The 102,876-nt window shown below is 39.9% G+C and carries 91 protein-coding genes and 1 pseudogene; 23 read left to right on the top strand and 69 right to left on the bottom strand.

Translation table 11 applies throughout. The features are described from left to right. Positions 1 to 66 precede the first annotated feature (66 nt). From PSF28_RS06200 to PSF28_RS06070, 27 genes are all read right to left on the bottom strand, one after another. Positions 67 to 825, bottom strand: a complete 759-nt coding sequence (locus PSF28_RS06200; RefSeq protein WP_102138091.1) for an iron ABC transporter ATP-binding protein — start codon at positions 823 to 825, stop codon at positions 67 to 69. A gap of 1 nt (position 826) precedes the next feature. Beyond that, entirely contained in the window at positions 827 to 1,810 is a 984-nt protein-coding gene (locus tag PSF28_RS06195) for an iron chelate uptake ABC transporter family permease subunit (protein ID WP_210838764.1), read from the bottom strand. Further along, positions 1,797 to 2,759, bottom strand: a complete 963-nt coding sequence (locus tag PSF28_RS06190) for an ABC transporter permease (RefSeq protein WP_004907840.1) — start codon at positions 2,757 to 2,759, stop codon at positions 1,797 to 1,799. The genes PSF28_RS06195 and PSF28_RS06190 overlap by 14 nt, the downstream gene beginning before the upstream one ends. Before the next feature lie 3 nt (positions 2,760 to 2,762). After that, on the bottom strand, positions 2,763 to 3,731 hold the full coding sequence (locus tag PSF28_RS06185; protein ID WP_210838762.1) for a siderophore ABC transporter substrate-binding protein: 969 nt from the start codon (positions 3,729 to 3,731) through the stop codon (positions 2,763 to 2,765). A gap of 379 nt (positions 3,732 to 4,110) precedes the next feature. After that, entirely contained in the window at positions 4,111 to 4,380 is a 270-nt protein-coding gene (locus PSF28_RS06180; protein ID WP_210838760.1) for a helix-turn-helix domain-containing protein, read from the bottom strand. A 14-nt stretch (positions 4,381 to 4,394) separates the two neighbouring features. Continuing rightward, entirely contained in the window at positions 4,395 to 5,237 is an 843-nt protein-coding gene (locus PSF28_RS06175; protein ID WP_210838758.1) for an MrpH family fimbial adhesin, read from the bottom strand. 15 nt (positions 5,238 to 5,252) lie between these two features. Continuing rightward, entirely contained in the window at positions 5,253 to 5,783 is a 531-nt protein-coding gene (locus tag PSF28_RS06170; RefSeq protein ID WP_042845555.1) for a fimbrial protein, read from the bottom strand. Continuing rightward, positions 5,783 to 6,268 (bottom strand): fimbrial protein, encoded by a 486-nt coding sequence (locus PSF28_RS06165; protein ID WP_042845556.1) that lies wholly within the window; start codon positions 6,266 to 6,268, stop codon positions 5,783 to 5,785. Before PSF28_RS06165 ends, PSF28_RS06170 begins: the two co-directional genes overlap by 1 nt. A gap of 10 nt (positions 6,269 to 6,278) precedes the next feature. Further along, positions 6,279 to 6,833, bottom strand: a complete 555-nt coding sequence (locus PSF28_RS06160; protein ID WP_042845557.1) for a fimbrial protein — start codon at positions 6,831 to 6,833, stop codon at positions 6,279 to 6,281. Then, positions 6,826 to 7,407: a fimbrial protein gene (locus tag PSF28_RS06155; RefSeq protein ID WP_210838756.1), complete on the bottom strand. Its 582-nt coding sequence runs from the start codon at positions 7,405 to 7,407 to the stop codon at positions 6,826 to 6,828. The genes PSF28_RS06160 and PSF28_RS06155 overlap by 8 nt, the downstream gene beginning before the upstream one ends. Positions 7,408 to 7,420: 13 nt before the next feature. Continuing rightward, the gene (locus PSF28_RS06150) at positions 7,421 to 8,173 is read right to left on the bottom strand and encodes a fimbria/pilus periplasmic chaperone (RefSeq protein WP_210838753.1); all 753 of its coding nucleotides are present in this window, start codon (positions 8,171 to 8,173) and stop codon (positions 7,421 to 7,423) included. Positions 8,174 to 8,208: 35 nt separating this feature from the next. Further along, positions 8,209 to 10,899 carry an outer membrane usher protein gene (locus PSF28_RS06145; RefSeq protein ID WP_210838751.1) on the bottom strand — a complete coding sequence of 897 codons (2,691 nt, stop codon included), beginning with the start codon at positions 10,897 to 10,899 and terminating at the stop codon, positions 8,209 to 8,211. Positions 10,900 to 10,919: 20 nt separating this feature from the next. Further along, entirely contained in the window at positions 10,920 to 11,471 is a 552-nt protein-coding gene (locus PSF28_RS06140) for a fimbrial protein (RefSeq protein WP_272683555.1), read from the bottom strand. Positions 11,472 to 11,550: 79 nt separating this feature from the next. After that, on the bottom strand, positions 11,551 to 12,081 hold the full coding sequence (locus tag PSF28_RS06135; protein ID WP_210838747.1) for a fimbrial protein: 531 nt from the start codon (positions 12,079 to 12,081) through the stop codon (positions 11,551 to 11,553). A 1,484-nt stretch (positions 12,082 to 13,565) separates the two neighbouring features. Then, positions 13,566 to 14,723: a sugar diacid recognition domain-containing protein gene (locus PSF28_RS06130; RefSeq protein WP_272684789.1), complete on the bottom strand. Its 1,158-nt coding sequence runs from the start codon at positions 14,721 to 14,723 to the stop codon at positions 13,566 to 13,568. 175 nt (positions 14,724 to 14,898) lie between these two features. Further along, positions 14,899 to 16,044, bottom strand: coding sequence for a glycerate kinase (locus tag PSF28_RS06125; protein WP_210840270.1), 1,146 nt, complete (start codon positions 16,042 to 16,044; stop codon positions 14,899 to 14,901). A gap of 80 nt (positions 16,045 to 16,124) precedes the next feature. Continuing rightward, positions 16,125 to 17,447 carry an MFS transporter gene (locus tag PSF28_RS06120; protein WP_210840269.1) on the bottom strand — a complete coding sequence of 441 codons (1,323 nt, stop codon included), beginning with the start codon at positions 17,445 to 17,447 and terminating at the stop codon, positions 16,125 to 16,127. A 135-nt stretch (positions 17,448 to 17,582) separates the two neighbouring features. Next, the gene (locus tag PSF28_RS06115; RefSeq protein WP_210840268.1) at positions 17,583 to 19,085 is read right to left on the bottom strand and encodes a xylulokinase; all 1,503 of its coding nucleotides are present in this window, start codon (positions 19,083 to 19,085) and stop codon (positions 17,583 to 17,585) included. A gap of 20 nt (positions 19,086 to 19,105) precedes the next feature. Next, positions 19,106 to 20,146, bottom strand: a complete 1,041-nt coding sequence (locus PSF28_RS06110; RefSeq protein ID WP_210840267.1) for a zinc-dependent dehydrogenase — start codon at positions 20,144 to 20,146, stop codon at positions 19,106 to 19,108. Positions 20,147 to 20,182: 36 nt separating this feature from the next. Beyond that, positions 20,183 to 20,992, bottom strand: coding sequence for a class I fructose-bisphosphate aldolase (locus tag PSF28_RS06105; protein WP_004259316.1), 810 nt, complete (start codon positions 20,990 to 20,992; stop codon positions 20,183 to 20,185). A gap of 30 nt (positions 20,993 to 21,022) precedes the next feature. Beyond that, positions 21,023 to 21,982, bottom strand: a complete 960-nt coding sequence (locus PSF28_RS06100) for a D-2-hydroxyacid dehydrogenase (protein WP_272684788.1) — start codon at positions 21,980 to 21,982, stop codon at positions 21,023 to 21,025. A 244-nt stretch (positions 21,983 to 22,226) separates the two neighbouring features. Then, a complete protein-coding gene (locus PSF28_RS06095; protein ID WP_272683557.1) occupies positions 22,227 to 23,480 on the bottom strand; it encodes an amino acid deaminase in 1,254 nt (417 codons plus the stop codon). A gap of 21 nt (positions 23,481 to 23,501) precedes the next feature. Further along, complete coding sequence (locus PSF28_RS06090) at positions 23,502 to 24,953, bottom strand: sodium:solute symporter family protein (RefSeq protein ID WP_210837584.1); 1,452 nt, start codon at positions 24,951 to 24,953, stop codon at positions 23,502 to 23,504. 24 nt (positions 24,954 to 24,977) lie between these two features. Further along, positions 24,978 to 25,370 carry a RidA family protein gene (locus PSF28_RS06085; protein ID WP_004259329.1) on the bottom strand — a complete coding sequence of 131 codons (393 nt, stop codon included), beginning with the start codon at positions 25,368 to 25,370 and terminating at the stop codon, positions 24,978 to 24,980. Between the two features lie 13 nt (positions 25,371 to 25,383). Beyond that, on the bottom strand, positions 25,384 to 26,820 hold the full coding sequence (locus PSF28_RS06080) for an N-acyl-D-amino-acid deacylase family protein (RefSeq protein ID WP_210837586.1): 1,437 nt from the start codon (positions 26,818 to 26,820) through the stop codon (positions 25,384 to 25,386). 18 nt (positions 26,821 to 26,838) lie between these two features. Next, on the bottom strand, positions 26,839 to 27,465 hold the full coding sequence (locus tag PSF28_RS06075) for a 2-dehydro-3-deoxy-6-phosphogalactonate aldolase (RefSeq protein ID WP_210837588.1): 627 nt from the start codon (positions 27,463 to 27,465) through the stop codon (positions 26,839 to 26,841). Positions 27,466 to 27,498: 33 nt separating this feature from the next. Continuing rightward, positions 27,499 to 28,494, bottom strand: coding sequence for a 2-dehydro-3-deoxygalactonokinase (locus PSF28_RS06070; RefSeq protein WP_210837590.1), 996 nt, complete (start codon positions 28,492 to 28,494; stop codon positions 27,499 to 27,501). A 245-nt stretch (positions 28,495 to 28,739) separates the two neighbouring features. Between PSF28_RS06070 and PSF28_RS06065 the strand changes: the two genes are divergently transcribed. Then, entirely contained in the window at positions 28,740 to 29,522 is a 783-nt protein-coding gene (locus PSF28_RS06065; RefSeq protein ID WP_004907793.1) for an IclR family transcriptional regulator, read from the top strand. A 115-nt stretch (positions 29,523 to 29,637) separates the two neighbouring features. Here PSF28_RS06065 and narI read toward each other — a convergent pair whose 3' ends face one another. From narI to PSF28_RS06040, 5 genes are all read right to left on the bottom strand, one after another. Beyond that, positions 29,638 to 30,315 (bottom strand): respiratory nitrate reductase subunit gamma, encoded by a 678-nt coding sequence (gene narI, locus PSF28_RS06060; RefSeq protein WP_004907792.1) that lies wholly within the window; start codon positions 30,313 to 30,315, stop codon positions 29,638 to 29,640. After that, positions 30,312 to 31,037 (bottom strand): nitrate reductase molybdenum cofactor assembly chaperone, encoded by a 726-nt coding sequence (gene narJ / locus PSF28_RS06055; RefSeq protein ID WP_210837592.1) that lies wholly within the window; start codon positions 31,035 to 31,037, stop codon positions 30,312 to 30,314. Before narJ ends, narI begins: the two co-directional genes overlap by 4 nt. Beyond that, positions 31,034 to 32,575 (bottom strand): nitrate reductase subunit beta, encoded by a 1,542-nt coding sequence (gene narH, locus PSF28_RS06050; RefSeq protein WP_210837594.1) that lies wholly within the window; start codon positions 32,573 to 32,575, stop codon positions 31,034 to 31,036. The genes narJ and narH overlap by 4 nt, the downstream gene beginning before the upstream one ends. Further along, entirely contained in the window at positions 32,575 to 36,336 is a 3,762-nt protein-coding gene (locus tag PSF28_RS06045) for a nitrate reductase subunit alpha (protein ID WP_272684787.1), read from the bottom strand. The genes narH and PSF28_RS06045 overlap by 1 nt, the downstream gene beginning before the upstream one ends. A 67-nt stretch (positions 36,337 to 36,403) precedes the next feature. Next, positions 36,404 to 37,804 (bottom strand): NarK family nitrate/nitrite MFS transporter, encoded by a 1,401-nt coding sequence (locus PSF28_RS06040; RefSeq protein ID WP_272684786.1) that lies wholly within the window; start codon positions 37,802 to 37,804, stop codon positions 36,404 to 36,406. A gap of 331 nt (positions 37,805 to 38,135) precedes the next feature. On the opposite strand from PSF28_RS06040, the gene narX reads away from it, so the two are divergent. Next, the gene (gene narX / locus PSF28_RS06035; RefSeq protein ID WP_210837600.1) at positions 38,136 to 39,878 is read left to right on the top strand and encodes a nitrate/nitrite two-component system sensor histidine kinase NarX; all 1,743 of its coding nucleotides are present in this window, start codon (positions 38,136 to 38,138) and stop codon (positions 39,876 to 39,878) included. 21 nt (positions 39,879 to 39,899) lie between these two features. Beyond that, on the top strand, positions 39,900 to 40,556 hold the full coding sequence (gene narL / locus PSF28_RS06030) for a two-component system response regulator NarL (RefSeq protein WP_210837602.1): 657 nt from the start codon (positions 39,900 to 39,902) through the stop codon (positions 40,554 to 40,556). Positions 40,557 to 40,568: 12 nt separating this feature from the next. On the opposite strand, the gene PSF28_RS06025 is transcribed toward narL, so the two are convergent. The 7 genes from PSF28_RS06025 to PSF28_RS05995 all read right to left on the bottom strand — a co-directional run bounded on the left by PSF28_RS06025 (position 40,569) and on the right by PSF28_RS05995 (position 49,510). After that, complete coding sequence (locus PSF28_RS06025) at positions 40,569 to 41,723, bottom strand: CdaR family transcriptional regulator (RefSeq protein WP_210837605.1); 1,155 nt, start codon at positions 41,721 to 41,723, stop codon at positions 40,569 to 40,571. 14 nt (positions 41,724 to 41,737) lie between these two features. Beyond that, entirely contained in the window at positions 41,738 to 42,901 is a 1,164-nt protein-coding gene (locus PSF28_RS06020) for a glycerate kinase (protein WP_210837607.1), read from the bottom strand. Positions 42,902 to 42,934: 33 nt separating this feature from the next. Then, positions 42,935 to 44,275 (bottom strand): MFS transporter, encoded by a 1,341-nt coding sequence (locus PSF28_RS06015; RefSeq protein WP_210837609.1) that lies wholly within the window; start codon positions 44,273 to 44,275, stop codon positions 42,935 to 42,937. Between the two features lie 123 nt (positions 44,276 to 44,398). Beyond that, the gene (locus PSF28_RS06010) at positions 44,399 to 45,583 is read right to left on the bottom strand and encodes a thiolase family protein (protein WP_210837611.1); all 1,185 of its coding nucleotides are present in this window, start codon (positions 45,581 to 45,583) and stop codon (positions 44,399 to 44,401) included. Positions 45,584 to 45,592: 9 nt separating this feature from the next. After that, positions 45,593 to 46,330 (bottom strand): 3-oxoacyl-ACP reductase FabG, encoded by a 738-nt coding sequence (gene fabG / locus PSF28_RS06005; RefSeq protein WP_004907760.1) that lies wholly within the window; start codon positions 46,328 to 46,330, stop codon positions 45,593 to 45,595. 26 nt (positions 46,331 to 46,356) lie between these two features. Next, complete coding sequence (locus tag PSF28_RS06000; protein ID WP_210837613.1) at positions 46,357 to 47,925, bottom strand: acyl CoA:acetate/3-ketoacid CoA transferase; 1,569 nt, start codon at positions 47,923 to 47,925, stop codon at positions 46,357 to 46,359. A gap of 67 nt (positions 47,926 to 47,992) precedes the next feature. Beyond that, the gene (locus PSF28_RS05995) at positions 47,993 to 49,510 is read right to left on the bottom strand and encodes a class I adenylate-forming enzyme family protein (protein ID WP_272684785.1); all 1,518 of its coding nucleotides are present in this window, start codon (positions 49,508 to 49,510) and stop codon (positions 47,993 to 47,995) included. 497 nt (positions 49,511 to 50,007) lie between these two features. Between PSF28_RS05995 and yghU the strand changes: the two genes are divergently transcribed. The 13 genes from yghU to PSF28_RS05930 all read left to right on the top strand — a co-directional run bounded on the left by yghU (position 50,008) and on the right by PSF28_RS05930 (position 60,381). After that, a complete protein-coding gene (yghU, locus tag PSF28_RS05990) occupies positions 50,008 to 50,847 on the top strand; it encodes a glutathione-dependent disulfide-bond oxidoreductase (RefSeq protein WP_272684784.1) in 840 nt (279 codons plus the stop codon). 586 nt (positions 50,848 to 51,433) lie between these two features. Further along, positions 51,434 to 51,700 carry a helix-turn-helix domain-containing protein gene (locus PSF28_RS05985; protein ID WP_109912759.1) on the top strand — a complete coding sequence of 89 codons (267 nt, stop codon included), beginning with the start codon at positions 51,434 to 51,436 and terminating at the stop codon, positions 51,698 to 51,700. 38 nt (positions 51,701 to 51,738) lie between these two features. Further along, entirely contained in the window at positions 51,739 to 52,002 is a 264-nt protein-coding gene (locus PSF28_RS05980) for a helix-turn-helix domain-containing protein (protein ID WP_272684783.1), read from the top strand. Between the two features lie 136 nt (positions 52,003 to 52,138). Next, the gene (locus tag PSF28_RS05975; RefSeq protein WP_109912761.1) at positions 52,139 to 52,675 is read left to right on the top strand and encodes a fimbrial protein; all 537 of its coding nucleotides are present in this window, start codon (positions 52,139 to 52,141) and stop codon (positions 52,673 to 52,675) included. Between the two features lie 167 nt (positions 52,676 to 52,842). Continuing rightward, the gene (locus PSF28_RS05970) at positions 52,843 to 53,280 is read left to right on the top strand and encodes a fimbrial protein (RefSeq protein ID WP_109912800.1); all 438 of its coding nucleotides are present in this window, start codon (positions 52,843 to 52,845) and stop codon (positions 53,278 to 53,280) included. 89 nt (positions 53,281 to 53,369) lie between these two features. Further along, entirely contained in the window at positions 53,370 to 55,892 is a 2,523-nt protein-coding gene (locus tag PSF28_RS05965; protein ID WP_272684782.1) for an outer membrane usher protein, read from the top strand. 105 nt (positions 55,893 to 55,997) lie between these two features. After that, positions 55,998 to 56,786 (top strand): fimbria/pilus periplasmic chaperone, encoded by a 789-nt coding sequence (locus tag PSF28_RS05960; protein WP_110731625.1) that lies wholly within the window; start codon positions 55,998 to 56,000, stop codon positions 56,784 to 56,786. Between the two features lie 30 nt (positions 56,787 to 56,816). After that, positions 56,817 to 57,419, top strand: a complete 603-nt coding sequence (locus PSF28_RS05955; RefSeq protein WP_109912763.1) for a fimbrial protein — start codon at positions 56,817 to 56,819, stop codon at positions 57,417 to 57,419. A 9-nt stretch (positions 57,420 to 57,428) separates the two neighbouring features. Beyond that, on the top strand, positions 57,429 to 57,944 hold the full coding sequence (locus PSF28_RS05950) for a fimbrial protein (RefSeq protein WP_228367291.1): 516 nt from the start codon (positions 57,429 to 57,431) through the stop codon (positions 57,942 to 57,944). 13 nt (positions 57,945 to 57,957) lie between these two features. Beyond that, a complete protein-coding gene (locus PSF28_RS05945) occupies positions 57,958 to 58,440 on the top strand; it encodes a fimbrial protein (protein ID WP_247605481.1) in 483 nt (160 codons plus the stop codon). Continuing rightward, the gene (locus PSF28_RS05940) at positions 58,440 to 58,955 is read left to right on the top strand and encodes a fimbrial protein (protein ID WP_110731623.1); all 516 of its coding nucleotides are present in this window, start codon (positions 58,440 to 58,442) and stop codon (positions 58,953 to 58,955) included. The genes PSF28_RS05945 and PSF28_RS05940 overlap by 1 nt, the downstream gene beginning before the upstream one ends. Positions 58,956 to 59,032: 77 nt before the next feature. Further along, a complete protein-coding gene (locus PSF28_RS05935) occupies positions 59,033 to 59,497 on the top strand; it encodes a fimbrial protein (RefSeq protein ID WP_227024194.1) in 465 nt (154 codons plus the stop codon). Between the two features lie 38 nt (positions 59,498 to 59,535). Further along, positions 59,536 to 60,381 carry a hypothetical protein gene (locus tag PSF28_RS05930; RefSeq protein ID WP_109912767.1) on the top strand — a complete coding sequence of 282 codons (846 nt, stop codon included), beginning with the start codon at positions 59,536 to 59,538 and terminating at the stop codon, positions 60,379 to 60,381. Positions 60,382 to 60,514: 133 nt separating this feature from the next. Here the strand turns inward: PSF28_RS05930 and PSF28_RS05925 are convergent, their stop codons facing one another. Then, a complete protein-coding gene (locus PSF28_RS05925; RefSeq protein WP_272684781.1) occupies positions 60,515 to 62,257 on the bottom strand; it encodes a lysophospholipid acyltransferase family protein in 1,743 nt (580 codons plus the stop codon). A 580-nt stretch (positions 62,258 to 62,837) separates the two neighbouring features. Between PSF28_RS05925 and PSF28_RS05920 the strand changes: the two genes are divergently transcribed. The 4 genes from PSF28_RS05920 (at position 62,838) to PSF28_RS05905 (ending at position 67,899) form a co-directional block, all read left to right on the top strand. Further along, a complete protein-coding gene (locus tag PSF28_RS05920; RefSeq protein WP_272684780.1) occupies positions 62,838 to 64,244 on the top strand; it encodes a cytochrome-c peroxidase in 1,407 nt (468 codons plus the stop codon). A gap of 308 nt (positions 64,245 to 64,552) precedes the next feature. Further along, positions 64,553 to 65,824: a nucleoside permease gene (locus PSF28_RS05915; protein ID WP_272684779.1), complete on the top strand. Its 1,272-nt coding sequence runs from the start codon at positions 64,553 to 64,555 to the stop codon at positions 65,822 to 65,824. An 85-nt stretch (positions 65,825 to 65,909) separates the two neighbouring features. Beyond that, positions 65,910 to 66,929, top strand: coding sequence for an ADP-ribosylglycohydrolase family protein (locus tag PSF28_RS05910; RefSeq protein WP_004907711.1), 1,020 nt, complete (start codon positions 65,910 to 65,912; stop codon positions 66,927 to 66,929). Further along, a complete protein-coding gene (locus PSF28_RS05905; RefSeq protein ID WP_109912770.1) occupies positions 66,916 to 67,899 on the top strand; it encodes a PfkB family carbohydrate kinase in 984 nt (327 codons plus the stop codon). The genes PSF28_RS05910 and PSF28_RS05905 overlap by 14 nt, the downstream gene beginning before the upstream one ends. A gap of 32 nt (positions 67,900 to 67,931) precedes the next feature. On the opposite strand, the gene PSF28_RS05900 is transcribed toward PSF28_RS05905, so the two are convergent. The 5 genes from PSF28_RS05900 to PSF28_RS05880 form a co-directional block, all read right to left on the bottom strand. After that, the gene (locus tag PSF28_RS05900) at positions 67,932 to 68,678 is read right to left on the bottom strand and encodes a GntR family transcriptional regulator (protein ID WP_047757123.1); all 747 of its coding nucleotides are present in this window, start codon (positions 68,676 to 68,678) and stop codon (positions 67,932 to 67,934) included. 109 nt (positions 68,679 to 68,787) lie between these two features. Beyond that, entirely contained in the window at positions 68,788 to 69,426 is a 639-nt protein-coding gene (dmsD, locus tag PSF28_RS05895; RefSeq protein WP_272684778.1) for a Tat proofreading chaperone DmsD, read from the bottom strand. A gap of 62 nt (positions 69,427 to 69,488) precedes the next feature. Next, positions 69,489 to 70,340, bottom strand: a complete 852-nt coding sequence (locus PSF28_RS05890; RefSeq protein WP_272684777.1) for a DmsC/YnfH family molybdoenzyme membrane anchor subunit — start codon at positions 70,338 to 70,340, stop codon at positions 69,489 to 69,491. 1 nt (position 70,341) lies between these two features. Then, complete coding sequence (locus PSF28_RS05885; protein ID WP_004907698.1) at positions 70,342 to 70,959, bottom strand: DMSO/selenate family reductase complex B subunit; 618 nt, start codon at positions 70,957 to 70,959, stop codon at positions 70,342 to 70,344. A gap of 11 nt (positions 70,960 to 70,970) precedes the next feature. After that, positions 70,971 to 73,415 carry a DMSO/selenate family reductase complex A subunit gene (locus tag PSF28_RS05880; RefSeq protein WP_210837177.1) on the bottom strand — a complete coding sequence of 815 codons (2,445 nt, stop codon included), beginning with the start codon at positions 73,413 to 73,415 and terminating at the stop codon, positions 70,971 to 70,973. 529 nt (positions 73,416 to 73,944) lie between these two features. Here PSF28_RS05880 and PSF28_RS05875 point away from each other — a divergent pair. Then, positions 73,945 to 74,823, top strand: coding sequence for an SMP-30/gluconolactonase/LRE family protein (locus PSF28_RS05875; RefSeq protein WP_210837178.1), 879 nt, complete (start codon positions 73,945 to 73,947; stop codon positions 74,821 to 74,823). A gap of 68 nt (positions 74,824 to 74,891) precedes the next feature. Further along, positions 74,892 to 76,232, top strand: coding sequence for an MFS transporter (locus PSF28_RS05870; protein ID WP_210837179.1), 1,341 nt, complete (start codon positions 74,892 to 74,894; stop codon positions 76,230 to 76,232). 134 nt (positions 76,233 to 76,366) lie between these two features. Here the strand turns inward: PSF28_RS05870 and PSF28_RS05865 are convergent, their stop codons facing one another. From PSF28_RS05865 to PSF28_RS05750, 24 genes and pseudogenes are all read right to left on the bottom strand, one after another. Beyond that, positions 76,367 to 77,107 (bottom strand): SDR family NAD(P)-dependent oxidoreductase, encoded by a 741-nt coding sequence (locus PSF28_RS05865; protein WP_210837180.1) that lies wholly within the window; start codon positions 77,105 to 77,107, stop codon positions 76,367 to 76,369. 1 nt (position 77,108) lies between these two features. Continuing rightward, positions 77,109 to 77,360, bottom strand: coding sequence for an acyl carrier protein (locus PSF28_RS05860; RefSeq protein ID WP_210837181.1), 252 nt, complete (start codon positions 77,358 to 77,360; stop codon positions 77,109 to 77,111). A 19-nt stretch (positions 77,361 to 77,379) separates the two neighbouring features. Beyond that, on the bottom strand, positions 77,380 to 78,189 hold the full coding sequence (locus tag PSF28_RS05855; RefSeq protein WP_210837182.1) for a MaoC family dehydratase: 810 nt from the start codon (positions 78,187 to 78,189) through the stop codon (positions 77,380 to 77,382). Then, positions 78,186 to 79,439 carry a beta-ketoacyl-[acyl-carrier-protein] synthase family protein gene (locus PSF28_RS05850; protein WP_109912777.1) on the bottom strand — a complete coding sequence of 418 codons (1,254 nt, stop codon included), beginning with the start codon at positions 79,437 to 79,439 and terminating at the stop codon, positions 78,186 to 78,188. Before PSF28_RS05850 ends, PSF28_RS05855 begins: the two co-directional genes overlap by 4 nt. Beyond that, entirely contained in the window at positions 79,436 to 80,848 is a 1,413-nt protein-coding gene (locus PSF28_RS05845; RefSeq protein WP_272684790.1) for an efflux transporter outer membrane subunit, read from the bottom strand. Before PSF28_RS05845 ends, PSF28_RS05850 begins: the two co-directional genes overlap by 4 nt. A 2-nt stretch (positions 80,849 to 80,850) precedes the next feature. Next, positions 80,851 to 82,824: an ABC transporter permease gene (locus tag PSF28_RS05840; protein WP_272684776.1), complete on the bottom strand. Its 1,974-nt coding sequence runs from the start codon at positions 82,822 to 82,824 to the stop codon at positions 80,851 to 80,853. Continuing rightward, positions 82,824 to 84,005 carry an efflux RND transporter periplasmic adaptor subunit gene (locus PSF28_RS05835; RefSeq protein WP_272684775.1) on the bottom strand — a complete coding sequence of 394 codons (1,182 nt, stop codon included), beginning with the start codon at positions 84,003 to 84,005 and terminating at the stop codon, positions 82,824 to 82,826. The genes PSF28_RS05840 and PSF28_RS05835 overlap by 1 nt, the downstream gene beginning before the upstream one ends. After that, positions 84,002 to 86,206: a peptidase domain-containing ABC transporter gene (locus tag PSF28_RS05830; protein ID WP_272684774.1), complete on the bottom strand. Its 2,205-nt coding sequence runs from the start codon at positions 86,204 to 86,206 to the stop codon at positions 84,002 to 84,004. The genes PSF28_RS05835 and PSF28_RS05830 overlap by 4 nt, the downstream gene beginning before the upstream one ends. 6 nt (positions 86,207 to 86,212) lie before the next feature. Further along, positions 86,213 to 87,166 (bottom strand): ABC transporter, encoded by a 954-nt coding sequence (locus tag PSF28_RS05825; protein WP_371031956.1) that lies wholly within the window; start codon positions 87,164 to 87,166, stop codon positions 86,213 to 86,215. After that, positions 87,166 to 87,852 (bottom strand): thiol:disulfide interchange protein DsbA/DsbL, encoded by a 687-nt coding sequence (locus PSF28_RS05820; protein ID WP_247605331.1) that lies wholly within the window; start codon positions 87,850 to 87,852, stop codon positions 87,166 to 87,168. The genes PSF28_RS05825 and PSF28_RS05820 overlap by 1 nt, the downstream gene beginning before the upstream one ends. Positions 87,853 to 87,931: 79 nt before the next feature. After that, the gene (locus PSF28_RS05815) at positions 87,932 to 88,129 is read right to left on the bottom strand and encodes a DUF4762 family protein (RefSeq protein ID WP_004907658.1); all 198 of its coding nucleotides are present in this window, start codon (positions 88,127 to 88,129) and stop codon (positions 87,932 to 87,934) included. Between the two features lie 110 nt (positions 88,130 to 88,239). Next, positions 88,240 to 89,910, bottom strand: a complete 1,671-nt coding sequence (locus tag PSF28_RS05810; RefSeq protein WP_210837187.1) for an O-antigen ligase family protein — start codon at positions 89,908 to 89,910, stop codon at positions 88,240 to 88,242. An 11-nt stretch (positions 89,911 to 89,921) separates the two neighbouring features. After that, entirely contained in the window at positions 89,922 to 90,485 is a 564-nt protein-coding gene (locus PSF28_RS05805) for a fimbrial protein (protein WP_247605332.1), read from the bottom strand. 8 nt (positions 90,486 to 90,493) lie between these two features. Next, positions 90,494 to 91,615, bottom strand: a complete 1,122-nt coding sequence (locus PSF28_RS05800) for a fimbrial protein (RefSeq protein WP_210837189.1) — start codon at positions 91,613 to 91,615, stop codon at positions 90,494 to 90,496. A gap of 2 nt (positions 91,616 to 91,617) precedes the next feature. Beyond that, entirely contained in the window at positions 91,618 to 92,232 is a 615-nt protein-coding gene (locus tag PSF28_RS05795) for a fimbrial protein (RefSeq protein ID WP_210837190.1), read from the bottom strand. A gap of 10 nt (positions 92,233 to 92,242) precedes the next feature. Beyond that, positions 92,243 to 92,995, bottom strand: coding sequence for a fimbrial biogenesis chaperone (locus PSF28_RS05790; RefSeq protein ID WP_109912784.1), 753 nt, complete (start codon positions 92,993 to 92,995; stop codon positions 92,243 to 92,245). A 41-nt stretch (positions 92,996 to 93,036) separates the two neighbouring features. Beyond that, positions 93,037 to 95,513, bottom strand: a pseudogene (locus PSF28_RS05785) (fimbria/pilus outer membrane usher protein). A gap of 74 nt (positions 95,514 to 95,587) precedes the next feature. Next, positions 95,588 to 96,127 (bottom strand): fimbrial protein, encoded by a 540-nt coding sequence (locus PSF28_RS05780; RefSeq protein WP_210837193.1) that lies wholly within the window; start codon positions 96,125 to 96,127, stop codon positions 95,588 to 95,590. 83 nt (positions 96,128 to 96,210) lie between these two features. Continuing rightward, positions 96,211 to 96,753 (bottom strand): fimbrial protein, encoded by a 543-nt coding sequence (locus PSF28_RS05775; protein WP_004907632.1) that lies wholly within the window; start codon positions 96,751 to 96,753, stop codon positions 96,211 to 96,213. Positions 96,754 to 96,951: 198 nt separating this feature from the next. Further along, entirely contained in the window at positions 96,952 to 97,227 is a 276-nt protein-coding gene (locus PSF28_RS05770; RefSeq protein WP_272684773.1) for a helix-turn-helix transcriptional regulator, read from the bottom strand. Between the two features lie 915 nt (positions 97,228 to 98,142). Beyond that, complete coding sequence (locus tag PSF28_RS05765; RefSeq protein WP_272684772.1) at positions 98,143 to 98,751, bottom strand: sulfite oxidase heme-binding subunit YedZ; 609 nt, start codon at positions 98,749 to 98,751, stop codon at positions 98,143 to 98,145. Continuing rightward, positions 98,751 to 99,761, bottom strand: coding sequence for a protein-methionine-sulfoxide reductase catalytic subunit MsrP (msrP, locus tag PSF28_RS05760; protein ID WP_210840358.1), 1,011 nt, complete (start codon positions 99,759 to 99,761; stop codon positions 98,751 to 98,753). Before msrP ends, PSF28_RS05765 begins: the two co-directional genes overlap by 1 nt. Positions 99,762 to 99,846: 85 nt before the next feature. Next, the gene (locus PSF28_RS05755; RefSeq protein ID WP_272664490.1) at positions 99,847 to 101,211 is read right to left on the bottom strand and encodes a heavy metal sensor histidine kinase; all 1,365 of its coding nucleotides are present in this window, start codon (positions 101,209 to 101,211) and stop codon (positions 99,847 to 99,849) included. Then, positions 101,208 to 101,879: a heavy metal response regulator transcription factor gene (locus tag PSF28_RS05750; protein ID WP_210840356.1), complete on the bottom strand. Its 672-nt coding sequence runs from the start codon at positions 101,877 to 101,879 to the stop codon at positions 101,208 to 101,210. The genes PSF28_RS05755 and PSF28_RS05750 overlap by 4 nt, the downstream gene beginning before the upstream one ends. Before the next feature lie 430 nt (positions 101,880 to 102,309). On the opposite strand from PSF28_RS05750, the gene PSF28_RS05745 reads away from it, so the two are divergent. Beyond that, the gene (locus tag PSF28_RS05745; RefSeq protein ID WP_014657972.1) at positions 102,310 to 102,858 is read left to right on the top strand and encodes a tyrosine-type DNA invertase; all 549 of its coding nucleotides are present in this window, start codon (positions 102,310 to 102,312) and stop codon (positions 102,856 to 102,858) included. Positions 102,859 to 102,876 lie beyond the last annotated feature (18 nt).

The following is a 102,876-nucleotide window of genomic DNA, read 5'->3' as shown; positions in this document are numbered from 1 at the left end:
AAAAGTATGTGACCCGGAGTAGCTAAACGAAGCCAACACCGCTACAGTGCGAAGGATGACGAAAATTTAGTAGTAAAGAGCAATATACTGATCATCCACCCGCTTAATATCCACTGGCGTATCAAAAATATCCTCAATAATTTCAGATTTCATGATCTCTTCTGGTTTACCGTGATAAGACAGACGCCCATTTCTCAGTGCAACAATGTAGTCAGAATAAACTGATGCAAAGTTAATATCATGGATGACTAAAATAATCGTTTTACCCAGCTCATCAGCTGCTTTACGCAGTAATTTCATCATAATCACTGCATGCTTCATATCGAGATTATTCAATGGTTCATCAAGTAAAACATATTCTGTATCTTGACATAAAACCATTGCAACATAAGCTCGTTGTCGTTGGCCACCCGATAATTCATCTAAATAACGGTGACGCAAATCTGATAAATTAAGAAAAGAGAGTGACTCATCAATTTTCTTTTTATCATCAATGGTTAAACGGCCTTTCGTGTATGGGTAACGCCCAAAACCAACCAGTTCCTCAACGGTTAATCGACTCGCAAATTGGTTCTCTTGACGCAAAACCGATAAACATTTTGCTAATTTATCACTGGGTGTTGTTGAGACATCGAGTTCATTCACTTTGACATAACCGCCGTCATCGGGCTGTAACAAACGCCCAATAATCGACAGCAGTGTTGATTTACCTGCACCATTAGGCCCGATGATTGAGGTAATACCGCTATTTTTAATTGTTGTTGTCACGTTATCTAAGACTTTAGTATCCTGATAACTTTTCGATATCTGACTAATTTCAATCATACTAAAACCTTCTTAACACCATATAAATAAAGAAAATTCCGCCGACAAACTCGATAACGACTGATAATGTTCCCGCCATATTTAGACCATACTCAAGAATCAACTGGCCACCAATCAGCGCAATGACACCAAGTAGAAAGGAAACGGGGAGCAAATAGCGGTGCTGGCTACTGCCAGCCACTAAATAAGCTAAGTTCGCGACCATCAAGCCTAAGAATGTTAAAGGGCCAACCAGTGCCGTAGAAACGGCAACCAAGATTGAAATAAGTAACAAAATAACAGTGACTTGTTGGCGATAATTGATCCCTAAGTTCACCGCATTGGCTTGCCCTAACGCGATAACATCAAAACAATAGCGCATGCGCCATAATAAGATACCCACCACAGCTGTAATCAGCAGCGTAAATATAATCAGTTCGGGAGTCCCCTTCGTGAAGGTTGCAAACATCCGGCTTTGTAAAATAGAAAATTCATTGGGGTCCATTAAACGCTGTAGTAATGTCGCCACACTGCGAAATAATGTGCCAAGAATGATACCTACCATCAATACTAGGTTGATATTCATTTTAACTGACACAAATAACCAGCGATAAAGCAGAACAGAGAACAGCACAAGTAATGTGGACTCTAATAAAAATTTACCAATATTCAATAACCAAGAGGATGGAAAGCTATCGGTATAGAAGACAAAAATGGTTTGTAATAATATAAATAATGCTTCTAACCCCATGATAGATGGGGTCAGTATCTTATTATTAGCAATGGTTTGAAAGAGAACTGTTGAAACCCCAGCAGCGAAAGCCACCACGATCATCGTGAGAACAATATAGCCTCGATGCGGCAAAATGTAGGCAAGGTTACTGCCCAAATTGACCGTCATATAAAGAATAATGGATAACAATGACAATGCCAGTAGTATCCATATTCTTTGCAACGGCGTTACCCTTTTCTTAGGCAACGCTATTGATGTATTAACTTTTTGCATAACGTTGTTGCTTCAACAATAAATATAAAAAAATCACCGCGCCAACAACACCTAAAATCACACTTGCAGGGATTTCAAATGGATAGCGAATTAAGCGCCCAATAATGTCACACAGTAAAACTAAGCCACCGCCAGCGATACAAATCCATGGGATGGTTTTACGTATGTTATCCCCCATCACTAAGCTCACGAGATTTGGAATAATTAAGCCTAGGAAAGGTAACGCCCCGACCACCACGACCACTACGCCGCTAATTAAAGCGATAATCGATAAACCGATGGTCATCACTTTGCGATAATTTAGGCCAACATTAATTGAAAACTCACGTCCCATACCGGCAACCGTAAAGCTATCGGCAATCCAGCAAGCAATTAACGTTAATATTCCTACTAACCACAATAGTTCATATCGGCCTTGAATGATGCTAGAAAAGTCACCGCTCATCCATGCACCAAGTGATTGTAATAAGTCGAAATAATAAGCAGTAAAAATGGTCAATGCGCTAATCACTGCACCCAACATAATCCCTACTAAGGGGACTATCAGGGCGGATTTTAAAATTACACGACGCAATAGCACCATAAACAACATGGTGCCAAGAAGTGCAAAACCGCTAGCGACCACCATCTTAGTCATAATACTTGCTGCTGGGAAAAGCACCATAACGACCAATAAACCTAAACTGGCTGACTGGGTTGTCCCTGCAAGAGAAGGTTCAACAAAGCGGTTTTGTGTTAGTAATTGCATGATTAGCCCAGCAACGCTCATGGCGCTACCTGCTAAAATCAAGGAGACGGTTCGGGGAATTCGGCTAATAAAAAAGATGTCTTGCATCTCTGGGTCGGTGAAAAGCGAAACGGGTGACACGTCACCCGCTCCAATAAACAAGCTTAATACCGCTAAAACCAATAACGCGATAATTCCACAAAAAAGATAAAGCGTTTTCATCGGTTATTTTGCTTGGCTCTTCTCTAATGCTGTATTGATATCGTCCATTAACTTAGAGTAGGTTTGAATCCCACCCGCAATATACACGGCGGTTGGATCAAGGTAAGTAATTTGGCCTTTTTCCCACGCGGCGGTTTTTCTCACTAATGCGTTATCAAGTACTTCAGCCGCTGGCTGTGCATCAGATTTACCAATTGCGTTATCGCGGTCGATAACAAATAACCAATCTGGGTTTAATTTCACCAGTAACTCTGCATTCACGATATTACCGTGGCGACCTGTGTTTTCTTCAAACACATAGGCAGGTTCAAAACCTAACACATCAAAGATAAAGCCGAAACGAGAACCAGGGCCATATGCAGAGATTTTACCGCCACTGACTAAGATCACCATCGCTTTACCCGCAGTAGGCGCTTTAGCTTTGATACCGTCAATTTTGGTATTGAAGTCAGCAATCAGTTTTTTGGCTTGTTCTTCTTTACCAAACAATGCACCAAGTTCATTAGTACGTTCAGTTAAGCTACCAATAAAGTTTTTGTTATCAATGTCTAATGAAATTGTTGGCGCAACACCACTGAGCTTGTCATAGGCATCACGGGCACGGCTTCCACCTAAAATCAGATCAGGTTTAGCATTACTTAATGTTTCATAAGCAGGTTCAAATAATGTCCCGCCATTAACGTATTCAGAACCACTATATTTCGTTAAGAATTCAGGGAAGCGAACGTTGGTTTGTGGAACGCCTGCAACTGGGGCTCCCAGTGCATCCATGATGTCCAGTGTTTCCATGTTCATCACAATGACTTTTTGAGGGTGACGAGGAATTTCGGTTTTGCCTTGGGCATGTTCTATCGTAATAGTTTGTTTTTCTGCAACTTGAGTTGTTTCTGTCGTGTCTTTCGCGTTATCACAACCGGCTAATACTAACGCAGATAACAAAGCAATACCCGAAACTAATGATTTTGCAAACATCTAATGTCCTCCGTCCATCGATAAAAGTACTGATGATTAAATTTTGTGATTCACAATTTAGCGTATATTACACGCAAATAAGCGCAAATGATATTAGTTTGCATTTGCATTCACCGAAAAGTTGTCACAACGCACAAAAACATCAATTTAATACGTTGAATCCATGAGTTTTAATGTTTTAAAAGAAAAGGAAAATATAAAAAGCGAGGAAAATTGAATAAAAACGTGATTTGGCAGCGTGTGATGACACTTCATTCAGTAGAATAAATAGGTTGAGCTTTCGACTGTACTTGTTTGCATAACTACTTTTATTACAGCAGGCGACATAAAGTCATCATCTCAACCTATTTACCATTAACGCCCATTTAAATGCTCATTATTACATATCATCCAGTCGCCCGTTTTCACTGAGCTGAGAACTAATATCTTCAAGGAACCAATCAATCGGTGTGCCCATCAAAAATGAGAGTTTAAATAAATGAAACAAATCAATTTTGATTTTGCCTCTTTCATAACGAGAGATTTGTTGCTGACTAACACCTAACAACTGAGCTAACTGAAACCCTGTATATCCCAGTTCTCTACGTTTTTCTAAGATCCTCTGACCTACCATATAATGGATTTTTTCACTGCCGTTTTCTGAATACATATTTTCACCATTTATTAAGGCACAGTTAAAATAAGAGCTGCGGCACCTTCAAATTGACCGGCTTGAACTCGGCCATTGGTACCTAATACTGCTTTCAGGGTGACCGAATTTGTTCCACCAGCAGGTACATGGATTTTGTAACCATTTTCCCCTGGGGTATCGTTCCCACCTAAATACAAATTCGCATATAAGCTATTATCTGCCCGTAAATTTACACGGCCATTTGTCACGTTAACACCTGTGGCAATCACCAAAACATCCATTGCTAAGTTACATGTCACACTGATGTTCACTTGTTTTGATTGGCCAGCAAGTTCTGCTTCGCTAATTGGGCCAAAGTTGATATCTGGGATCGTATTGTTGATCTTACAAGCTCCAATCGGTGGAGGCGCAATACCACATAATGAGCCGGGAATTAACCCACCTCTACTTGTAACCCCAGTATGATCTTGGTAAAACAGCCCCACGCACTCTTGGTTATTTTGCAGCCTAACTCCGGTATGAACTGCCCACTGTGTTGCTGGAGCTGTCGCCCTTGCCAAAACACCGGGTATATTCTGAATGTCACGCATGTATCGATACTTAGAAATTTCGGCCAACTCGACAGTTGCCGCCCCCGGTGTTCCACTAGCGGTATGCTTATGGCTTATGGTGAGATAGCACTTCGACCACCCAAAGCAAGGATTATACGTAGTTGGCAATTCAGGGTCCCAGCGAGCAATAACATACTTATAGTCTGCATCCCCATTATTTGGGTTATTACCGGGTCTTGATTCCGTGATATAAGAAAAAATAGAGGCGGATGCAGTAGATGACAACATGACTGCACCAAACAAGAGCGATAAAAAAACTTTCATATTAGTTCAGCCTTATTATTCATAATCTAATTTAAATGTTGCTACAGCACTGTAAGGCCCTACTTTTATTGTCTTATCAGCAATAGCATCCGGTTCACCTTTTAAATAGGCGTAGAACCGCAACTGGTTAGTACCATCTTGTAGCGTTAGCTTCGAGCCTTTCTGTTCAATCGCCAGTGGTGTTTTATCTGAATTTTGTAGCCCCACCGCGAAACCGGATGCAACACTACTCGTTGATAACGCTAAAAAACCAGGTAGTGCTAGATTAGGCGTTCCTGAAAAGGTGACTTCCACAAATTTGCCTATTGTCGTGTCACAGTCAGACAACTTAATCACAAACTCTTTAGGCGGGGTTTCACCATAGGCATAAAAGTTTTTCTCCGGTGTATCAAAAAAATCCATCGGAATGTTTTCATCACCCGGTAAAATAGTGCAAGGTTCCTCTACTAAATTACCGATAACTCTTAAATTATCAGGCACAGCAAAAGCAGCATTAAAGTTAATAAGTAAGGCTCCTGCTACTGCACATTGAATTAGTTTGTTCATTATTGGTACTCCGCTAGCAATGTCCCTGTTGCAGTAAAGCCTCCTTCAGGCAACGTAACTCCCAATCGCTTGACAGGAACAACCTCTAAAACAGGCGGTTGCCCATAGGTAATTTTTAATGGTTTATTGATTTCAAAACCTAAACCATTTTGGGTAATACGCATGCCAAGATCTCGGAAATTAGTTTCCAGTGCCGACTTATCAAAATCTGTTGCTGTCCCTTTGATAGTTAGCATTAAGTCCCAACCTTTTAAGTTGTCTTCACACTTCAAAGCGTAATTAATAGGTTTCGTAAATCTGACACCATCAATCTTATGTAAACCAATATCTTTGTATTCGATAACGTGGACTTTATCTTCAAAAACAGTGCAAGGCGGTGGAATTAGTAAGGTTCCCGTAAACTCCACATCATTTGCCATCACGGCACTGCTAGGTATAACTAACAAACTCATTATCAGAGGAAGTCTTTTCATTATTCTTTGCATTATTTTTCCCTCACTGATAATCAAGTTTGATAGTGACGCCTGCATGAAAAACCCCACCCTTTGTTAATGTTGTGGATAAATCACGAACAGGTATGGCTTCAAACTGAGGCGCATTTGGGTAAACAAACTTGATTTCTTGGTTTAATCGAAGCTTGCTTCCGTTATAACGAAAAGCAATTCCTAAACCCGGAAGATCTGTTTCAATTGCACCGTTATCAAAAGATGCAGGAACACCAACCAACGTCATTTTCATTTGTGATGTTGGTCTTTTCTCACAATTAATATTGTAATTTATAGGTTTTGAATAAGCGTTACCGTCAATTCGCGTACTCATGATTTCATCAAAATTGACTTTAATGATATTCCCGCCGTTGATTTTGCAAGGCGGTGGAGCCAAAACAACCCCTTTAATCGGTACAGTTATCATACCCGGCGTGATTGTCGCCCGTGTATTTCCCGATGGGCTAATACGCGAATCGGGTAATCCGGCATAAGAAACCGATGTAAAAAATAGTCCAGCGAGACAAGATGCCAGCAGGTACCGCTGCTTATTTAAATCACTCATAATCCACCTTAAAGTCCATTACGGCGCTGAAACTTCCTTCCGTCAGTTTTTCGGGAGTTCTCACTGGTGTAACAAAATATTGAAGAGTTCCCTGCGGTGCATCGAGAAATTGAGGACGACCTCGGCTTCCTAGCCTGATGTCTTCTCGTTGTGCATCTGTCACTTCTAACGCCAAGCCGGAGACGCCTTTTACACTTAACATTTCTGGAAAATGCTGATCTGATACAGCAACAAAAGAGACAGTTATCACTGGTTGCATTGCATCCCAAAGCGCTCGACCCGTTCTCGTGTCTTTCATTCGGCTTTCCGTGCGAATGCAATGTCTAAATTCTAATTCGAATGAAACTGGCTCAGCTCTATCACCCGGTTTACGGAGTGAATAAGAAGGGATCTCCCCTAGAGACACTTCTTGGCGCATTGAATTAGTCACATCCATCGTACAAGGTGCTTCGGTCATCATGCCATTTACTGTCAATGTTCCGTGTAATCCATCAATATCCCAACTGTCTGCTCCAAAGGTGAACACTGGAACTAAACCGAATAAGATAGTGCTGAACAGGAGAGTCCTTTTCATACGTTATTCCCCGTTATCTGTCCGTCGAAGATTCAACTTTGCAAGTTGTACCAGCGCAACCAAACGTCAATTTAGGCCTTCCACCATAATCGTTGATATAAGTTAGAACTGGTTTTGCCCCCATGGCGCTTGCACTACCTTTAAGCATTCCATTACTTTTTGGTGAGATCATGACAGGCTCAAACTGTTTCACCGTGTCTCCGCCCACTTTTGTACTTGCGTCTACAATAGTGACGAAATAAGCGGTTGGATTCGTGACTTCGTAGGCATCACCCTTACGTGTTAGCGTGATTTTTTCTTGCCATGGATTTTCTAAATCCGTGCGTGTGGCATATAACGCTTTTGGGCGATAAAACAATTTAATTCGCGTCTGTAATGCAATTTGTAATACGTTCGCTTCTTTACTACGTGGTGGAATTTCACGTAAATTAAAGTAATAAACACTCTCTCTGTCCTGAGGCAATGCGGCAACATCAGGGAGAGATTGAATTTTAACTTGGCTACCTTCCCCCGCTTCTACACGTTGAACCGGGGGTAAAACTGTGAGTGGGCTTTCAATTTTGTTACCATTTACATCTTCGATCCACCCCTGTGCAAGGTAAGGTAACTCTGTGTTTTCATTCTTAATATTCAAGCTAATGGTCTTTTCAGCCCCATTATAAATGACGCGTGTTCTATCAAGTGCAATCGCGGCCAAAGCCTGCCCACATAGCACCGCAGATAACGTGATTGTCGTAGTAAAAAATGCAATTTTTTTAATATTCATATGTACCAACTATTTATAAAATCAAGTAACGTGAGTTACTCGGTATAATCTGCACTGTAAGCAATATCCGGTGGTTTCAATAACCAACGCTGACTCGGTGCTACGCCCTGTTTAATCGGTGCAGGTTTGTAAACTGGAGCTGACTGCCCAACAGGAACGGCTTTTGCTGGCATATACCCAGGTTCAACACTTGGGCTGCTTGTACACGGTAATAACAGTGAGTTAAATTCAGCCGTTGTAATATTTTCTGGAACCTGGATTTTGCATTGCACACTTCCATCCCAATGCACATCTAAAACTTCATTTGGGTTAATACCAGAGATATACACGGAGCCATTGTCCGTCACGATACCGAGCTCTCTATTCTTCTCATTTCTCACGGTGGCGCCGAATGGCGGGTAACTACCGTCAGCCAATGCCAATCTCACCATGGTTTTAACACCTGATAAAACTTCAAACTCGCGGTAAGCAACCGCCCCTTCGGTCAGCGTAATTGGCTGAGATGTCCGAATAGCTTCCACGTTATCAGGCAATTGAGTCACATCAATATGTGTATTGGTACGGTAGTAATCACTGATATCAGCGACCACCGCTTTACCAAAAATATTGGTTTCAGTGCTCGGCCCAAAACCTTGGATAGGTACATTTTTTACACCTTCAGTACCCACCATCACACGGCTACCACCTGGGGTATTAATACGATGCAGTGCGGCACCATGACCTGTGACTGTTGCACCACCTTGTAAAGAAAAGGCGGCTGAAGAAGTATCGCCATTGATATAGCTGGTACTTGCAGTCACTGTTGCTAAATCTGCGTAACGCGTATAGAAACCATCAATAGTTCCACGGCCTCGGCTACTCACCCCAGTACCAACACGATAGTTGGTCTTATCATCAACGGAGTCGAAATAGCTGACAGTGTGTGAGTTACCATCTTTCGTTATCATATTGTTGTAGCTAATTGATGCTCTATCTGCCCATGGCAAAGAGAGGTTCATGTATAGCCCATCGTCATTATTTCTATTATCAAATTTGTTACGGAACGCCGTTAAACTTAAATTGATGTTTTTAAAACGACCAATATTGAAATATTTCGCAATAGAAACGTTATAGCGTTTTGCCGCTGGCTTATTCCAATAGGTTTCGTGGTTATAGTTCAGATACGCTGTTAGGTCTGCATTTGTGAAATACTTATTAAATGTAATCGTATACAGCTCTTTACTATTATCGAATTCCACACCTCTATAGCGGCGATCTAAGTATTGGTTCATACTCATAAAGTCACGTTCAGAGAATCGATATCCTGCAAAAGTGACTTGGCTATCATATTCTTCAAAACGTTTTGAATAACTTAAGCGATAAGACGCACCCGTATAGGTTTTGTTATCTGTTTTCAGTTTTGCGCGTGACTCAGTGACGTCGAATGAAATTGCACCAAAGGCGAGTAAATCTCGACCAATACCGAGTGATAATGCGTTATAGTCGCCCGCCGCTATTCCACCACCGAATAATGACCAACCGTTGGAGACCCCCCAACTAAACTCTCCTGTAACAAACCCTTGTCCCTCTGTTTCATGTTCCATATTATTAGGTCGGCCACCTGCAATCTTAAACAGCACTGAGCCTGGACGCGTTAAATAAGGAATAGAGGCGGTATTCATTTGGAATTCTTGTACGGAGCCATCTTGCTCTTCGACGCGGACATCTAATTTACCGCTTACCGCATCACTTAAGTCTTGAATACGAAAAGGCCCTGGTGCAACTTGGGTTTCATAAATAACTCGCCCTTGCTGAGTCACAATAACTTTTGCGTTGGTTCTTGCAACACCGGTGACTTCAGGCGCATAACCACGTAAATTCGGTGGTAACATTCTCTCATCAGAGATAAGGCTTACCCCCATATAGCGGAACGAGTCAAATAACCCAGAACGCAGAAATTGTTCACCCATAGTCAGCTTCGCGTTCAGTTCTTTTACTGCTCTATAAGCGTAATATTGGCTCCAATCCCATTTCCGGTCTGTCGGCTGCCCATTAGTACGATTATAACTTGCTTGCCAATCAGCCCTAAACCGCCACGCACCAAGGTTAAAACCTGTAGTACCATTACCAGTAACCGACTGTTTATTGGCTGAATCCGCAGGTCTTGTTAAGTTAGCATTCAAGTTATAGTCAAAAATTAGAGCGGGTACCCCTTCATCCCAACGTGATGGTGGATCCCAGTTATCAGAAGTAAACTCGATATAAGCCTGAGGTACCGTAATTGTGATAGTTTCTTTGGCTAAAGAACCATTGATTGTCATTCCTGGGATCGTTTCAGGAATTAAACATTGGCTCTTATTAGCAAACTCAACCTTCTGCTTCCATTCATCGCGCAAAGCGATATGGTCGACAACATCTGGCGTTAAACAAGGCTCTGTCATACTCGGATCATTAGGATCCGCGATATATTCAATATCAAAAGTGTCAGCTAAGTCGCGACTATTTAAATTAATTTTAAATGGGTATTTCCCTGGCATGACATAGCCTGCTCGAGAAAACTCATTTAAGGAAATATTGCTTTTATCCTGAAGGTCTAAAACATCCGTATTAAACTCAATACTATCATTATTCGCATTAGCTAAATTTATATGAGCAATGGCTATAAACACCATGGTAGCAACAGGCGTTAAAAAATAACTTACTGAGTTATTAAATACTTTATTTTTACTTTTTAATCGCAGAGCCATAATAGTCCCTTAGTAATAACTCAGTAATAATCCATTTTAAAACGGATAGTTGTCTGATAATTTCCTGGTTTTAAGCGTTTATTATTAGGTACTATCTGCACCTTATAGTGCAGAGTTGTCTCCCCCGCTCTAATGGGTAAATCAGGCATTGCCTTACCAGGTATTGCAACATTTCCAGCTATATCAGAAATTTTTACTGACAACCCATTTGCATGCCCGAAAACATCGAAGCTGCGGCCATCTGTTGGACCATCAAATGTAATATTGAAAGTTTGCCAATTAGGGGCTCCAGGAGTTACCGGTGTTAGAACGCAATTGATAAGGCGTATAGAGAAATCACTTGCTGGACTTTCTCTGTCGTGAATTATCTGGCTAACCGGTACAGTTATTATGTTAACTGATTGGTCTCGGCTATCTGCATCAATTGCACAAGGGCTCTCAATGATTGAACCGCCCATAGTGACAGTTCCTTTGAACTGACTTTGTGCCCGAGAATTTTGATTTTGCGCACTCGCTATCGGGGCAAATATCATTCCTGAAAGCACCATGACAATGATGCCAAAGTGATTCATAGCGACTCCATTTCAACGTAATAACCAATTTCAATGCATTAAAATTAGTGCCCATACATCCTTGTACGGGCGATACCAATTACTGGTAGCTCAGAGCGAATGTTGCGATTGCATCAAATTCACCTGGAACAGCAGGGTTATTTGTTGCATCAGCATCACCTTGCAAATACGCTTGGAAACGCAATGTATTCGCACCAGTGAGTAGAGTTTGAGATGCCGATTTCGCGCCTAAGGCAATTTTAGTACCGTTGAAATCAGTGATCACGATACCCGCATTTTTCGCAGTACCCGCGATAGCTAAACCATCTGGTACAGCATCACTTTTAATACCAGAAAATGTGGTTTGAACCGTTTTCAGCGTCGTGATGTCACACTGCTCTAATTGGATATTAAAGTCACGAGCAACACTTTTACCGCCACCGTTTAATGCAGATGTCGCGATAGCTCCCATTGGAACTTCAAATGCCTGAGAACCAGGTGGAACTGAGCAAGGAGCGTCAATGATTGAACCTTTAAAAGTGACTTGGCCGCCACCTTGGTTTGCAGAAGCAGAACCAGCAACCACAGCCAGACCTAAACCTAATACTAAAGCAAGTTTATTTAATTTCATTTTATACATTTCCATTAGATAAAAAGACAACACAAATTAAAATAACAAGTTATTATTAATCTGATTATTTTAATTTTTTTCTTAAAATATATTCGGTTAGTAAACATTAAGGATTGACACTAATAATTATTCCTATTTATCAAACTCCATTAATAAATAAAATAATTAAACAATGCATCAATGCGTTGCCATTATTATACCTCATTTTAGTTATGTCAAATCCACAAATTAATTAACCACTCACATTGTAAGTTAGTGATATATATATAATATCCATAATATACTCTATTTTGAATACACCATTACAGGATAAACAAGTGATGTAAATCTAATTAAATTGATTTTTTCTTAATAAAAAACCACAAAATAAACCCAATCATTATTAATAAAGTTTTTTATACTCATAAAACGGGTTCTTATTAGTGAAAAAAAATGGTTCGGAAAATAACTCTAACATTAAAACAAGCCTAAATTATTAAAACGAAATTTTTATCGGTGGATAATTAATCAGAAATATCCCAAAAAAAAGAACTAAATAATTTCATAATATTTCTTAATTCATTAATTGTTACATTTCAATCCAAATAATCCAAACACAATAATTACAATAATATCAAATAGATAAATCAATATAACCATACATAAAAACATAAATCACAACGAGAAAAGAATAATATAATAAAACATTTTTTTAAATTAAAATGAAAATAGAAACAATTAAGTGAAAATTCAAAAAAAGCATACACTAGAAAAACCTTCGTATTACAAAATATTTCAAAAGGTAATTAAAGGTAATTTTTAATTAATTTATAAACACATAAATCTTATCTTAAGACCTAGAAAATTCAAAATAAATATTTTCAATAACAATTTAATTATTTCATTATGAAATTAATCTATTTAATTAAGATAAGTTAGATAAAATCATTTATTAGAAAACTCACAATGAGTAAGTATGATATCTTAAATTGTTATCGATAATTACATCACTGACATAATAGTGACATTAAAATATAGAGACCTTACCGTTAAGTAAAAACACCCATCAAACAAAACATAATTCATCTTTATTATTAACATTATCGACATACTTATTGTTGCATTTGTAGGTAGCTAAAAACTTAATTTACTACCCAAGAACAATGGAACTAAAATATGATGAAAGTAGATATTATTGAGTCAAATATAAAATAGATTGATCTCAATCAGGTTAAGAACAATCTATGCTAGCTTAGTTTGATGTCAATACGTCTTTATTTTCATGATAAGGTATACATTGAGATGGTACATGTGAGTAAGCAAGAAGCCATATCATACTCTAAGCATCGGTGAGTCGGTAGATAGTCTCTAACTAGTCAAAGTATAAGATAAGAAGTAGAAATTTTACTGCCGCTTCGTGGCGTCAGAGTTTGAGGTGATTGCCAACAAGGCTAATTTTTTCTTCTCTTACCCCATGAGAGCTGATCCTCAATAGTGTTATCGGATTAATTTTTCAGCTGTAAAGCAACATACAATAGAACCTTGCTTTCAATCGTTAGTAGATCTAATTTTGTTATCTCAGATATTCTTTTTAAACGATAATCTAGTGTATTCCTATGAATAAACAACTCTTTAGCTGTTTCACGAGATAATAAATTATTTTTAAACCAGACTGTTAATGTTTTAATCAATACACCATTAGAATCTTCATGCAATAATGTATTCAATGGTTTTAATAATTCTTCTGAAGACCATTTAAAATTTAACCCGTATAATAATACGGGTAGCATGATATCTTGGTAACAATAAACTTTTAATTGGGGTTTTTTAGCTTTCCCCACTTGCATGGTAATTTTAGCTGTCTCATATGATTTTTTAATTGATTCCTCTGCAGGATCTAAAAAGAAATTACCTAATGATATTTTCACTTGTAATTTAAATAATTTAAGAATATCTGATTCTAATTTTAAAATTTTCTTTTTTTCATTGTCAATATCCCAGCGATTGAACTTATTTAATGCAGGGGTTAAGCAGACAATTTCCGTCAAAGATTGAATAGCGACTAAGTTATCAGGATTATTATATTCTATTAATTTTTTAATTTCTTGCAATTCACTAAATGCACTATTTACACCTAATTGTCCGCTATCTACTTCAATAATAATAGCGACTCGTGGAATAGAGAAATTAATATTAAGCTTTTTAGACCATTCAGTTATGTTATCAGGAATTGTTCCATTTTCGATATACGTAAGAATAATTTCTTCTTTAAAACGATCGTTTAAATTCAAATGGTTATAAATTTCTGCCTGCTCTAACATCATTACTGCCGTCATAGAAACCAGCTCCCCAAATTGTTTAATTTGAGTTGGCTCCCCCGTTAATCCTATTACACCAATAATTTTACTATTCAAATAAAGAGGTAAATTAACACCTGGTTTAACCCCATGTAAATGATTCGCAGTGGCGTCATCAATAACAACTGTTCGCTTTTGCTTTATTGCGAGTAAAGCACCTTCATGAAACTCTCCTAATCTATTACTATCTCCACTTCCTATAATACACCCAGTTTCATCCATAACATTAATATTACAATCAATAATTTTCATGGTTCTATCAACGATTTCTTGCGCTAATTTGGAGGTAAGACAATAATCATACATATTTCAACCTCTTTTACTGGTGCTGTAAAATAGAAACAAACTTTCAAATCATAAGTTTTAATAATATTTATTATTAATTTAATTAACTCCAGTATTCAATATTCCTTGAAAAAATCAAGAAAAATAAACCTCATTTAAAATAAAGCAAACAAAGTTAAATTTTAAAAATATTATTTCAATTTGTATTATCTATTTTAATATTCAGCGTATTTGCAATATTTTTAGTACAATTAAATAAATTACTTTCAGCATTATTTAGAGCTTCTTTTAGTGAGCTAATTTTATGTAAAATACTAAACGCTGAATCAATACCATATTGTTGTAAATGACTGAGATCATCACCAAGGCTTCCAACAATGGCAATAACGGGTATTTTATGTTTTCTCGCTAACTGAGCGACGCCAAAAGGCACTTTGCCATTTAAACTTTGGCTATCTAACCGCCCTTCCCCTGTAATGACTAAATTTGCCCCTACCATATGTGATTCAAGGTTCAAGGTTTGTGCAATAATATCAAAACCAGGCTTAAGTTCCGCTTTGAGAAAAGCAAGTAATGCCGCTCCCATCCCTCCTGCAGCACCTGCTCCTGCAATATAGTGAACTTCCACATGCAAATCTCGCTTAATGATATCTGCAAAATGTTCTAAATTTTTGTCTAATATTTCAACATGTTCATTCGTCGCACCCTTTTGGGGGCCAAATATCACAGATGCCCCATTTTTCCCAATTAATGGGTTCGAAACATCACAAGCAATACTAAATTGACAAGCTTTTATCCTAGAGTCCATTGTGCTGACATCAATACTCGCTAAATCGGCAAGCGCTTGTCCCCCTAATTTGATTTGTTGCCCATGCGAATCTAATAATTTGGCCCCAAGTGCTTGCAACATTCCTGCTCCGCCATCATTGGTTGCACTTCCACCTATACCAATAATAATTTGCTTTACCCCAGTATCTAGGCAGGCCTTTATCAATTCTCCTGTTCCATATGATGTCGTAAGTAATGGGTTTCTTAATTCAATAGGGACTAGCTCTAGCCCACTTGCCGCAGCCATTTCAATAAATGCTTGCTGTTTATTTTGAGATAAACCATAGAATGCCTGAACACTCGAGCCTAAAGGACCAATAACATCAAGATGATAAATTTCCCCATTGGTCGCCTCAACCATCGTGACAACTGTGCCTTCACCGCCATCCGCAATAGGGCACTTAACATAAGTTGCATGTGGAAATACCTCTTTGAACCCGTTCTCAATAACCGTTGCGACTTTCAATGCAGATAAACTCTCTTTAAATGAGTCAGGTGCAATGACTATTTTCATAAAAATAATCCTTTAGAAATTTTTATTATCAATAAGTTAAAAATTCAGGTGGGTACTCGCCCACCTGATACGACTTTTTATTATTTCGGTTCATCGAGTAAAAGGATCATAATTAAGCCAATCACCGCACAGATACCAAAGTAAGAGAAAACAGCATCAAACTTACCGGTCATATCTAACAATAACCCTGCCATCATAGGTGAAACGAAGCCCCCTAAGTTTCCTCCACTATTCACAACAGATATCGCAATTGGATAGTTATTATTATCAGCGACTCCCATTGGATAAGCAGTAAATGCAGGCCAGCCAATATTCAAGAACAAACCAACCGAGAAAAGGGCAAGTGCAACTGCGGTCGTGCTTTCGGGTACATTCAACATCACTAACATCATCGCAATCGTCGCTACTGCGGTAAAAAGCATGGTGGGTTTACGACGACGACCAAAAACTTTATCAGAGATCCAGCCACCAAAAATCGAACCGATAAACCCACCAATAAATGGCATTGATGCAACAAAGCCCATCTTCATAAATGAAAAGCCTTTTTCATTTACCAGATAAGACGGTATCCAGGTTAATATTCCATATAAAATACTTACCATCATGAAATAAGAAATAGTATTACACCAAATATTTTTAGATTTAAATATTTGGGAAGCTGAACTTAATGGTGTGACTGATTTAACACGAATAAATTTATCTAACGTATTAAATTTAGGACTCAAAACAATATTGCCTTCTATTTTCTTTTCTGCAATTTCTGAATTATCGGCACGAATATAATCTAATTCACTTTGCGAAACAAAGCGACTTTCCTCTGGTTTTGTTCTAACAAATAAATACCAAATAATTGCGAGAAAAATACCGGGAATAGCAAATAAAATAAAAACCCAACGCCATCCATAAGTTAATGCAATCCAAACGACTAATGGTGGAACAATAATCGGAGCAAACATCGTTGAAGCAATATAAACGCCAGTGGCAGTTGCTTTTTCTTTTGCTGGAAACCAGTTATTAATTGTCGACGTTAGCCCGACAGGAGTTGGTGCTTCGGCCATACCTAAGCCAAGACGCAACCACTTAATAGCAAAGGCAGATTGGGCTAAGCCAATAAACCAAGTCATGGCAGAAAAACCGAGAATGGATAATGACACCATACCTCTGATCCCACGTTTTGCCATCCAAAATCCTGCGGGTATTTGGCATAAAGCATAACCGAGGAAAAACATACTCGCGAGAGAGCCCGCTTCTAAATTAGTTAATTTAAACTCATCAGTAATAAAAGGTAAAACCGCACCAATATTACTTCTGTCTGCATAATTTACAGCATAGACGATAAAAATCAGGGCTAATACCACCCAACGATAATTCGTCTTTGGCCTAATCGGATTTGAATTTATCATTATTTTCGCTCCAGAGCAGTTTATTATTTAATACACGTTTTATTACCTGCTTTTTTAAGAATGAAACGATCCCTGCTAATTCATTAAAATTAACATTTAGGAACGTTATTTAATTTAAACTTACTTCAACTGATTTTATTTACTCGACAAGCTATGCATTGTTTCTTTTAATAAAGGATACAGCCCATTGTAAATATTAAACTGCTTGTTATAAGTATCTTGTGTTTTTTTATCTTGATTTGGTGTGAATGTGATATCTTCTGTTTTTATAATCGGCAAATCAGGGTCATTAATGCCACAGAAAAAACCGGCTCCTGTCGCACCAACCATTGCAGCGCCAAAAGCCGCTGCGTCTGCTGTTTGGGCAATATTATATTCAACCTGAAGAATATCCGCTTTAATTTGAGTCCATAACGTATTACGTGATCCTCCCCCTACGCTGAGTAATTCATCTAATATCACTCCCCATTTTTCATTAGCAATATTCAAAATCTGTTTTAAACCATATGCTGTACCTTCAAATGCCGCCCTGACCATATCATCGCGAGTATGATTTAGACGTAAGCCTATCCATGCTCCCGATGCATTAACATCCCAAATAGGGCTACGTTCTCCAGCTAAATAAGGCAGATAAATTAAACCATTAGCACCAGGTACTGATGATTTTGAAAAGATCTCCAACTGTTCATGGTCATTAACTTCCGGCCAAACCGCCTGATTTAGCCAACTGAATGTCCCCCCAGTTGTCGACATCGCTCCATGGGCCAACCATTGATTGGGAACGATGTGGTATCGGTTCATAAAACGAGGATCAAAGTTCGGCTCTTCTAAGCAAAACGTAATGACCCCTGATGTTCCTGTTGATTCAAAAGCTGTTTCTGGGTCAAGTAGCCCAACGGCAAATGCCGCAGCAGCAGTATCTGCCGACCCTAAAATAATTGGTGTATTTTCTTTTAACCCCGTTTCTTGAGCGGCTTCTTTACTCACTTTACCAACCACAGAAGTGCACTGGTAAATCGGCGGTAAAATATCGTGATTAAACTTCCAATACCTTAATAGTTCTTTTGACCACTTAGGTGCTTTAGACAAAACTACTGCGCCAGAATACGCGGCTTGAGTCGGGTCAATGGCAGCTTTTTGACTTCCTAACTTTAAAGATAAAAAGCTATTAAGTAGCACAACTTTATGAACTTTTTGCATTAATTCCGGCTGTTGTTCTTGTAGCCATCCTAACGTTCCCACCCAACATGCAGACGGACTTGGACTATTACAAGAAAGCGCCCGAACATGCGTTATATTTTCCCCGAGTGTTTGCTGTATGAAACCTTCGGAACGCCCATCAAGATAAGTAATCCCATTTGCGACAGGTTTATTATGTTTATCCAATAAAACCAGCGTTGGGCAAGCAACAGAAAAACTCACAGATACGATATTCTTTACTTGAGAAGTCACTTCTCTGACTGCATCTGCGGTCTTTTTCCAAAAGTCATTTAAGTCGATTTCATGATTTTTGGGAGATTTGGAAATAATATTGGTATCACGTGAAGCCTTTGCCAATAATTCTCCATGGAAATTAAACGCACAAACTTTCACGCTACTGCTACCTGCATCAATTCCCAAATAGACACTGTCCATCATGCTGCCTCCAACGCCTGCTTTTAATTGTTATGTATAATAATTTTAATCGCGTCACCTTTTTGAGCGGTTGCCATGGCCTCGTTGATCTCATCTAAAGCAAATCGGTGAGTTACTAATTTCTCGATATCAATTAAGCCCGAAGAAATCAGTGTCAAGGCTTGCTGGTATCCTTCTCGACTTAGCGCACTGGCTCCTGTAAGAATAAGCTCGTTGTAGTGAATAATATTGACATCAATTTGCGCCATATCATCCTTTGAAAAGCCGGCAAACAGGTTAACTCGTCCTCCTTTTCTAGCGAGTTCCAATGCGGGATTAACTAATCCAGGGATGCCAATAGCAATAATCACAACATCTACCCCCACCCCTTCCGTCAAGCCTTTTACCACATCCAGTAAGTTTTCTTGCTGGCTATTGACGACACGTGTGGCACCGCAATTTAACGCAGCCTGCTGGCGTTGTTCATTGAGTTCACTAACAATAATATTTGTCGCACCTGAGAAACGCGCAAGTTGCACATGCATTAACCCAATAGGCCCAGCACCAATAATGACCACCGTATCACCGAGCTCAATCCCCACATTTTTTTGTCCATTGATACAGCAAGCTAACGGCTCAGCTAATGCTGCGGCTTCAAAAGACATCCCTTGTGGTATCTTAAAGACATTACCCGATGACAAAGCAACCTCGGGTATTCGAACATATTCCGCAAAAGCGCCATCAAATTCATAACCGATTGCTTGGCGGTTTAAACAGACATTTTCTTTACCGATACGACAATAAACACAAGAACGGCATGGCACTACAGGGTCAACAGCGATTGCATCTCCGATGTTTAGGTCGGTCACATTTTCACCGACTTCGACAATTTCCCCTGAAAATTCATGTCCTATTACAGAAGGGTAACGTACACCTTTGGTTTTTTTACCGGAAATAATCCGTCCGTCAGTTCCACAAATCGCGGCAGCCTTGACTTTAATAACTACATCGCCTTTACCAACTTGTGGATATTTAACGTCTACCACTCTAAGTTCATTAGGCGCATACAATACCGCTGCTTTCATTTTTTCCTCCCCATGCATAACAGCTATGAACGTTGGTTATTTGCCACCCGCTTGCTTGTATTCCGCGATAGCTTGGTCAACCGAACAATCATCATTGATTAATGCATTCAGAGCCTTAATGACTGCTGTTGGGTTTTCGTGCTGCCATACGAAACGCCCGTACGTCACACCACCAACACCAATATCTAATGCTTTACGTGTATTTGTTAGGAAGCTAACAAGATCGCTCCCCATATCACCACCAGCTAAAGCAACCATAGCTGGGCAGCTATCAACGACAGATTTAAATGTCTCAGGGGAACCAGACCAGAGTGTTTTGATGATATCGACACCTAGCTCAGCGCCTGCGCGAACACAGTAAGCGAGATTTTTCGCATCAAAACTGTCTTCAATCATTGGGCCTTTTGGATAAATATGTGCGACTAAAGGCAGTCCTGCGGAAGCAGCGGCTTTCGATACTTGACCTAAAAATGTCAATTGCTGTGCCTGTTCTGGTCCACCCATAATACAGCCGACGGAAATGGCGTCGGCTCCTAAACGAATCGCTTCTTCAACGTCAGCAACGGGTGTGTCATAAGCTTCATGGTAGGGTATGGAATAACTTGTCGCTTTCATGATGATAGAAACATCGGAAGCAACATACGGAGGATAAACCTTTTCAATAATACCTTTATGCATCGTAATGGCATCAGGCGCGCCCGCAACAACCTGTTTCATGACGGATTTAATATCACCAATTCCCGGTAATACACCACGTGTAATCGGATGATCCATAGTAATTGCAAGAAGACGACCAGATTTTTTATTTAATAATCTTTTTAAACGGATTTCTTTTCCTAAAAACATATTGATGACCTCTTTAAATCAATGAGTGAATTAATTAACTAAATTTTGAGGATGGCCAGATAAAAAGGCTTCGATATTGTCCATCATCATGTCTGATAAGGTTTGTATGGCTTCAAAACTAGCCCATGAGATATGAGGGGTAAGAATAAAATTTGATAACTGAGTTAATTTCATCATATAACTTTCTTTTTCTGGTGGTTCTGAAATACAAACATCAAACCCAGCACCTAATATTTTATTATTTATTAAAGCGCCATATAATGCTTCTTCATTAACGATCCCACCTCGTGCAGTATTAATTAAAATACAAGACGGTTTCATCTGCTCGAATTCTGGAAAACTAATTAAATCCCTAGTGGATTTGAGTAATGGACAATGAATAGAAATAATATCGCTTTTCGTAATAACATCTTCAAATGGTGTATATAGTGGGCCCATATTATTTGTGCCTTTGTAGGTGGAAAATAGCACCTTCATACCAAAAGCTTTTGCGATATCAGCAACTGCCTTACCTAAGACACCATCACCGATAATACCAAGCGTCGACCCAGATAAATTATTAATTTTATAATCAAAATAACAAAACTGGCCTGACTCTTGCCAACGACCATTTCGTACTGATTGTGCATAGGCTAATAAGCTACGACGTAAGGCTAAAATCAAGGTAAACGTATGCTCAGGAACTGTATTTATTGCATAATTTCTGATATTAGAAACTAATATATTACGCTCATTACAAGCACCAATATCAATCACATCCGTTCCTGTTGCAGCGACAGAAATAAATTTGAGTTGCTTTGCAGCTTCAATAACTTTTTTAGTAATTTTTACTTTATTGGTAATAATAATGTCTGCATTTTTTACTCGCTCAATAATTTCATCTTCCGATGTTTTCCCATACAGTTCTAAACTATATTCTTTATTTATTTCCTTAATATTTATTCCTTCAGGGAAAGTTTCATGATCGAGAAACACGATTTTAACTGTCATTTTTATCACCACCCAATTAATCAACAAAATGAATATCAATTAGACTTTTTGATTTAATAAAATTATATAATTCACTTATCAGGAAGGCATTGTAAGAATGACTAGTTTTCAATGTTAAAAATTGAATATAGTTGTGCAAATGCACAATTTGTTATGAATTCGATCACAAGAATGTGATGAATAAAAAAATCGGCCACTTAAAACAAGTGACCGATTTAAAATAAAGTGAGTTAATAACTCTACATTAGAAAAAGGTTGGCATTTCCTCTATAACATCATATTTATCATCAACAAGATAAATCACTTTCCATTTATCAAATGTAATACAGGGGTGAGATGTCCCAAAGATCAGTATATCGCCAACTTGAAAATCACAATTTTCATCAAAAGATAAAATGGCATGTTGGTCCATTAATCCGACTGTTTTTGCACTATTCGTTTGAAAATAGACTGGCTTCCCCTCTCGATATTGCATTAGAGGCTGAGGTAAACCTGCATCAAAGGCGACATCCCTTTTGCCAAAATTAACAATCGCTCGTCCCTTCTCAGGTACTGACTGAATTAATGCCACAATTTCCATCGCTGGCATCAAATCGCCATCTAACTGGCAGGCCATACTATCCCTAACTTTCAATGCTTTCTGGGCTTCATCATAAATACCGTGGTCATGTGTAATATAGCATCCAGGGCGGATCACAAACCGAATAGGTTTAGAAAGATGAAACTCTGCCATTTTTTTACTGACCAGATCATACCAAACTGAACCTGCCCCAGTGATTAATAACTCCCCTGAATAACGTGCAAATACGCCTAAGTTATCCAGTTTTTGACTGGTGGTTAACACTCGCTGTAAAAATTGCTGTATCTCTTCAATATCCTTTTGGGCATCATCGCTATGAATAACGCCTTCATAGAATTCAATGCCAGCAATCATCAAAGAAGGAAGTTTGGTTAACTCGTTTGCCAATGTGATGGCTTCTTCTTCACTTCGACACCCACAGCGTCCACCATTAACCCCTAACTCAATCAGAACATTTATGGTTAAATCTAACGATGAAAAAAAGGCCGCCAGCTGTTTTGCATGAGTCACGTTATCAACACAACAATAAATATTGGCTTGATTTAATTGCACTAACTCTGCAAGTAATCGAATATTGGTTTTACCCACGACTTGATTCGCAATAATGATATTCTGAACACCTGACTCCACTGCCACCTTGGCTTGATAAGCTGTTCCTACACTTAGCCCCCATGCACCTTGAGCAATTTGTCGTTTAAAAATGGCAGGCGTCATGGTGGTTTTACCGTGTGGGGACAATGAAACATTCGCCACATTCGAATAATGCTGCATCCATGCAATATTATTTTCCAGTTCATTACGCTTCACTACCACCGCAGGCAAGCATACATCCTCATGTAGAATATTTACCGAAATACCCTCTTGATTTAATGAGGCTGATTTATGCCCTACGCCTGCTAACACATTCAGTTTCGTCATTTTTTTTCCTCAACTTGCTGGTTACTGGCTTTTGGCTGTGTTTTCTCTCTCGTGAGTAATATTTTCTAGTACTTCTTCACGACTGAGTTTATTTTTTGGTGTTATCAATGTCACAACAACCGCACAGAGCAAACTGATGGCTAATGCAGGGATTACTGGGTTACCTAATTTTGCAGACCACTCTGGCGTCAAGATAATCGTTAATGATGTTGAACTCCCCGCAACCAATGCAGCAATACAGCCTTGCCAGTTAAACCGATGCCAGAATTTACCCAACAACACGGTCACACACAGGCCTGACATAATCATTGATATCATTTTTGTAATGTAGCCGATAATGTCATTCGAAGTTAATGCAAAGATAAGTGCTAACAAGATGACGCCAAGTAAGAAGATACGAGATAAATTGATCGCTTTCTCTGGTGGAGGCATCTTACCTGTTACCATTGTATAGATATCACGTAGGATAATAGAAACACCCGCGATAGCATCTGAGCTGCCTGATGACATATTGGCAGACATACCTGCAATCAATACCACCATCGCTAACACGTGCGGTAAAGCATTAGTTGCATATAAGAAAGCAAAGCTGCTGTTTTCTAAATTCGGCTCCATCACATGCGTTGCCATCCCGATAATCGCAGGTAGGAACGAAAACCCCATATACAGTAAACCTGTGATAATAAAGGACTGACGGATAGCTTTAGTTGATGCCGCTGAATAAATACGTTGGCGATATGATGGTGTCGCTAACACACCAATGCCAATGACCACAGCCAATGATATCGCAGGTAAAACGCCTAATTTACCAATACCAAATAAAGTAAAGGCGTCAGGGTCTGTACTCTTAACAACAACATCCCAACCACCGACATAGCTTACCGAAGCAACCGCTAGAATGATAAACCCGAGGAATAAAACAATTGATTGAAGTGTATCAATCCATGAAACCGCTTTATAGCCACCAATCCCCACGTAAAAAACAAAGCCAACCGCAATAATGATCTTCGCAACAGTAATATCAATATCTGCCGCCCATGCTAGGTATAAGCCGCCGCCAAGAATATGAGCGCCAAGCCAGCCTATCGATGCTAAGAATATTAATAATGCAACCAAGTTTTTCACTAGACGGCTGCCACCTGTGTAATAGCAAATCTCTTCACTCATGGTCATAAAGCGATAATTTCTTACTGGCGCAAATAACCAAGCCGTTAGTAAGATCCCCGTCGCTCCACCAATCCCATACAACATTCCCGCCCAGCCATTGGAATAACCAAAACTGACTGCACCGATACTTGAGCCCGTTCCCACCATCGTACCGACGGTTGAACCGAGAGTGAGTAACATTGGGAGCTTTCTGCCCCCAAGAATGAAGTCTTCACCCGTTTTTTGATGCCTTGTGACGTACCAACCCACAAACATCATCACAAATGCATATAACAAAAACCACATTAAGAAATTATCATGTTCCATAGTAGCCTCTCATCGCCTTAGCAATTAAGATTTGAATTTGCTGTTGAAGCAGGTGATATCCACTTCAACCATACAATCGACGACAAGGTCAGCAACAAAACACACCCGTGCAGGTGGGTTATCTGCAAAGAATTGCTGAAATACTTTATTAAAAGATTGGAAATAGCGCGCATCACTTAATACCACTTTCATATGCACAATATCTTGCGTAGCAAATCCCGCATCTTTCATAATGTTTAAACAATTCTCGATAGCCAATTTAGATTGAGCGATAATTCCGCCATCAATCACTTCCCCGTCAATCATGGGTGTTTGCCCTGAAACATACAGCCATCCGTCCGCTAACACGGCTTTAGCAAAAGGTAAAGATTGCCCGCCAGTACCTTTTGAGCCTTCAATTCCGAATCTTTTAATCATTTTTTTCTCTCTTTTATTTATTTCTTTCTAAGAATTTACCTGCTCTATTCCCTGTCATTTCTTTTTTGGTATAGGTCAGAACACCATTAACAAACACATATTCAATGCCATCTGCTTTTTGTTTTGGGTCTTGGAATGTGGCTGTTTCATTAATTTTTTCAGGGTCAAATACAACGATATCTGCAAAATAATTTTCTTGGATAAGGCCTCTATCCTTTAAAGAAAAACGTTGTGCTGACATACCTGTCATTTTGTAAATCGCAGTGGTCATTGGGAAAAGCTGCTCATCACGGCTATAGTGGCTAATAACTCGTGGGAAGGTGCCCCAAAGGCGTGGATGTGGATTAGGGTCACGTGGTAAGCCATCAGAGCCCACCATACTGCTTGGGTGCTGTAACACACGACGCACATCGTCTTCGTGCATTTGGAAATAAATCGCTCCCGCAGGCACAATTTTTTCAGCAACTTGGAAAATATCGCTACTCCACATAGCGGCTATTTCTTTTAATGTTTTACCTGCGACTTCAGGGAATGGCGTTGACCAAGTGACTAGAATGTCATAGTCTTCAGTGACTTGTGTGATATCTAAGTTTGATGATCCCGCACGATATGGATAACAATCGCAATTGATATCTTGCATGGCTTGGTATTTTTCAATGAGGGTAAGCGTTTCTTTTGTGCGTCCCCAGTTTTTTGCCCCAGCACACTTATGGTGGGAAATTTGCACAGGAACTTTTGCATGACGACCAATATGGAAGGCTTCATACATCGCATCAATGATACCGTCATATTCAGTTCGCATATGAGTGGTATAAATTCCCTGATGCTCTGCTAATAATTCAGCCAACTCACAAATTTCTTCAGTCGAAGAATTAATCGCATTACCGTAAGATAAACCAGTGCTTAATCCTAAAGCCCCTCCATCTAACGCAGAGGCCAATACTTGCTTCATATGAGCGATATTGTCTGGCGTCGCGGGTTTTAATAAGTCTGTCACACAATTATTTCTTAAGGTTGTATGCCCTATTAATGTCGCAACATTGACGGTTGGCATCACATTATTAATTTTTTGTTTATAACTGGCTAAATCAGCAAATTGAAATTCGTTTAATTCACCTAATAAATTAATTGGGTCAGGAACTTCGCCCTTTAATGTTGCACAGGCTGCACTGATACCACAATTACCGACAATAATTGTCGTTACACCTTGTGATGTTTTTTCGATATATTCAGGCTTATCAATCACAATTAAATCGTCATGAGTATGCACATCAATAAATCCAGGTGATAAAATTAAACCTGAGCAATCAATTATTTTTTCAGCATCTTCACTTATATTTTTTGATATTTTAATAATCCGTTCATCTTTAACGGCAATATCACTGACAAACTCACTTTTACCACTACCATCTATTACAGTGGCATTTTTAAAAACATAATCGTATTTCATTTGAATATCTCTTTAAGATTAATTAGTTTGATTTTTAAATGCGACATATGCAGATATAAATGCTCTCGCTTTTTCTCTGGTTTTCTCTGGTGTTTGGCCTATTCGATAAAGATCATTTCCCAACCCTGCACCATGGCAGCCAATACTTAGGTATTCATGCAAGTTATTCGGAGTGATGCCTCCTACCGCATAAATGGCAATATTTTTTGGGATCACTGACATCAGCGATTTCACATAATTAACCCCGAAAGGCGCTGTAGGAAAAATTTTTAAATTAACAGCACCGGCGTCAATCGCGGTAAAAGCTTCTGTTGCTGTTGCACAACCTGGAAATATTTCCATCTTATTTTCAAGAGCAGTCGTGATCACAGAAACGTTAATGTTAGGTGTGACAATAATTTTAGCGTTCATTATTGCCAACTTTTCAACATTGCTTTTATTGAGCACAGTACCGGCACCGATTTTTAATTTATCGCCGTAGTTTTCAATCGCTAATGGAATACTTTTTTCCCACTCGGGAGAGTTAAGAGGAATTTCTATATAATTAAAACCTTCATCTGCAAGGATAGCGATATGTTCTAAAACTTCGTCAGGTTTTATTCCACGTAATATTGCAATAAGCGGTATTTCATTTTTAGAATTCATAACAATCACCTAATAAAAAACCATTAATAATATTTATTTGCATTGCGTTTCTTTTAATATTGAAATTGCACCCAATCCAGAAAAAGGCTGTTCCTTTTTATCGTCTAATAGGTGTATTTCCCCAGTGAAATAACTATCGTTTTTAATTAACTCTTGAAGTGCATCCGCCAAAATAGGTTTTCCACTAATAACAATTTTTATATCGCTAGTAATATTAAGAGCTTGGCTATGTTTTATTGCGAGTAAATCTGACGCCAAAATAGCTCCCAATAAAAAACTTGAGCGTTGGTCAAGTGTCGCTTCCGTGAAAAGGTCTAGTAGCCTCACCGAAAAACAACTTCTTGCAATCCCTACTTGCAGACTAAGCTCAGCACCTTTGCGTAAATATTCTTTATCTAAACATTGAACAAACTGGTGTTCTAAAGAGCTGGCTAAGATAGTCTGGTGCGTTAATGTATCGAAAATCTCCCCTGCCATCGTTGTTGCCAATGCAACCACATTATTATTTTCATCAAGACGTACAAACTTAGAATGCGAGCCGGGCAAAATGACTAAGGCAGGGCCAAGATCCGGTTGCTGTGTTAGAATGCCAAAAACTTCAACTTCTTCACCACGCATTACATCTATACTTTCAATTGAATCAAACGTCATATTTGCCACGTTATTTTTAACGCCTGGTATAAAAATAATCGGTTTTTCACTGATCTCCTTGATAACACAAGGCATTGTAGCTTTAGCAAGTTGCTGCATTGAAACCGGGGTCACTTGGTGAGGTAAGTGACACAGCCCAATTTCGGATGTAATCATGCCAGATGCAACGAGCTGATAATTTTCTCTTTCTTCAGCACTCACTCCTGATAACAGCTTATCTAGCACTGTTTTTATCGATTGAATTAACAGCGTTTTATCGCCATTTTTTGCACAATCCCTAATACCAACTTCAACACTTTGTTCACGAACAACCGCGTTATTTTTCCATGCTCTAACTCGGGTATTCGTTGTCCCTGTATCAATGGTCACTATCAACATGTTTATCCCTTTAAAATAACGGAACGTCGTTCCTTTTTTAATAACATACATTAAAATATAGGAATGTCGTTCCGTTTTTATAAGAATAACGACAGCGATCACAATCAAAAAATCAAATTCAATGAAGATCAATACATTACGTACTGCATGTTTTTTCAGAGAAAAAAATTGCATCGAGGTAAAAATGGAACGACGTTTAAATAATGAGTACAATGAAAGAGCTTAGCGTGAGTGAGGAGCCTACGATGACGAAAGAAAGTCAAGCAAACTCGTCGAGTATCGACAGAGTACTGACCATACTTGAAGAGATTAGTAACCATTCTGACGGAATTTCTTTGGCCGAATTGGTCAAGAATACGGAGATTCCAAAAACCACGGCTTTTCGCGTATTAGAAACACTAAAAGAGCGCCAATATGTCAGCTTAGACCATCTTACAGAACGCTATAACCTTGACTTAAAAAGCCTTGAACTAGGCATTAAAGGCTTAATGAATGTTAATTTAGTCGAAGTTTCAATCCCTTATTTAAAAACGTTGTCGAGTTCAACGTTTGAAACTTGCTTTTTAGGGGTTTATAACAGTGGCCATGTGGTCTACCTCTATAAAAGTGAAGGAACGCTATCCATTCAAACTTCCGCAAAACTGGGTGCTCGACTACCCGCTTATTGTACTGGTATAGGGAAAGCTTTATTAGCCTTCCAACCGTTAGAAGAAATTGATGCAGTACTGGATAAACCGTTAACCAAATACACTGAAAAAACAGTTATCGACCGCATGAAACTGTATGAAGTTTTGGCTGATATCCGTATAAAAGGTTTTTCTTTAGATGATGAAGAAAATGAAGAAGGGCTTACCTGTGTAGCTAGGCCGATATTTAATTATACCGGTAATGTGATCGGCGCGATTAGTGTCGCTGGGCCGACTCACAGAATGGTTTCCAAAATAGACCGTGTTAATGAAGAACTTGCCCACGTTTGCTTACTGATTTCCCGCCGCCTTGGCTATATCGAGCCAACCAGCACTAAATAAAACAAAAAACCCCATCTCATATGAGATGGGGTGCCAAAATAGCAATATTTGTTGTTTACACAAGAACAAGTTGTACAAAAGCAATGTACTGGCCCACCTCCTTGTGGAACCCAACCTAATGGCGATTTCTCACCAATTGATACCGACGAGTCAGGTATTCGATAGGTGCACTCCAAATGTGCACTAAACGGCAGAATGGGAAGAGTAAAAATATCGTCATCCCCAACACAATATGCAGTTTAAAAACGATACCAACACCTTCAAGGTAATTGGATGCCCCCCAATGGAATGTCACAATAGACTGCGCCCATCCCACTAATTTCAGCATTTCGCTGCCATCCATATGTTGTGCTGAGAATGGAATGGTAAGTAACCCTAAGCAAACTTGCACCACCAGCAAGGTTAAAATCATGATGTCACCGAAGGATGAAGTTGCCCTCACTCGTGGGTTCGTTAGGCGGCGCTTCAATAGCATCGCACCACCAATTAACATCATCACACCTGCTGCGCCCCCACCAATCATTGCCATTAACTGCTTAATATGCATTGGCAAGAAAGATTCATACATCCAGTGAGGCGTTAGCATGCCTAAAAAGTGGCCGACAAAAATCCCAATAATCCCCAAATGAAATAAGTTTGATGCCAAACGCATGTTCTTTTTATCCAACATTTGGCTGGAACCCGCTCGCCACGTGTATTGCCCATAATCGTAACGTAACCAACTACCGACAATAAATACCGTCCCAGCGATATAGGGGTAAATATCGAAGAAAAATTGATTGATAAAATTCATTTTTGAACTCCTACATGGCTGCTGCCCACACTGAGATCCAAATACTGTGGTACCACCGCATTGGCGAAGCGATGTTGATGTGCCGCCACTTCGCTACCACATGTTTTTTCATCGGCAAAAAATTTCACTTGCTCCTCTTCCCAAACCGCATCTAGCGCCTCTGGGGTGTCATCCCGTACTTCGGTTGCCACTTGTTTGCTTAATTGCTCCGCCGCAATATCGCTATGAGAAAGCTCAAGTAAAAAATCAAATAAAACGGAGAAACGGCTTTCTCGCTGTTTCAGCCTTTCCCCTAGCAACGCTAAAATTGGCGCAATATCCTGTAACCCCTCGAGAGTTTCATTACTCGGTAATACCGTTAGATATTCCAAATAAATGGGCAAATGGTCGGGTAATTCACGGCAATCAATTTGCAAACCGTGTTGCTGATATTGAGCCATTAAATCAACCATCGCTTGTCCTCGGTCTCGGGACTCACCATGTACATGCTCAAATAGCAATAATGATGTTGCGCGCCCTCTATCAAACAGCTCACAATATTGCGCCTGCATATCAAGTAAGTCTTCGTTGAGATACTCGCGCACAAACACCATCAATTGAACAGCCCGTGTGACTGGCAGCTCATCAGCCTGTTCTAGTGCTTCAATGAGCTCATCGCGATGTAACCAAAGCGCTTCCGAAGGGTATTCCAATAACCGAGAAATCACTTTTAGTGTCATCATAGTGCTTTCTCCTGATTATTTTTTGGTGTGATATCAATGGCATCAATGCGCCTGCTATTAAATAAATTCGCTTTGCTATCGCTGCCATGGCAACCATCACCAAAACTAAAGCCACAAGCTTTGGCTTCAGGGAATGCTTCGCGTGCCAATTCTCGATGACTGGATGGAATGACAAAACGGTCTTCATAGTTAGCAATGGCTAAATAGCGGTACATTTCTTGTGCCTGAGCTTGTGTTAAGCCAACTTGCTCTAACGCGCTGATATCACATTGATTTTCCACGGTTTCTGCCCGTTTAAAATGGCGCATTGCTAACATACGTTTTAACGCCAATAACACTGGTTCGGTATCTCCCGCCGTTAATAAATTCGCAAGGTATTGCACTGGAATGCGTAAGCTTTCTACATCTGGCAATACACCGTTATTGGCTAAGAGCCCTGAATCCGCTACTGACTGGATCGGTGACAAAGGTGGCACATACCACACCATTGGTAACGTGCGATATTCAGGGTGCAGTGGCAGAGCTAAGCGCCATTCCATCGCCATTTTGTACACTGGGGATTTCTGTGCCGCATCGATCACGCTTAATGGGATCCCTTGTTTTTGCGCTTCTTCAATCACTTTTGGATCATGAGGATCAAGGAAAACATCAAGTTGGCTCTGGTAAAGGTCAGTTTCCTTTTCTACACTGGCCGCCGACTCAATTTTGTCCGCGTCATACAGCAATACACCTAAATAACGGATACGACCAACACAGGTTTCAGAGCAGACCGTTGGCATGCCTGACTCAATACGTGGATAACAGAAAATACATTTTTCTGATTTACCACTTTTCCAATTGAAATAGATTTTTTTATACGGGCAACCGGTTAAGCACATACGCCAGCCGCGGCATTTGTCTTGGTCAATCAACACAATACCATCTTCTGAGCGCTTATAAATTGCCCCACTTGGGCAAGTCGCGACACACGCTGGGTTTAAACAATGTTCACAAAGGCGTGGTAAATACATCATGAATGTATTCTCAAACTGCCCATACATCTCTTTTTGAATATGTTCAAAGTTTTTATCTTGGGCTCGTTTGGCGAATTCACCGCCTAAATCATCTTCCCAGTTTGGTCCCATTTTGACATTACTCATTCGCTCGCCAGTAATTAATGAACGAGGACGTGCTGTCGGTACGTGCTTGCCTTCTTTGGCATTTTTTAAATGGCCGTAGTCATAATTAAACGGCTCATAATAATCATCCAAGGCAGGTACATCTGGGTTAGCGAAGATTTTCGATAAAACACCCACTTTGTTTCCCATCCGTGGAATCAATTTACCCTTAATGGTGCGGATCCAGCCGCCTTTCCATTTCTCTTGGTCTTCCCAATTTTGGGGATAACCAATACCCGGTTTGGTTTCGACGTTATTAAACCATGCGTATTCTACCCCTTCGCGGCTAGTCCACACGTTTTTACAGGTCACTGAGCAAGTATGACAACCAATACATTTATCAAGGTTTAGCACCATGCCGACTTGAGAACGAATTTTCATTATGCTTTCTCCTTTCCGCTCAAGGTCTGCTGGTAGGCATCACCTTCACCATCCAGCCAGTCAACCTGTTTCATTTTGCGAACAACCACAAATTCATCACGATTAGAACCTACTGTTCCGTAGTAATTGAAGCTATAGGCAAGGTGCGCATAGCCACCGATCATATGGGTCGGTTTCGGGCAAACACGCGTGACCGAGTTATGAATTCCGCCACGTTGAGCCGTAATTTCAGAGCCGGGTAAGTTGATCAGCCGTTCTTGGGCGTGGTACATCATGATCATGCCATCAGGAATACGTTGGCTAACGATCGCTTTGGCGGTTAATGCCCCATTACTGTTAAAAGCTTCAACCCAATCGTTATCTTCAACACCCAGTTCGCGGGCATCTTCTTCGCTAAGCCAAACAACTGGGCCACCGCGGCCTAACGTCAACATTAATAAGTTGTCGCTGTAAGTAGAGTGGATCCCCCATTTTTGGTGCGGTGTTAAAAAGTTCAGTGCTTTTTCAGGGAATCCATTAGATTTTTTCCCCATAAGAGGCTGAGCCGCTCGTGTGTCAATCGGTGGGCGATACACCACAAGGCTTTCCCCAAAGGCACGCATCCATTCGTGATCTTGATACAATTGCTGACGACCACTGAGCGTCCGCCATGGGATCATTTCATGCACGTTGGTATAGCAAGCGTTGTAGGAAACATGTTCATCTTCTAAACCTGACCACGTCGGGCTGGAAATGATCTTACGTGGTTGTGCCACAATATCGCGAAAACGGATTTTTTCGTCTTCTTTGTAGCGCGCTAAATGCGTATGGTCGCGCCCTGTAACCTTACTTAATGCATCCCATGCTTTTACTGCCACTTGCCCATTGGTTTCAGGTGCTAAGGTTAAAATCACCTCAGCAGCATCAATGGCAGTGTCAATTTTAGGGCGGCCTGCATTAACCCCTTCTTGCTGGGTTTTATTCAGTTTTTTCAGGAAATCAATTTCATCTTGCGTATTCCAACTGATGCCTTTCCCACCGTTCCCTAATTTGTCCATTAGTGGGCCAAGGGAAGTAAAACGCGCGTAAGTATTGGGGTAGTCACGTTCGACACAAATAATATGCGGTGCAGTTTTTCCTGGAATAAGCTCACATTGCCCTTTTTTCCAATCTCTAACATCAAATGGTTGTGCCATCTCGGCTGCACTATCATGTTGAATCGGCAACGTCACCACATCCGTTTCTTTGCCTAAGTGCCCAACGCTGACCTCAGAAAATGCTTTGGCAATCCCCTTATAAATTTCCCAGTCACTTTTGGATTCCCAAGCTGGGTCGACTGCTGCTGACAATGGGTGAATAAATGGATGCATATCCGAGGTATTCATATCGTCTTTTTCATACCAAGTAGCGGTCGGTAAAATAACGTCTGAGAACAGGCAGGTGCTCGACATTCTGAAATCGAGAGTCACCACTAAGTCAACCTTCCCTTCTGCTGCTTTATCTTGCCATTCCACTTCTTCCGGTTTGACGCCGCCTTGTTGGCCTAAGTCTTTGCCTTGAATACCATTTTCAGTACCCAATAAATATTTCAATAAATATTCATGGCCTTTCCCTGCGGACCCCAATAAATTTGAACGCCAAATAAACAAGTTACGAGGGAAGTTTTGTGGGTCATCAGGCTGTTCTGCTGCAAAGCGAATATTCCCTTCTTTCAATTGCTTAACGGTATAGTCTGTGGGTGACATACCTTCATTTTGTGCATTCTTCGCAATATTTAATGGATTTACATTTAATTGTGGTGCTGACGGCAGCCACCCCATGCGTTCTGCACGTACATTCATATCAACCAAACTGCCGCTAAAGGCATGTTTATCGGCTAGAGGCGACAGCAACTCTTCTGTTCCCACCGTTTCATAGCGCCATTGGCTTGAATGGTTATAAAAGAATGATGTGCTATTCATGTGCCGTGGTGGGCGCTGCCAATCAAGGCCAAAAGCAAGTGGCGTCCAGCCTGTTTGTGGGCGCAATTTTTCCTGCCCAACATAGTGAGACCAGCCACCACCGCTTTGCCCCACGCATCCACAGAAAATCAACATATTGATAATCGCACGGTAAGTCATATCCATGTGATACCAGTGGTTAATCCCTGCCCCGACAATCACCATCGCACGTCCGTGAGTTTTCTCTGCGGTATCCGCAAATTCACGAGCGATGCGAATGATATTTTGGCGGCTCACCCCAGTGACTTTTTCAGCCCATGCAGGGGAATACGCTTTCATATCATCATAATCAACCGCACAGTTTTCATCACCGAAACCACGGTCAATGCCGTAGTTAGCAAGCATCAAGTCATACACGCTAGTAACCAGTGACTCGCTGCCATCGGCAAGCTGAATACGTTTCGCGGGTAATTTATGCAGTAAGATATCTTTCAGTTCAACGCTTTGAAAATGTTCACTTTCTAAACCACCAAAGTATGGGAAGCCAACCTCAACAAATTCATCGTGCGTATCCGCAAGGCTGAGTTGCATTTTGACCTGGTGCGCATCTTGCCCTGCACGCGGTTCTAAGTTCCATTTTTGGCTATTATCCCAACGGAACCCCATTGAACCTTGTGGAGCACATAATTCGCCCGTCTCTTCATCAATCGCGATGGTTTTCCATTCGGCATTTTTCTCTTCGCCTAAAGAATCAACGAGATCCGAAGCACGCAGCATACGCCCAGCAACATAGGCACCATTTTCGTGCTTATCGAGTATCACCAACATAGGCATATCAGTGTAAGTACGCACATATTCACGGAAGTATTCTGCTTCACGTTTTACATGGAACTCATTGAGGATCACATGCCCCATCGCCATTGCCATGGCGCTATCTGTTCCTTGTTTCGGGTTCAACCAATGGTCACAGAATTTAGTGATTTCTGCGTAATCTGGCGTGACAGCAACAGTTTTCGTTCCTTTGTAGCGGACTTCTGCAAAGAAGTGAGCATCTGGCGTACGGGTTTGCGGGACGTTCGAGCCCCAAGCAATAATGTAGGATGAGTTATACCAGTCCGCTGATTCTGGTACGTCCGTTTGCTCACCCCACGTCATTGGGGATGCAGGCGGTAAGTCGCAATACCAATCGTAGAAGCTCAGACAAGCTCCACCGATAAGGGATAAATAACGGGCACCTGAGGCATAGGAAACCATTGACATAGCGGGAATTGGAGAAAAGCCAACAATGCGGTCAGGACCAAATTCTTTAATCGTCGCGACGTTTGCCGCTGCAATCAGTTCATTCACTTCTTGCCAACTTGAACGAACAAAACCCCCACGACCACGAGCTTGTTTATAGCTTTGTGCCTTTTGTGGGTCATTGATAATAGATAGCCACGCTGCAACAGGGTCTTGCTGCTCTGCTTTTGCTTCACGCCACAATTTAAGTAAGCGCTTGCGCATCATTGGGTATTTAACACGATTTGCGCTGTATAAATACCATGAATAGCTCGCCCCACGAGGGCATCCTCTTGGTTCATGATCAGGTAGGTCTGGACGAGTGCGTGGGTAATCCGTCTGTTGGGTCTCCCAAGTGACTAATCCATTTTTGACATAAATTTTCCAACTACAAGAGCCAGTACAATTAACACCATGGGTAGAACGCACGACTTTGTCATGCTGCCAGCGACTACGATAACCATCTTCCCAATCACGGTTTACATTTAATTCTTGCCCGTGATCACCTGAAAAGGTCTCGCCTAACTGCTTAAAATACCGAAATCTGTCTAAAAACTTGCTCATCGGATTGCCTCCAAAGAGACGGCGACCGGCGCCGTACATTGCTAAAATTGATTTTTATGACTTGTTATTATTTGTGTTTACGGCCATATACCAGCCATGTGATAAACACGCAGGAAAGATAAAATACAAAAAACACTTTCATCGCATCTGCCGGTGATCCCGTCAGTGTTAGTGATGTACCGAACGCTTTTGGAATAAAGAAGCCACCTATAGCCCCAATTGCAGAGATAAACCCTAGAGCCGCAGCACTTTCTGTTACCGCCTCTTTTTGTGCTTCTTGCTCTGAAGCACCTCTTAAGATGGCTTTGTCCATAGTTAATTTACGGAAAACGACAGCAATCATTTGGAAGGTTGAGCCACTGCCTAGCCCTGCCGTTAAAAACAGCACCATAAATACGCCATAAAACGCCCCGAAAGAACCTCCTTGACCGTTTTCTGGTAACGTAAAAAACAACAAGCCGGAGAAAACAGCCATGATCACAAAGTTCAGTAATGTGACTTTCACACCGCCAAAACGGTCAGACAACATGCCGCCGACTGGACGAGCTAGTGCTCCGAGGAAAGGACCAAAAAAGGCAAACTTCAAAATAATGACGTCTGGGAACTGCGTTTTCGATAACATTGCGAAACCGGCAGAAAAACCGATAAACGAGCCGAATGTCGCCAGATATAACAGGCTTAATACCCATAGATGACCCCGTTTCAAAACAGGTAATTGCGCTTTAAGAGATGCCTTATTAGCCGCTAAGTCATTCATGCCAAACCAAGCCATCACAGTAAAAAGCAGCAGAAATGGCACCCAAATCCAAGCGGCATTTTCTAACCACAATGTTGAGCCATCCGGCTGAGTCGCTCCAGTTCCACCCACGAAAGTAAATACGCCAACACCTACGATGAAAGGAGCCACCAATTGCATGACACTGACGCCTAAATTGCCTAACCCACCATTTAGGCCTAGTGCGCTACCCTGACGAGCTTTAGGAAAAAAGAAGCTGATGTTGGCCATACTCGATGCAAAATTAGCACCGGCAAAACCACAAAGTAGGGAAATAATGACAAAAACTTGATAAGGCGTGGCAGGGTTTTGAATCGCATAACCCAGCCAAATACATGGGATCACTAAAAATAGTGTACTAATCGCTGTCCAGCGACGCCCACCAAAAATAGGAATAACGAATGAATAAGGGACTCTTAATAAAGCGCCTGAAACGGAAGGTAATGCGGTTAATAAAAATAATTGGTCTGTCGAAAAATTAAAACCCACTTTATTTAAGTTAACCGCAACTGCACTAAATAACATCCATACGCAAAATGCGAGCAATAAACATGGAATAGAAATCCATAAATTACGATTTGCAATACGCTGCCCTGTTTGCTGCCAAAACTGAGTATCTTCAGGACGCCAATCCTGTATAACTCCGTTATTTGACGGTGCAACTACGTTATTAACATTATCTCGTTGAGACATAAATCACCCCGATAAATACAATTTCTGCTCGCAGTGTGTGGCGAATAGACCACCGTGAAGCTGATCTAAATCAAGAGAGACTTAAATGAAATATGCGGGATTTTTTTCGTTAACCACCAGAGGAGTATTAGGAGTACACACCAATAACAAATTGAATTAAAACAAAAAAATTCATTACTCAGTAATTTTATATATTGGGATTTAAAGCGAATATCTCAATGGGATATTAAGGAGTAATACCGAAGTGGCATATTCAATTTTATATAATAGATAAACAATATCTACGTTATCAAAAATAATAAATAAACATGTACCGTAGAAAGGATTATTTATGTCTATTGCTTATCACCGATTTTCAATCATTAACCAAGTTATTGGTTTAATGTTATTGATTGCCGTACTCGGTATTATTGGCATGACAATCTCAAATAGTATGATCATTAGTGTGCAAGGAAATGCACATGCAATTAATAAATCAGGCTCATTGCGGATGCAAAGCTATCATTTACTTTCATTAGTACCACTCAACCAATATTCTGACGTATATGTAAGTGAACTTGAAAAAAATTTATTAAGCGATGAACTGACACAAGTCGTCGAAATAGAAGATTTAAAACCGCAATTTTCTGAGATTTATCAATATTGGGTTACAGAGTTAAAACCTGCACTTAACCATGCAGTTTCGCCTAATGATGCACGGCTTGCGGTCGTTACTTTTGTTAATAAGCTTGATGCATTAGTTCGCAATATTGATGAAAAAACAGAACGAAAGATAACCTATGTAGCAATCACTCAAATGGTATTTATTAGCCTCGTTTCGTTGCTGCTTATTTTTGCTATCTGCCATTTTAGAAAGAAAATTTATACACCTTGGCTTAAGTTACTTCATATGGTGAATGCGATTAGTCACCAAGATTTTAGTCAGCGCTTTCCTGTAGGCAAAAAACAAGATGAGCTAAATTCACTGGGCCAAACGTTAAATCAAATGTCGGATGAGCTTGCACAAAGTTACCATCAATTAGAATCCCGAGTTATCGAAAAAACGGCTGACCTGCAAAATAAAAATAAAGTATTACTCTATTTATACCAATCTAATCGCACCTTACATGCCATTGGGCCACTATCAGTCAGGTTAGAAAAAGTATTATCTGAGCTTAAAAGCTTAATACCGCTACAGAATATCAGCTTGAGACTATACGAAGAAAATAATGATACCTACTTTCATGAAATTCATTGCCCAGAAAACGAAGAGCACTCTCTCAAGTCACCCAAGGTAGCTGAACAACTTAAAGTAATATCATGGGAGATTTCCGATAATTTACAGCGTTATGGCATGATTTTGGCTGAAATAGATATAAATCAGCCATTATCTGAAGAGCAAAATAATTTAGTGCTGATGTTAGTTAAACAAATTGCGGGAATGCTAGCAATGGAGCACCAATTAGAACAACAACAGCAGTTACTGATTATGGATGAACGCTCGGCGATTGCGAGAGAATTACATGATTCCATCGCGCAATCATTATCTTGTCTCAAAATGCAAATTAGTTATCTGCAAATGCAACCTAAAACATTGCCAACTAAGCACCAAGAACTATTAAACGAAATGCGTAATGAAATAAATTCCGCTTATAGCCAATTACGTGAACTTTTAACAACCTTCAGGCTAAAATTAACTGAACCCGGCTTATTTCCTGCTTTAGAAAGCACAATCCAAGAATTCAGTCAGCGCCTTGGTTTTCAAATTGGATTAAATTACCAAATTCCAGCAAAAAGCCTCTCTCCACATCAATCTATCCATATTATCCAGATAATCCGAGAAGCTTTAAGCAATATTCTCAAACATGCTAATGCAAACTGGTCACAAGTCTCATTAATTGAAAATAACGGATTAATCACTATGACGATAGAAGATAATGGGGAAGGGATTCAGCCTCAGCCAACAAAAAATAACCATTACGGATTGATTATTATGAGAGAGAGAGCTCTGAGCCTAAATGGGAAATATCAAATTTCGCCAAGAGTTCAAGGAGGCACTACTGTAAATGTCGTATTTCCACTGACTGTGGCTTAATTGAATTGGAGTAACTCATTAATGAAAAATGAAAATAAACTAACTGGGCAATCCACCATTTTACTGATTGATGACCACCCAATGCTACGTAACGGTGTTAAACAATTAATTAGTTTAGAACCCACATTAAAGGTAATTGGTGAAGCAGACGATGGAATAACGGGTATTAAAATTGCTGAAGAGCAAGACCCCGATTTAATTCTATTAGATCTCAATATGCCGGGTATGAATGGCTTTGAAGTACTCGACAATTTACGTAGCCGCGAACTTTCAGGCCGTATTATCTTATTTACAGTATCCAATTACGGTGAAGACTTAATTAATGCATTAAAACGAGGTGCTGATGGCTATTTACTGAAAGACATGGAACCCGAAAAATTAATTATTGCATTAAAAGAAGCAGCAAGTGGTAAAATGGTCGTTAGCCCAACGCTCGCCTCTATTTTAGCTGAATCCTTAAGAGATAACCGAGCCTCTACAGAGCATAATTTATCGGCATTAACCCCAAGAGAAACCCATATCTTAGATTTAATCTCTCAGGGGCTATCAAATAAGATGATTGCTAATAAATTACAAATCACAGAGAGCACCGTCAAAGTCCATGTCAAACACCTACTAAAGAAACTCAATTTAAAATCACGCGTTGAAGCGGCTATTTGGGTTTTACAACAAAAGTAATGACACCGCACCTTAACTTAATGCATCAAGCCATGGCTGTTGTTTTGGGTAACGTCGACGATAGCCATGCATAGCAACAGATAATTGAATCAGATCCGTAAACCTTGTCGGGTCCAAACTGGTTTGCTTTTTAATTTGCTGTAACCGATAACTTAATGTATTTCTGTGAATGCCTAATTGCTGTGCGGTACTGCCTATTTCCCCATTTTGCGATAGGAATAACTCAAGGGTTTCAATCAAAATATCCCCCGAATCATGCAACAATATTTTGTGGCAAATATCTAAAAAGAAATTAAATAGATAGCTATTTTCCAATTCATTAAAGAGGCACAACGATGCCATTTCTTTAAATAGAAAAACTTGTTTATCGGGCACCGTTAGCCGGCCAACTTCAATGACTGAACGTGCAAAATGAACGGCATCCCTCACATGTTCCTGCGTATCTGCTTGAACACCAACACCAATATAATATTGGCTAAGCTGGCTATCTAGAATGAAATGAAGATTAGGAATAAATGATTCATGTTGATAATGCGCTGATGGAAATAGCATCAAAATTTCGCGGCTATTAAGTAATAACACATCACTTTTTTCCATGGCTGATAATTCAGTAATGATCGTATCGAGTATTTCAGGACGATACTGAATAGCTTCAATATTAATAATCACAGGAATAGTCGGTAAAGTGAATGCAAAACCAGAGTTATGCAGTTTGAGTAACGCACTGCGCCCCTGTGCTTGCGTTGTACTTTCTATAAACTGGACAAATAACATATCACGCAAACGGTGCTGCCAATTAATACTACGCCGCTCAATTTCTTGTTGAATTAGCAGCTCAGCCGTCAGTATGGCAAGCTCGGCATAACGCTGGATCACAACAGGGTCACCACTCACCCCAATGACTAATTCCACTTTATCTGCCACAACAATCGGATGGTTTATCCCCGGAGCTACATTCGAATAAGCTCGCGCTTCATTTTCATTGTAAATAGTGATCCGTTTGCCGCAGCGAATCACTTCCACTGCGGCTTCATGAATTTCACCAATACGCTTTTTTTCCCCTGAGGCGATAATCACGCCCTGACTATTAATCACATTGACGTTGTGATGGATAATCCCCATTGCACGTGTGACAATATCATTGGCTAATTTTTCAGTCAGTAGCATCTTACCGCCTCACTTTAGGGTTTTATTTGCTTATTCGGATTTGCGAGTACGGTTCGCAGCAAATTTTCTGCTGTATCTGCCAAGTAACGCTCACCATTTGTCATGGCTTGCTCAAGGGAAATCGGCCCAGGGCACAATGACCACATTGCGCTAATGCCATGTTGATATAGGATACGGCTATCTTCACTATATCCTCCACAAAGCGCAATAACAGGCACACCATACTTGCTGGCCATACGAGCCACTCCGACAGGAGCCTTACCGTTCGCACTTTGGCTGTCAAGCCGCCCTTCTCCTACAATGACTAAATCCGCTTGTTGAATATAGGATTTTGCACCAAGGAGCCCCAAAACGAGATCGATTCCTTTTTCGAGCTTTGCCGAAACAAACCAACGAAGCCCAGCACCTAATCCACCCGCTGCACCACTGCCGGCCTCCAGCGAAACATCTTTTCCCGTTATGGCTGACATTAATTTCGCATAGTGGGTCATCCCCATTTCAAGCTGGTCGAGTGTGGCTTTGTCCGCCCCCTTTTGGGGACCATAAATATAAGTCGCACCGTTATTGCCTAATAAAGGATTTTCAACATCGCAAGAGACATTAAATTCAACCTTAGCGGCTCGCGAGTCAAATTTATCAAAATCAATCTTTGCGATATTAATAAGGTCTTTACCGCAAATTGGCGCCTCAATAAGCTGAGAATTTTTATCATAAAACAAAGCACCTAGTGCTTGAGCAAACCCTGCACCACCATCATTAGTTGCACTTCCTCCTATCCCTATAACAATACGAGAGCAACCCATATCTAATGCATGCTTGACCATTTCACCCAAGCCATAAGTTGAGGCATTTTCAACGCGACGGTGCTCGCGTTGAACTAATTCCAGCCCACAGCATTGTGCCATTTCAATAAAAGCAGTTTTTCCCTCCAGCACTAATAATCCTGCATCAACCTTACTACCATAAGGTCCAGTACAGCTAAAAATGTAAGGTGTTACACCAGAAAGCGCAGGGCTATGTTCCAGTGACTCCAACAAACCTTCTCCGCCATCAGATATGGGTAATAACGTCATATCTAATTCAGAGGATACACGCTTGAAACCCTCAGCAACGGCTTGACATGCTAACCTTGCAGAACAACTTCCCTTAAAGGAATCAAGTGCGATAACAATTTTCATGCAGACTTTCCTATTGTAAATGGCGATGTTGAATTATTTGCTTTCCACTGAAGCCGATACTTGTAATGGTTCGGGTTCACTCATACCGTTAGTATTCACTCGTGAAGCAATAATCGTTCCGATAACTAACAAACCGACACCAAACCATAATCCAGAAGTCGCTGTTCCGGTATAATCCTCAAAAAATCCAAGAATAAACGGGCCGAGGAAACCACCAAATAATCCTAAACAGTTCAATAATGCTAAACTTCCTGCCAGCATGCTGCCACTCATATAAGTGGGTGGAAGAGAGAAAATAATCGATTGAACCACAAAAAACATAAATGCAGTCAAGCAAAAGCCTATTAAGCCGACAACTGGGCCTCCCAGCGCACCTATCACTAATCCAACCGCCATCACGGCATAACCTGAAATTAAAATGCGCGATGACCGACGCGGTGTATTCGCTTTTCTCGCTACAAAAATGCCACCAATTGCAGCTGAAATCCAAGGGATCGCTGTTAATAAGCCAATTTGGATCGGTGTCAGTTTGCCATACTCACCGATAATAGTAGGCAAAAAATAACTTAAGCCATAGACGGAGAACTGGTGAGTAAAATAGATAGCAACAATCATCATAAAGGCTTTATTTTTGAATGCCGCCTTGAGTGAGAACTTACTATTACTCACACTAATGCTGTTTTTATCTTGGTCGTGTTTAAATTTAATATAATTCCGATCATCCTCATCTAACCATTTCGCATCTTCCGGTTTATTCGGCAACACAAACCACACAACAAATGCGAGGATCACCGCAGGCAAACCTTCAATAATAAACATCCATTGCCAGCCATGGAAACCTAATAAGCCATCCATACTCAGCAATAAGCCACTTAGCGGTGCTCCAATAATATTCGCAAGACAGACCCCAAGTAAAAATAACCCTGTTGCTTTAGCTCGTTCCTCTTGGCTAAACCAATATGTCATATATAAAATAACCCCGGGATACAAACCCGCTTCAGCCGCTCCCAGTAATAACCGTAAGATATAAAAAGAAGTCGGCCCTGTCACAAAAGCCATCGCCGCAGATAATAACCCCCACGTGATCATGATCCGCGTGATCCAAAAACGCGCGCCTACTTTTTCCATGATCAAATTACTTGGGATCTCAAGAATTGAGTAGGTTAGGAAAAAAAGCCCTGCTCCGATACCAAATGCGGTTGCAGATAATCCTAAATCAATCGACATCGCATTTTTTGCCATGCCAATATTCGTTCGGTCAATAAAGCTAATAATGTACGCTAAAATCAACAACGGCATCAGGTTACGGTATATCTTTGCGTTGGTTTTTTTCCCCTGAGCCGCAAAATCTAACTTTGCATTTGTAGAAAACATAGATAAGATCCTCATGTTGTAGTGAAACAGGTACGGCTCTTGGTTATAAGTGCCCCATACCTGTAGCTTTTACTTCAGCAACAGCCCGACGCCCCACGTCGGGCTTTCTGCTTGCAGTTTTTCTTATTCTCTTTCGAACAACATTGAAATCCCTTGGCCACCACCAATACACATCGTGACTAACCCGGTGGCAACCTGACGGCGTTCCATTTCATACATTAACTTCACAGGCAAAATAGCCCCACTGGCGCCCACTGGGTGACCCAGAGCAATTGCGCCACCATTCACATTCACCTTAGTGCTATCAAGAGATAAATCATTCATAACTGCGATAGCTTGAGCCGCAAATGCTTCATTTAGCTCAATTAAGTCAATGTCTTTTACATTCATCTTGAGCTTTTCCATTAGTCGGCGCGTCGCTGGCGCAGGCCCAAAGCCCATAATAGCCGCTTCACAACCCGCAACTGCCCAATCGACCACTTTCATGCGTGGGGTCAGACCACGTTTTTCCGCTTCTTCACGTCGCATCATGACTAACGCCGCTGCGCCATCATTAATCCCTGACGAGTTTGCCGCCGTGATCACGCCGTCGGCTTTAAATGCAGGGCGCAACTTAGCTAATTTTTCACGTGGTGTATCACGTGGATGTTCATCGGTATCAAAAATACGTGTGCCTTTACGGCCTTCTGGTATTTCTACTGGTAATATTTGGTCAGCAAAATAACCCGCTTGAATCGCTTTTAACGCTTTTTGCTGGCTGTCCCATGCAAAATCGTCCATCTCTTCGCGGGTAATATTGAACTGTTCTGCAACGTTTTCTGCAGTCATTCCGTTGTGATAAGGGCCTTCTGGCCAAGTTAGGATGGACGTTAATCCATCCTCGAGCACATCATTCCCCATGCGGTAGCCATAACGCGCTTTGCGTAAGTAGTACGGCAGCATCGTCATATTTTCTGTACCGCATGCCACCACAACATCGGATTGACCGGTCTGCAGTAACATCATGCCATCGGCTAAAGCTTGTAACCCGGAACCACATTGGCGGTTAACCGAATATGCTGTAGTTTCTTTTGGTAGCCCTGCTCGTAGCTGGCAAATGCGAGCGATAAAACCACTTTCTGCGATTTGCCCAACATTACCCACAATGACTTCATCGACATCTTCGGGAGCAATTCCAGCTCTTTTCACAGCCTCACGGATAACCACGGCCCCAAGGTCGTGTTGATGCGTATTTGCAAAGCTTCCCCCCATCGTGCCAATTGCTGTTCTCACACCACTGACAATGACAATATCATTCGCTTGTTTCATTATTTCCCCCTATAACACCATTCCGCCGCCAACATTGATCACTTCCCCATTGATATAACGCGCTTTATCAGAGGCTAAGAATGCAACACATTGGCCGACATCACGTGGATCGCCAGCAAAACCCGCAGGGATCTTGCTGATCATGATGTCCCAAACTTTTTCAGGTACACCACGAGTCATATCTGTATCAATAAATCCTGGGCAAATCGCATTTACTGTGACACCTTTACGGGCTAGTTCACGGCAAGCCGTTTTAGTCAGACCAATAACCCCAGCTTTGGACGCGGCATAGTTGGCTTGCCCAACATTCCCAAGCCAACTCGCCGAGGAAATATTGACAATTCGGCCACTTCCTTGCTCACGCATTAATTTTGCCGCTTCTTGCATGCAGTTAAATGTCCCTTTCAGATTGATATCAATCACTTTGTCCCAATCATCTTCCGTTAATTTATGCAGCATGCCATCTCGGTTGATCCCCGCATTATTCACCAGTACATCAATCGCCCCAAAATGTGCTAATGCGTTAGAAAATAAGGCATTCACCTCTTCACGTTTAGCAATGTCGCAAGGAATGAAAATGGCTTGATGGCCTTGTTCTTGTAGCTGTTTTGCACTTTCTTCACCTGATGACATGGCTAAATCAGAAATAACAACTTTTGCCCCTTCTTCTGCAAGTACCTGAGCAATCGCAAAACCAATACCTCTTGCAGAACCCGTCACAATGGCAACTTTATCTTTTACTAACATGGATAAATTCCTCTTTAATATTGAAACTACAAATACGAAACCAGACCAAAAGGCGCCTCTTCAAATAATGAAGAGTCCATCACTTTCAGATCAGGCGAAATTTCAGGTACGAAGTCCATATGGGCAAGAATGTCACGCTCTAGGTCGATACCAGGGGCAATTTCAACCAATACAGGGGTTTTCCCCCCTAAAGTGAACACCGCACGCTCCGTGACAAAATGCATGGTTTGGTTGATATTTCGCGCGACATCCGCATTCCATGAAATTTGCCGTACTTGGTTAACTAACTTTCTAATATCCCCTTCCTGCACAATAGTTAATTGCCCATTTTCACAACGAATATCTAACCCTTTTGCCGTAAACGTTGAGCAAAACACTACGTGCCGAGCATTTTGGGTAATATCAATAAACCCACCTGCGCCAGGGCAAATATTGCCTAACAACGTCGCATTGACATGACCACTGGCATCCATTTCCCCTGCGCCCATATAGGTGATATCAACGCCTGCACCGTTGTAGTACAACATTTGGTCTTGGTGACTAATCATCGCTGACAGGTTGCGGCCTATACCAAAATCAATGCCACCAGCTTGGACGCCCCCCCAAATCCCTGACTCCACGGTAATATCAACACGCTTGGTTGCATTTTCTTCCTGAATAATTGAACCAATAACATCGTTTGGAATTCCCGTTCCTAAATTAATCACACAGTTTTCATATAGATAACGGCATGCAATTCGCCCAATCAATTTGCGAATATCTAAAGGTAATGGCGTAGTTTGTTGGATAGGCGTGCGAATATCGCCGCATAGCGTTGGGTCAAAAAACCAGCTTGAGGATTGGCGATGGTCTTCTTCAGGGTTATCACACACGACAATGTGGTCAATAAAGCTGGCGGGAACCGTGACACGTTTAGGATGTAAAGTTCCTTCTTCGACACAATACTTCACTTGTGCAATCACTTTGGCACCAAAGCGTTTAGCAGCCAGTACCGCATGTAAAACCTCTAACGCCATGGCTTCTTCATCGGTGGTCAGGTTACCTTTACTATCCGCATGGGTTCCTCTGATCACCACCACATCTAAAGGAATTTCTGGATACCATAACCATTCTTCCCCTTTGAAATTCACTTTTTCAACTAAAGGAGGAAGCGCCAACGTTTTAACGTTCATCCTCCCCCCTTCGAGATCAGGGTCGATAAATGTCCCTAGCCCCACTTTGGATAAGCGCCCTGGTAAACCTGCGGCCATTGCGCCATATAAATGCACCATTTGCCCTTGCGGAAGACAATACGCTTCGACTTGATTGTCATTAATCATCTGCATCCATCTAGGTGCTAACCCCCAATGGGAACCAATAATCCGTTTCACCATTCCTTCATGGGCAAAGTGTTGATTCCCGCGAATACGGTTACATTGCCCAGCCGCATGAACGAGAGTTAATTGATTTGGTACGCCCTCGGATAAAAAACGTTGTTCAATTGCCGATAAAATAGATTCAGCAGCACTGGTTAATGTCATTCCCACAGTACAAATCGTATCACCATTATTAATTAATTTAGCGGCATCTTGTTTAGAAATAAATTTATTATTCATGATAAAACCTACCTGAAGGCTAATATTTCATAGCCCCTTTTTGATTAATTAAAAACTAATTTAAATTTTAGTTATTTAAAGAGTAATAGCGTAACTTCAAATCTTTCTTACTTATTTTACCATTCCAAGTTCTAGGAAAGTTACGTGTAAACATAATTCTTACTGGAACTTTATACGTTGGCACTCTATCTTTTAACCATTCAATAATTTCTTTACTGGTTAAACATACTTGGTTCTCAGGAATAATAAATGCAATGGGTTCTTCGCCATATATTGTACTTTCAATTGGAATGACCGCGACCTCATTAACGCCTGGGTAATTAGAAATCAAATCTTCGACTTCAATAGAATATATTTTTTCCCCACCACGGTTAATCATGTCTTTAATTCGATCTTGAATATAAAGGAAACCATCATCATCCCTATAACCAATATCGCCAGTAAAAAACCAACCATCATTAAACGACGTGGTGTTCGCAGGGCTATCTGGCCAATAACGTTGGATAACAACATCTCCCTTAACCCAGATATTACCGGTACTGTTAGCGGGCTTATCTTCACCTTTATCATCTCGTATGGCCACCTGTAATCCAGGAACCGGTGTACCTGAGCTCGCCTTTTTATCACTGTATCGAATATCTTCACGAAATACGGTGGCTGGGGATGATGTCTCTGTCAAACCATAAATAGAATGAATAGATGTCTTGGTGAATAGATAAGAAAGCTCTTTAATCGTGCCTTCATTCAAATGACCTGCACCACAAGCAATCATTTTTAATGAATTAAATCTTTCTAGGTTAATACTTTTATTTTCTTTTATTTTTTGAATTAATAATATAAACACGGTTGGAGAACCATGTAAGAATGTAATTTTTTCTTTTGCAATTGTTGAAATAATATCTTTTGCATTAAATTTCTTTTGAAGATAAACCGTCCCACCAATATGAATAAATAACGCTAAAATAGCAGAAAGCCCAGTAATATGATAAATCGGTACCGCTAAAATTGTTTTATCGTGTTCAGATAACTTTAATGTTTCCTGATAGGCATATACTGCAGACAATATATTCTTGTGCGTGATCACCGCACCTTTTGGTGCACCTGTTGTGCCCGAAGTAAATATCACAACCGCGGGGTCTTCCTCATTAACTTGGTTGATAAAGTTAATTTCTTCAGTAAGTATTAGATTACGCCACTGAGAAAGACTCATCCCTTTTGTACTGAACTGAGCTAACCATGGTTGATATGTGTCATCCCAAAAAATAGCATCCGCATTAATACAAGATAAATGCTCTTTGCCTTCAAACTCTTTCATTTTAGTACTTAAAGGAATTACCTGAATACCCAACCCTACAGCGGCATAAAATAATTGGCAAAATTCAATTGTATTACCCCAGCCGAGTACTATCCGATCACCTTTTTTCAACTGTGCGGCGGTAGTTAGCCATAACATTGTTTGGTTTACTTTCTCAAGTAATTGGTGATAACTCCAACTTTGCTCTTCAAATACAATCGCAACAGCGTCTGGCTGCACTTTTGCTCTTTGTGATAAGCTTTGATAGATGTTTGAATTTGGCGCAAGCATGGACACACTCCGATACACCTGAATATGACTGATATGCTATCAATGTATAAAATACACCCCAGCAAATTAGTGCCAATCTTCACAAATTATTCACACCCTTTTTTTATTTGAATTAGTGATCTGCACAACGCGTTTGTTAACAATTTTTTCACTTAAGTCTTATTTCAAGCGCTGATTTTTTATTATGCACGAGCATATTTACCTTTTGTTATTACCTAACCATTCAAAACATGTGCTAATTTCGATGAATAACTCAACTATCATTGTGCGTATAAACAATGACTCCCAGACTAAAAAGTCGCTCAGCACTAATACTTAACTCATCTGTTTATCTTCTATATATTCTTGCACTCTGTGCTATTTAGCCTTCCCACCAAACCAAATACGATAAAAACAGTGGCGAATTCATTAGGGCTTGCTACAGTGAAAGACCTTCGCAATGAAAAGATTGATGAGAAAACAATCACCACCTTTGAAAACGGTTAAGGAGATAACTCATGGCAAACCCCCCCTATATTCCGCCAAAAGTCTGGCAATGGGAGCAAGGTAACGGCGGAAAATTCGCCAATATTAATCGTCCAGTTTCCGGTGCAACTCACGAAAAATCTTTACCTATAGGTAAGCACCCACTACAGCTATATTCCTTAGGAACGCCGAACGGGCAAAAAGTCACTATCATGTTAGAGGAGTTATTAGCCCTTGGCATTAAAGAGGCAGAATATGACGCTTGGCTAATTAACATTGGTGAAGGCGACCAATTTAGTTCTGGTTTTGTTGAAATTAACCCTAACTCAAAAATTCCCGCTTTAGTCGACAGAAGCGGCAAGGAGCCTATCCGAGTATTTGAGTCAGGCTCGATTCTGACCTATTTAGCCGAAAAATTTTCTGCTTTTTTACCCACAACTCAGCCGGAACGAGCTGAAACCTTATCCTGGTTATTTTGGCAAATGGGCTCAGCACCTTTTGCTGGTGGCGGTTTTGGGCATTTTTATGCCTACGCACCTGAAAAGTTTGAATACCCAATTAACCGCTTTGCCATGGAAACTAAACGTCAATTAGATGTGTTAGACAAGCGTTTAGCAGAACATAAATATGTTGCAGGGGAAGACTACAGCATCGCTGATATCGCCATCTGGCCATGGTACGGTGCATTAGTGAAAGGTTGGCTTTATGATGCCGCAGAATTTCTATCTGTCCATGAATATAAAAATGTTATTCGTTGGGCTGATGAAATCTATGCACGCCCAGCAGTACAGCGAGGTCGCCGGGTTAATCGCCTACAAGGTGACCCTGCACAACAAGTACGCGAACGCCACGATGCGAGTGATATAAGCTAGTTATTAAGTTTATTACCATTACCAATACTGAGATTTATCGATTTTAAGTCTCAGTATTCCCCAACTAGCACAGTATTATTCCCCTAAAACCAAATACCCTTGGTTAAAGTCACAACTGTTTAAATAACATATCTCCATTAAAATATCTAAATATGAAGGTAATAAATCACATTCAGATAGTCTTATTTATACAATTAATACTAATTCTATTAGTATCCCTCCAAAAATAATGTTCCAAAATGAACAGAAATATCTTAATAAATGCAAAATTTACAACTATTTTAGTAAGAATAATCTTATATTGATATTTTGTTTCAAAAAAAATCATATTAACAATATGTTATAAAAATAACCATTCAATTGATAATGTTTTTTATTTTTATTTAAGATTCAAGCTATTAAACAAGTCATTATTAGAGCATCACTTATTTAGCTTGTAATTAGATACATGTATTGTAATTAATCGATTTTATCGATTTAGCATACTGATTATTTATATTTAGAAAATACCTTTATCAAGAGTAATCTATATTCACAAATTAAACAGCAATCCAAAAATTGAAATTTAAATTGGTATCCTAATAAAATGAAGGACTCTATTTTTACTTGCTTAACTGTTTTAGAAAACAAAAAAAACATTACGCATATAGTTGCCAAGAATATTGGTAAAAAAATTAAATTGCTAAGATCAGAATATCAGTTAAGTGGATCTGATTTAGCCAGAATTATAGGTATATCTCAACAACAATTATCACGTTACGAAAATGGCCTTAGTGATATATCAACATCTAAAATCATGTTGATATCCGTGTATTTTAAGGTAGATGTCTGTTACTTCTTTAAAAAAGATTAACTCATCATATTTTCAATCCTCACATTTAGGTAAAGCAAATGAATGATGAAGAAAATGTAAATATAAAATTAGGATATTTAATAAAAAGATTGAGAAAGAAAAAAGGAATTAGTGGAGCTGAATTAGCAAAAAAACTAAATGTAAGTCAACAACAAGTATCAAGATATGAGCGAGGAGCAACAAAACTAAGTTTTGAAAAATTAATCGAGTTAACAATCCATATTGACCTAGATTTATCTAAATTAAAGTCAGAAATTGAAAAAGAAATCTTATATGTCAATGATTCAAGAGCATTATTGTAATATTCAATGACAAACGAAATTATTATTAATTAATAGCAATTAACTCTGATTGTTATTAATTAATCTCACTATGAAATTAACATAATGAGATTAACAATAATCATATTTATATATTTAACAGTAAAGGAAAAGATTGATGAAAATCAAAAGTATTGCAATGGCCACCTTATTAGTTTTAGGCGGCGCTTCTGCAGCAAATGCGGCTGACCAAGGCCACGGTAAAGTTACTTTTAAAGGTGCGATTATTGAAGCGCCATGTTCAATTGCACCAGAAAGTATTGACCAAACAATTGAATTAGGCCAAATCTCTAATATGGCTTTAGCCGATGGCGGAAAATCATCACCTAAGGCATTTGAGATCGCACTACAAAACTGTAACGTTAGCAGCTTAACTAAAGGTGTTCAATTAACCTTTACTGGTGCATCTGCTGCATTCGATGAAGATAATAAAACGTTAGGTATTGTAGGTACAGGTAGTGGTGCAGGCGTTCAAATCACTAGCGGTAACGGTGAAGTTGTTACGATTAATACAGCAACGCCATTCCAACAAATTCAGGATGGTAGTAACACATTACAATTCTCTGCATACCTGAAAGGTAATGGTGGTGATGTTTCAACTATTACTGCTGGTGAATTCAGTTCCGTAGCAGACTTCACTTTATCTTACGAATAAAATTAGCCACCTTCTAATTTTAACCTAAAAACACATGGATAGGTTTTTAGGTTCATTGGGCATAATGATAGAGCGAAAATATGCTATATAAATTTTCATGGTTGACATTCATTCTATTATTAGGAACTAGTTTGTCATCATATTGTTCGGCTGAATCATTAATTACAATGAATGGAAGTATTATTGAGACCGCCTGTTCTATTGATATAAGTAGCAGAGATCAAACCATTGAAATGGGAAGCTTATCTATATCGCAAATGATTCGTGATGGCCAAAGTAACAAAAAAAAATTTTCAATAAAATTAATTAATTGTGTGCTCGAAAGAACTGAAACAAAAAAACCAAACTGGCAATATTTTACAGTAACATTTGATGGAGTTCATGATGGTAATTTGTTTACTGTCAATGGACAAGCAGAAGGGTTTGGCATTGAAATTAGTAGTGCTGATGGTGAAGTCGTTTATCCAGGAAAGGTAATGTCATCGCAAGAATTAACTGATGGCAATCGTGATTTAAATTACAACCTACGATTAATAAGAAATAATAAAGTTTTAGAACCAGGTAATTACTTTAGTCTAATAAAGTATAAATTAGATTATGAGTAATATCGAAAATAACGCTGTCCACATGAACATTTTTCCAAATAGGAGATACCTTCTCTTATTATAAATGAGTTTGAATAAGGTCAAGTATAATGGCGCATCATAAAATCCATATTAAATTATCATCAGCTAATCGATTATATATATTAGCTGGCATGATAACTATCATCTGTAATACTGGATTCGCCTCTACTAATATAGAATTTAATACAGATATTTTAGATATAAATGATCGTGCTAATATTGATCTAAGCCGTTTCTCTAAAACTGGTTATTTTATGCCAGGAGAATACACTTTTAGTGTTCATGTAAACAAGAATATATTATCTGAGCAAAGTATTTTTTATTATAACTCAGATGAAGATATTGATGACAGTAAAGTATGTTTAGATCCCAGCTTAGTTGATAAGTTTGGACTAAAGCCCAAAATATTATCATCGTTGACCTGGTGGCATAATGACTCCTGCCTAGATTTAAACAGCTTATCTGGTGCAACTACAAAGGCCGATTTATCGACATCAACGCTATATATTAATATTCCTCAAGCCTATTTAGAATATACAGCAGATAATTGGGATCCACCCACTCGTTGGGAAGATGGTATATCGGGAGCTTTATTTGATTACAATCTAAACGCGCAAGCGAATCAACAGATACGTAGTCACCAAAGTACAAGCTATACCACTAATGGTAACGGAGTGGCAGGAATAAATTTAGGTCCATGGAGATTCAGAGCTGATTGGCAAACGCGGTTTGAGAAGCGTCCATCTTCTGAGTCAACACATTCTTTTGATTGGAATCGTTTTTATATTTTTCGGGATATCAAATCATTAGGAGCAAAGCTAACATTTGGTGAATCTTATTTAAATTCCGATATTTTCGACAGTTTTAGATTCACAGGGCTCAGTTTAGTTACTGATATTAATATGTTGCCCCCCAATTTAAGGGGATATGCTCCTGAAGTTACAGGAGTGGCCAATAGTAATGCAACCGTTATTATTAGCCAACAAGGCCGCACTATTTACCAAACTCAAGTTGCTGCTGGCCCCTTTCGCATTCAAGATCTCAATGATGCTTTATCGGGTGAATTAGATGTAAGAGTAGAGGAACAAAATGGTAAAACGCAAACTTTTACAGTAAATACCTCGAGTATTCCCTACCTTACTCGACCAGGGCAAGTTCGTTATAAAATTGCTGCAGGGCGACCTAGTGATTCCAATCATCGAATTAATGGTGATAATTTCGCTAGCGGCGAGTATTCGTGGGGAATTAATAATGGTTGGTCTTTATATGGTGGCACGATTGCTTCACAAAAATATATCTCAGCAACGTTGGGAATTGGTCGCGATCTCATGCAATTTGGAGCTCTTTCATTTGATGCGACAAGAACACATGCAAAAATTAAAGAAATCACTTCAAATAACGAAACGAGTTATAACGGAAACTCTTATAGATTGAGTTATTCAAAGCGTTTTGAAGATTTTAACAGCCAAGTTACCTTTGCGGGTTATCGTTTTTCAGAAAAAGACTTTATGAGTATGCCTGAATACCTCAATGCAAAAATGAGTGGCGTTCGACAATATAATAGCAAAGAGATGTATACCATTTCTTATAATCAACAGTTTAGCGACAGTGGATTGAGCACATACTTAAATTTTTACCACCAGACATATTGGAATCAACCCGATAATAACCGCTATAGTTTATCATTAGCTAAATATTTTGATCTCGGAAAATTTAAAAATTTAAGCGTTAACTTGACAGCATTCCGTACTAGCTACCAAAACACAAATGATGATGGCGTTTATATTGCGTTATCTGTGCCTTGGGGTGAAACCTCTACAGTCAGTTTTAACAGTAGCTGGGATAAAAGTAATACAACGCAGAATATAAATTATTATGACCGCATTAATGAGCGTAGTAACTACCAAATTAATACTGGGGTCGCACGGTCAGGAGCAATTATTGGCGGGTACTATACATATCAAGGTGATATGGCTCAGGTTAATGCAAATGCGACATACCAACAGAATCGTTACCGTTCCGCCGGGCTATCAATACAAGGTGGATTAACGGCAACACAACATGGGGTAGCACTCCATAGAAGTAACCAATTGGGTGCTTCGCGTGTTTTTGTTGACACCAGTGGTGTCCCGTACATCCCTTTGCGTGGTAATGGAATTGTGACACGGTCAAATTATTTTGGCAAAGCTGTCATTGCTGATGTTAATAGCTATTACCGTAGCAATATTAATGTGGATTTGAATCTTTTACCTAATAAGGCAGAAATTACCCATTCTGTAAAACAAGGGACATTGACAGAAGGCGCTATTGGCTATCGCCAGTTTGATGTTATAACAGGTAACAGCGCAATGGCGACTATTCGTTTATCGGATAATAGTGCTCCTCCATTTGGCGCTATTGTATTAAATGCACGTAAACAGCAAGTTGGAATAATTAGTGATGAAGGTAGCGTTTATTTATCAGGTTTAAATCCTAAAGAAAAATTGAATATTTCTTGGGATAATGAAATACAGTGCAATATAACATTACCGGATAGTGTTTCATCAGAAATAAATTTAGCAAATACATTACTATTACCATGTATAAAATAACATTTCACACATGTCATTATAAAACCATTAATGCTAGTTATTTAAACCAATAAAGTAAGCAATAATAAATTTTATCAAATTAAACTTAAAGAGATTATATCGTTTATGAAAAAATTAAATATAAATAAAAAGGATACCCATCCTAACCAAAAATTAGTTAATAGTTATAAAGTTATATTGGCAACTATTTTTTTGATGAGTATATCGACAGCAAATGCGGCTATCTCCTTAGATCGCACTCGTGCAATTATTAATGGTAATGAGAAATCGATTAGCCTGAATATTAGTAATGAAAATAAAACATTACCTTATCTTGCTCAAGGTTGGATTGAAAATGCACAGGGTGAAAAAATTAATGATCCATTTACTGTTTTACCTCCAGTACAACGTGTTGAGCCTGGAGATAAAAGTCAAATAAGAATTCAACCCTTAGCTAGCATAGAAAAATTACCGCAAGATATTGAGTCAGTATATTATTTTAATTTACGTGAGATTCCACCGAGAAGTGATAAAGCAAATACGTTGCAACTTGCATTACAAACACGAATAAAACTTTTTTATAGGCCAACACCTATCATTCCAACTAAGAATGATATCGATAACCCATGGCAAGAAAAATTGGTTTTAAAACAGCAAGGCGGCAAATATATTGCATTTAATCCGACGCCTTATTATATAACCATTATTGATGCAGCAAAGAAAATTAAAGGTGATACCGTAAAAGGCTTCGAGCCAATTATGATCGCTCCCAAAAATAGCCAGCCGTTAGGTGTCGATGTTGCAACATTAGGTAATACCCCAGTACTAACATATATCAATGACTATGGTGGCCGTCCTAATCTTAGTTTTAACTGCCAAGCAAATGAATGCAAGGTATCTCCAAGTAATAAATAATCTATCTATCAAATAGTAATAGAGGAAGGTATGAGTAAAATAGTGAGTTATAGCGCTCCTTTAATAGGGATTATTTTCAGTACACTTGCCTTTCAGACATTAGCTACTGATATTGGTAAAGTTGATAATTGGGATGTTGATGGTGCCAATGGTGTTTTACAGGTTAGAGGTGTGCTTACCGAAAGTGCATGTAGATTAGCCACGCAATCTGCATTTCAAACAGTAGATTTGGGCACAAATAGTTCTTCAGCATTTAAATTTCTAGGGCATAAAGGCACACCTGTTCCTTTTAATATTCAATTAGAAGATTGTTTAAGGAGTGAAAGTCGTAATCATGATCAACAAGGTAATATAACTTGGAGCTCTGACATGCCAGCCGTAAGAATTCGTTTTCTTGCTGTATCAGATAATACAGATAGCAAATTAATAAAAGTAAATGGTGCTGAAGGCATTGCTCTCGAGTTAAATGATGAAAATTTTAAAAAAATTAAACCAGGTGTTTTTACTAGGCCAAAACTATTATCAATGGGCAATAATAAATTAACCTATTACATTACTCCGGTGAGAATTAATAGTCATTTTAATGCTGGTAACTATCAAGCAAATATAAGATTCCAATTAGTCTATGACTAGGATAAAAATATGAAACCATCATATCAATACCTATTATTTAAATCGCAGGTTTTTATTAGCATTATTTCTATATTAATATGTTTTAATACAGCCAGCGCTTCAATGGCTTCTATTGGTTTAACAATTACAGTCATAGAACCCCCTAATTGTAGTTTTGTAGGAGGAAATACATTAAATGTTGACTTTGGCGATGTCCAGCAAGATTTAATCGATGGGTCATCATATAAAAAAACGAATGTTAACTACAATTTACAATGCACAAATTTATCTACTAATCTATTAAAAATGAAATTGAGTTGGACTAACTTTAGAGTTAATGGTGTTGATGCAATAAAAACGAATAGAGATAACCTTGGTATCGCCATTTATCAAGATAATAATATAGTATCCAACAATTCAAATATTCATTTTATTTATGGTGCTATGCCCTCTATTTATGCCGTTCCCATAAAACCAAGTGGTTCAATGCTAAGTGACGCTGGGGATTTTAATGCAGAAATGATTATGACAATTGAATATCAATAAATTAAGAGCCAATATGAAAATTAAATTTTTATATATATTAATAGTTTTTAGTGCTTTTTCTTATTCATCTTCACTCACTGTGGAGTTTAATGGAAATCTAATTATCACGCCTCCTGAATGCATTTTAAATAACAGTCAAAAATCAATGATTCATTTTGGAGATATATTATTAAGCAGGATTGATGGAGTAAATTATAAGCATAAATTACCTTTTGAATTAACTTGCACTAATTTAGCCATGAATAACCTAACGTTAAGTATTCAAGGTGACCCTAGTAATTTTAATAATGGCATTCTCAAGACCAGTAACCCAAAGCTAGGATTAAGCTTCTATATTAATGGTATAAAACAAGATATTAATAAAAAAATAAATTTTAATTATTTCGAATTACCATCATTAGAGGTTAGTCCTGTACAAAATGTTGCAACAAGTTTTGATGATTCCGATGGCGGAGATTTCACTGCACTAGCAACTCTTAATGTGGACTATCAATAATGAAAAACAACTCAATAAATAATAAAATTCAGTATCAGATATGTTGTTTTCTTTTAATATTCTTAGCAAATATAACCTATGCTAATTGGGGATTTGATGGTTCGTTAATTATACCGCCAAAATGTCGATTAAGTCATAGCGATCCTATCAAAGTTTCATTTGGTAAAGTCGGTGTTAATAAGGTTGATGGAATACACTATAAGGAAAAAATTCCTTATGAACTTATTTGCGATGGCGATCTAACACAACCTTGGAATATCTCTTTAACATTATCTGGTATAGCAGCAGGTGCAGGTTTTGATGATGCAACACTGCAAGTTAAATCTGATCAAAATGGAAATAATGTAGGTATCCAAATTCAAAAGGATGGACAACCTATCACTTTAAATAAAGCATTTGTAATTGATCAAAAGACATTACCCGCTTTATCCGCTGTTATTGTCAAAAAAGCAGGAACTAAACTTATTGGAGACACATTCAATGCTACAGCGACATTAACCATTACATTTCAATAGGAATTATGATGTTCTCGACAATAAAATATTATAATTTATTATTTTTAACAGTATTTATATGCTACTCCTTACCATCTATGGCCGAAACAATTAATTTTGATGGTATATTTGTTGAAGATACTTGTGACCTATATCCCGGAGATGAACTAATTACATTAGATTTCGGAACAATCGCAGATAAATATCTTTATTTAAATAGCCGCACGCTAAGTGAATCATTTAGTATTCGATTAATTAACTGTGACTTATCTTTAGGTCGTGAAATTAATGCTTCATTTAATGGCAATGAAAACTCTTTTTTACCTGGATATCTTGCACTAGACCCAGCAAGCCAAGCTAATGGTATTGCTATTGGTTTAGAAACAGATACTGGAGAAAAAATCGATATAAACAAAAAAGATCACACACAGAAATTGTCAGCAGGTAATAACGAAATAAAACTTAAAGCCTTTATCCAAGGAGAGCATTCTGCATTAGCAAATAAAACAATTTCATATGGAACATTTATATCAACGTTAACATTCTTTTTAGAATACAACTAAAAGTATAAAAGCTACATTTAAATCATAGGTATTCAAAAATGAAAATCTCAGCAATAATTCGCGATTATAAAGCTACAGTAATAAAAATAATTTTTATTACTGTATCAATCTTTATTTATAATATAAATGCTTATTCTGTAAGTTGGGGCGCATTTACTCAAAGAAATGGTAATGATGTTACTATTCAATGGGGATGGCCTAATGAAGATAGCAATAGTGTAATTTGCTTTAATCCATCAGGTTGTGTTGTAACCGTTGGCCCATATGATTACCGGGGATCTAGCGCTGATCCTAAAACATTTGGAGGTATAAATTTACCCTATGGCATGCAACAAAAAGTCATCATCCGCAATAATGGGACGGCACTGGATGCTTTTAATGCTTGGAAACTACAATACGGCACCGCCAATACACAAACAGTTACTGGCATGTGGGGTAATTATCCAAATACAGACTTCTCATCGGTTTGTTACGGGTTCCAAGTTTTTCAAATCTCAACTTGGGGAACTTCTTATGGCACTTTATTGCCTAGTGCTGCCTGTGGGGTAGTACCGCCATCAAACACTTCTTGTAATTTTAGCTTCCCTACGAGTATTGATCTGGGTTCCGCAGTTAGTGGCCAAAATGGCTCTTGGTCTGGAGAAGCTACAGGGGCTTTTAGCTGCACCAATATTGTTGATATAAGGGCTAGCTTATTAGCTACTCCCTATTTAAGTAATCTTCCTGTTGATATTTCAGTCAATCAAGTTTCACTGGATATCAATAATAAGAGCGTTGCTAGAGGGCAAATAGCACCACTTAATTTTAAGGCAACCACAACAGGTAAGTTCACATCTGCAGGTAAGTTTAACGCTAATGCAGTTATTTTGTTTTCTTTCAATTAGCAAACACATTACTAATATGAATGTTAAATAAATAAAGCACAGCAAGAACTGCCAATAATAACTTTATTAACTTATAGTTACCTATAAAAGCAAAGCCGTTCCTGTACCTTAATGGCCCAATAGTGAAAGAGGGTTAGTCCCCCTCTTCCACTTGCCCTTTATACTCTTCTTGTGAAACCAAATGTACTCCAATATATCTTTGATAGCGTGCGGGTTTTAATTTGGTTAAGTCCACCAGTACCAAGCCATCGATACAATCATTGAATGCGGGGTCTGTACCGAAATCCATAAACTGTACGCCACCCGGCTCGCATAATTCAGTATATTGCTTATAAAGCGTCGGAATCGAACAGCCAATGTTATTGAGTAAGCTTTTCAATTTAACTAAATCTTCGTGGTAATTGTCCCCTGAAAATTGGGCTAATACCTGTGGCAAAGAAGCTGGATATGGCTGATGTGACTGTGCAATGCTGTGTTGCGCCGAAAAATAGAGCCGATAAAAAGTAATCAGTAAGTCACGCGCCGCAACCGGCATTGAGCCAGAAATAGATACTGGGCCAAAAAGATAACGATATTGTGGGTATTTCGCCAAATACGCGCCAATACCTAACCATAAATAATCTAAACCCCGTTTTCCCCAATATTTAGGCTGAATAAAGCTCCGACCAAGCTCAATACCTTGCGCTAATATTGGCATCATGGCTTGGTCATAATGAAATAAGCTAGAGCTGTAAATACCCTGCAAACCTTTGGTATCAATTTGCTTTTTAGTGGGTATAAACCGATAAGCTCCGACAATATCAAGTTCACTTTCATCCCATAATACCAGATGATAATAATCGTCATCATAGCTGTCTAAATCACGGCGCTTACCTGAACCTTCCCCTACAGCACGAAATGCTATTTCACGTAATCGACCTATTTCTCGTAAAATCGGCGACCTTACCTCTTGGTTTCGGTGATAAAGGTAAATCTCTTTCCCATCGGGAGATGTTCCTAGCCGCTCACAGACCACTAGCGCTTTTTTTAATTCAATTCTGTCTTCTGGCAACGCAATTGGTGATTCGCTGGTAAATAGCCCTTCCTTACCTTTTCCCAACAAATAGACATGGCGACGAAAGCGCCCTGCTAGCTCATGAGCCGCTGTATGGCCATCATGCCAATGAATAAATGGGATGCTGCCACCAATACGAATTTTTAATCTTTTTCCTCGCTGCTTAAACATTTCCCTGACTAACATTAAAGTCGATAACGGCTTGTAAACCAACGAGGTTAAATAGAATAAATGGCTATTTCGCCCTTGAATATGAATGGGGACAATAGGTGCTCTGGCCTTTGCGGCTAAACGCAAAAAACCTGTACGCCAGTGGCCATCACGAACCCCTTTACGGCCAAACCGAGAGACTTCACCCGCAGGAAACACAATTAATGCCCCTTGTTTATCCAAATGCCGTTGCATTGCTTCAACCTGCTGCCGACTGGTTCGGTTATTTATATTATCCACTGAAATAAATAAGCTTTTTAGTGGCTCTATATAATTGAGGAACTGATTTGCCACGATTTTGACATCAGGACGAACGGCAGCAACTGCACGTAATAGTGCAAGACCATCGAGTGAACCTATCGGGTGGTTAGCAACTAAGACAACAGGACCTTGAGTTGGAATATTTTCTAAGTCCCCCTCAACCATTTCGCAAGAAATATCAAAGAACTCTATGATTTGTTCAATAAGATCCAAGCCCTTTAAGTGCGGATAATCTTGGGCAAATTGGTGAAATTCTTGTTCAAACAGCAGCTTTTTTAATAAACGACGTTTCCATTTGCCTGGTGTTTGATGAGGAAAAATATCGTGCAGCAGGGTATCGACACTAAACATAATGCTATCTCCTAACTGAGTTACGACGAACTTAAGTCAGATTCATAACAACAATATGTTTATTTTATGACAAAATGGTGAAAGCACAAAAATGATGATGTAGATCATTACTTTTCATTTACTAATATTATAGTTATCTAAAATCAATAATTTTTCCGAATATTGCTTTCTTGAATAATTTATATTTTACTCATTTTATAATATGCATTTATTACACAACAATTAAAAAAGTATAAAACTAAATTTTTTGATTAGTTTTACTTAATTTATTTGAATAATTCAGAATTTATTATTTATAAATACCCACCAATTAAATTGAACTAAAAATTTATTACAATAAGATAAGAAACAAAAAATACCCTTTAAATTCAATTAAATAAAAATTAATTATAAGTTTAATTTTTAACTTTTTTCTTATTGATAGGCAAATCTTATTTCAGCAATTGCTTAAACCGATGGCCATCATTGATAAAAATCAAGAACCTCTCGACCTTATTTATACATGATAGTCCGGCTGTAGAATTATATTAATTAAAAAATATTTAAATATATTTGACCGCAATCTTTCAAGGATAGTGTAATGAAAAAACTTACTCGCATTACGGTCGCTGTCATATTTTTGCTTTTACTCGGTTATTTTGGGTTATCTGGATATGTGTGGTATCACGATAATCAACGAAGAGAAAATAATGACATTCAGACATCTAAAATTGCAGAAAATAATCAAGTTCTCAAATTCTTCGCTGAAAAGGGATGCGATTACTGTCACACGCCGTCAACTGATTTACCTGCCTACGCATCGTTCCCCATTGCTAAGCAACTGATGGAATACGATATTCAGCTAGGTTATAAATCATTCAACCTTGAGGCTGCTCGCGCTGCACTCATCGCAGGAGAACCTGTACCACAAAGTGAATTAAATAAAATTGAGTGGGTTATGCAGAACCACACCATGCCGCCAACTCGTTATGTTGCACTTCATTGGGCAAGTAGCGTCAGTGATGAAGAGCGTAATAACCTTTTGAATTGGATAGCTAAACAGCGAGAAGAGCACTATGCCAGCCAAGATACCGCTGCTGAGCACCGTAACGAACCGATTCAACCAATTCCAAAATCACTGGATGTCGATGATGCAAAAGTCGCATTAGGCTTCCGCTTGTATCATGATGCACGCCTGTCAGGGGATAGCACGATTTCTTGTGCGCACTGCCACGCACTCAATGCAGGTGGTGTTGATGGCCGTAAAACGTCAATTGGGGTTGGTGGCGCAGTAGGCCCAATCAATGCGCCAACGGTGTTTAACTCTGTATTTAATGTCGAGCAATTTTGGGATGGTAGAGCGCCTGATTTACAAGCGCAAGCCGGTGGCCCACCATTAAATCCTATCGAAATGGCATCAAAATCATGGGATGAAATCATTGAAAAATTGGATAAAGACCCTGTCTTAAAACAAGATTTTGATGCAGTTTACCCAGAAGGGTTTACGGGTGATACCATCACAGATGCGATTGCTGAGTTCGAAAAAACCTTAATCACCCCAGACTCTCCGTTTGATAATTGGTTAAGAGGCGACAAAACTGCATTAACCGCACAACAGCTCCATGGTTACCAGTTATTTAAAGAGAACAAATGTGCAACCTGCCATGGTGGCGTGATCTTAGGTGGTCGTTCCTTCGAACCTCTGGGCCTGAAAAAAGACTATGAGTTCGGTGAAATTACCGCACAAGATATTGGTCGCATGAATGTCACCTCTGATGAGCGCGATAAGTTACGCCAAAAAGTCCCAACACTACGTAATGTCGAGCTAACCGCGCCATACTTCCACCGTGGAGATGTGGCTACCTTAGATGAAGCAGTGAAACTGATGCTGCGTTATCAAGTCGGTAAAGAACTGCCACAAAAAGATGTCGATGATATTGTTGCCTTTCTTGAAAGCTTAACGGGTGTGTATACACCGTATGTACAACAAGGTGAATCACAACAGTAAATATCAATAGCTAATTGATATGAAAAACCAATAGCACCGCTCAAATAATAGCGGTGCTATTTTTTATTTAAAACTGCCGTATAGGCTACCTACAACCCCGACTTAATCTATATTCAAAGCAATTCACGTTATCGCGTATCTATTTCCCACTGTGTTATTACTTAAACGATCCCAGTTTCCCAATTTATACGAAACAATGTTAACTAGCTCAAAGTTTTCATTGAATGGTATTTAAAAGGTATTATTAAATGGTATTGTCATTGCTGTACCCTACAATACCTATAATTAGCCGTATAAAGGAATGAAAGATGAAAAAAACAACAGCAAAACTCTCATTCATGATGTTCATTGAATGGTTTATATGGGGGGCTTGGTTTGTTCCCTTATGGCTATTTTTGAATAAAAGTGGCTTCACCCCCTCTCAAATAGCATGGTCTTACGCCTGTACAGCCATTGCTGCAATTATCTCTCCCATCCTTGTAGGCTCAATTACTGACCGATTTTTTGCCGCGCAAAAAGTCCTGGCAGTACTGATGTTTGCAGGGGCAGTCTTTATGTTTTTCGCAGCTCAGCAAACTGAATTTTCTAGCTTTTTCCCTCTACTCTTGGCGTACGCATTAACTTATATGCCAACCATTGCGCTCACCAATAGTATCGCTTTTTCCAATGTGGAAGATGTGGAACGTGACTATCCTCGTATTCGTGTAATGGGGACTATCGGCTGGATTGCATCAGGCATTGCATGTGGATTCTTACCTTCCATGATGGGCTTTGGTGATATTTCTGCGACTAATATTCCGCTCTTAGTGACAGCCGCTAGCTCCGCTTTACTGGGCTTTTTTACCTATTTCTTGCCAGACACCCCACCAAAAGGAACTGGCAAAATGAGTATTAAAGTCATGCTCGGATTGGATGCCATTGTGCTGTTAAGAGACCGTAATTTCTTAGTATTTTTCGTGTGTTCATTCCTCTTCGCCATGCCTTTAGCCTTTTACTATATTTTTGCTAACGGCTACCTTACTGAAGTTGGAATGAAAAATGCCACGGGTTGGATGACCTTGGGGCAATTCTCTGAAATCTTCTTTATGCTTGCTTTGCCCTTCTTTACTAAACGTTTTGGTATCAAAAAGGTATTACTTTTTGGTTTAATCACTGCAGCTATTCGCTATGCTTTCTTTATCTATGGCGATGCAGACCACCTATTCACCTACGGATTACTCTTCCTCGGTATTTTATTACACGGAGTTAGCTACGATTTTTACTATGTCACCGCATATATTTATGTCGACAAAAAGACGCCTGTGCATATGCGAACAGCGGCTCAAGGCTTAATTACTCTCTGTTGCCAAGGCTTTGGTAGCTTACTGGGTTATAGCCTAGGTGGGCAAATGATGGAAAAACTTTTTTCTTACGGCGAACCTGTCAACGGCCAGACCTTTAACTGGGCCGGTATGTGGGGCTTCGGCGCTGCTATGATCGTCGTAATCACGGTTGTTTTCATGTTGATGTTTAAAGAGTCGAGCCGTGATATTCAAGAAATTGATATTAATAAAAGTGGCATAAAACCCACATCCAATTAGTTAAGCAATCATTAATTAAACGCCTTTATTGACCGACTGCCAACACATAAGGGCGCTGTTTTTAGCCAAAATTGAAGGAATTATAATGAACAAAGAGAACCGTATTTTAGGCACGTTTTATGGCCAAGCCTTAGGTGATGCAATGGGAATGCCTTCTGAATTATGGCCTCGTTCTCGTGTTAAAGCACATTTTGGTTGGATAGACCGCTTCTTACCTGGGCCAAAAGAGAATAATGCAGCTTGCTACTTCAATACGGCAGAATTTACAGATGATACCTCAATGGCGCTCGCACTTGCGGACGCGATTATAGAATGTGATGGCAAAGTGAGTCCTGAACTTATTGGCCGTAATATTTTAAAATGGGCAGAGCAATTTGATGCCTTTAATAAAAATGTCTTAGGGCCGACCTCTAAAATTGCATTAAAGGCAATAAAACAAGGGACTCCGATTTCTCAGTTAGAAAACAATGGCATGACAAATGGTGCCGCAATGCGAGTTTCCCCACTCGGTTGTTTGCTGCCAACGCATTCTATTGATGAATTTATTGATGAAATTACACTCGCCTCATCGCCAACGCATAAATCGGATGTGGCAATTGCGGGGGCGGTCGCTATTGCTTGGGCAATTTCTAAAGCGATAGATGGCGAAAATTGGCCGCAAATTCGCGACCAATTACCTGCTATTGCGAAGCTAGCACAAGAAAAGCATGTCACAACCTTTAGCCCATCAATAGCTGCACGTATTGAACTTGCTTTACACACGGTGAAAAACACGATTGGCGCCGAGCAAGCAATGGAACAGCTTTATCAACTCGTTGGCGCTGGTACGAGCACCATTGAGTCAGTTCCTGCCGCCATTGCTATGGTTGAATTAGCGGAAACTGATCCCAACCGCTGTGCCATTCTGTGTGCTAATTTAGGGGGAGATACCGATACCATAGGGGCAATGGCCACCGCCATTTGTGGCGCCCTCCATGGCGTTGATGCCATCGATAAACAGCTCAAAAAACAATTAGATGATGTGAATCAACTTGATTTTACACAGTATAGCCAAGCCTTTATGGCATTGAGAACTGCAAGAGAAAAAGCTTATGAAAACTGCTGAACTTATTGCCCATCTTCCATTGCAAGCGGAGCATCGTCCTGTCTGCCTGATTGGCGCTGCCGTTATTGATGTGATTGCAGATGCATATTCACTGCCTTATCGCGGAAGTGATATCGAATTGCACCAGCAAAGTGTCAATATCGGTGGATGTGCTCTGAATATTGCGGTGGCCTTGCAGCGTCTTGGTATCCAGTCTCTCAATGCATTACCTATTGGGCAAGGTGTATGGGCAGATATCATCCGCAACCAACTCAATAAAAAAGGTGTGAGTTCCGTTATAGAAACGAATAAAGGTGATAATGGCTGGTGTTTAGCCTTGGTTGAACCCGATGGAGAAAGGACATTTCTTTCAATTAGCGGTGTAGAAAACCAATGGGAACGCCAAACCCTAGATGAATTGCGAATTACATCTAACACTATCATCTATCTTTCTGGCTACCAACTAGCCGCAAAATGTGGCGAAACTCTGCTTTCATGGCTGGAGTCGCTCTCCGATAACGTCACTTTATTTATCGATTTTGGCCCTCGGATCGCCGACCTTTCGAAAACACAATTATTACGATTAATGGCTTTAAAACCAATCATTTCGTTGAACCGCCAAGAAGTCGAACATATCGTCACATTATTCCCTGATATCGCGCATCAAGGAATGGATACAGAAGCATTAGCCAATATTTGGCATTCTCAATTTTTAGTTCCCGTGATTGTTAGAGTCGACAAAGAAGGCGCGTTCTTTCAAGAAAGTGGTCGTTCATCAGGCTGGGTGGCACCATTTGAAACCACCGTTGTCGATACCATTGGAGCAGGAGATAGCCATGCAGGAGGCGTGATTGCGGCATTGGCGTCCGGCTGGGCACTAGAAGACGCCGTGTTACTCGGAAATGCTGTCGCATCCTATGTAGTTAGCCATCGCGGAGGGGATTGTGCGCCTTCGTCTGAGCAACTCACCGCATATTTACAGCAATATTAATCATCAGAGAAAAAAGAGGCCTAGCCTCTTTTTTACTCTTCAGAGACAAATACATACATATCACTGCGACACTGATTAAAACTGTATTCAATGGGCACATTTTTATGGTCGAAAGCCACCTGCTTAATCACTAAAACAGGTACGGTCTTTTCCAATTTAATGTGCGTTTGAAAGTCTTCATCTGGCATTCGAGCACTCACCTTGCTCTTTGTTCGTGTAGGATAAATATTTTGGCTGCGAAAATAATCGTACAAAGATAAGCCAATATCATCGACATCACCAATCAGCCCAATAGGAACATATGACTCCTCAATAGAGACCGGCTGTTCATCCACATAGCGAATACGTTTTAACATAAATACATCACTATTGATGGGGAGCGCTAGTGACTCTGCCACCTCCTGTGAACAAGGCACGATACTTTTATTGACCCAAAGTGTGTTTGGTTTTTTTCCAAGTAAAACAACTTGTTGTGAAAAACCTTTAGCTTCTTTGAGTGAATACTCAAACTTATCACTAATTTGGGTGCCATAACCTTGTGACCGAATGATAACGCCTTCTTGTTCAAGTAACTCTAACGCTTTTCGAACGGTAATACGTGACACCCCTGTCTGCTGACCTAATTCCCTTTCACTGGGCAGCATATCACCTTGATGCAAAACCCCTGTTCGCACAGCAAATTTAACTGTTTCAGCAAATTTTACATATAAAGGTGTATTGTCTATTTCAGCAAGACGGGTGCAAAGTTGTTGGATCAGAGATAAATGCGCATCATTCATATTGAGTTAGTCACCTAAAAATCGCAGCAATAATCAATAGTACCACTATCCATAGATTTATTGCAGGCAATTGAATTAGATAAATTTATTACCAATGAAAAACAGAATGCTACAGGGTACTATTTCTGGTGAGGTACACGTTTTTCTCTGATATAAGTAAAGTCAATTGCTGTTGATAACCATCCAGTGTTTCTTTCGATAATATCGCCAATGCGCGGTAAAAATCGCTGTTAGCCGAATCTATCAACACTTCGAGAAAATGTGCCGACCAAGGTAATAAGTGCCAAGCGAGCAACTCTTCTAAATCCGCTCTGCGATTTTGCTCAGCCAGCCAAGCCGCTAACATCAAAATCAACCCAAAGTGGTCTTCAGGCTCTTTTTGTGTCGTTACGGGTTCAACACCTTTAATACGCATCCACTGACGCAATTCAACGGTTGAGTCGCCAAAAACAATCTTTTCTTTATCTAGCCAAACCGAACCCCAAGGGGGAGCAGGTAAAGCATAAGGCCCAATAAACAAGCGCTGCCATGCTTCACTCAGTGGTTCATTCCCCTGAGCACTGGATTGCAAAAGCTGGCTAATTTTTACTAAGGAAGGTAAAGCAAATGGCCATTCGTTATGCCAAGTCGGCTCCTGTAAAATCGCGATAATTTCTGCATTGTTTTCATTCTCTGGGGAGAAATAAAATAAAGATCCCAAAACTCGTCCTGTCACTGCGACGTGTTCAAGAAAGTGCGCTTGTTGCATATTGATTGTCTCTGAAGTTATCAGCGCAGGGAAATCACATCCTGCGCTGAAAGGTTTACCAATTAAGCCACAGCCATGCCGACTGTCATATGTAAACCATAGAATAGCCCACGACCGATAAATTCACCAACCAGTACCAACACGGTACCAAGAAGTAAGCTCAACACCGAAGGCTGATTTTGCCGCACAACAGGTAAAATCCATAACAACAGCCCAAGGCTTGTCACCACAATACGTACCACTTGTAAAACACCAAAATCAGGGACTAAATCCACGGCTTTCTGTACTGAGGTGGTGATCAGCGCAATCTCACCACTTTGCAGTAGTACTGATGCAATAGTCACGATATAAGCAACGACGCTAATTGCCGCTAATTTACCACTATTAAATGGAAATTTAGCCACGCGTAATAGCAAAGTACCTAAAATTGGCCCCACAACAAACAGAGTCATAAAGAAACCGATAGTGGTATGTGGCGTGTTCCATGTCGGTACTGTGCTTATTATATAGACTCGTGTCATTGCCCAAACAAATAGCAATCCCATCAACATGGTGATGATTAACCACACCTTATCGAGTCCTGTTGGCATCTTTTTGATTGCGGATAACAACCACCATAAGCCACCTAAAGCAAAGAAAATAGAGCCGAATAACACTTCGTTACTCAGTGACGAGGCAAATACACGGTTCATCGAGTTAAATGCACGCATCGGTGAGCCCATATGCATCATAGAAGCGAGAAAACCTAAGCCCATCAATACCCATAATGCCAACATCGCATTCACAATACGCTGTTTTTGGGGTTTATCGTCTGTCGATAACCATGCAAGCCCGGTTACAATCACACCACCTGCAATACTTTGGCCTAATACCGTAAATAAAATTAGCGGCCATTCATGTAATCCATTGCCCATGTTATACCTCCCGAGGATTGGCTAAATGGCCTGTCGTATCATTGACAGGGCGACTATTGGCATTTGGTTTAATGACAAGATTGGGCTTGGTATAGTGCGCTTCAGGTAGTGGCGCAATCTCGGCCAAATTGCCATGTTTTTCACGTAATTCATCAATGGGGCCAAAGTCTAATGCACGCAATGGGCAAGACTCGGCACAAATCGGTTTTTTACCGACCGCAACACGCTCATAGCAACCATCGCACTTGGTCATATGCCCTTTTTCGCTATCAAATTGCGGTGCACCATATGGGCAGGCCATATGACAATAGCGGCAACCAATGCACACGCTTTCATCTACAACAACAAAGCCATCTTCACGTTTGTGCATCGCGCCGCTTGGGCACACTTTGACACAAGCAGGGTCTTCGCAGTGGTTGCATGAAATCGACAAATAATAACTAAATACGTTTTGATGCCACACACCGTTATCTTCTTGCCAATCTCCCCCTGCATATTCATAAATGCGCCTAAAATTCACCGCAGGAGATAAATTTTTGTAGTCCTTACACGCTAACTCACATGTTTTGCATCCCGTACACCGTGCGGAATCAATATAAAAACCATATTGTGTTGTCATGATTTATCCCCCTATACCCTTGCCACTTCAACCAAATTACTGTGTTGCGGATTACCTTTCGCTAACGGTGACGGGCGTTGAGTCGTCAGGACGTTTAGGCTACCACCATGGTCCACCTTGTTTTCATCAGGCGCGTACCAAGCCCCTTCCCCCATTGCGACAACGCCTGGGATGATGCGTGGAGTCACTTTGGCAGCAATCTGCACTTCCCCTCTATCGTTGTAAATTCGCACCATGTCGCCATCTTTAATATTGCGACGTTTTGCATCAATAGGGTTGATCCACATCTCTTGTAAACAAGCCGCCTTGATCACATCAACGTTACCGTAGGTGGAGTGAACTCGTGATTTATAGTGAAAACCACTCAATTGCAGTGGGTATTTTTCGGTGAGCTTATCATCATGGCTTTCAAAGCCTGGGGAATACATTGGGAGTGCTGATATCAAATCACCTTCCGCTAGCGTCCATGTTTTCGCAATATCCGCTAAGCGAGATGAATAGATCTCAATCTTTCCTGACGGGGTATTTAATGGATTACCAATAGGGTCTTCACGGAAGGCTTTGTGTGCCACAAAATGCCCTTGCGGGTCCATTTTTTTATAAATTCCTTGCTGCTGGAATGTCTCAAAATCAGGTAGCTCAGGTAACTTTTGTCGTGAGATTTCATACAAATGGCGTAGCCACTCTTCTTGGGTTCGCCCTTCGGTGAATTTCTCTTCAACGCCCATGCGACGCGCAATTTGTGTACACATTTCATACACTGTTTTACTCTCAAAACGCGGTTCGATAGCTTGGCTGGCGAAAATGACATACCCCATATTACTGGCGGCACCATCCAAACAAAAATCCATTTGTTCAGAGGCGGTGCAATCTGGTAGGACTAAATCCGCATATTTCGCTGAGGCGGTCATATGGTTATCAATCACTACTATCATTTCGCATTTTTTATCATCCTGAAGAATGTCATGCGTTTTATTAATATCAGAGTGTTGATTAATTAAGCTGTTGCTGGCGTAGTTCCAAATAAACTTAATCGGAACATCCAGTTTATCTTTGCCGCGTACGCCATCATGAGTTGCGGTCATTTCTGGGCCGCGCTCTATTGCATCAGTCCATAAAAATACGGAAATGCTTGCTTTGACTGGGTTTTCTAACGTTGGCATCCGCTCAAATGGAATATCATAATTCCCTTCACGAGCCCCTGTATTACCACCATTGATGCCAACATTACCGGTTAAAATCGGTAACATCGCAATCGCACGTGCGGTTTGTTCACCATTCGAATGACGTTGCGGCCCCCAACCTTGGCTAATATACGCAGGTTTTGCAGAACCGATTTCACGCGCGAGTTTAATGATTTTATCAGCCGGAATACCGGTGATCTGCGCAGCCCATTGTGGTGTTTTTTCTACGCCATCATCCCCTTGGCCTAAAATATACGCTTTATAGTGGCTGTTTTTCGGGGCATCTGCTGGCAGGGTTTTCTCATCATAACCTACACAATATTGGTCTAAGAAGGGTTGATCAACCATATCTTCAGTGATCAACACATGGGCGATCCCTGCCACTAATGCGGCGTCTGTTCCTGGGCGGATTGGGATCCACTCATCTTCACGCCCTGCTGCTGTATCAGTATAACGCGGGTCGATCACTATCATTCTTGCATTAGAACGCTCACGAGCTTGTTCTAATTGATAAGTAATCCCACCACCGCTCATACGGGTTTCTGCAGGGTTGTTACCGAAGAGAACCACCAGCTTTGAGTTTTCGATATCGGAAACGCTATTACCCGCCCCGCTACCATAGGTATACGGCATTGCACAGCTGATTTGTGCCGTACTGTAGGTTCCGTAATGGTTTAAATAGCCGCCCATACAGTTCATCAAACGGGCGATGGGTGAATTCGCTGGCGGCCATGAACGTGCGACTGTGCCACCTAATGTGCCAGTACCATAGTTCAAATACACTGCTTCATTACCATAATCGGCAATAATTCGTTTTAGGTTACCACTGATTAGATCGTAGGCTTCATCCCAACTGATTTGTTTGAATTTACCTTCACCACGCGCCCCAACGCGCAACATTGGGTATTTCAAGCGGTCAGGGTTATAGACACGACGGCGCATTGAGCGACCACGTAAACAGGCTTTAACTTGGTGATTATTGCCGTAAACATCATCTCCGGTATTATCGGTTTCGACATATTTGATTTCACCATCAACCACATGCATACGCAGTGGACAGCGGCTCCCACAGTTAACGGTACATGCACTCCAAACTATTTTTTCTTCAGGTATGGCTGTTTTGGGTGTTATTTCACTGGTTTCAGCAACACTATTAAAAGGTAAACTTAGCGCTCCACTTGCAAGTGCGAGTCCCCCGACGGTACTGGTTTGCATTAGCTTCCTGCGGCTGATCTCCGATTGGAGTACTCCCTCAGATAATGCTTTACTCATATCTGCCTCACTTTACATTGCTTCAGCGTTTTAAAATGGTTTTCTGAAATTTATTTTTATCTTTAATTTACTTATCTACTCTCAATGACCATTCTATCGCTGAGGCTTGGTAGGGCATTTGTGCACGATCAATAATCCAATACAAAGTGTATGGTTTTTATCTATTCATAATCATTAAACAGCATTGAAAATAAAATCATCCCAGTTTTTATCATTAAAAATTAATTTAATTAAAATAAATATAGCGAAGTTATTTCTTTAAATTAGTTGATTTAACTATTTCAAAGTCTTTTTATATACCTATTATTTTCTGCTTAATACATTGTGCCATTCGCTTCTATTGTGCAAATGAACAATCAAATTAACAATTAGCCGTATAATAAACACAGCTATCTTCACATTATTTTAATGGCACTTCCCTACTATTAAGATTACCTCCAACCACAGCCAATCATATATATCACATCATATCTAAATTAATTAGATACATTCCTTCTAATCAATCGGTATTATTAATAGGACTGTAAAAATGAAAATAAACATATTATTAGATTTAAAGAATAATTTAGGGGAAGGCCCTGTTTGGGATACGCAACAGCAACGCTTATATTGGATTGACAGTTTAGATGGTCGCGTATTTTCCTGCACAGAGCGTGGAACTGAAATTAAAAGTTGGGATGTTAGGCAAAAAATCGGTTCAATGGCTTTATGTAAAGATGGAAACGCCGCAGTCGTTGCACTCGAAAAAGGAATTTATCTCCTTGATTTTACTACGGGTGAAACAAACCTTTTACATTCACCGGAAAGTGATAAACCCCATAATCGATTCAATGATGGAAAAGTTGATAGACAAGGACGCTTTGTTGTTGGCTCAATGGATATGCAAGAAGAGACCGCGTCGGGTGCGTTATATCGGCTAGATACGGACTATTCCCTTCATAAAATTGAACAAAATATCATTGTCTCGAATGCGCCTTGCTGGTCACCTAAAGGCGATATTTTCTATTTCGCCGATACATGGACAGGTGAAATATGGAAATACGATTATGACGGCTCAACAGGCAATATTAGTAACCGCCAAACATTTTGCGCCGTTGACACGTCATCGGGTGGGGCTGCTGATGGTGCGACCGTTGACAGTGAAGGCTATCTTTGGAATGCCCTTGTTTATGCAGGAAAAATCGTTCGATATAGCCCTTCTGGCGAGATTGACAGAATTATCGAAATGCCTGTTAAGAAAGTCACCAGCGTCGCTTTTGGTGGTGAAAACTTAGATATTTTATATGTCACATCAATGGCAAGACCACCATTACCTCGCTTTCCTGAAGATGGCCAATTACGCGGAAGTGTCTTCTCTATACATAATCTTGGTGTAACCGGTATTCCTGAAAAACGATTTGGGGGTTAAATAACGTTTAAATCACAAGTGAATATCACGGGTTCTCAAATTATTATACTTATAAAAGAGCTGCAATTATGATTAAAAATAACGCTTCAAATCATAAAATATCATTTAAAAAAATACACCGTTTCTCATGGGTTTCATTATTTGTTTGTTGGCTTATTTGGTTATTAAATGCTTATGATAGAGAAATGATATTAAGGCTAGGCCCTGTTATTTCTCAGGAATTTAATTTAAGCCCTGAAGAATGGGGGAATATTGTTGCTATTATTATGATAGCCCTCGCTATTTTAGATATACCCGGTTCAGTTCTCAGTGACCGATATGGTTCGGGCTGGAAACGCGCCCGTTTTCAAGTTCCTTTAGTATTAGGTTATACCGCTATTTCATTTATTTCTGGTTTTAAAGCCATTAGCCATAACTTAACCTATTTTATCCTATTACGGTTTGGAGTGAATCTCGGCGCAGGTTGGGGTGAGCCGGTTGGAGTAAGTAATACGGCAGAATGGTGGCCGAAAGAAAAAAGAGGTTTTGCTCTCGGTGTACACCATACTGGATATCCCATCGGGGCTTTATTAAGTGGCGTTGTAGCAAGTTTTATTATTTCTGAATTTGGGGAAGCGAACTGGCGATATAGCTTCTTTATACCACTCGTGGTCGCGCTGCCTATTATGATTTTTTGGGCTAAATATTCAACCGCCGCACGAATTTCAATATTATATGAACATATTGAAAAATCAGGCATGACCAAACCCGCAGAAAGTAGTAGCACCCAAGTACAAAAAGGCCAAGGTGTTAAAATTTTTCTCGCCACATTAAAAAATAGAAATATTGCACTAACAGCAGGGAACACATTATTAACTCAGATTGTTTATATGGGGATCAGCATGGTATTGCCTTCCTATTTATATCATGTCTCTGGGTTATCTTTAGCCGCCTCAGCAGGGCTGAGTATTATTTTCACATTAACAGGCGTGCTCGGGCAAATTATTTGGCCTTGGTTATCCGACATTCTCGGTAGAAAAAGAACCTTAATTATTTGCGGTTTGTGGATGAGTATTGGTATCGCTTTATTTTACTTCGCAACGTCAATGCCAAAAATTATCGCGATACAACTGTTCTTCGGCTTGGTAGCCAATGCCGTTTGGCCAATTTACTACGCCATGGCATCTGATAATGCTAATGACCAATCCATTTCGACTGCAAATGGTATTATCACCACATCCATGTTTATTGGGGGCGCATTATCACCATTATTAATGGGTTGGCTAATTAATCTTGGGGGCGGCTGGAATAGCTCTTTAGGTTATATTTATACCTTCTTTGCGATGGCTGGCTGCGCACTACTTGGTGTCATATTACAGCTCTTTACTACCCACACATCACTGCATGAAAGCCATACATCAGGCGAATAAGTCACCTTAAATAAGGTTGTTTAGACACATAAAAAATCCCCTTAAACGAAAATTTACTAAAACGTTTAAGGGGAAACATAGAAACCAACCTAATCTAGTGACTTTTTTCTTTTAACAGCACTCAAAACTGGCAATTACGCCGTTAACCCACCATCTAAGACCAATGTTTGCCCTGTTAAGTATTGGCTGTTATTACCAATCAAAAATTCAACTAGCTCTGCCACTTCTTGAGGTTGCCCTAAGCGACGTAAAGGGATGTTTTGGCACATCGCTTTTAATTTAGTTTCAGGCATTGCGCGGGTCATATCACTATCAATAAGCCCCGGAGCAATACAATTCACACGTAATCCAAAACGCCCAACTTCATGAGCCAATGAGCGCGTCAACCCCATCATCGCCGATTTACTTGCTGCATAAGCTGTTTGGCCAATATTGCCTTTTAACCCAGAAATTGATGACATCAAGACGATTGAGCCACTCCCCGCCATCAACATGGCAGGTAATAATTTACGGTGCCAATTCATCACGGAAATGACGTTGTTCTCTAGCACATCTCGCCAGATTTCAGCATCTTGATGAATATGTAAGGCATCCCTAGTGATACCTGCATTATGAATAATCGCCGTAGGCGCTCCAAATTGTTCCAATAACGAGCGAGAAAGCGCATCAACTTGTGCTTCATTCTTACCATCACACGGGGATCCTTTCACCCATGTATCTAAATCGGGGTTTTCAAGGTTCGCTTGAGTTTCATTAACACCATCAACGCTACGCCCAGTAAAAACCACATTCCAGTGGCGTCGCAATTCGCTAACTAGTGCGAGCCCAATTCCTCGGCTGCCCCCCGTCACGAGTACCCATTGATTATTTGCCATATTAAGATTTCGACTCCTTATCAATATGTTCACACAACGCTTTCACCGAAATTTCTGGATGTTCTAGGAAAAATTCCGCATCTAAAGCAACATTAAAATCACGTTTAACCAGCACCATCAGTTCAACATAATCTAAGCTATCAAACTCTAACTGGACTAAAGTCATATCCGCATTCAGCTCTTCTGCTTCTAAATCTTTTGCGTCACAGATCATGTCACTAATTTTGGTATAAATTTCTTGATATTGGCTCATTTGTTTTATCCTTGCATTCTTATTGAGTTATTGAATTAACTTTCAATGTTATTGAATTATTTATTATTTTTTCTTTGTAACGAGCAGCGATACTAATACTCACTAATCGACCACTCTCACTATCCGCGATCACTAACGCCGGTAAAATACGTAGATAAATAGGCTCAGGAGAGGTGATAGGAACCCATTTCGTTAGAAGTTCACGGTCAAACACCACCTCTTGGTGGGTTTGTACGATAGGATAACGGCAAAAAATATCTTTCAATGTTGAGCCGACCGGCAGCCATTGTGCGATCTCTTGTTGTTCAAATAACGAGTTATCATGAATTAAGTACCAGAACAAAACTGCGTCAATAAACTGCCATTCATACATTTCGTTGGGAAACTGAGAAAATATTGACTGCAATTTCACCATCTCTGCGGTCGAAATCATTATCTCATTGGCGATTTCATGTAATACCGGTGGAGGGGTGAGTGACAATTGGCAAGTTAAGCAATTTTGTTGTTCATCAGAAGAGAGTAAAGCTACAGACCCCGCTTTATTTCGTGCAACTAATTGATAATCTTTATCGTTCCACAGGGGATTGCGCAGCCGCACAACACATTTGATAAACTCAGGGGCGGTAACCTCTTTTGAAGCCAATAATGGGTGATTTAATGATTCACTCGCGAATTGTTTCACATCGAGTAGTGCACGCATGCCATGCACACTCAGTTGATCTCCACCCTTTGCTTTGACCCATTCAAGGTCGAAATGAATCGGGTTATCATCACCAGAAAATGAGGCCCACTGTTTTGCATCCTCAAGTGTATAGCGTAAAGTCCTCATGACGCTTTCTCTAAAATCAGTGCCGCATTTGCCCCACCGAAACCAAAACTCAGGTTTAGTGCACGCTTAACTTCACCAATGCGGTGCTCATTAGGGATATAATCGAGGTCACATTGCGGGTCCGAGTGATGTAAGTTCGCGGTTGCGGGCATCACGCCATGCGCCATCGCTTGCAAGCAAATAATGGTTTCAAAGCTACCAGCAGCGGCGATTAAATGTCCGGTATAGGATTTCGTACTGGATATTGGGACTTGGTAAGCTGCCGCACCTAATGCCTTTTTCAATGATTCTGTTTCATTTAAGTCATTAAGAGCCGTTGAGGTTCCATGAGCATTGATATAATCGAGAGATTCAGGAGCGGCTCCCGCTTGTTGTAAAGCCATTTCAATGGTTTTCACCCGGGCAACACAATCTTCAGCTGGTGAGGTAAAATCAAAGGCATCAGAAAAATTCGCATACCCCGTAATTTCGCCCAAAATGGTGGCTCCACGAGAAATAGCGCTCTCACGCTCTTCTAAACACAACACAGCCGCACCTTCAGAAAGGACAAAACCACTGCGGTCTGCGCTAAATGGGCAACTGGCACGAGTCGGGTCTTCCGCTTCACGAGTTAAAGCGCCAAGGACATCGATATTCCACACCGCACAATCTGTCCGCAAGGACTCCCCTGCACCAGCGAGCATCATATCGGCTCGTCCATGACGAATCGCTTCAAAAGCATCACCAATCGCAATAGTGCCTGTCGCACAAGCCGCGATGGTGGTATTTTGATATCCACGCAGGTTCCAAAACTGGCTGCACGCCGCCGTTGTCACATTTGGCATTGCATAAAAACAGTTGAAAGGCGAGGTCATCCCTGTCGCTTCAAATTCACTTACTGACATATAACTTTCATCAAGCCCTGCCCATCCCGTTCCCATAATGACACCGCACATCAGTGGGTCATAAAAATCAGTTAATGGCGTGCCTGCGAAGGCCATATCCATGGCTTCTCGCGCTGCCCCCAATGCTAAACGCGTATGGCGTGGTAAACGACGACGAATAGCCGCAGGAACCCCTTTTAAGCTGGGTTCATTATCAATAAGCCCTAAAAAATGACTGTGGATATTTTGCGCAGTTTTATCAACGTAACGATAACCGAGCTTTTTATCCATAATCGCTTGCCAACATGCTGAAGCCGTATCCCCCAAAGGAGTGACAGCCCCATAGCCTGTGACAACAACGCGTTTAAAGTGAGATTTTTGGTTCATAATGGGTTGTCCTCCTGTCGAGCGCTACCGCCACCTTGTGCTAGCCAAAGTTGTAGCGTTGCATAAAGATAATCGTATTGATTTTGCGCTAATGAATTCTCAATAGTTAAAAGGTCATCTTGCGCATTAAGCAGTGTTTGATAATCGACAGCACCTGCTCGGTAACGGCTGCTGGTTAGTTTTAGCCGTTGCTGGCTAAGTGATAATGACTGTTGCAATTGCTGACGAATTTCATCCGCAGCAAAACGGGCCTCCATCGCATTATCGACTTCTGACAAGGCGGTATAAGCCGCGCTACGAAATGCCACTGCAGCTTGTTGCACTTGTAAATCGGATTGTTCAATGGTCAATTTCACTGTGTTCCACTGAATAAATGGCAAAGAAATCGAACCCCCAACAACACGTGTTGGGTCACTAAACCATTGAGAAAACAGCTGGCTACCCGCATTAAGCGCACCTTGCAAAGACAGTGTCGGGTAGAAGCTCAATTTAGCAGCGTCAGAATCAGCAAGCGCGGAACGTAAACGTGACTCGGCGGCTTGAATATCCGGCCGCTGTGCTAATACGGCCAATGGTGTTGCGTTAAGAATTTCAATCCGTTGATTTCGATTAAGTGCGCTAAGCTCACGCACATGCTGCTCTGCAGGGCGGTTTAACAATAGCGCTAATGCATTGCGGGAACTGTCACGTTCTTTAATGAGTCGTCGCAATTCATTTTTTCGACTAATCACCGTTTGCTGTGATTGTAAGAAATCCACCTGGCTAACTTTTCCTGCCAAATACCATGACTTAATTTGCTGCTGACTTTTTTCTGCAATCTTTTGGCTCGCTATCAGGTTATCAATCTGTTGATTTAACAGTGCAATATTCCAATATAATTGTGCAGTCGTATTAATAACCACCAATGCTGTTGCATGGTAATCCTGTTCGGTTGCTATAGCTTCCCACTCATTCTTTTCACGAATACGTGCCAGTTTTCCCCATAAATCGATTTCATAATTTAAGGTTAGATTTGAGCTATAACTCTCTTGAGGGGAGGTTCCATGGCGTATAGATTTTGTATTACTTGCTGAGCCCCCAAGGGAGAAATCTGGGGTTATATTGGTATTTGCTAGCCCGGCAGTACTTCGCGCAAGCTTTAATTTAATTGCCGCTGTGGCTAAATCATTATTATTTTCTAATACCTGATTGATCAGTTGGGATAGCTGAGGATCTTTAAACTTACCCCACCAATTTCCAGCAACATTCCCCCCCTGCACTGACGTAATCACGTCATTCGCACCAGATTGGCGTATTTTATCATCCCACTTCTGAGGCAATGTGAGTTCAGGGCGTTGGTATTCGGTACGCGTAAAACTGCCGCAGCCATTAAGCAAAAATAAAGCAGAAATAATATAAAGTGATTTGATATTCATTCGCGTGCCAATGCCTCCGTTGGGTTGAGTTTGGCAGCTCGGCGAGCAGGAAAATAACCAAAAACCAAACCAATTAAAGCAGAGAAACCGCACGCTAATAAAACAGGGAACAGAGTAAACACCATCGTAAATTCAGTGGTCAAATAAGAGAAAACCCACCCCGTTAACCATGAACCGACAATACCAATTAACCCGCCGAGCGAGCAAATCATCACGGCTTCTATCAGAAATTGGTTCATAATATCTTGAGGACGCGCACCAACGGAAAGGCGGATCCCGATTTCATGAGTTCGTTCCGTTACAGAAACCAACATGATATTCATCACCCCAACACCCCCAACCAATAAAGAAATCGCGGCAATCGAAGTGATCAGTAATGACATCGAATCGGATGTTTTTTGTAATGCATTGGCGAGCTGGTCATCCGACTGAATAAAAAAGTCCTTTTTACCATGTTCGCGTAGTAACAAACGCTCAACCTGTAATTCAGCTTGTTGAGAGGTTAAGCTTTCAGGGAAGCGCAATGAAATAAACTCAATGGGTTTGTCCCCGACCACACGTTGCTGCAACGATGAGTATGGTACCCACCCCATAACAAAGCCGCTCGACATTTTGGGCCCCGGTTTACGGGCAATACCAATAATTCGCCATGGTGAATGGCCAATCTGCACAATTTGCCCTAACGGTTCTTCTTCTGGCTGAAAAAGTACTTCTCGGCTTCCTTCATCCAATACAATAACGGGCTCGCTGTCAGCCATATCGAGCGTACTGAATAAACTGCCATGTAAAAGCTGAAACCCTTGTGCCGCAAAATACTCTTCTGAAACACCATTAAGCATGATGGAGTTATCCAAACCTTTATTAACGACCATCGTCATACTACTCGCGACGGGGGAAACAGACTCAATCCATGGCAGTTGCTTTAAACTTTTAACATCATTTAACGATAACGCACGCTCCATATCAGGCCGCTTTGCCCCCCACCCAGTACCGGGGCGAATTTCCAGAGTCGTGCTGCCGAGCTTCCCGATTTCATCCATGATGGAGCGCCTTGCACCTTCCCCCACGGCCATTGATGACACCACCGAAGAAATACCAATGATAATTCCCAACATCGACAAAAATGCACGCATGCGATGACCGAGTAAGGCCCGCCATGCCATACGAATGGACTCAATAATATTGCGCCACACCGATGCACGGCCATTATCTTCAACAGCAGGAAGCTGGTGCCGCTGTTTTGTGGCTGTCTGCGCTTGGTTCTGCTTATCAGAAACAATTTTTCCATCACTGATTTCAATAATTCGCTGAGTTTGCTGAGCGATATTTTTGTCATGGGTCACAATCACAACAGTGTGCCCATCGAGATGAAGCTGATGTAAAATATCCATCAATGCGTGACCACTGGCGCTATCTAACGCCCCTGTAGGTTCATCCGCAAGAATGATTTGTGCACCATTGACCAAGGCGCGACAGACACTAACACGCTGCTGTTGCCCACCAGATAGCTGATAAGGTTTGTGATCCAAGCGTGTTTGTAACCCTAACTTTTCTGCTAATAAAGCAACTCGAGCGCTCCGCTCATCTTCTGGCATTGCCGTATACAACGCTGGGATAGCAATATTTTCCTCTGCAGTCAGGTAGGGCATCAGGTGATAACGTTGAAAAATAAATCCAAGATATTGGCTACGCAATTCCGCCAGCTGGTCACTGTTCACCTCATGAATCGCAATCCCATTGATAAACACTTCTCCTTGAGAAGGTTTATCTAAACAACCAATGATGTTCATCAGAGTCGATTTACCTGAACCTGATGCGCCAATAATCGCGACCATTTCTCCTTGGTTAATTGATAGCGAAATATCATTCAAAACAGGAATAGTTTGCGTACCGGCTGAAAACTCACGGTAAACATGATGAAGTTCAATCAGAGGACGGGTTAAAGATACATTTCGTGTCGTCGCCATCATTAACTCGCCACATTATCTGATTGAATAACAACGTGTTCACCCTCGCTAATCCCCTCAAGTACTTCGACGAAATGGCGATCATTAATCCCCACTTTGATAGTGCGAATTTCCGGTTTTTGATTGTTGATCACGGTCACTTCATATTGGTTTGCACCCACCACTCGCCCCAGCGCACTAACGGGGAGTCGTATGGCATCTTTTGCTTGTGCAACACGAATAAATACTTGCGCTGTCATTGATGTCTTTAATGCACGATCGGTGTTATCAACCTCAAATGTTCCGTTGTAATAAATTGCACTGTTCTGTTGCCCCCCAGAATTATTGTTATTTTCATCAAGGGCTTCGGGAGGAATGGGTTGAACATACCCCATGGTACTTTCGTAGTGCGTTTCAGGATCCGCAATCACATAGAATGTGAGGGGTTGGCCTGGGCGAATTTTTTGAATATCCGCTTCCGAAATCCGTGTCTGAACCTGCATTTTATCTAGGTTCGCCAGCACTAAAATGGTCGGTGCTGTCTGTGAAGAAACAATAGTTTGCCCTTCGTTCGCCACAATACCCAGTACTTCGCCACTAATCGGCGCGATGATCCGTGTAAAATTGAGGTTAGCTTGTGCAGTTTGCACGTCCATTTCTGATTGCGTAATTAACGCCTCATTGACATTAACCTGCTGTAATTGCGCCTCATATTGGGCTTGCGCTTGTTCATATTCACTGCGAATACCAGAGCCATCTCGTTGCATCACCACCTGACGCCGATAGGCTTTGATGTACTGTATTAACGTCGCTTCCGCAGCCCGTTTTTGCGCCTGAGCACTGGATAACCGGGCGGTGGCGTTTTTGAGCTCAGACTGCTGGATAGTCGGGTCGATTTCTGCCAATAATTCCCCTTTAACCACTTTATCGCCTTGTTTTACATACAGTTTTCTGATTTGCCCGTTAACCTGAGCCCCTACGTTAACTTGCATTGAGGGCTTTAATGTCCCCGTTACCATGACAACTTTTTCAATATCGCCACGTTCCACCGATAAAATTACGTTTTCATGCAAAACTGGGGCGGGTGATTGCCAAACAAAACGGCCGATCACCACGATAAGCACAAGTAGTGCTACCAACCCACCTAAAGTGCGTAATCGTTGAGTCGTTAAACCCAATTTTGGTGCTACGTGGCGAGAGGTCATAAGGAAGTTCCTTCCATTGCCGCTAACAAAGAAGGTTCAGATTGAGGCGTGCCTGCTGTCACACAAGGGGCTTTATTGGGGCTGTTCTCAAGACTTAATTTCCCATCTACGATTCGGTAAAGTGCATCGAAATTAGCCGCCAGCTCTTCACTGTGAGTGACAACAATCAATGTTTTACCCGTTTTCTGGCAATGTGACTGAATGGTCGCCATGACTATTTTCGCCGTTTCTTCATCCAAATTGGCAGTGGGCTCATCCAATAACAAAATAGGACGGGCACTGTATAACGAACGAGCCAATAACAAACGTTGACGTTGCCCAAGCGACAGCGCCGCATGGCTTTCTCTTATCAACGCATTAACCCCACCAGGTAATTGATTAATCACTGCACCGAGTGCCAATTTATCAAGCAGCACTTCGACTCTTTTTTTATCTTTTTCGCGGAAGTTAGGGTCAAATAGCGTGATGTTATCTAAGACGGTCGCATTAAATAAAATATCTTCTTGGCTTTGCAAGCAAACCAATTGCGTAAGCTGCTGCACACTGACGGCCTCACCGTTGGACTCGCATATTCCTTGCTGTGGGCTGAATAAACCCGCAATTGTCCGTAATAACGTGCTTTTTCCTGCCCCTGACTCCCCAACAATGGCAACCTGCGTGCCTGAAGGTAAGTCTAATGACACATTATTTAAAATCGGTTTCGCAGGGTCATAACTGAAATGAATCCCGTTGAATGATAAGTGAGGTGCTTTTCCTAGCGCTGCGGCGTGTTTTTCATGGAATGGCGCGGTGTCCTGCTCACTTTTCTTAGGGAATAAAGAATGGGCGCGTGTATCAATAATATGCAGTTGCGACTTATGGATAATCGCATAAAAAATACGCGTCACATAATTAGTGAAAATTTGACGCAAGAAACTATAAGCAAAGAAATCCCCCAAAGAAATTAGCTCATTGGCCACCATGGGTAAAACCACTAACATAAAAATGACCATCTCCAAACTACCGGTTAATTGATAGATGCCATCTTTAATTTGTTGATACACATTTCTGCGCTGCATACAGGTAAACAATTCACGGCTTAACCATGCAAATTGCGCCTTACGCTGATTTTCAATCCCTGCTGTTTTTATGGTCAGAATGCCTTGCAGCGTCTCCATAAAAAAGTCATTTAATTCTGCTGATTTTAACTGTAACTGTTGGGTATACCACCGATCACGAATTATCGCCCATACACTAATTAAGCCCATCACAGTGACACCCGCAGCTGAAATAGCCGCTAATACGGGCGCAATCCAAAACATGGTACCTAATGCTATCGCACAAATAACCCAATCTGTTCGTAGCCCGTTATCCAGCTCAATTTTTTCAGTTAAGGCCCCCTGCCAAGCGACAAAACGGCTAAAAACATCCCCAGGTGCGCGTTTTTCAAAAAAGCGCAATGGATTACTTAATAAACGTGAAAAACCAACCCCGCTTTTAATCAACACAAAGTGTTTTACGAAACGCTCGCTTAGTATTCTCACTCCGAGTGCTAATAGTGTTGCAACCACAAAGGCAACAATGAACCAGCCGTAAGGAAAAATGGCATTTTTAGCGTCAGAAAAGGCTTGGTTGATCGCATTGCTCACCATTGCTGGCATTAAAAATAGTGTTAACGAAACCAAAAAAGCGAATATCATCAACCAATAAACACCGCGAATTTCTGAGGTTTCTTTCAGGCTCATTGCATGAGGGGCTTTTTTCCCTGTAGTCCCATCATTTCTGTCTTCTGGTGCTAATGATTCAATTTTTTCCAGCGCGGTATCTGGTTCTAAAATTAATGCATAGCCGCTAATTTCCGCTTTTAATGCAGAGAAAGGTAACCACTGCTGCCCAATTGCAGGGTTCATCACGCACACGTTATTTCCTTTGCGATAAGCAAGCAGCACAAAATGGCTTGCTCCGTAATGTAAAATAGCGGGAAGTGGTAAGCTATTGAGCTCTTGGTGCTCAAATAGCACCGGTGTCGTCGCAACACCGTAATTAGCTAAAATGGACGAAAGGTCAATCAAAGAAGTTCCATGATCCGATGCTGGATACACCTCTCGCAGCGTTTCAAGAGAAACATTGAGACCTTGAGTTTGTGCTAACATCGCAATACATGCTAAGCCACATTCATTGGTTTCTTCTTGAGAAACAAAATTTGGAATAATATTTTTCATTATTATTTAATGGCTAATAAAATAAAGTGAATGGCTATGCCATAAAAGCCAATCATTGGGATAATGACGAACCGCATTTTCAATGATGGCGGGCATTTGAGTTGCAACATCTTTTGCTGCAACAGGCGGATAAACCTTGATTTTTAAACCGTTTTGGTAGTACAGATGATAAAAAACCACCTGTGCCGAAATCGCACTGGATAAACGCACGACACCATTGTGCAGCTTTGCTGCACGGTTGAATAAATGGCACGATAATTTGCTCGACGCCCCTTCCTCTGTTTGAACCGTGTAATCAGGGGTGATATCAGGAAAAACAATTATATTCTTTTGCCCTGTCGCCGTTTCTGTCATCGCAGTCATTAACTGGCTAGCTAATACTTTATTTCCCTGATGAATAGAGCAATATGATAAATTCACCTGGCCTAACTCACGTGCCGAAGCGTTATACTTTTGCTGTTCTGCACTCGACGAAACCACCACCGTCGCATTGCCTGGGGTCACCCCTGCACCAACCATGGTGGCTAAAACATCAGAAACCATATGCAATGGAGCAAGCACAACGGGTTTATTTTGTTGGTGCAAGGGCGCAACGATGCTATCAAGTTCAAGGGTACAAACTCGAACTTGCGCCATGATTTTTTGGTTTTGTCCCCATGTTGCAGCTTCTTCCAAAATGAAGCGTCGAACAGCTATCCAGCTCATATCAATATGCCCTTTCGTTTCCATTAAACTACGAAAGTTTTCCGTGGCGACTTTATTCCGATTACGATATTGACGACCTAATAAGCCTACGCGACATAATAAATTGGAGACAAATAATACCGATGTGATATAGCCCCGGCGCAGTAACAACCGTAAAAAGGTAAGTCCACTATGATTAAGTTTTTGATATCCTTTTTTAAACGGCATCAAACAGTTTTTCGCTGTAAATACCGTCCAGACAATGCAAAACCGGATCACCGTAACTCCTTATTGCTTTTGTCTAATAATTCAAGCATATAAGCAGTAAAGTCTGCAAAATCACGGTCTTGATAGACGACATAGCGTTTATTGATAATAAATGCAGGTGTTCCAGTAATTTGATAAAACTTGCTAATTTCAAGCATGTTTTTCAGACGTTCTTGAACCGCTTGGCTTTCACTGGTTTTTAGATATTGGGTTGAATCAACATTGTGCTGTTTTAACCATTGGTTTAAGACATCTTTATTAGCTAAATCAAGCTTATCATTGATAACTGCGGTATAAAGATCCTGACGGTATTGAGATTCCACCCCCATCTCTTCCAATGTCGCAAAAATAGGCGCATAGGCAGCAAGCCCCAGATTATTATCCATGGCTAAATGCACGACTTTAAAGTTGACGTTCTCAGGGAGTGTTTTTTCGAATTGACTGACATTATCATGATTTACGGCACAATAATGGCAACCATAAGAAAGGACTTCTATGATGCTGTTATTTTCTTTTATTGGACTCAATAGAACTTGTTCACTATTAAATTCAATAAAAGAAGAGCTTTGTGCATCATCATTTGAAAAAGTATTAAAAACAAAAATATGATAGAACAAAACCGTCATGAGTGAAGAAGCGATAATAACAAATAGAGTATAAAGTGTAATAGTTATTGGTTTAAAACGAGTATTCATAACAGTTAATTCCATTCAGGTACGAAAAATACATGGGGATAACTCCCCATGTATCAATTAATAAAAATCAAATTTAATACTATGGAGCTGTTACATCACAGTTTGATGCACCAACAGCTTTTGCTTTGTATGTTTTATTACCGTGCTTATCAGTACAAGTGGTCACTAATTGGCAAGATTTAACACCACCAACAGTGATGCTCTCGTAAGAATTAGTACAAACTTGTTTTGTTCCACCAACTACAGCAGCAGCTTCGATAGCATTTAACTTTTTCATGTTATTTCCTTTAATATAGATTTAAATTAATAAAACGCCCTATTTATTGATAATTAACACCAATAAATCCTTTAGATTTTTAATTAATATACAAATTACCGCATGAATAATTAAAAATTCAATCCTTCTAATTTCTCATTATTATCAAATAAAAAAATCGCTTTTTCTTTGACGCTTTTTGCTTTCTCTTTCTCACCTAATTCATTTAAAACAAGGATCCAAGAAAAATAAACATTAAGATCTGAGCAAGAACGTGAATAGTTTTCTGCCCAAGATGAAAATAAATTCAAATAATAAGGGTCTTGCGTCTCGTTATAGCGTAATAAATACCCCATATTGAGATCCAATTTGTAACGATCATCGATTAAGTAGTATTTCCATTCACTATAATCAGGCTCATTCATCGAAAGAAGATACTGCTGCCCTGTTTTTTCGATATACGTTAAATATTGCTGTGTTTGCAAAGTAAAATACAGCAACCCCATGGATAATAAACCACCTAACGCAATAATTGTTTTCGAAAAATACCCTACAAACTTATTCAATGAATATTTTTTAGTTGGAACATCGGCACAACGCATTAACAATATCAATACCACCCCATGAGGTATTGATAGCCACAATGGAAACTCTGTCATCATATGAAAAACAATTGGTAACGCAATAACTAAAAAAACATAATTGTTATTTTTATTTTTTAATGAAGAATAAAGTAGATGCACACCACCAATAATAACTAACAATATTGCCGCAAAACCAACTAACCCACCTTCAACCATCCAACGCAATACCTCATTGTGTGGATGTGAAATAACCTTTTCACTGGTTCCTAGCAAACCACCACCAAAACGCTCTAAAAATACAGATTCAAAACTACCAACCCCAGAGCCAAATAACATATTTTCGCTAAATAGATATAAACTATGTTGCCATAGCACCCATCTAATATGTGATGTTTGTAATTTACTGTCAGAAAAGTCAGAAATATTAAAACTAACTTTTATTCCATAACCAATAATAAGACCGATAACAATCGCTATTAAAGAGTAAACAATATATTGACGATGATACGTTGCGAAAAAATAAAAAACAATAACAATTAATAATAAATTTAAATATCCAGTTAATGATTGGGACAATGGCAATACCATGCTCATTAAAATGAGACTCACAATGATAATGGCAAACGCATACCGTGTGACAGTTCTCATTAAAATAAACATGCCTATTGCACTGGCAATACCAACACAAATAAAACTAGAAAGAACATTAACTTGTTGGAATACACCATATGGCCTATCCCCTGATATCGGAAAAAAATTAAAAACCTGTGCTATTGAATATAGACTCTCAATAATAGCAGCAAATAATACACTGCAAACAATTATTTTCAATACAGTTTCTGAAATATTTATTTGCAATAAAGCTTGATAAAAAAATAACGCCCCCAATAACCAATACGCAGTCAAGTACGCATTAAACTGGTAATTTTCTGGCGCAAAAAAACACAAACCTAATAATAAGACTAATCCAATCGTAATATAATTACTCGACTTAGAATAGTATAAGTTTAAATTTTTAATTTGTGTAATACTAATCATCACAATAAAAAACGCAATAAAAAAACCACTAATTATATTGAATGGCAATGACAAACCTGTTCCGCCCATATTCGGCAGATAAATATGCAATATAATGCCAAAAAATATAACGACAAAACCTAAAAGCACCCATGGATAACTTTCTTTTTTATTATCTTTAATTTTAATTGCAAACGTCATGTTTTCATTCGTTATTGATAATTTAATGTATAGTATGCAGTACTATAAAAATTCCCATAGATAATCGTTTCGTTAATTCTCGCTTCTGGCTCAGCCTCGACATAAGCCTTAAATTGAATTTCCGTATCATTTTTTGCCAAATTTTGCGCTAATGATGGCGTATTCAATTCTATGGGTGTTTCATTTAAGTTTAATAACCCAATACCGATTCCACTAGCCTCACTTTGGTCACTAATCGCAAGATGGTCAGGAAGGTTTTTATTTTCAATTCCATTAAAAGTCACTGTCACCGATTTAAATATGGTCGTATTACAATTCGTTAAATGGATTGAGAAAATTAAAGGTTTCGACTTGCCTTCTTTATAAAGATCTTTAACCGAGATTTGTTGAAAATCAACAGGGACCTTCTCACTTCCAGGTGCTATCTGACATGGTGTAGCAACAACCATGCCTCTGAATGAATAGCTTCCCATATTACTCGGGATCACACTTGCACTCACCGACCCTGAGACTAATAAATATAAGCCAATCGACAATAAATATTTATTACGCTTTATCTGATTATTATTTCGCATGATCGGCCTCATTGGAATTCAGCAAGAATTGTTCCGGTACTTGTAAATTCACCTTCTTCCACGCTACTACCAGGCGCAGCTATTGGCGCAGCCGTTAAGTTCCAGGTGCCTTGGTTATTAATAAAATTAGGCACCTGATAAGCTTGGTTAGGTCTTACCAAGGTTCCGGTCAAATTATCAGTCACCACAATGCCAAGATTTGTGCGTTTCACACCGTTTTTTAACGTACCGAAATAATCAGGGTTAAAATCCGCGCTACCTGACGCTCCCGGCAACAATGACAGCTTGATATTTAAATCACCTGTCGTAAAACTGCCTCCGGTACATTTAACTGGGATCTTAAAGGGCTGAGCATAATTAGTGCCATTCAACTGTTCACTCGTGTTTGCCACATCAAGAAAATTAATATCTATTGGGTTGCCTTCATTAATCGTACACTCATCAGCAACCGTGATAATTCCTGCCCCTAGAACGACTCGCGTTGATGGAATTGGTGCATAAGCTGTACTGCCATTCGCTGGGCTGCCTTTTTTAGCAAAAACCTGTACCAGTTCCGCTTGGTTGATGGTAATGCCATTAATAATCGGTTTTTTCAGCCTAAACGTGATCGTTCCACTCGATCCCGTCCGTAGCTCGACACCATAATCGCGGCTATTAACTCTCGGTGGTGTACACTCTATTGGGTCAGAACCCCCATTCCACATATCCTTTACTGGGACAGCAACTTTCTGGCCAACCTTTCCCCCGATTTGAATTTCAACTTTTACATCAAAATATTCATTGAGGTTCAGGTATCCTGGGTTTTGCATTGATGTAGGAATGGTTGACATTAAATCAAATGTCATCCCTGAATCTGGATCTGAATTCCCAACGCCCCCCGGCTTCATATAGCTCTGGCAATAAATATCAAAATAAGGCCAATTACCCACATCAAAATTGAATACTGTTTCTGCATCCTTCTCATTAACGAGCAATTGATTATTCATTCTTGCTTCGAATGTATAAGTTCCCCCATCCGGTATAGCAGAACCGTGGGGAGCGCCTAAAGCAGATAACGGCAACGCCCCGACGGTAAACAGACCAACAGCAATAGTGATATCTTTTAGTTTTTTATTGTTGTAGACAAACATGGTTATAAATACTCCAGTTTTAGCCTAACTAATCCGCTAAAGGTTCCCGCCGAAACAGACCGTGCTGTAGATTCCAATGATGCATTAAGTGTGAGGTTATTATCGCCAGGTTTGATCACCCATGAACTTGTTGGCTGGTTGACCATTAGGTTTTGATGTTCTTTACTGGAAATACGCAATCCGGCACCTCGAATATCACCTGTAACTCGCACTAGATCAGGGTTAAAAAAATCCGTATCTCCCGCAATGCTCAGTGAAACAGCGCTTTCTCCCGTCAAGTAATAACGCTGCGCATTTTGAGTTGCTTCTCCAGCAGAATTCACAAATGACTTGGATGCTCCGCGTTGGCAATCTTTGAGGCGAATATTAAATGCAACAGGAGTACTTCTATCGCCAATGCGATGAAATTCTCTGGCATTGATTTCACCTAAATCGACATACTGCTCTTGTGTTTCTAATTCAAGAACACAAGGCGATGCATACACGCTCCCTGTAAAATGCACAGAACTATGTACGTCTAGCAATGTTTGGCGAGACAATTTTTCATCCGCAATTTCTGCAACCGCGGAGAAACTTCCTAGCCCCAATAATACGATCCCTAAGCACCTAATGTTCATATCAATACTCCTAGCGAATCTGTTGCTCTGGTGGTAACGCTTTACACGTATTTCCGCTACAACTGTATTTAAGTTCTGGATGGCCACCATAATCATTCACATACATCATGGTGAAACTCTCGCCTGAACTATTGACCTTAATATCGAGATGCGATTTAGGTGCAATCATCACCCCTGGAAAATCAGTTAGTTTTTTTCCACCTTCTGCCACCGGTTTATTATTAAGGCTAATAATGGTCACAAAATAAGGAGTTGGGTTTTCAGCGCGCCAATTATTTCCCTGTTTATAAAATATGACTTGGTCTTGCCAAACTGCACTTTTAGACTCAGGAATAATGGCTGTCGGCCGATAAAACAATTTAATGCGCGATTGCATCGCTAACTGTAAAACATTCGGTTTATCGGGTTTTGGCGGAACTTCGCGCACATTTAAATAAAACAGGCTTTCTCGGTCTTGGGGTAACTTATCTATCTCGGCTGTTTTTGAAACACGGGCAACCCCTTTTTGCCCACCATTAATGCGCTGTAATGGTGGCAATACAACTAATGGCGATGTAATTTTTTTCCCATTGGCATCTTCAACCCATGACTGAGCAAGAAAAGGAATACTTGAGCTGGTGTTTGATAAATTAGCACTCGCAGAATTTTCATCGCCGGTAATAATCAGTCGTGTTCTATCCAGTGAAATACCCGCATATGATTGCCCCACGCCAACCATCATAACTAGCAAACCACCTACCCATTTATTTATACGAATCGCCATTTTCTCTACCTTATAGAATACTTTTTCAAACTGTCATTACATTATTGGCAAGGCAGCAAAACTGACATACCCGAATTAATTTTTTCAGGCAGTTGAATTTTACATTGCGCTTTTCCGCCCCAAGATACCGTTAATGTTTCTTTAGGATTTACTGCCATCAAATACGCCAATCCATTTTCCATTAGCATGGCAATATTAATGCCATCAGCGTTTGTCACATCAGCACCAAAGGGAGGTACCGTATCGTTATAACGAATAGTCGCGATGAGCTTTTCACCTTCTGCAACATCAAACCGCTGATAACCGATTGCGCCTTCTGTTAAGGTCGATGTTGCTATCGCCTTATTGGTATCAACGTTATTTTTTAATTTATCGACATCAATACGCGTGTCGAAGCTGTAATAGCTGACAATATCAGGCACAACAGAAATACCGGCCCAGTTAGTTCGCGTTTTTTCATGGTTAAACGGCACGCCACCAACACCGTTGGTATCGACCATAATTCTTGCTGTATCCGTTGTACCGGTACTGTTATGTAACGCAGCTCCATGCTTGGTAGCAGTGAAACCACCGCGCAATGTCCCGTTGATCGATGCCGTTTGTCTTTCTTGATAGCTGACATTAGTATTAACTTCAGCAAGTTGCGTCCGTTTTTGATAATATCCATCAAACCGTACGCGATCATCGCTGCTTCGGCCGGCTCTAACTCGCCATAAGTTATTCATGTCCCTATTGTCACTGTAAGACAGCATGTGGCTGGTCTTACTGCCACTATTTTGCAAGTCATACCCTGCCCAACGGCTATCGCCAACAGGTACTGAAACCGAAAGTGAAATGCTATCGTCACGTCGACCTCGATAGTCAGAACGGTAGGCCGCAATATTGGTTGAAACACCATTGATGCCCATTAAACGAAATGTTCTACCCACAGATAAGCCATATCTATCTTGAGATGTCTGGTCCCAAAAGGTCTGATGGGTATACGTTAAGAATACTGTCGTTCTCCAATCAGGATCATCAGCCCAAAAAGTTTTATTCCCTGTCACGGTATACATCTCTTTTTGACGACCAATACCCAGATATTTGTTTTCACGCTCATCTAAATATTGCGACAGTGTTCTAAACTTATCCTGCGAGAAGCGGTAACCCGCAAAAGAAATCGTACTGTTAAGTTCATCAAATGATTTTGAATAACTCAGGCGATAGGAAGAACCCGTTTGCGTGTTATCACCTGGCATTCGGCTAATGGATTGTGTGACATCGGCAGAAAGTGCCCCAAATACAGATAAATCACGCCCTAATCCAGCAGATATAGCGGTATAATCCCTACCCGCAAAAAGTAGACCACCAATGAGTGACCAGTTATTGCTCAGCCCCCAAGAGAAATCTCCCGTGGCAAACATTGGCCCCTCTGGTTTGTGATTAAATCGTGATGGTTTACCGACCGAAGCGTTATAACGCACATAGCCCGGGCGCGTTAAATAAGGAATATTTGCTGTATCAACTTGAAAAGTCGATACCTCGCCGTCATCCCCTTCAACTTTGACATCCAAGGTTCCACGAATTGAACTTTGCAAATCCTGAATACTGAATGGCCCTGCAGGTACCGTCGTTTCATAAACGACACGCCCAGCTTGAGTCACAACAATTTTTGAATTGCTTTTCGCAATACCATTAATCTGTGGTGCATATCCTCGCAGATTTGGCGGTAACATACGTTCATCACTGGCAAGGTTAAAGCCAGTGAAGCGAATCGTGTCAAAAACCTGAGAATTTAAATAAATTTCACCCAGTGTCAGCTTGGCCGCCATGTGGATCAGAGGACGATATGCATAAAACTGGTTCCAATCGAATTTTCTATCACCACGCTCATTATAATTAGCTTGATAATCAGCTCTAAAGCGCCACGACCCAAGTTAAAACCCGTCTGACCATATGCTGACAATGAGTGCTTATTTGTATGTGTCGTCAAAGAACGAGAAACTGACCCGGTCAGGTTATAATCAAATATAAGACCTGAAACCCCCGAATCCCAACGCTCAGGCGGCACCCAGCTAGGATCGGAATATTTCATCCATGCCTGTGGAATAGTGATATCCAGCTTGCCTTCATGATTATTAATTTTAACACCTGAAATAGGTAAAATATTTGAACATTCAGGGGATATGGTTTGGATTTTTTTTAACGCATCTTCTTTGAGCGCTAACATTTCAATTTGCTTAGGGGTAAAACAGACTAATGATTTTTCACTATCTTGAGGATCGGTAATATAAGTGACCTTCTGCTGTGACAATGATTGTCCATTAATATAGACATCCAATAAATAAGTCCCAGGAAATACGAAGTTATCTTTAGAGAATCGAGTTAAATCAATATTGTTACGATCACCAACATCTAATACGTCAACATTAAACTCAACAAGGTCATTTGCAGACATATTTGGTGAATAGCAAAGCACTGCAATATATATTGCAAATAGTTTTTTTATATTATTTATATTTCCATTTAAAATAATCATTTTAGTTACTCAGTATTCACTCATTTGGCTAGAGATTTAGCTCAATTCTCTTTTATATGTAATTATTATTAGTTTTAGAAATAATCCATTCTAAATCGTAGAACTCCTGCGAAATCACCTGCCTTAATATGCTTTTGATAAGCAACTAAAATTGCAGTAAAATCTAATTTATTGTGCCCTTCTAATAATGTGTAATCCGGCATTCTTCTATTAAGTTTAAGTATTTCACCGTGAGAGTCCCTAAATTGAATTCCAAATCCTTCTGAATCACCACTCACTTGTAAAAGTTGATCATCATTAACAGAGGTTCCCATCATAGTTATTTGCGCGCGCGATGCACTACCTTTGTCATTAGAAGGCAACGTACATCCAACAAGCTTTATAGCAAAATTCTTACTCACCAACATATTGACTTCAGGGGTGATTTCTCGGGCACTGATTTCACCAAAACTAACCCAAAGTTCTCGGCTTTCAGGATCAATCGTGCATGAGGCTTCTATTAATTCACCTTGCATTACAATATCACCAGGGATGTTATTACCAGTCATTCCCCAACTTAATAGAGGCCATAACAAACTAGATCCTAATGCTATTTTTGCAACCCGAATTATCATGAACAATACCATTTAGTTATTGGTAGATTTTATTAATGCGGAGTATTAAATACTCCGCATATTGATATAAAACCAATTACAAATTATTGGTAATCAATTTTGAAATTGATAGTTGAATCAAAGCTACCTGGAGTCACTGCATTAGATGCATTATCAGATTTTAAATAAGCAACGAATGGAATAGCAGTTTTACCTTCAGTTAAATTAACTGCAGTAGAAGCTTGTCCCCAAACAACATCTTTATTTCCATTGTCTCTTAAACCAATACCAGCACCACTTGCAGTACCTGAAGTGAACGCCGCTAATGTATTATCATTAGGGTTAATAGTTGATGGTGTGTAAGTTACAGTTGCAGTTTGTGCAACTGTAGTATCACAACCTTGCAGAACGATATCTTTCTTGATATTACCTGCACGCTCACCATTTTTTAAATTAGAAACAGGGATCTGATAAAAGTTTACTTTTACAGGACTTGATTCTTCACTTAAACCACAAGCAGAATTCACTAATTCACCTGAAAATTCGATAGTACCGTTAGTAGGTGTACCCGTATAAGCTGCCATTGCTGCGAACGAAGCAAAGCCTGATGCAAATACAGCACCCATTACAAATTTATTCAATTTCATGATTATTTAATCCTGTGTAATACTCGTATAATGTATGTTTCGCCATAATAGTTGTTAATAACAACTTTAGATAAAAGTAATCATTATTTTTAATTAAATTAATGATTACTTTTAATAAAGTTATCATATAAACAGGCTACATTTATTATATTTACTGATTGCACTTCGCCAAACAGATTAGATTTTTTATTAGCCGAATTAACGCCACATTTTTTTAGTGTCTTTATCTAAGATAGCAAAATAATTATTTTCATTTTTTATAGTATACTGTAATCTTTCATTATCGTATCTATCTATTACATGATTAAAAAGGTCTCTCCATGACTTATTGAATATTACTAAAATTGTATCCATCATTTCAAATGTCAGCTTTGTTTTTCCCGTTTCATATCGAGATATCTGCTGCTGGCTAATATTCAATTTTTTTGCCAAATCTTCCCCTGTTAAGTTTTGCTCTTTTCTAATTCCCCTCAAATACTACCCTATTTCTTTATTTATCTCATTAGAAAAATAAGTCATTTAATTTAACCTTTATATTAAAAATTAATTATAGGCACCAATCTGAACCATAGATACCGTCCTAAAATTTTTGATGATTATATGTCTGATTATTTATTTTGTATAATCGATAGGGCAAATTGATTACTATTAAAATCATTTATCGCTCTATTAACACAGGGAAAATGTAACAGAGAATAACCACAATAAAATTTATAACATAAATAACAGCATGTTATAGACATGCAACCTCAACCCACCGCTTTTAAAATTACATTTTGATACATTTAAAAATATTAAAACATATTTTTTACTAATGAGATGCATTTTATGGTTAAATTTCAACCACAAAATACAACTTAAAAAAGTAGTATTACTCGAATTTTGAGTTTGTAAATTATTAAATATTTTTTTTAAGATTTATCTTAACTTCATTATTTACAAACACCAACAAATTAATTATAAATAATTGTAAAGTTTATCAACGAAATTATATCTCACAAAAATCATCACCCACATATAATAAATTCCAATACTACCCAAAAATAAGGATATTAATTACGCAAATAACGAGTATTTAGAAATTATATATCAATGTGTAATTTTAAACTTTAAAAAAACTCTAATGAAAATTTTTTTAAACATTTTTATCTATAGAAAGGAGAGAGCCTTGCTAAGCCACACTAAGTTTAAGAACAATTCAAATAGTGACGATATAACGGTTATCGTAAGAAGGAGTTGAGTAAGGTGGTAAGGTATTATCATAAAACGAAGTATAAATTTTCTTTACACTATATTGAAATGCACACCAAATGCCTAATACTGGCAAACTGCAGTATTAGGCATTTTATAATATCAAGTAGGGATACAATTTAAGCACACCAACCTTTATTAAGGTTTTATTCGTTGTGATTGCTGGTTCCACATGCGATAGACCAATGCACTCCCCACGGCGGCTAAATAGATAAATGGCTCAGGTGTTAAGGTTTTTAATGACAACGTGTAATGGCAAAATGCGAGTAAAATCGTTGGGTAAAGCAGCATATGAATTCTTTTCCACCATACGCCCAAATAAAGGCGTATACGGTTGAATGAACTGACCGCCATCAACAACAAACACAACCAAGCTACCGCGCCGATCACTAAATAGAGGCGCGAAAAAATTTCTTCGAAAAATAGCGCTAAATTATTTACACCAATTTCCAGTAATAGATAACTACTTAAATGCAGCACAGACCAGAAAAAACACCATAACCCCAGTAATTTTCGTGTTTGAAACAATACCGTAAATCGCAATAATTTTGCAGCCAGAGGGATCAATACAATAACGACAAGCAAACGTAAAGCCGCTATTCCTGTAAAATGTTGGATATCTTTGGCGGGGTCAGCTCCAAGCTGTTGAGTATCGACTAAAAAAATCAGCCATATCAAAGGGAGCAAAGCAATAAGATGAAAGCTCCCTTTGGTTAATCCAACGATGAATTTATTGTCCTGGGGCATCAATAATTTCTCCGCAAGTCCATTCCTTGATACAAGCTTGCCACTTGTTCACCATATCCATTAAACAACAATGTTGGCTGACGAGTCACTTGACCTAAACCTCCTGCACCAATAAAACGTTCGGTGGCTTGTGACCAACGAGGGTGGCTTACATCTGGATTCACATTGGCAAAAAAGCCATATTCGCTCGGCGCTGATAAATTCCATGTAGTGTCAGGCATATGCTCAGTAAGACGAATTTTGACGATCGATTTAATCCCTTTAAAGCCATATTTCCATGGTACAACCAACCGGATCGGTGCTCCGTTTTGGTTGGGTAATGTTTTTCCATAAACGCCTGTCGCCAGCAAAGTCAGCGGGTTCATAGCCTCATCTAAGCGTAGCCCTTCCACATAGGGATATGATAATCCACCACCAATATAACGACTTTTTTGTCCCGGCATTTGTTCTGGAGCGTAGCGTGTTTCAAAAGCCACATATTTGGCTTTGCTAGTGGGTTCGACTAAAGCCAATAATTTCGCTAAAGGAAAACCAACCCATGGGATGACCATCGACCAAGCTTCAACACAGCGCATACGATAAATGCGCTCCTCTAAGGGAAACTTAGTGTTTATATCATCTAGATTAAGCGTTAGGGGACGATTTACTTCCCCATCAATCGTTACCGTCCACTCATCCGTCACTAAAGTATGGGCATTCTCGGCAGGGTCGGATTTCCCCAACCCAAATTCATAAAAATTATTATAACCAATCACTTTATCTTCAGGTGTGAGGGTTAATGATGGCTGAAATTCTTCAGGTTGAATAAATGTCAGAGGTTTTCTTGGCTTCATCGGAGGTGCTGGCGCATCGTCACTGAACCAAGAAAACAGCCCCGCATTGGCCGTCGCCGCAACGGTTAAACCTGCGGCTCCAATGCCTAATGCCTTAAGTAACTGACGGCGTTTCATAAAAAAGAGGGTTTCATCCGTGATTTGAGATGTGGGAATTTTAGGTAACTTTTTCATCATGCGCTCCATAGCAAAAGGGAAATGAAATTAGTTATACCGAAAGCGCAGTAAAAGTGGCTGACAGTAAGATGACAAATTTGTCATCTTACTTAATTGTAGGAAATTTCAGTGTAATGGTGCTGGTTCCTGCATGGTGTTCAAAGCTCACTGATCCGCCATGTAATTCAACTATCGCTTTCACAATCGCCAACCCTAGCCCTGTTCCCTCTGTGGTTCGAGCATTATCCCCGCGCCAAAAACGGGTGAAAATTTCATCACTGTTTTGTAGAAGTTCCCCTTGATTAGTGATTTTAATTTCCCGTTGCTGTGGCAGCGCATTAATTTGGGTAACGACACGAGTGTCCGGGTGAGAATATTTAATCGCATTGGAGACAATATTCACTAAAACTCGGCTGAGTAATACAGGGTCAGCATTAAGAGTCAGGGATGAGGGCTCGCTATACAGCTCAATCTGTTTTTCTTCTGCATAGGCAGAAAAGAGTTCGTAGACATCGTTAACTAACGTATATAAAGAAAGGTTTTCTCGATTTAAGGTAATATTTTTATTTTCAGCACGGGCAATAAATAAGGTACTTTGGATCATTTGTGACAGTTTATCGAGCTCCTCAATATTACTGACTATCATCCCTTCATATTCGCTAACACTGCGCGAGCGCTGGAGGGTAATTTCATTTTGCACCCGAATTGCATTAATTGGGGTTCTCAGCTCATGCGCCAAATCATCGGCAAATTGGGTAAGTTTGACAAAATCATGCTTTAACCGCTGGCGCATCGTGTTCATCGATTCGCCCAGCTCTTTCAACTCCTGTGGTAACTGGTCAATATCAATTGGGTCATTTAACGCATGAACATCTGTTTTGACCGTTATCTGACTCAATGCTTGAATGTCGGATAACCCTTTTTTCAGCAGCCATAAGCTGAGTAGCCCCATCAACAAAATTGAGAGGACAGAAATCACTACGCTTTGGGTGAGATATTGAGTCAACACGCCACTACGGTCGACAGACACTTTACCAAGTACCACATGGAGCGGCCCTTTTGGGGAGTTCATCGAGAAATAAACCGCAGAAATAGGGATACCTTGAGCGGTTTGCCAATGGTTGATGGCATTAATATTTAGCTGTTCAAGTTTGACTAACTGAAGAGGTTGAGAACCTAATAATTCGCGATTGGTGGTGACCAATATGTGCCCCGCCGCATCAGAAATTTGGATTAAATCTTGGCGCATGTCCATCATGCTTTGGAAATACATGGGAAGTGTTTTGATATCAATGCCACCAGCAATGAGTTTGGCAAGTTGCTCCGCACGGTTAACCAGTAAGTTATTATCTTGTTCAGATAATTCATTTTTGAGTGAATGATACAAAACCCATGTCACCACCCCGGCATTAGTAATCATAAGAATGATAAACAGAGAAATAAGTTTAAAACGAAGTGACTTCTTTTTCATTCGATCGGCCTATTTAAGCGGTATCCCATCCCACGAATAGTTTCAATGAGTTTAACGTCAAATTCATCATCGATTTTTTTTCTCAATCGACGGATTGCCACATCAATAATGTTCGTGTCACTTTCAAAATCGATACCCCAAACTTCGCTAGCAATTAAGGTTCTAGGTAAAATTTCATCGCAATGTAGAACGAAGAACAGTAATAAGGAAAACTCTTGCCGAGTTAAGATGATTTTCTTTCCAGCACGCTCAACATCATGGCGAGTTAAGTCGATTTTTAAATCCGCAATAGCCATGGTGGTTGAGGCTGGCTGGTTAACTTTTAATTGGTTTTTAACCCGAGCTAATAATTCAGAAAATGAAAACGGCTTAACGAGATAATCATTAGCACCCAACTCTAAGCCTTTAATTCTGTCATCAACGGCATCCCGTGCAGTGAGGCAGATAACTGGAATATTTTTAGCTGTGCGTAAGATTTTTAAAATCTCCCAGCCATTCATACCGGGCAGCATGATGTCGAGGATTACCAACTGATAACTGTTTTCTAAAGCAAAATAGAGACCGTCGCGACCATCATCAGCTACATCCACAAGAAAACCCGCTTCTTCTAACCCATTTTTGACCCACCCTTGGGTTTTTAGGTGATCTTCAATTAATAGTATTCTCATGAGAACCTAACAGTGACTTTATTTGACTTAATTTCATTTCATCTTAAAGAAATTTTCAATTTAAAGATATGGGTAGGAATTTAACCATAAAATACGCAGAGAAAACATGACACTAGCTCCTTAAAAATAACTCGTAGAATGATTAATAGCTCGGTACGAAAAATGGAAATTAGCTGCTTTTATCGACGAGTAAGTATTGTTTTACAAGTAAATAATCTCTTTTCTCTCACATTTATAAAGCTGAATAAAAACTGCTTTATAAAATATAAAATTTTAGTTAATTAATCTTTGATTACTGGCCTGACGGATAATAAATAATTTTTTATTTCACCTATAGAATAAAAGCATTATATTTATCTAAAAAAATTAATATGTTAGGCCGATTAATTTAGATATGATTGACCTTTTTTGACTAAATGGGGAAACGTTCATGTCCACTCGTAAGTATTTAACTCAACAGGAAATATCTCGACTTTTAGCTGCTTGTCATTTGTCACGACATCCCGAACGTAATTCTTGCTTAATTTATATGTGCTTTATACATGGTCTAAGGGCAAGCGAGGCCCTATCACTAAAATTATCTGATCTTAACTTAGAAAGTAATGAGCTTTATGTACATCGTTTAAAGAATGGTTTTTCCGTTAATCACCCACTGATTGATGAAGAGATCCCACTCATTAAAGCTTGGCTAAAAATTAGAAATACATGGAAAGGGAAAGAAAGTCAGTGGTTATTTTTATCTGAAAGAGGGACTGCCATGACTCGTCAGCGCTTTTATCAACTTTTTTCACGACTTGGTGAGCTAGCTGAGCTAACCCTAGGTATTCATCCCCACATGTTACGACATGCATGTGGTTATGCATTGGCGGATAGAGGCGCCGATACGCGCCTAATTCAGGATTATTTGGGACACACGAATATACAACATACCGTACGATACACAGCAAGTAACCCAGCAAGATTTCGGGGAGTATGGTGAGATAAAGGCGTTAAAAGA

The sequence above is a fragment of the Providencia sp. PROV130 genome (genome assembly GCF_028482225.1).
GTDB lineage: Bacteria > Pseudomonadota > Gammaproteobacteria > Enterobacterales > Enterobacteriaceae > Providencia > Providencia rettgeri.
The sequence above is the reverse complement of the archived record's forward strand: the minus strand, read 5'-3'. Positions and strand labels throughout refer to the sequence as shown.

What these genes read in the sequence shown, in the direction of transcription:
- PSF28_RS06200 (WP_102138091.1), bottom strand. Translation starts at nt 825, where the DNA reads ATGATTGAAATTAGTCAGATATCGAAAAGTTATCAGGATACTAAAGTC.
- PSF28_RS06195 (WP_210838764.1), bottom strand. Translation starts at nt 1,810, where the DNA reads ATGCAAAAAGTTAATACATCAATAGCGTTGCCTAAGAAAAGGGTAACG.
- PSF28_RS06190 (WP_004907840.1), bottom strand. Translation starts at nt 2,759, where the DNA reads ATGAAAACGCTTTATCTTTTTTGTGGAATTATCGCGTTATTGGTTTTA.
- PSF28_RS06185 (WP_210838762.1), bottom strand. Translation starts at nt 3,731, where the DNA reads ATGTTTGCAAAATCATTAGTTTCGGGTATTGCTTTGTTATCTGCGTTA.
- PSF28_RS06180 (WP_210838760.1), bottom strand. Translation starts at nt 4,380, where the DNA reads ATGTATTCAGAAAACGGCAGTGAAAAAATCCATTATATGGTAGGTCAG.
- PSF28_RS06175 (WP_210838758.1), bottom strand. Translation starts at nt 5,237, where the DNA reads ATGAAAGTTTTTTTATCGCTCTTGTTTGGTGCAGTCATGTTGTCATCT.
- PSF28_RS06170 (WP_042845555.1), bottom strand. Translation starts at nt 5,783, where the DNA reads ATGAACAAACTAATTCAATGTGCAGTAGCAGGAGCCTTACTTATTAAC.
- PSF28_RS06165 (WP_042845556.1), bottom strand. Translation starts at nt 6,268, where the DNA reads ATGCAAAGAATAATGAAAAGACTTCCTCTGATAATGAGTTTGTTAGTT.
- PSF28_RS06160 (WP_042845557.1), bottom strand. Translation starts at nt 6,833, where the DNA reads ATGAGTGATTTAAATAAGCAGCGGTACCTGCTGGCATCTTGTCTCGCT.
- PSF28_RS06155 (WP_210838756.1), bottom strand. Translation starts at nt 7,407, where the DNA reads ATGAAAAGGACTCTCCTGTTCAGCACTATCTTATTCGGTTTAGTTCCA.
- PSF28_RS06150 (WP_210838753.1), bottom strand. Translation starts at nt 8,173, where the DNA reads ATGAATATTAAAAAAATTGCATTTTTTACTACGACAATCACGTTATCT.
- PSF28_RS06145 (WP_210838751.1), bottom strand. Translation starts at nt 10,899, where the DNA reads ATGGCTCTGCGATTAAAAAGTAAAAATAAAGTATTTAATAACTCAGTA.
- PSF28_RS06140 (WP_272683555.1), bottom strand. Translation starts at nt 11,471, where the DNA reads ATGAATCACTTTGGCATCATTGTCATGGTGCTTTCAGGAATGATATTT.
- PSF28_RS06135 (WP_210838747.1), bottom strand. Translation starts at nt 12,081, where the DNA reads ATGAAATTAAATAAACTTGCTTTAGTATTAGGTTTAGGTCTGGCTGTG.
- PSF28_RS06130 (WP_272684789.1), bottom strand. Translation starts at nt 14,723, where the DNA reads ATGTATGATTATTGTCTTACCTCCAAATTAGCGCAAGAAATCGTTGAT.
- PSF28_RS06125 (WP_210840270.1), bottom strand. Translation starts at nt 16,044, where the DNA reads ATGAAAATAGTCATTGCACCTGACTCATTTAAAGAGAGTTTATCTGCA.
- PSF28_RS06120 (WP_210840269.1), bottom strand. Translation starts at nt 17,447, where the DNA reads ATGATAAATTCAAATCCGATTAGGCCAAAGACGAATTATCGTTGGGTG.
- PSF28_RS06115 (WP_210840268.1), bottom strand. Translation starts at nt 19,085, where the DNA reads ATGATGGACAGTGTCTATTTGGGAATTGATGCAGGTAGCAGTAGCGTG.
- PSF28_RS06110 (WP_210840267.1), bottom strand. Translation starts at nt 20,146, where the DNA reads ATGAAAGCAGCGGTATTGTATGCGCCTAATGAACTTAGAGTGGTAGAC.
- PSF28_RS06105 (WP_004259316.1), bottom strand. Translation starts at nt 20,992, where the DNA reads ATGTTTTTAGGAAAAGAAATCCGTTTAAAAAGATTATTAAATAAAAAA.
- PSF28_RS06100 (WP_272684788.1), bottom strand. Translation starts at nt 21,982, where the DNA reads ATGACAGTTAAAATCGTGTTTCTCGATCATGAAACTTTCCCTGAAGGA.
- PSF28_RS06095 (WP_272683557.1), bottom strand. Translation starts at nt 23,480, where the DNA reads ATGACGAAACTGAATGTGTTAGCAGGCGTAGGGCATAAATCAGCCTCA.
- PSF28_RS06090 (WP_210837584.1), bottom strand. Translation starts at nt 24,953, where the DNA reads ATGGAACATGATAATTTCTTAATGTGGTTTTTGTTATATGCATTTGTG.
- PSF28_RS06085 (WP_004259329.1), bottom strand. Translation starts at nt 25,370, where the DNA reads ATGATTAAAAGATTCGGAATTGAAGGCTCAAAAGGTACTGGCGGGCAA.
- PSF28_RS06080 (WP_210837586.1), bottom strand. Translation starts at nt 26,820, where the DNA reads ATGAAATACGATTATGTTTTTAAAAATGCCACTGTAATAGATGGTAGT.
- PSF28_RS06075 (WP_210837588.1), bottom strand. Translation starts at nt 27,465, where the DNA reads ATGAATTCTAAAAATGAAATACCGCTTATTGCAATATTACGTGGAATA.
- PSF28_RS06070 (WP_210837590.1), bottom strand. Translation starts at nt 28,494, where the DNA reads ATGTTGATAGTGACCATTGATACAGGGACAACGAATACCCGAGTTAGA.
- PSF28_RS06065 (WP_004907793.1), top strand. Translation starts at nt 28,740, where the DNA reads ATGACGAAAGAAAGTCAAGCAAACTCGTCGAGTATCGACAGAGTACTG.
- narI (WP_004907792.1), bottom strand. Translation starts at nt 30,315, where the DNA reads ATGAATTTTATCAATCAATTTTTCTTCGATATTTACCCCTATATCGCT.
- narJ (WP_210837592.1), bottom strand. Translation starts at nt 31,037, where the DNA reads ATGATGACACTAAAAGTGATTTCTCGGTTATTGGAATACCCTTCGGAA.
- narH (WP_210837594.1), bottom strand. Translation starts at nt 32,575, where the DNA reads ATGAAAATTCGTTCTCAAGTCGGCATGGTGCTAAACCTTGATAAATGT.
- PSF28_RS06045 (WP_272684787.1), bottom strand. Translation starts at nt 36,336, where the DNA reads ATGAGCAAGTTTTTAGACAGATTTCGGTATTTTAAGCAGTTAGGCGAG.
- PSF28_RS06040 (WP_272684786.1), bottom strand. Translation starts at nt 37,804, where the DNA reads ATGTCTCAACGAGATAATGTTAATAACGTAGTTGCACCGTCAAATAAC.
- narX (WP_210837600.1), top strand. Translation starts at nt 38,136, where the DNA reads ATGTCTATTGCTTATCACCGATTTTCAATCATTAACCAAGTTATTGGT.
- narL (WP_210837602.1), top strand. Translation starts at nt 39,900, where the DNA reads ATGAAAAATGAAAATAAACTAACTGGGCAATCCACCATTTTACTGATT.
- PSF28_RS06025 (WP_210837605.1), bottom strand. Translation starts at nt 41,723, where the DNA reads ATGCTACTGACTGAAAAATTAGCCAATGATATTGTCACACGTGCAATG.
- PSF28_RS06020 (WP_210837607.1), bottom strand. Translation starts at nt 42,901, where the DNA reads ATGAAAATTGTTATCGCACTTGATTCCTTTAAGGGAAGTTGTTCTGCA.
- PSF28_RS06015 (WP_210837609.1), bottom strand. Translation starts at nt 44,275, where the DNA reads ATGTTTTCTACAAATGCAAAGTTAGATTTTGCGGCTCAGGGGAAAAAA.
- PSF28_RS06010 (WP_210837611.1), bottom strand. Translation starts at nt 45,583, where the DNA reads ATGAAACAAGCGAATGATATTGTCATTGTCAGTGGTGTGAGAACAGCA.
- fabG (WP_004907760.1), bottom strand. Translation starts at nt 46,330, where the DNA reads ATGTTAGTAAAAGATAAAGTTGCCATTGTGACGGGTTCTGCAAGAGGT.
- PSF28_RS06000 (WP_210837613.1), bottom strand. Translation starts at nt 47,925, where the DNA reads ATGAATAATAAATTTATTTCTAAACAAGATGCCGCTAAATTAATTAAT.
- PSF28_RS05995 (WP_272684785.1), bottom strand. Translation starts at nt 49,510, where the DNA reads ATGCTTGCGCCAAATTCAAACATCTATCAAAGCTTATCACAAAGAGCA.
- yghU (WP_272684784.1), top strand. Translation starts at nt 50,008, where the DNA reads ATGGCAAACCCCCCCTATATTCCGCCAAAAGTCTGGCAATGGGAGCAA.
- PSF28_RS05985 (WP_109912759.1), top strand. Translation starts at nt 51,434, where the DNA reads ATGAAGGACTCTATTTTTACTTGCTTAACTGTTTTAGAAAACAAAAAA.
- PSF28_RS05980 (WP_272684783.1), top strand. Translation starts at nt 51,739, where the DNA reads ATGAATGATGAAGAAAATGTAAATATAAAATTAGGATATTTAATAAAA.
- PSF28_RS05975 (WP_109912761.1), top strand. Translation starts at nt 52,139, where the DNA reads ATGAAAATCAAAAGTATTGCAATGGCCACCTTATTAGTTTTAGGCGGC.
- PSF28_RS05970 (WP_109912800.1), top strand. Translation starts at nt 52,843, where the DNA reads ATGAATGGAAGTATTATTGAGACCGCCTGTTCTATTGATATAAGTAGC.
- PSF28_RS05965 (WP_272684782.1), top strand. Translation starts at nt 53,370, where the DNA reads ATGGCGCATCATAAAATCCATATTAAATTATCATCAGCTAATCGATTA.
- PSF28_RS05960 (WP_110731625.1), top strand. Translation starts at nt 55,998, where the DNA reads ATGAAAAAATTAAATATAAATAAAAAGGATACCCATCCTAACCAAAAA.
- PSF28_RS05955 (WP_109912763.1), top strand. Translation starts at nt 56,817, where the DNA reads ATGAGTAAAATAGTGAGTTATAGCGCTCCTTTAATAGGGATTATTTTC.
- PSF28_RS05950 (WP_228367291.1), top strand. Translation starts at nt 57,429, where the DNA reads ATGAAACCATCATATCAATACCTATTATTTAAATCGCAGGTTTTTATT.
- PSF28_RS05945 (WP_247605481.1), top strand. Translation starts at nt 57,958, where the DNA reads ATGAAAATTAAATTTTTATATATATTAATAGTTTTTAGTGCTTTTTCT.
- PSF28_RS05940 (WP_110731623.1), top strand. Translation starts at nt 58,440, where the DNA reads ATGAAAAACAACTCAATAAATAATAAAATTCAGTATCAGATATGTTGT.
- PSF28_RS05935 (WP_227024194.1), top strand. Translation starts at nt 59,033, where the DNA reads ATGGCCGAAACAATTAATTTTGATGGTATATTTGTTGAAGATACTTGT.
- PSF28_RS05930 (WP_109912767.1), top strand. Translation starts at nt 59,536, where the DNA reads ATGAAAATCTCAGCAATAATTCGCGATTATAAAGCTACAGTAATAAAA.
- PSF28_RS05925 (WP_272684781.1), bottom strand. Translation starts at nt 62,257, where the DNA reads ATGTTTAGTGTCGATACCCTGCTGCACGATATTTTTCCTCATCAAACA.
- PSF28_RS05920 (WP_272684780.1), top strand. Translation starts at nt 62,838, where the DNA reads ATGAAAAAACTTACTCGCATTACGGTCGCTGTCATATTTTTGCTTTTA.
- PSF28_RS05915 (WP_272684779.1), top strand. Translation starts at nt 64,553, where the DNA reads ATGAAAAAAACAACAGCAAAACTCTCATTCATGATGTTCATTGAATGG.
- PSF28_RS05910 (WP_004907711.1), top strand. Translation starts at nt 65,910, where the DNA reads ATGAACAAAGAGAACCGTATTTTAGGCACGTTTTATGGCCAAGCCTTA.
- PSF28_RS05905 (WP_109912770.1), top strand. Translation starts at nt 66,916, where the DNA reads ATGAAAACTGCTGAACTTATTGCCCATCTTCCATTGCAAGCGGAGCAT.
- PSF28_RS05900 (WP_047757123.1), bottom strand. Translation starts at nt 68,678, where the DNA reads ATGAATGATGCGCATTTATCTCTGATCCAACAACTTTGCACCCGTCTT.
- dmsD (WP_272684778.1), bottom strand. Translation starts at nt 69,426, where the DNA reads ATGCAACAAGCGCACTTTCTTGAACACGTCGCAGTGACAGGACGAGTT.
- PSF28_RS05890 (WP_272684777.1), bottom strand. Translation starts at nt 70,340, where the DNA reads ATGGGCAATGGATTACATGAATGGCCGCTAATTTTATTTACGGTATTA.
- PSF28_RS05885 (WP_004907698.1), bottom strand. Translation starts at nt 70,959, where the DNA reads ATGACAACACAATATGGTTTTTATATTGATTCCGCACGGTGTACGGGA.
- PSF28_RS05880 (WP_210837177.1), bottom strand. Translation starts at nt 73,415, where the DNA reads ATGAGTAAAGCATTATCTGAGGGAGTACTCCAATCGGAGATCAGCCGC.
- PSF28_RS05875 (WP_210837178.1), top strand. Translation starts at nt 73,945, where the DNA reads ATGAAAATAAACATATTATTAGATTTAAAGAATAATTTAGGGGAAGGC.
- PSF28_RS05870 (WP_210837179.1), top strand. Translation starts at nt 74,892, where the DNA reads ATGATTAAAAATAACGCTTCAAATCATAAAATATCATTTAAAAAAATA.
- PSF28_RS05865 (WP_210837180.1), bottom strand. Translation starts at nt 77,107, where the DNA reads ATGGCAAATAATCAATGGGTACTCGTGACGGGGGGCAGCCGAGGAATT.
- PSF28_RS05860 (WP_210837181.1), bottom strand. Translation starts at nt 77,360, where the DNA reads ATGAGCCAATATCAAGAAATTTATACCAAAATTAGTGACATGATCTGT.
- PSF28_RS05855 (WP_210837182.1), bottom strand. Translation starts at nt 78,189, where the DNA reads ATGAGGACTTTACGCTATACACTTGAGGATGCAAAACAGTGGGCCTCA.
- PSF28_RS05850 (WP_109912777.1), bottom strand. Translation starts at nt 79,439, where the DNA reads ATGAACCAAAAATCTCACTTTAAACGCGTTGTTGTCACAGGCTATGGG.
- PSF28_RS05840 (WP_272684776.1), bottom strand. Translation starts at nt 82,824, where the DNA reads ATGATGGCGACGACACGAAATGTATCTTTAACCCGTCCTCTGATTGAA.
- PSF28_RS05835 (WP_272684775.1), bottom strand. Translation starts at nt 84,005, where the DNA reads ATGACCTCTCGCCACGTAGCACCAAAATTGGGTTTAACGACTCAACGA.
- PSF28_RS05830 (WP_272684774.1), bottom strand. Translation starts at nt 86,206, where the DNA reads ATGAAAAATATTATTCCAAATTTTGTTTCTCAAGAAGAAACCAATGAA.
- PSF28_RS05820 (WP_247605331.1), bottom strand. Translation starts at nt 87,852, where the DNA reads ATGAATACTCGTTTTAAACCAATAACTATTACACTTTATACTCTATTT.
- PSF28_RS05815 (WP_004907658.1), bottom strand. Translation starts at nt 88,129, where the DNA reads ATGAAAAAGTTAAATGCTATCGAAGCTGCTGCTGTAGTTGGTGGAACA.
- PSF28_RS05810 (WP_210837187.1), bottom strand. Translation starts at nt 89,910, where the DNA reads ATGACGTTTGCAATTAAAATTAAAGATAATAAAAAAGAAAGTTATCCA.
- PSF28_RS05805 (WP_247605332.1), bottom strand. Translation starts at nt 90,485, where the DNA reads ATGCGAAATAATAATCAGATAAAGCGTAATAAATATTTATTGTCGATT.
- PSF28_RS05800 (WP_210837189.1), bottom strand. Translation starts at nt 91,615, where the DNA reads ATGTTTGTCTACAACAATAAAAAACTAAAAGATATCACTATTGCTGTT.
- PSF28_RS05795 (WP_210837190.1), bottom strand. Translation starts at nt 92,232, where the DNA reads ATGAACATTAGGTGCTTAGGGATCGTATTATTGGGGCTAGGAAGTTTC.
- PSF28_RS05790 (WP_109912784.1), bottom strand. Translation starts at nt 92,995, where the DNA reads ATGGCGATTCGTATAAATAAATGGGTAGGTGGTTTGCTAGTTATGATG.
- PSF28_RS05780 (WP_210837193.1), bottom strand. Translation starts at nt 96,127, where the DNA reads ATGATAATTCGGGTTGCAAAAATAGCATTAGGATCTAGTTTGTTATGG.
- PSF28_RS05775 (WP_004907632.1), bottom strand. Translation starts at nt 96,753, where the DNA reads ATGAAATTGAATAAATTTGTAATGGGTGCTGTATTTGCATCAGGCTTT.
- PSF28_RS05765 (WP_272684772.1), bottom strand. Translation starts at nt 98,751, where the DNA reads ATGCCCCAGGACAATAAATTCATCGTTGGATTAACCAAAGGGAGCTTT.
- msrP (WP_210840358.1), bottom strand. Translation starts at nt 99,761, where the DNA reads ATGATGAAAAAGTTACCTAAAATTCCCACATCTCAAATCACGGATGAA.
- PSF28_RS05755 (WP_272664490.1), bottom strand. Translation starts at nt 101,211, where the DNA reads ATGAAAAAGAAGTCACTTCGTTTTAAACTTATTTCTCTGTTTATCATT.
- PSF28_RS05750 (WP_210840356.1), bottom strand. Translation starts at nt 101,879, where the DNA reads ATGAGAATACTATTAATTGAAGATCACCTAAAAACCCAAGGGTGGGTC.
- PSF28_RS05745 (WP_014657972.1), top strand. Translation starts at nt 102,310, where the DNA reads ATGTCCACTCGTAAGTATTTAACTCAACAGGAAATATCTCGACTTTTA.